The 115,343-nt window shown below is 53.8% G+C and carries 100 protein-coding genes and 1 riboswitch (2 of these 101 only partly in view); of the genes, 55 read left to right on the forward strand and 45 right to left on the reverse strand.

All coding sequences use genetic code 11. The annotated features are described in order from the left end of the window. The 16 genes from ACW9KT_RS04120 to ACW9KT_RS04195 all read left to right on the forward strand — a co-directional run. A protein-coding gene (locus ACW9KT_RS04120) for an SDR family oxidoreductase (RefSeq protein ID WP_457078098.1) crosses the window boundary here: on the forward strand, positions 1–272 show its 3' portion. Its footprint begins 661 nt before the window's first position; 272 of the gene's 933 nt are visible here — the last part of the coding sequence; its start codon lies off the left edge, out of view; it ends in the stop codon at positions 270–272. A gap of 226 nt (positions 273–498) precedes the next feature. After that, positions 499–3,912, forward strand: a complete 3,414-nt coding sequence (gene secA / locus ACW9KT_RS04125) for a preprotein translocase subunit SecA (protein ID WP_457078099.1) — start codon at positions 499–501, stop codon at positions 3,910–3,912. 162 nt (positions 3,913–4,074) lie between these two features. Continuing rightward, positions 4,075–4,752, forward strand: coding sequence for a deoxyribose-phosphate aldolase (gene deoC / locus ACW9KT_RS04130; RefSeq protein WP_457078100.1), 678 nt, complete (start codon positions 4,075–4,077; stop codon positions 4,750–4,752). Beyond that, positions 4,733–5,272: a sporulation protein gene (locus ACW9KT_RS04135; protein ID WP_457078101.1), complete on the forward strand. Its 540-nt coding sequence runs from the start codon at positions 4,733–4,735 to the stop codon at positions 5,270–5,272. Before deoC ends, ACW9KT_RS04135 begins: the two co-directional genes overlap by 20 nt. A gap of 38 nt (positions 5,273–5,310) precedes the next feature. Next, the gene (locus tag ACW9KT_RS04140) at positions 5,311–6,546 is read left to right on the forward strand and encodes a M20 metallopeptidase family protein (RefSeq protein WP_457078102.1); all 1,236 of its coding nucleotides are present in this window, start codon (positions 5,311–5,313) and stop codon (positions 6,544–6,546) included. Continuing rightward, positions 6,539–7,381, forward strand: coding sequence for a hypothetical protein (locus ACW9KT_RS04145; protein WP_457078103.1), 843 nt, complete (start codon positions 6,539–6,541; stop codon positions 7,379–7,381). The genes ACW9KT_RS04140 and ACW9KT_RS04145 overlap by 8 nt, the downstream gene beginning before the upstream one ends. Positions 7,382–7,715: 334 nt before the next feature. After that, the gene (locus tag ACW9KT_RS04150; protein ID WP_457078104.1) at positions 7,716–8,183 is read left to right on the forward strand and encodes an Hsp20/alpha crystallin family protein; all 468 of its coding nucleotides are present in this window, start codon (positions 7,716–7,718) and stop codon (positions 8,181–8,183) included. A 179-nt stretch (positions 8,184–8,362) separates the two neighbouring features. Next, on the forward strand, positions 8,363–9,877 hold the full coding sequence (locus ACW9KT_RS04155) for a Do family serine endopeptidase (protein WP_457078105.1): 1,515 nt from the start codon (positions 8,363–8,365) through the stop codon (positions 9,875–9,877). A gap of 122 nt (positions 9,878–9,999) precedes the next feature. Then, positions 10,000–11,598 carry an L-piperidine-6-carboxylate dehydrogenase gene (gene amaB / locus ACW9KT_RS04160; protein ID WP_457078106.1) on the forward strand — a complete coding sequence of 533 codons (1,599 nt, stop codon included), beginning with the start codon at positions 10,000–10,002 and terminating at the stop codon, positions 11,596–11,598. A gap of 213 nt (positions 11,599–11,811) precedes the next feature. Further along, on the forward strand, positions 11,812–12,372 hold the full coding sequence (locus ACW9KT_RS04165; protein WP_457078107.1) for an RNA polymerase sigma factor: 561 nt from the start codon (positions 11,812–11,814) through the stop codon (positions 12,370–12,372). A gap of 100 nt (positions 12,373–12,472) precedes the next feature. Next, positions 12,473–13,222 (forward strand): hypothetical protein, encoded by a 750-nt coding sequence (locus ACW9KT_RS04170; RefSeq protein WP_457078108.1) that lies wholly within the window; start codon positions 12,473–12,475, stop codon positions 13,220–13,222. Further along, complete coding sequence (locus tag ACW9KT_RS04175; protein ID WP_457078109.1) at positions 13,219–14,457, forward strand: hypothetical protein; 1,239 nt, start codon at positions 13,219–13,221, stop codon at positions 14,455–14,457. The genes ACW9KT_RS04170 and ACW9KT_RS04175 overlap by 4 nt, the downstream gene beginning before the upstream one ends. Before the next feature lie 183 nt (positions 14,458–14,640). Next, positions 14,641–15,195: a PPC domain-containing DNA-binding protein gene (locus ACW9KT_RS04180; RefSeq protein WP_457078110.1), complete on the forward strand. Its 555-nt coding sequence runs from the start codon at positions 14,641–14,643 to the stop codon at positions 15,193–15,195. A 46-nt stretch (positions 15,196–15,241) separates the two neighbouring features. Continuing rightward, positions 15,242–15,766 carry a PaaI family thioesterase gene (locus ACW9KT_RS04185; RefSeq protein ID WP_457078111.1) on the forward strand — a complete coding sequence of 175 codons (525 nt, stop codon included), beginning with the start codon at positions 15,242–15,244 and terminating at the stop codon, positions 15,764–15,766. Positions 15,767–16,002: 236 nt separating this feature from the next. Next, positions 16,003–16,455, forward strand: coding sequence for a BLUF domain-containing protein (locus ACW9KT_RS04190; protein WP_457078112.1), 453 nt, complete (start codon positions 16,003–16,005; stop codon positions 16,453–16,455). A gap of 138 nt (positions 16,456–16,593) precedes the next feature. Then, the gene (locus tag ACW9KT_RS04195; protein WP_457078113.1) at positions 16,594–18,456 is read left to right on the forward strand and encodes a PAS domain-containing protein; all 1,863 of its coding nucleotides are present in this window, start codon (positions 16,594–16,596) and stop codon (positions 18,454–18,456) included. A gap of 55 nt (positions 18,457–18,511) precedes the next feature. Here ACW9KT_RS04195 and ACW9KT_RS04200 read toward each other — a convergent pair whose 3' ends face one another. Both ACW9KT_RS04200 and ACW9KT_RS04205 read right to left on the reverse strand, forming a co-directional pair. Next, positions 18,512–20,095: a diadenylate cyclase gene (locus ACW9KT_RS04200; RefSeq protein ID WP_457078114.1), complete on the reverse strand. Its 1,584-nt coding sequence runs from the start codon at positions 20,093–20,095 to the stop codon at positions 18,512–18,514. A gap of 93 nt (positions 20,096–20,188) precedes the next feature. Beyond that, complete coding sequence (locus ACW9KT_RS04205; RefSeq protein ID WP_457078115.1) at positions 20,189–20,992, reverse strand: energy transducer TonB; 804 nt, start codon at positions 20,990–20,992, stop codon at positions 20,189–20,191. A 217-nt stretch (positions 20,993–21,209) separates the two neighbouring features. On the opposite strand from ACW9KT_RS04205, the gene ACW9KT_RS04210 reads away from it, so the two are divergent. The 5 genes from ACW9KT_RS04210 to ACW9KT_RS04230 all read left to right on the forward strand — a co-directional run bounded on the left by ACW9KT_RS04210 (position 21,210) and on the right by ACW9KT_RS04230 (position 26,729). Next, positions 21,210–21,569: a hypothetical protein gene (locus ACW9KT_RS04210; RefSeq protein ID WP_457078116.1), complete on the forward strand. Its 360-nt coding sequence runs from the start codon at positions 21,210–21,212 to the stop codon at positions 21,567–21,569. Positions 21,570–21,645: 76 nt separating this feature from the next. Further along, positions 21,646–23,487, forward strand: a complete 1,842-nt coding sequence (locus tag ACW9KT_RS04215; RefSeq protein WP_457078117.1) for a MutS-related protein — start codon at positions 21,646–21,648, stop codon at positions 23,485–23,487. A 178-nt stretch (positions 23,488–23,665) separates the two neighbouring features. After that, positions 23,666–24,580 carry a bestrophin family protein gene (locus tag ACW9KT_RS04220; protein WP_457078118.1) on the forward strand — a complete coding sequence of 305 codons (915 nt, stop codon included), beginning with the start codon at positions 23,666–23,668 and terminating at the stop codon, positions 24,578–24,580. Between the two features lie 128 nt (positions 24,581–24,708). Next, positions 24,709–25,620: a LysR substrate-binding domain-containing protein gene (locus ACW9KT_RS04225; protein ID WP_457078119.1), complete on the forward strand. Its 912-nt coding sequence runs from the start codon at positions 24,709–24,711 to the stop codon at positions 25,618–25,620. Between the two features lie 80 nt (positions 25,621–25,700). Continuing rightward, positions 25,701–26,729: a YeiH family protein gene (locus ACW9KT_RS04230; RefSeq protein ID WP_457078120.1), complete on the forward strand. Its 1,029-nt coding sequence runs from the start codon at positions 25,701–25,703 to the stop codon at positions 26,727–26,729. Between the two features lie 66 nt (positions 26,730–26,795). On the opposite strand, the gene ACW9KT_RS04235 is transcribed toward ACW9KT_RS04230, so the two are convergent. Beyond that, the gene (locus tag ACW9KT_RS04235; RefSeq protein WP_457078121.1) at positions 26,796–26,987 is read right to left on the reverse strand and encodes a hypothetical protein; all 192 of its coding nucleotides are present in this window, start codon (positions 26,985–26,987) and stop codon (positions 26,796–26,798) included. Between the two features lie 140 nt (positions 26,988–27,127). Here ACW9KT_RS04235 and ACW9KT_RS04240 point away from each other — a divergent pair, with 140 nt between their 5' ends. The 4 genes from ACW9KT_RS04240 to ACW9KT_RS04255 all read left to right on the forward strand — a co-directional run bounded on the left by ACW9KT_RS04240 (position 27,128) and on the right by ACW9KT_RS04255 (position 30,760). Then, the gene (locus tag ACW9KT_RS04240; protein ID WP_457078122.1) at positions 27,128–27,376 is read left to right on the forward strand and encodes a hypothetical protein; all 249 of its coding nucleotides are present in this window, start codon (positions 27,128–27,130) and stop codon (positions 27,374–27,376) included. Between the two features lie 11 nt (positions 27,377–27,387). Then, positions 27,388–28,116 (forward strand): hypothetical protein, encoded by a 729-nt coding sequence (locus ACW9KT_RS04245; protein ID WP_457078123.1) that lies wholly within the window; start codon positions 27,388–27,390, stop codon positions 28,114–28,116. A gap of 56 nt (positions 28,117–28,172) precedes the next feature. Further along, entirely contained in the window at positions 28,173–29,630 is a 1,458-nt protein-coding gene (locus ACW9KT_RS04250) for a hypothetical protein (RefSeq protein WP_457078124.1), read from the forward strand. 68 nt (positions 29,631–29,698) lie between these two features. Further along, positions 29,699–30,760, forward strand: coding sequence for a DUF3089 domain-containing protein (locus ACW9KT_RS04255; protein ID WP_457078125.1), 1,062 nt, complete (start codon positions 29,699–29,701; stop codon positions 30,758–30,760). 122 nt (positions 30,761–30,882) lie between these two features. On the opposite strand, the gene tsf is transcribed toward ACW9KT_RS04255, so the two are convergent. The 9 genes from tsf to recA form a co-directional block, all read right to left on the reverse strand. Then, positions 30,883–31,719 (reverse strand): translation elongation factor Ts, encoded by an 837-nt coding sequence (gene tsf, locus ACW9KT_RS04260; protein WP_457078126.1) that lies wholly within the window; start codon positions 31,717–31,719, stop codon positions 30,883–30,885. A gap of 165 nt (positions 31,720–31,884) precedes the next feature. Then, positions 31,885–32,652 (reverse strand): 30S ribosomal protein S2, encoded by a 768-nt coding sequence (rpsB, locus tag ACW9KT_RS04265; protein WP_457078127.1) that lies wholly within the window; start codon positions 32,650–32,652, stop codon positions 31,885–31,887. Between the two features lie 18 nt (positions 32,653–32,670). Continuing rightward, entirely contained in the window at positions 32,671–33,057 is a 387-nt protein-coding gene (gene rpsI, locus ACW9KT_RS04270) for a 30S ribosomal protein S9 (RefSeq protein WP_084446168.1), read from the reverse strand. 39 nt (positions 33,058–33,096) lie between these two features. Next, positions 33,097–33,549 carry a 50S ribosomal protein L13 gene (gene rplM / locus ACW9KT_RS04275; protein WP_166073253.1) on the reverse strand — a complete coding sequence of 151 codons (453 nt, stop codon included), beginning with the start codon at positions 33,547–33,549 and terminating at the stop codon, positions 33,097–33,099. Positions 33,550–33,805: 256 nt separating this feature from the next. Next, positions 33,806–34,519 (reverse strand): RluA family pseudouridine synthase, encoded by a 714-nt coding sequence (locus tag ACW9KT_RS04280; protein WP_457078128.1) that lies wholly within the window; start codon positions 34,517–34,519, stop codon positions 33,806–33,808. A 65-nt stretch (positions 34,520–34,584) separates the two neighbouring features. Beyond that, positions 34,585–35,658 (reverse strand): sensor histidine kinase, encoded by a 1,074-nt coding sequence (locus ACW9KT_RS04285; RefSeq protein ID WP_457078129.1) that lies wholly within the window; start codon positions 35,656–35,658, stop codon positions 34,585–34,587. A gap of 118 nt (positions 35,659–35,776) precedes the next feature. Beyond that, a complete protein-coding gene (locus ACW9KT_RS04290; RefSeq protein ID WP_457078130.1) occupies positions 35,777–36,478 on the reverse strand; it encodes a response regulator in 702 nt (233 codons plus the stop codon). Between the two features lie 102 nt (positions 36,479–36,580). Next, positions 36,581–37,417 carry a DUF3108 domain-containing protein gene (locus tag ACW9KT_RS04295; RefSeq protein WP_457078131.1) on the reverse strand — a complete coding sequence of 279 codons (837 nt, stop codon included), beginning with the start codon at positions 37,415–37,417 and terminating at the stop codon, positions 36,581–36,583. Positions 37,418–37,657: 240 nt separating this feature from the next. After that, a complete protein-coding gene (recA, locus tag ACW9KT_RS04300; RefSeq protein WP_457078132.1) occupies positions 37,658–38,737 on the reverse strand; it encodes a recombinase RecA in 1,080 nt (359 codons plus the stop codon). 189 nt (positions 38,738–38,926) lie between these two features. On the opposite strand from recA, the gene ACW9KT_RS04305 reads away from it, so the two are divergent. Beyond that, complete coding sequence (locus ACW9KT_RS04305) at positions 38,927–40,117, forward strand: hypothetical protein (protein ID WP_457078133.1); 1,191 nt, start codon at positions 38,927–38,929, stop codon at positions 40,115–40,117. Here the strand turns inward: ACW9KT_RS04305 and ACW9KT_RS04310 are convergent. Then, complete coding sequence (locus ACW9KT_RS04310) at positions 40,114–40,692, reverse strand: GNAT family N-acetyltransferase (protein WP_457078134.1); 579 nt, start codon at positions 40,690–40,692, stop codon at positions 40,114–40,116. The two genes, ACW9KT_RS04305 and ACW9KT_RS04310, sit on opposite strands and share 4 nt — an antisense overlap. A 181-nt stretch (positions 40,693–40,873) precedes the next feature. On the opposite strand from ACW9KT_RS04310, the gene ACW9KT_RS04315 reads away from it, so the two are divergent. Further along, complete coding sequence (locus tag ACW9KT_RS04315) at positions 40,874–41,758, forward strand: SDR family NAD(P)-dependent oxidoreductase (protein ID WP_457078135.1); 885 nt, start codon at positions 40,874–40,876, stop codon at positions 41,756–41,758. Positions 41,759–41,844: 86 nt separating this feature from the next. On the opposite strand, the gene ACW9KT_RS04320 is transcribed toward ACW9KT_RS04315, so the two are convergent. The 10 genes from ACW9KT_RS04320 to ACW9KT_RS04365 all read right to left on the reverse strand — a co-directional run bounded on the left by ACW9KT_RS04320 (position 41,845) and on the right by ACW9KT_RS04365 (position 55,512). Further along, positions 41,845–42,261 (reverse strand): hypothetical protein, encoded by a 417-nt coding sequence (locus tag ACW9KT_RS04320; protein WP_457078136.1) that lies wholly within the window; start codon positions 42,259–42,261, stop codon positions 41,845–41,847. A 73-nt stretch (positions 42,262–42,334) separates the two neighbouring features. Next, the gene (locus tag ACW9KT_RS04325) at positions 42,335–43,303 is read right to left on the reverse strand and encodes an AAA family ATPase (RefSeq protein ID WP_457078137.1); all 969 of its coding nucleotides are present in this window, start codon (positions 43,301–43,303) and stop codon (positions 42,335–42,337) included. 104 nt (positions 43,304–43,407) lie between these two features. Continuing rightward, positions 43,408–44,796, reverse strand: a complete 1,389-nt coding sequence (locus ACW9KT_RS04330; protein WP_457078138.1) for a peptidylprolyl isomerase — start codon at positions 44,794–44,796, stop codon at positions 43,408–43,410. A gap of 315 nt (positions 44,797–45,111) precedes the next feature. After that, complete coding sequence (locus tag ACW9KT_RS04335; protein ID WP_457078139.1) at positions 45,112–47,427, reverse strand: peptidylprolyl isomerase; 2,316 nt, start codon at positions 47,425–47,427, stop codon at positions 45,112–45,114. Between the two features lie 172 nt (positions 47,428–47,599). Then, positions 47,600–48,013, reverse strand: a complete 414-nt coding sequence (locus ACW9KT_RS04340) for an ATP-binding protein (protein WP_457078140.1) — start codon at positions 48,011–48,013, stop codon at positions 47,600–47,602. 21 nt (positions 48,014–48,034) lie between these two features. Next, positions 48,035–48,364: an STAS domain-containing protein gene (locus tag ACW9KT_RS04345; protein ID WP_457078141.1), complete on the reverse strand. Its 330-nt coding sequence runs from the start codon at positions 48,362–48,364 to the stop codon at positions 48,035–48,037. 14 nt (positions 48,365–48,378) lie between these two features. After that, a complete protein-coding gene (locus ACW9KT_RS04350) occupies positions 48,379–50,475 on the reverse strand; it encodes a PP2C family protein-serine/threonine phosphatase (RefSeq protein WP_457078142.1) in 2,097 nt (698 codons plus the stop codon). Between the two features lie 367 nt (positions 50,476–50,842). Then, positions 50,843–52,315, reverse strand: coding sequence for an IMP dehydrogenase (guaB, locus tag ACW9KT_RS04355; protein WP_457078143.1), 1,473 nt, complete (start codon positions 52,313–52,315; stop codon positions 50,843–50,845). Positions 52,316–52,503: 188 nt separating this feature from the next. Next, entirely contained in the window at positions 52,504–55,044 is a 2,541-nt protein-coding gene (gene hrpB / locus ACW9KT_RS04360; RefSeq protein ID WP_457078144.1) for an ATP-dependent helicase HrpB, read from the reverse strand. 144 nt (positions 55,045–55,188) lie between these two features. Continuing rightward, entirely contained in the window at positions 55,189–55,512 is a 324-nt protein-coding gene (locus ACW9KT_RS04365; RefSeq protein WP_457078145.1) for a rhodanese-like domain-containing protein, read from the reverse strand. A 107-nt stretch (positions 55,513–55,619) separates the two neighbouring features. On the opposite strand from ACW9KT_RS04365, the gene pnuC reads away from it, so the two are divergent. The 3 genes from pnuC to ACW9KT_RS04380 are packed head-to-tail and all read left to right on the forward strand — an operon-like array spanning position 55,620 to position 57,648. Beyond that, on the forward strand, positions 55,620–56,234 hold the full coding sequence (gene pnuC, locus ACW9KT_RS04370) for a nicotinamide riboside transporter PnuC (protein WP_457078146.1): 615 nt from the start codon (positions 55,620–55,622) through the stop codon (positions 56,232–56,234). 1 nt (position 56,235) lies between these two features. Further along, on the forward strand, positions 56,236–56,760 hold the full coding sequence (locus ACW9KT_RS04375) for an AAA family ATPase (RefSeq protein ID WP_457078147.1): 525 nt from the start codon (positions 56,236–56,238) through the stop codon (positions 56,758–56,760). Between the two features lie 9 nt (positions 56,761–56,769). After that, positions 56,770–57,648, forward strand: a complete 879-nt coding sequence (locus ACW9KT_RS04380) for an aldose 1-epimerase family protein (RefSeq protein ID WP_457078148.1) — start codon at positions 56,770–56,772, stop codon at positions 57,646–57,648. A gap of 117 nt (positions 57,649–57,765) precedes the next feature. Here ACW9KT_RS04380 and ACW9KT_RS04385 read toward each other — a convergent pair whose 3' ends face one another. Further along, positions 57,766–58,011, reverse strand: coding sequence for a hypothetical protein (locus tag ACW9KT_RS04385; RefSeq protein WP_457078149.1), 246 nt, complete (start codon positions 58,009–58,011; stop codon positions 57,766–57,768). 210 nt (positions 58,012–58,221) lie between these two features. Next, positions 58,222–58,343: riboswitch (TPP riboswitch) on the forward strand. Positions 58,344–58,401: 58 nt separating this feature from the next. Between ACW9KT_RS04385 and ACW9KT_RS04390 the strand changes: the two genes are divergently transcribed. Next, the gene (locus tag ACW9KT_RS04390) at positions 58,402–60,900 is read left to right on the forward strand and encodes a TonB-dependent receptor (protein ID WP_457078150.1); all 2,499 of its coding nucleotides are present in this window, start codon (positions 58,402–58,404) and stop codon (positions 60,898–60,900) included. A gap of 150 nt (positions 60,901–61,050) precedes the next feature. On the opposite strand, the gene ACW9KT_RS04395 is transcribed toward ACW9KT_RS04390, so the two are convergent. From ACW9KT_RS04395 to ACW9KT_RS04405, 3 genes are all read right to left on the reverse strand, one after another. Next, the gene (locus tag ACW9KT_RS04395; RefSeq protein ID WP_457078151.1) at positions 61,051–62,790 is read right to left on the reverse strand and encodes an APC family permease; all 1,740 of its coding nucleotides are present in this window, start codon (positions 62,788–62,790) and stop codon (positions 61,051–61,053) included. Between the two features lie 130 nt (positions 62,791–62,920). Then, on the reverse strand, positions 62,921–63,601 hold the full coding sequence (locus ACW9KT_RS04400) for a potassium channel family protein (RefSeq protein ID WP_457078152.1): 681 nt from the start codon (positions 63,599–63,601) through the stop codon (positions 62,921–62,923). Positions 63,602–63,622: 21 nt separating this feature from the next. Beyond that, entirely contained in the window at positions 63,623–65,443 is a 1,821-nt protein-coding gene (locus ACW9KT_RS04405; RefSeq protein WP_457078153.1) for a TrkH family potassium uptake protein, read from the reverse strand. Between the two features lie 259 nt (positions 65,444–65,702). On the opposite strand from ACW9KT_RS04405, the gene ACW9KT_RS04410 reads away from it, so the two are divergent. The 3 genes from ACW9KT_RS04410 to ACW9KT_RS04420 all read left to right on the forward strand — a co-directional run bounded on the left by ACW9KT_RS04410 (position 65,703) and on the right by ACW9KT_RS04420 (position 68,022). Continuing rightward, complete coding sequence (locus ACW9KT_RS04410; RefSeq protein WP_457078154.1) at positions 65,703–66,938, forward strand: acyl-CoA dehydrogenase family protein; 1,236 nt, start codon at positions 65,703–65,705, stop codon at positions 66,936–66,938. Positions 66,939–67,090: 152 nt separating this feature from the next. Further along, a complete protein-coding gene (locus ACW9KT_RS04415) occupies positions 67,091–67,426 on the forward strand; it encodes an HIRAN domain-containing protein (RefSeq protein ID WP_457078155.1) in 336 nt (111 codons plus the stop codon). A gap of 158 nt (positions 67,427–67,584) precedes the next feature. Continuing rightward, positions 67,585–68,022, forward strand: coding sequence for a hypothetical protein (locus tag ACW9KT_RS04420; protein ID WP_457078156.1), 438 nt, complete (start codon positions 67,585–67,587; stop codon positions 68,020–68,022). An 84-nt stretch (positions 68,023–68,106) separates the two neighbouring features. Here ACW9KT_RS04420 and ACW9KT_RS04425 read toward each other — a convergent pair whose 3' ends face one another. Then, positions 68,107–68,568, reverse strand: coding sequence for a DUF4268 domain-containing protein (locus tag ACW9KT_RS04425; RefSeq protein ID WP_457078157.1), 462 nt, complete (start codon positions 68,566–68,568; stop codon positions 68,107–68,109). Between the two features lie 242 nt (positions 68,569–68,810). Here ACW9KT_RS04425 and ACW9KT_RS04430 point away from each other — a divergent pair, with 242 nt between their 5' ends. From ACW9KT_RS04430 to queG, 3 genes are all read left to right on the forward strand, one after another. Next, positions 68,811–70,802 (forward strand): cation:proton antiporter domain-containing protein, encoded by a 1,992-nt coding sequence (locus ACW9KT_RS04430; protein ID WP_457078158.1) that lies wholly within the window; start codon positions 68,811–68,813, stop codon positions 70,800–70,802. Positions 70,803–71,129: 327 nt separating this feature from the next. After that, positions 71,130–72,185, forward strand: a complete 1,056-nt coding sequence (ruvB, locus tag ACW9KT_RS04435; protein WP_457078159.1) for a Holliday junction branch migration DNA helicase RuvB — start codon at positions 71,130–71,132, stop codon at positions 72,183–72,185. A gap of 97 nt (positions 72,186–72,282) precedes the next feature. Next, complete coding sequence (gene queG / locus ACW9KT_RS04440; RefSeq protein WP_457078160.1) at positions 72,283–73,272, forward strand: tRNA epoxyqueuosine(34) reductase QueG; 990 nt, start codon at positions 72,283–72,285, stop codon at positions 73,270–73,272. Between the two features lie 45 nt (positions 73,273–73,317). Here queG and ACW9KT_RS04445 read toward each other — a convergent pair whose 3' ends face one another. The 5 genes from ACW9KT_RS04445 to ACW9KT_RS04465 all read right to left on the reverse strand — a co-directional run bounded on the left by ACW9KT_RS04445 (position 73,318) and on the right by ACW9KT_RS04465 (position 77,415). Continuing rightward, positions 73,318–73,506 carry a hypothetical protein gene (locus ACW9KT_RS04445; RefSeq protein ID WP_187309951.1) on the reverse strand — a complete coding sequence of 63 codons (189 nt, stop codon included), beginning with the start codon at positions 73,504–73,506 and terminating at the stop codon, positions 73,318–73,320. A 262-nt stretch (positions 73,507–73,768) separates the two neighbouring features. Continuing rightward, positions 73,769–74,650, reverse strand: a complete 882-nt coding sequence (locus ACW9KT_RS04450) for a ferritin-like domain-containing protein (protein WP_457078161.1) — start codon at positions 74,648–74,650, stop codon at positions 73,769–73,771. A 23-nt stretch (positions 74,651–74,673) separates the two neighbouring features. Then, a complete protein-coding gene (locus tag ACW9KT_RS04455; RefSeq protein WP_457078162.1) occupies positions 74,674–75,381 on the reverse strand; it encodes a ferritin-like domain-containing protein in 708 nt (235 codons plus the stop codon). A 201-nt stretch (positions 75,382–75,582) separates the two neighbouring features. Further along, positions 75,583–76,584, reverse strand: coding sequence for a ferritin-like domain-containing protein (locus ACW9KT_RS04460; RefSeq protein ID WP_457078163.1), 1,002 nt, complete (start codon positions 76,582–76,584; stop codon positions 75,583–75,585). A gap of 48 nt (positions 76,585–76,632) precedes the next feature. Then, the gene (locus ACW9KT_RS04465) at positions 76,633–77,415 is read right to left on the reverse strand and encodes a ferritin-like domain-containing protein (RefSeq protein WP_457078164.1); all 783 of its coding nucleotides are present in this window, start codon (positions 77,413–77,415) and stop codon (positions 76,633–76,635) included. Positions 77,416–77,735: 320 nt separating this feature from the next. On the opposite strand from ACW9KT_RS04465, the gene ACW9KT_RS04470 reads away from it, so the two are divergent. The 7 genes from ACW9KT_RS04470 to ACW9KT_RS04500 all read left to right on the forward strand — a co-directional run bounded on the left by ACW9KT_RS04470 (position 77,736) and on the right by ACW9KT_RS04500 (position 86,050). Beyond that, on the forward strand, positions 77,736–79,196 hold the full coding sequence (locus tag ACW9KT_RS04470; protein WP_457078165.1) for a BatD family protein: 1,461 nt from the start codon (positions 77,736–77,738) through the stop codon (positions 79,194–79,196). 138 nt (positions 79,197–79,334) lie between these two features. Further along, positions 79,335–80,414, forward strand: a complete 1,080-nt coding sequence (gene aroC, locus ACW9KT_RS04475; protein WP_457078166.1) for a chorismate synthase — start codon at positions 79,335–79,337, stop codon at positions 80,412–80,414. Positions 80,415–80,585: 171 nt separating this feature from the next. Next, positions 80,586–81,209 (forward strand): NifU family protein, encoded by a 624-nt coding sequence (locus ACW9KT_RS04480; protein ID WP_457078167.1) that lies wholly within the window; start codon positions 80,586–80,588, stop codon positions 81,207–81,209. 383 nt (positions 81,210–81,592) lie between these two features. Next, positions 81,593–82,888 carry a hypothetical protein gene (locus ACW9KT_RS04485; protein WP_457078168.1) on the forward strand — a complete coding sequence of 432 codons (1,296 nt, stop codon included), beginning with the start codon at positions 81,593–81,595 and terminating at the stop codon, positions 82,886–82,888. A 195-nt stretch (positions 82,889–83,083) separates the two neighbouring features. Further along, complete coding sequence (locus ACW9KT_RS04490) at positions 83,084–83,683, forward strand: RNA polymerase sigma factor (RefSeq protein WP_457078169.1); 600 nt, start codon at positions 83,084–83,086, stop codon at positions 83,681–83,683. Further along, on the forward strand, positions 83,658–85,016 hold the full coding sequence (locus ACW9KT_RS04495; RefSeq protein WP_457078170.1) for a hypothetical protein: 1,359 nt from the start codon (positions 83,658–83,660) through the stop codon (positions 85,014–85,016). Before ACW9KT_RS04490 ends, ACW9KT_RS04495 begins: the two co-directional genes overlap by 26 nt. A gap of 167 nt (positions 85,017–85,183) precedes the next feature. Next, positions 85,184–86,050, forward strand: coding sequence for a COG4315 family predicted lipoprotein (locus ACW9KT_RS04500; RefSeq protein WP_457078171.1), 867 nt, complete (start codon positions 85,184–85,186; stop codon positions 86,048–86,050). Positions 86,051–86,134: 84 nt separating this feature from the next. On the opposite strand, the gene secDF is transcribed toward ACW9KT_RS04500, so the two are convergent. From secDF to ACW9KT_RS04520, 4 genes are all read right to left on the reverse strand, one after another. Then, positions 86,135–89,107 (reverse strand): protein translocase subunit SecDF, encoded by a 2,973-nt coding sequence (gene secDF / locus ACW9KT_RS04505; protein ID WP_457078172.1) that lies wholly within the window; start codon positions 89,105–89,107, stop codon positions 86,135–86,137. Positions 89,108–89,254: 147 nt separating this feature from the next. Beyond that, entirely contained in the window at positions 89,255–89,620 is a 366-nt protein-coding gene (locus ACW9KT_RS04510) for a hypothetical protein (protein ID WP_457078173.1), read from the reverse strand. Positions 89,621–89,831: 211 nt separating this feature from the next. Beyond that, the gene (locus tag ACW9KT_RS04515) at positions 89,832–90,464 is read right to left on the reverse strand and encodes a uridine kinase family protein (protein ID WP_457078174.1); all 633 of its coding nucleotides are present in this window, start codon (positions 90,462–90,464) and stop codon (positions 89,832–89,834) included. A 203-nt stretch (positions 90,465–90,667) separates the two neighbouring features. After that, complete coding sequence (locus ACW9KT_RS04520; protein WP_457078175.1) at positions 90,668–91,252, reverse strand: non-canonical purine NTP diphosphatase; 585 nt, start codon at positions 91,250–91,252, stop codon at positions 90,668–90,670. Positions 91,253–91,898: 646 nt separating this feature from the next. Between ACW9KT_RS04520 and ACW9KT_RS04525 the strand changes: the two genes are divergently transcribed. The 6 genes from ACW9KT_RS04525 (at position 91,899) to ACW9KT_RS04550 (ending at position 97,623) form a co-directional block, all read left to right on the forward strand. Then, entirely contained in the window at positions 91,899–92,144 is a 246-nt protein-coding gene (locus ACW9KT_RS04525) for a type B 50S ribosomal protein L31 (RefSeq protein ID WP_187731042.1), read from the forward strand. Positions 92,145–92,318: 174 nt separating this feature from the next. Continuing rightward, positions 92,319–93,524, forward strand: coding sequence for a GlmU family protein (locus ACW9KT_RS04530; protein WP_457078176.1), 1,206 nt, complete (start codon positions 92,319–92,321; stop codon positions 93,522–93,524). Positions 93,525–93,564: 40 nt separating this feature from the next. Further along, positions 93,565–94,698: a DNA polymerase III subunit gene (locus tag ACW9KT_RS04535; RefSeq protein ID WP_457078177.1), complete on the forward strand. Its 1,134-nt coding sequence runs from the start codon at positions 93,565–93,567 to the stop codon at positions 94,696–94,698. Between the two features lie 236 nt (positions 94,699–94,934). Next, a complete protein-coding gene (gene hemC / locus ACW9KT_RS04540; protein WP_457078178.1) occupies positions 94,935–95,903 on the forward strand; it encodes a hydroxymethylbilane synthase in 969 nt (322 codons plus the stop codon). A gap of 85 nt (positions 95,904–95,988) precedes the next feature. Further along, positions 95,989–96,630, forward strand: coding sequence for a peptidylprolyl isomerase (locus tag ACW9KT_RS04545; protein WP_457078179.1), 642 nt, complete (start codon positions 95,989–95,991; stop codon positions 96,628–96,630). Positions 96,631–96,717: 87 nt separating this feature from the next. Continuing rightward, positions 96,718–97,623 (forward strand): SDR family oxidoreductase, encoded by a 906-nt coding sequence (locus ACW9KT_RS04550; RefSeq protein WP_457078180.1) that lies wholly within the window; start codon positions 96,718–96,720, stop codon positions 97,621–97,623. Between the two features lie 665 nt (positions 97,624–98,288). Here the strand turns inward: ACW9KT_RS04550 and ACW9KT_RS04555 are convergent. From ACW9KT_RS04555 to ACW9KT_RS04570, 4 genes are all read right to left on the reverse strand, one after another. Next, positions 98,289–99,134 carry an ABC transporter permease gene (locus tag ACW9KT_RS04555; RefSeq protein WP_457078181.1) on the reverse strand — a complete coding sequence of 282 codons (846 nt, stop codon included), beginning with the start codon at positions 99,132–99,134 and terminating at the stop codon, positions 98,289–98,291. A 146-nt stretch (positions 99,135–99,280) separates the two neighbouring features. Further along, positions 99,281–100,339: an ABC transporter permease gene (locus ACW9KT_RS04560; protein WP_457078182.1), complete on the reverse strand. Its 1,059-nt coding sequence runs from the start codon at positions 100,337–100,339 to the stop codon at positions 99,281–99,283. 8 nt (positions 100,340–100,347) lie between these two features. Then, positions 100,348–102,084 carry an ABC transporter substrate-binding protein gene (locus ACW9KT_RS04565; RefSeq protein WP_457078183.1) on the reverse strand — a complete coding sequence of 579 codons (1,737 nt, stop codon included), beginning with the start codon at positions 102,082–102,084 and terminating at the stop codon, positions 100,348–100,350. Between the two features lie 109 nt (positions 102,085–102,193). Continuing rightward, positions 102,194–102,403, reverse strand: coding sequence for a hypothetical protein (locus tag ACW9KT_RS04570; RefSeq protein WP_457078184.1), 210 nt, complete (start codon positions 102,401–102,403; stop codon positions 102,194–102,196). 363 nt (positions 102,404–102,766) lie between these two features. Here ACW9KT_RS04570 and ACW9KT_RS04575 point away from each other — a divergent pair, with 363 nt between their 5' ends. Continuing rightward, entirely contained in the window at positions 102,767–104,302 is a 1,536-nt protein-coding gene (locus tag ACW9KT_RS04575; protein WP_457078185.1) for a hypothetical protein, read from the forward strand. Positions 104,303–104,359: 57 nt separating this feature from the next. Here the strand turns inward: ACW9KT_RS04575 and ACW9KT_RS04580 are convergent, their stop codons facing one another. Together ACW9KT_RS04580 and ACW9KT_RS04585 are read right to left on the reverse strand one after the other, a co-directional pair. Then, positions 104,360–106,396, reverse strand: coding sequence for an OmpA family protein (locus ACW9KT_RS04580; RefSeq protein ID WP_457078186.1), 2,037 nt, complete (start codon positions 106,394–106,396; stop codon positions 104,360–104,362). A gap of 75 nt (positions 106,397–106,471) precedes the next feature. Continuing rightward, positions 106,472–107,533 (reverse strand): tetratricopeptide repeat protein, encoded by a 1,062-nt coding sequence (locus tag ACW9KT_RS04585; RefSeq protein ID WP_457078187.1) that lies wholly within the window; start codon positions 107,531–107,533, stop codon positions 106,472–106,474. A gap of 299 nt (positions 107,534–107,832) precedes the next feature. Here ACW9KT_RS04585 and ACW9KT_RS04590 point away from each other — a divergent pair, with 299 nt between their 5' ends. Beyond that, entirely contained in the window at positions 107,833–108,255 is a 423-nt protein-coding gene (locus tag ACW9KT_RS04590) for a BrxA/BrxB family bacilliredoxin (protein WP_457078188.1), read from the forward strand. A 134-nt stretch (positions 108,256–108,389) separates the two neighbouring features. Here the strand turns inward: ACW9KT_RS04590 and recQ are convergent, their stop codons facing one another. Continuing rightward, positions 108,390–110,588: a DNA helicase RecQ gene (gene recQ, locus ACW9KT_RS04595; protein ID WP_457078189.1), complete on the reverse strand. Its 2,199-nt coding sequence runs from the start codon at positions 110,586–110,588 to the stop codon at positions 108,390–108,392. Between the two features lie 257 nt (positions 110,589–110,845). Between recQ and ACW9KT_RS04600 the strand changes: the two genes are divergently transcribed. Both ACW9KT_RS04600 and ACW9KT_RS04605 read left to right on the forward strand, forming a co-directional pair. Next, positions 110,846–111,823 (forward strand): KpsF/GutQ family sugar-phosphate isomerase, encoded by a 978-nt coding sequence (locus ACW9KT_RS04600; RefSeq protein WP_457078190.1) that lies wholly within the window; start codon positions 110,846–110,848, stop codon positions 111,821–111,823. Positions 111,824–111,995: 172 nt separating this feature from the next. Beyond that, positions 111,996–113,084, forward strand: a complete 1,089-nt coding sequence (locus ACW9KT_RS04605; RefSeq protein ID WP_457078191.1) for a mannose-1-phosphate guanylyltransferase — start codon at positions 111,996–111,998, stop codon at positions 113,082–113,084. A gap of 99 nt (positions 113,085–113,183) precedes the next feature. On the opposite strand, the gene ACW9KT_RS04610 is transcribed toward ACW9KT_RS04605, so the two are convergent. Continuing rightward, on the reverse strand, positions 113,184–114,092 hold the full coding sequence (locus ACW9KT_RS04610; RefSeq protein ID WP_457078192.1) for a LysR substrate-binding domain-containing protein: 909 nt from the start codon (positions 114,090–114,092) through the stop codon (positions 113,184–113,186). 301 nt (positions 114,093–114,393) lie between these two features. Here ACW9KT_RS04610 and ACW9KT_RS04615 point away from each other — a divergent pair, with 301 nt between their 5' ends. Further along, positions 114,394–115,343, forward strand: the 5' portion of a protein-coding gene (locus tag ACW9KT_RS04615; RefSeq protein WP_457078193.1) for a TonB-dependent receptor domain-containing protein. 1,522 nt of this gene lie beyond the right edge of the window; 950 of the gene's 2,472 nt are visible here — the first part of the coding sequence; the start codon lies at positions 114,394–114,396; its stop codon lies beyond the right edge, outside the window.

Genomic DNA, 115,343 nt, shown 5'->3' on the forward strand with positions numbered 1-115,343 from the left:
GGGGGGTGTGGCACTTGGCAAATAAAGGCTCGTACACTTGGGCAGACCTGGCGCGCTTAGCCGCCGATATGGCTAGCCTAGACACTTCTTTCGTTGTTCCCCGCGCTATGCAGGCCTTTGGCTTGGCTGCTGCGCGACCTTCCTATAGCGTACTTGGCAGCAAGCAGGGCGATATGCTGCCTTCGGTTGAAGACCGGTTGGAGCGGTGCGTAGCCGAAGTGATGAACAATATGAGAAACGCACCCGAGGAGGCTATTGCGGTTGCCTCGTAGTGTATAGAGCAGTTGGGGACAACTTCCTTGTGCCCTCACTTCTGTTATGATTGGTCAAAATTGCCCCCCAGAACCTGACAACTTTTCTATCCCGGAAACCCCGCACACTCTTTGAGGTGACGGGGTTTCGTCGTTTTAGAAGCTGGGGGGCATTTTGGCCGGTACTTTCCCAAAAACGCCGTAAATTTGGAGTGCGCCCCGGCGTTTTAAGCTAAATACTATCAGCATGTTTGATTTCCTAGGGAAAACCGTCGCCAAGATTTTCGGCTCCAAATCGGAGCGGGACTTGAAGGAGATTATCCCATACGTGGCGCTCATCAACGCCGAATATGCCAAACTGGCATCGCTCTCCGACGACCAACTGCGCGAGCAGACCAAGGAAGTCCGCGCCCGTATTGATGCTCACCTCAAGGCCACCGACGACCAGATTGCCAGTCTGCACCAGCGTATCTCCGACGAGCCCAACTTGGATATTACGCAGAAAGAGCAGCTCTTCGACCAGGTCGATGCGCTCGAAAAGCAGCGTAATAAGGAGCTGGAAGTGGTCCTGTTGCAGGTGCTGCCCGCGTCTTTTGCCATTGTGAAAGAAACGGCGCGCCGCTATAAAGAAAACGGCCAGCTCACCGTTACGGCCACCGACTACGACCGCGAATACGCTTCCCGCAAAGGCAACGTCACCATTCAGGGTGACCAGGCCGTGTGGGCTAACAAGTGGATTGCCGGCGGTGCCGAAATCACCTGGGACATGGTTCACTACGACGTGCAGCTGATTGGCGGCGTGGTGCTTCACCAGGGTAAGATTGCCGAAATGGCCACGGGTGAAGGTAAAACGCTGGTTTCGACTTTGCCGGCCTTCCTTAATGCCTTGGCCCGCCGCGGTGTACACTTGGTAACGGTAAACGACTACCTGGCCAAGCGTGACTCGGAGTGGAATGCGCCGCTGTTCGAGTTTCACGGTATCACCGTAGACTGCATCGACAAGCATCAGCCGAACACGGATGCTCGCCGCCGCGCCTACGCCGCCGACATTACCTACGGTACCAACAACGAATTCGGCTTTGACTATCTGCGCGACAACATGGCGCGGGAAACCGAGGAGCTGGTGCAGCGCAAGCACCATTTCGCCATGGTCGACGAAGTGGACTCCGTACTGATTGACGACGCCCGGACGCCGCTGATTATTTCCGGTCCAGTACCTCGCGGCGATGTGCACGAGTTCTATCAGCTGAAGCCTCGCATTCAGATGCTGGTGGATGCCCAGAAAAAGATTGTGCAAGACTACTTGGTGCAGGCTCGTAAGCTCATTAAGGAAGGCAAAGACGGCGCTGAAGCCGATGGTAAGGATGGCGAAGGCGGCCTGATGCTGTTCCGCGCTTATCGTGGCCTACCTAAGAGCAAGCCGCTTATCAAGTTCTTGTCGGAGACGGGCATGCGCGCCATTCTGCAGAAGACCGAGAACTTCTATCTGCAAGACAACTCGCGGCAGATGCCTAAGGCCGATGAGCCGCTGTACTTCACCATCGACGAGAAAAACAACCAGATCGAGCTGACCGAAAAGGGCATTGACCTGATTACGGCTCAAGGCGAAGATCCGCAGCTATTCATCATGCCCGATATCGGTATGGAGATAGCCAAAATTGAGAACAGCAAAATCATCGGTGATGAGGATAAGCTGCATCAGAAAGAAAAGCTGATGCAGGATTATCAGGAGAAGTCGGAGCGGGTACACACCGTAAACCAGCTGCTGAAGGCTTACACGCTGTTTGAGCGCGACGACCAGTACATCCTGACCGATGATGGCAAGGTGAAAATTGTGGATGAACAGACCGGCCGCGTGATGGAAGGTCGCCGCTATTCTGACGGCTTGCACCAGGCCATTGAAGCCAAGGAAAACGTGCGCGTAGAAGACGCCACCCAGACCTACGCCACGGTTACACTTCAGAACTACTTCCGTATGTACCATAAGCTGGCCGGCATGACCGGTACGGCCGAAACGGAAGCAGGCGAATTCTGGCAGATCTACAAGCTCGACGTAGTAGTGATTCCGACGAACCGTCAGATTTCGCGCAAAGACGAGCACGACAAGGTTTACAAGACCGTACGTGAGAAGTATAACGCCGTAGCTGAAGAAATTCAGACTTTGGTACAAGCTGGCCGCCCGGTGCTGGTAGGTACTACTTCGGTGGAAATTTCGGAGCTGGTAAGCCGTATGCTGAAACTGCGCGGTATTCAGCACCAGGTGTTGAACGCTAAGCAAAACCAGCGTGAAGCCGAGATTGTAGCGGGTGCTGGCTTCCCCGGCACCGTAACCATTGCTACCAACATGGCTGGTCGTGGTACCGACATTAAGCTAAAAGAAACTTCGCGCGAGTCGGGTGGTCTGGCCATTATTGGTACGGAGCGCCACGAAAGCCGCCGCGTCGACCGGCAGCTGCGCGGTCGTGCTGGTCGTCAGGGTGATCCGGGTTCGTCGCAGTTCTTCGTGTCATTGGAAGATAACTTGATGCGCTTGTTCGGCTCGGACCGCATTGCCAAGCTCATGGACCGTATGGGTCTAGAAGAAGGCGAAGTAATTCAGCACTCCATGATTACGAGCAGCATTGAGCGCGCTCAGAAGAAGGTAGAGGAGAATAACTTCGGTACGCGGAAGCGCCTGCTGGAGTACGACGACGTGATGAACGCTCAGCGCGAAGTGGTGTACAAGCGTCGCCGCAACGCCCTGTTTGGCGAGCGTCTTGAGCTGGACATCTGGAACATGATTTACGACGTCTGCGACGACATTGTGAACAGCCACAAAATCAGCAACGACTTTGAAGACTTCAAGCTGGCCGTTATACGGGTGTTTGGCTACGATACTCACCTCACGGCTCAGGACCTGACCAGCTTGCAGGCGCCTGCCTTGGCTCAGAAGCTATATGATGAAGCCCTCGGCTACTATCAGAGCAAGAACGACCACATCGCGGCCAATACCTTGCCGCTGGTCAATGATCTAATCAACCAGAACGCACCTTTCGAGAACATCGCGATTCCCTTCACTGATGGCCGCAAGCAGATTACGGTAGTTACCAACCTGCGTCGCAACCAAGCCACCGGAGGCCACGAAACCATTCGGGGCATGGAGAAAATCGTGGTGCTTTCCACCATCGACACGGCCTGGACTCAGCACCTGCGTCAGATGGACGACTTGAAGCAAGTGGTGCAGAACGCGGTGTACGAGCAGAAAGACCCGCTGTTGGTTTACAAGTTTGAGTCGTTTGAACTGTTTAAGCAGATGATTGGCAAGGTGAACGAGGAAACGGTTTCCTTCCTCTTCCGCGCCGACATTCCGATGCAGCAGGAAAGCGGCCACACCCAGGAGCCCGAGTTCTTTGTAGAGGCAGATTTGCCCCCCGCACCGAAAGCTCCCAAGCTGAAGGCGCAGAAGGAAGTCTCTTCTATCTCGCTCGGCGCTGGACCTGAGGATATGGGCCCTGAGCCAGCTCCGGTACTAGAAAAACAGCAGCCTGTGCGCGCTCAAAAAATTGCGAACCGCAACGAAAAAGTAAGCGTGCAGTATATGGACGGCCGCATCGTGCGCGATGTGAAGTACAAGACCGTAGAGGACGATGTGCTTCATAACCGCTGCGTATTGGTGGACTAAAAAGCCCTCCAGAACGAAGTAGACATACGTGGCAGGCGGCTTTTGATGAAAGCTGCCTGCCACGTGTCTTTTGGCAATGTTTCTGCGAAGGAGTGCCGCGGTTTGGGTGGAAGCCTAGGCCGTGTTTGCTACCTTACCTTTGATACTTTGTTGTTCTAGTTTATGAGTGTTTCCTCCGCCCAGCTTGCTGCCGCTATCGATCATACACTACTGCGCCCAGATGCTACTCCTGAAGAAATAGCCAAGCTATGCGCCGAGGCTGCGCAAGCCAAGTTCGCCACCGTGTGCGTGCCGCCTTGCTACGTGCGCTACGCTGTAGAACAGCTACAGGGGGCAATTCCGGTGTGTACGGTAGTAGGCTTTCCGCTGGGCTATCAAATCACGAAAGTCAAGTTTTTCGAAGCTCATCAAGCCCTCAATGACGGAGCTACCGAGATTGATATGGTTATCAATATTGGCGCGTTCAAGTCAGGCAGGGTAGAGGAAGTAGAGGAAGAGATTGGCCAACTAGCTGAACTTTGCCACTTTAAAAACGCTATTCTAAAAGTGATTATCGAAACGGCTCTGCTCACGGATGAGGAGATTATAACTGCTTGCCGCATCTGTGCGGCCGTAGGAGCCGATTTTGTGAAGACCTCAACCGGCTTTGCCGCTCGTGGCGCTTCCGTTGCTGATATCACCCTAATGCGCGACCATTTGCCCCCCAGAGTGCGCATAAAGGCGGCGGGGGGCATTCGTACCCGCGTGGCGGCGCTGGCCTTGCTTGCTGCCGGCGCTCACCGCTTAGGTTCCTCCAATAGCCTGGCTTTACTTAAAGAAGATGAAATACCTGCTGCGTAACGTGTTCCTGTTCTCTGCCATGCTTACACTGGCGTCTTGCGCGGCCTCCGGGCCGGTAGGCTCCGCCAGCACGCCCGACAGCACACGTCGGCGCGATGCTAGTTTGCCGGCCGAGGACTTGAGTCGTTACCGGCCTGTTTTTACGCCAACCGCTACGGCCACGCAGCCCGTGAGCCCAAAGCCCACCGTAGCGCCCACCAACCACGTCAACAACCAAATTGATCAGCGCCTGCGCGACCAAGCCGTTACCAACCAGAACGTGAAGTATGCCCAAGGCTATCGGATTTTGGCTTACGTAGGCATGGAGCGCGACCAAGTAATGGCCATTCGGCGAGCCGTTATTAGCCGCTATCCGGACGAAACGGACTATATTAGCTTCAAGCAGCCTACCTATCGCCTGCTTATTGGCGATTATCTCACCCGTTTGGAAGCTGAGCAAGCCATGCTGCGCATCAAGCCCTTGGCGCCTAAAGCGCAACTAGAGCCAGCCCAAGTGGTGCTGAACAAAACGCGTTTTTAGGCCACGGCTATCGTTTTCTTACCCAAGAAATTACTTAAGTGGTTCAGACTTTACTTTCCCGCATTCAGCAGATAGCTGCCGAGGCCGCTGCCGAAACAGTGGCCTTACGCGAGCATCTGCATGCGCACCCAGAGCTATCTTTTGAGGAAATCAACACCCAGGCTTTTGTCACAGCTGAGCTAAGAAAGTTGGGCTTGAATCCACAGTCAATGGCAAATACCGGTGTGGTAGCGTTGGTTGAAGGACAAAATCCTGGCAGTCGTACCGTGGCGCTCCGGGCTGATATGGACGCTTTGCCCATTGAGGAAGCGAATGATGTACCCTACCGCTCCATGAACCCTGGCGTAATGCACGCCTGCGGACACGATGTGCATACTTCCTCCTTGCTCGGCACCGCCCGCATCCTGACCCAGCTGCGTAGCGAGTTTGAAGGTACCGTGAAGTTAATTTTCCAGCCCGGTGAGGAAAAACTGCCCGGTGGCGCATCCTTGATGATCAAAGAAGGAGTACTGCAAAACCCTGCGCCGGCAAGTGTATTAGGCCAGCACGTATTTCCGCGGCTACCAGCGGGTAAGATTGGCTTACGGCCCGGCCGCTACATGGCCAGCACCGACGAGTTGTACATGACCGTACGCGGCAAAGGTGGCCACGGCGCCATGCCCGAGCAAAACATTGATCCGGTGCTGGTAACGGCCCATATCATCGTCGCGGCCCAGCAGATTGTGAGCCGGCGAGCTAATCCTAAGCTGCCTTCGGTGCTTTCGTTTGGGAAGGTTATTGCCAATGGCGCTACCAACGTCATTCCGAATGAAGTGTATGTGGAAGGCACCTTTCGCACCCTCAATGAGGAGTGGCGCGATGAAGCCCACGTGCATCTGCGTAAGCTGGCAGAGGGACTGGCTGAATCAATGGGCGCTACCTGTGAGCTGGAAATACGCCGGGGCTATCCTTACCTTGAAAACGAGCCCGAACTGACCGCCCGTACCCGCGCAGCTGCCGAAGAATATCTGGGCGCGGAAAATGTGGTGGAGCTGGACCAGTGGATGGCTGCTGAGGATTTCGCTTACTTCTCGCAAGTGGCGGATGCCTGTTTCTACCGCCTGGGTACCAGCACCCCAGACGGCCGTCATACATCTTCCGTGCACACGCCCACTTTCGACATCGACCCGAAAGCGCTTGAAACCGGGCCCGGTCTTATGGCTTGGCTTACGCTGCGCGAGCTAGCTGCTACGGTTGCTGCAACTGCCACCGACTCAACGGCCAAGAATGCATAATTCTTTAACGCCCAAAATGCCCCCCAGCCGCTTTCTGGCCTGTGCAGTACTACTGTTAGGGCTGCTAGCGGGATCCACGGCGCATAGCCAAAGCATAAGCCAGAGTCGCCGCGTGGTAAACTTCTGGGAAGTGGGTGGGGAAGTGCAAGGCGAATATGCTTTACAGAATGGCAACTACGGCTTTCTCAGCGTGCGGCACCGTCGTACTAATATTCTTAACTACAATCAGGCGAAGGCAGGGTACGAGCACTTTTGGAATGACCGCTGGAGTATCGGCGGCACGGCTCGCTACGACTACTATAGAGTTAGAGAATATCCTTCAGGCGAGCGGGCTATGGAGGGAGAGTTTGTTCCCGAGGTTTTTCTGCGGCATTCCGGCAAGGTTGGTTCTTTCAATCTGCGGCAGCGCTTGGGCGTTGAGTACAACTTCCCAGAAACGCCTAATGAAGGCCGCGCCCTAGGGCGTCTGCGCTTAGACGTTGACCGCCTGGTGCCAATTGGACGGGTGGTGCTACGTCCGCGTCTAGCGTATGAGGGCTTTGCTTATTTGCGCCTCCAGCGTGACGAGAATGAGCCTAAAGAACGCGTTATCGACTTTACGGCCCTGCGTGCTGAGATTGGGTGCCGCGTATCCGATCATTTCGACTTCACGCCTTGGTTGGCCTACCAGACGGCCTATACCAATGTGCTCCAGCAAACCGATGCAAGTGGCAACGTGGTAATCCGCGGTGGCCGCCGCAATTTCGTGACTCCTGTGTTGGGGCTGGATTTGCGCTATACTATCTTCCAAGGCAAGCAAGTATTTGAGCGCCGCCAGCTTCCCACGCAGCATTAATGGCTAGGTAAGCAGTAGCCCAAAGACACAAGCAAAGCTAGGGGGCATTTTAACGGCTACCTAAGTACTTAGCTTTAAAATAACGGGAGAAGATAGATAATCGAGCTATACTTTCGTGACATTAAGTCATGTGGAACAAAAGTTAATAATCTGCCTTTGGATTGCCTGATGTCATAATATTGAAGTGCTGTTGGTATATTCTGACCGATAGATATTACATAAGTGCGACTTTTTGTCGCTAATTATTTAAACTAATCGATTGGTACAGATTTTATTGAATAAGGGTGTCACCAGCTCGGCGACATTCCCTTAGACTCTAAAAACTTCTGTTACCATGGCTACTATTCTGTATAACAACCGTCCTGCTACTCGTCCAACCCGTGCGTTCAACTCTGTATTAAATGAGTTGCTGCGCGATACACTGCCCGTCACTAAGGAGCCTGCAAAATCATTCATTCCCCAGGCTGATATCCTCGAATCGGAGGCTGGTTTCGAGTTACATCTGGCATTACCAGGCGTAAGCAAGGAAGCTGTTAAGATTGATTTTCAGGAAGGCAAACTTATAATTAGTGGGGAGCGCCAAGTTCCTACAACTGCACCAGAAGCGGAGGAAGGCGAAGGTAAAAAAGCCCCCCAGTTCCGTCGGGTAGAAACCAACTACGGCACTTTCGCCCGTACTTTCCGTCTGCCAGACACCGTTGATGTGACGGCAATTGAAGCAGAAATGACTGATGGCATTCTCCGTGTCCGACTGCCCTTCGACGTTAAAAAAGTGACTAAGCACCAAATTGAGGTGCGCTAAACACTGAATCTAGTAAAAAAAGGCTCCACCACGGAGCCTTTTTTGAAGCCCTTTGTTGTAGAATAAAGCAACCCATATCAGTTGGGCTGCATCTTTCGTTATAAGTGAGAAGTCATTTGAAACTCACTTTTTTTGCCTTAAATTCAAATCTCTTCTCCTATCCAATCCTCGTTTTACCCATGCAAGCAAAACAAATGATGCTCGGCCTGCTCGGTTCTGCCATTCTGGGCGGGGGCGTGGCCGTGGGCGGGTATAAGTTATTAGAGCCTACAAACTCTAACTCGCCTCAGGTAGTAGCCGCCGATCCTAATGTGCGCTACGCTAGTGAGCTACGCAATTCTGACTATGTAGTACCAGAAGGCCTCAACTTTGTGGCGGCTGCCTCGTCAGTTACGCCAGCCGTAGTGCACGTAATGACGGAGTACGCGCCCAAAATGCGTAGTAGCGCCGGTTCGCAGCGCATGGATCCGCTGTTGCGACAGTTCTTCGGTGAAGAGTTTGAGCAGTTCCACGGCGGTGCCGGGCGTGGGCAAGGGCCACAAGTTGGGTCGGGCTCAGGCGTTATTATTGCCGCTAATGGCTACATCGTCACCAATAACCACGTGATTGATAAAGCCGATAAGATTGAAGTAGTATTAGATGATAAGCGCAAGTATAAGGCGGAGCTAGTAGGTACCGACCCCACTACCGACCTAGCGCTATTGAAGGTGCAAGCCGACAATTTGCCGTTCGTACGCTACGGCAACTCCGATAATGTGAAGGTAGGGGAGTGGGTACTGGCTGTAGGCAACCCATTTAACCTGAATTCAACTGTAACCGCCGGTATTATTTCTGCTAAAGGCCGCAACATCGGCATCTTGCAGCGCGAAGACCGCATGGGTCTTGAGTCGTTCTTGCAAACCGATGCCGTTGTAAACCCTGGAAACTCGGGTGGCGCACTAGTGAATTTAAACGGTGATTTAGTAGGTATTAACTCGGCTATTGCTTCACGCTCTGGTTCGTTTGAAGGCTATTCCTTCGCCGTGCCTAGCAGCATTGTAAGCAAAGTAGTAGATGACTTGCTGAAGTATAAAGTAGTACAGCGGGCACTGCTTGGTGTTAGCATTCAGGAAGTAGATTCCAAGCTAGCCTCTGAGAAGAAGTTGAAATCGTTGAATGGTGTATACGTGCAGTCGTTGAGCGAAAATAGCGCCGCCGCTGCCGCCGGCTTGAAAGAAGGCGACGTGATTACTGAGATCAACGGCGCGAAAGTAAATACCTCCTCGCAGCTGCAGGAGCAGGTAGCTCGCTACCGCCCCGGCGACAAGATCAAAGTAGCTTACTTACGCGATGGTGAAGAGCGTACCACTTCCGCCACCCTGCGCAATGCTACCGGTACCACTGACGTGGTACGGGCTGAAGTTGCCAAAGCAGTGAAATATGAAGGTGCCACACTCACGCCAGTAACGCAGCAAGAAATGAGCAAGCTGGGCATTGAGGGTGGAGCCAAAATCTCGGGTATCCGCGACAGCAACTTCCGCCAGACAGGTATTGCCGACGGCTTCATTATCACCCGCATCGACAAGAATAAGGTAACAAAGCCGCAAGACGTGCAGCGCTTCCTTGAAATTGCCAAGAACAACGATGGCGCTTTGGTTGAAGGTATTTATCCTGATGGCCGCAAAGCTTATTACCCCATCGGTCAGGCCGAGTAAGTAGCTGCTTTATAAGCGTGCATGGTTTCTCAAAAGCCCCTGCCCCCGTGGCGGGGGCTTTTTTGTTAGTTTTGCTTTAAGCTATTACCAACTCTCGCTTAGCGACTATCCCACCTCATCTTATGAAACAAGCTCTCGAAGAAGCCACTGCTACGGGTACCGACGTACAGGAGCACGATTTGCACGGCATACAGGCCGTTTTGCGCGAACTGGGCGTGGAAGCCCGCAATCCGGCCTTCAGTACTGGCCTAGTGTGGGGCGGCGCTGAGAATACCAAGACCCGCGCCATTCACTCGCCCGCTGATGGACAGCTCATCGGGGAAGTGAGCTTCGCTACTGCCGCCGATTATGAGCAGGTAGTGCAAGCCGCGCAGGAGGCCTTTCAGACATGGCGCTTAGTGCCCGCACCCAAGCGGGGCGAGATAGTGCGTCAGATTGGCAATAAGCTGCGCGAGTACAAAGAGCCGCTGGGTAAGCTGGTGAGCTACGAGATGGGCAAAATCCTACAGGAGGGCCTGGGTGAAGTGCAGGAGATGATTGACATCTGCGACTTTGCGGTAGGCCTTTCGCGCCAGCTGCACGGCTTTACCATGCACTCTGAGCGGCCCGCCCACCGCATGTATGATCAGTATCACCCACTCGGCGTAGTCGGTATTATCTCAGCTTTCAACTTTCCGGTGGCCGTTTGGAGCTGGAACGCTATGCTGGCTGCCGTCTGCGGTGATGTGTGCATCTGGAAGCCTTCCGAAAAAACGCCACTTACGGCCGTAGCCGTGCAGCATATTCTGCGCGAGGTGCTTACTGAAAACGAGTTGCCTGAAGGTATTTTCAACCTCATTATTGGCGACGCCGAAATTGGTCAGTTGATGGCTGCTGATGGGCGGGTGCCGTTGGTGTCAGCTACCGGCTCCACGCGCATGGGCAAAAAAGTAGGCGAAGTAGTAGGTGCCCGCTTGGGCCGGGCGCTACTAGAGCTGGGGGGCAATAATGCCATTATCCTCACCGAGCACGCCGACCTGGATATTGCCATGCGAGCCGTAGTGTTTGGCGCAGTTGGTACTGCCGGTCAGCGCTGCACTACCACGCGCCGCCTGATCATCCACGATTCGATTTTTGAAGAAGTAAAGCAGCGCCTACTAGCTATCTACCCCAAGTTGCCCATCGGCAATCCATTAACCGAAGGTACACTGGTAGGCCCACTGATTGACGACGCGGCTGTACGTGGCTTTAGCGAGGCACTGAGCGCTGTGCAGCGGGAGGGTGGCAAACTGCTCATTGGAGGGCAAATTCTGACCGGCGACCAATATCCGGGGGGCAATTATGTGCAGCCTGCTTTGGTAGAAGCCGAAAACCATTACCACACGGTACAGGAAGAAACCTTCGCACCTATCCTCTATCTGATCAAATACAGCGGTGATGTAGACGCGGCTATTGCTCTGCAAAATGGTGTACGACAGGGTCTGTCTTCCTCCATCTTCACTTTGAACATGCGCGAAGCCGAAGCATTCCTGTCACAGGCAGGCTCCGACTGCGGTATTGCCAACGTGAACATTGGCACCTCGGGCGCTGAAATTGGTGGTGCCTTTGGAGGCGAAAAAGAAACGGGTGGTGGCCGCGAGTCTGGCTCCGATGCCTGGAAAATCTATATGCGCCGCCAAACCAATACCATTAATTATTCGCGGGAGCTGCCACTGGCTCAAGGAATCAAATTTGATATCTAGACGAAGTTTTTGGAGCAAGCACAAAAGACCCGCCTGTCCGTCAGGCGGGTCTTTTGTGCTTTCGGCTCTCAGAAATTACTCTGCAACCACGTGCAACCCCAGCATATAGCCGCTTGTCTTTCTCACGCTTACTCATCAGAGCTAGTAGCTTAGCGAAGAAATTCGGATATTCACGGGCCACTATTTTCTGACCTCGCAACCCAAAGATCGCACATGGAGGCTTTTGCGTATACTGATATCAACGCCCCACTGGTGGAGCGCTGTCGCCTGGGTGACCGCCGTGCCCAAGCCGAGATCTATAAGCGCTATGCGAAGGCAATGTTCAATGCCTCCCTGCGCATCACTGGCGACTATGCCGAGGCCGAAGACGTGTTGCAGGAGTCGTTCCTGAGCGCTTTTCGGGAGCTGCACAGCTACAAGGGCGACTCATCGTTCGGTAGTTGGCTGAAGCGCATCGTCATTAATAAAAGTATCAACTGCCTGCGCAATCGGCGCTTGCAGCTGGTATCGCTGGCTGATCAGCACGATTCGGTGGGCTCCGATCAGGACGACGATACCGACTTTGCGGAAGTGAGTTGGCGGGCCGATCGGCTCCGGCGCTGCATCCAAGAACTCCCGGATGGCTATCGCGTAGTATTATCCTTGTATCTGTTGGAGGGCTACGACCACGCCGAAATAGCAAGCATCTTAAATATCACTGAATCAACCTCAAAATCACAGTATAGTAGAGCCCGAAAAAAATTGCTGGAACTAGGGCGCCAGTACGGATTGTAAAGCACTCATTAATTGTTGGGTAAACCGACCAGGCCTAAGGATCCACCCACCTGCTGAAGGGCTTTGGTCGATGGGGAGAACTGTGCGAATAACCACCTGTATGAACGAGAATAAAACCAAACTTGAAGCTTTCGTAGAGCAGCACCGCGCCGACTTCGACGCGTTCGAGCCGCGCCCCGATCTGTGGGACAGCATCGAAGAGGAGCTGACGGCGGCGCCTGCCACGCCCGACGAAACGGAAGCGCCCCTGCGCATAATAAAGCTGGCGCCTGAGCCAACAGCACCAGCCAAACGCGCACCTTGGGGCGGACGCTATGGTATTGCCGCTGCCATCGCCATCACGATTTTGGCTGCTGGGGGGCATTTTTGGAAAACTTCCATTACTCCCGATTCCAGCGGTGCCTGGACGCGGACCAGCATAGCGCCTTACATCAACGCCATTCCTACTGAGCAGGAAACCAACGAATCCTTCTACTTTGGCCCCAACCCCGTAGCTACCGCCGCTGCTAACGCGCCCGTTCAGCGCCTCAACACGGCCGTGCAGCAAATGGAAGACTATTTTGCTGCCCAGATTCAGGAGCGGGCGGGCGAGTTGCGGCAGATGGAAGAGGAAACCTCAAACGCTCCTGCCGCTGACTGGCGGCGCGAGTTGGCTGCTCTCGATTCAACCTACGCTCAGCTCAAAACCGAACTATACCGCAACCCTGAGCCCGACTTGGTACTGGATGCCATGAATCGGAACTTGCAAATCAGGGTTGATATCTTAAACCAGCAGCTGCGTACCCGTGAGCGGATTCGTGAGTACCACGCGCAGGAGCCCGTAGTGGCCGAAACCAATCGTAAGCGATGAAAACGGTCGTCAACAACTTAAAAAACAGCTTTTTGTCCTTGGTAGCGTGTTTGCTGCTAGCCCAACCTAGCCGTGCAGACCAGGTTCAGCCGCTGGAGCCAGTGCTCACAATAGCTGAGTTCTATCACAATGCAGCGGCTCCTGACCAGCCCTTACTAAATGGGGCAGCCGAGGGCCCCGATCAACAGGGCAGCCAGGGTCCGCAGGAAACGGGTGCGGCAGCCCCAGCGGTGGAAAAAAGCCGTAAGATGAGCCGCACCTTCCCTGCTCGCGCTGATCGGCCCTACACGTTGCAGACCCGTTACGGTCGGGTTCAGATCAATACCTGGAACCGCGCCGAAATCCGTACCGACGTAGATATCATCACCCGCTCCGACTCAAACGAGAAAGCGCAGGAATTGCAGAACATGATTCAGGTGCAGATGCTGGAAAATGATCCGGCTACGGGTGGTGTATCAGTTAACTCCAAGTTTGGCGCCATGCCACGGGGCTGCTCTAGCCGGCAGCGTCTCTACGAAGTGAACTATACCGTTTGGCTGCCTAAGAACACCAACCTGACCGTATACAATACTTTCGGCGACGTCAGCATTAACAATGATCTAACGGGTTCTACTGAGCTAGCCGTAGAATACGGCGCCTTGCGCACCGGGCGGCTAGATGGTCCGCAGAACCTACTGCGCATCGGCAACGGGCAGAGCGCTATTGCTTTTGCCGGCAAAGCCAGCATCGATGCTTCCTACTCCAAGCTGCGTCTGGATGCAGGTACCACCGTCGATCTACGCAACAACTACTCCGATATCGACATTGGTACGGTGCAGGACCTAACGGTGCACAGCAAATACGGCGACGTAGCTCTAGGCACGGTGCGCAACCTGCGCGGCTCATCTGGCTTCTCCAAGTTCAGCATCGATCAGCTAAACGATCAGCTGGATATGAAGGTGCAGTACTGCCCAGTTTTTGAGGTGCGTAACACTGGTAAAAATTTTCGCCAAATCAATTTAGATGGAGGCTATAGCACCTTCTTACTGAATTTCGCGGAAGGCGCCGGCTTCAATTTCGATGTCAATACTCAACATGGTAAGCTGCTAGTTGATAAAGAATTGGTGCGCGTTCAATCCGAAGAAAGCAGCTCGTCATCTAGTGATACGCAAGGAAAGTTTGGTGGCGCCAGCGCTAAGAATTCGGGTAACGTTAACATCAAAGTGCGCTACGGCAACGTGAGCTTCAATAAGTAAGATGTCACCTATCTGCCTAGCACTATCGTTCTGATCGTGAGGGCAGAAATGAGTGAGAAAGGGAGGAAAATCAGCATTAGCTGGCTTTCCTCCCTTTTGTTTTGTCAGTCCTCAAGCCCTGGGGGGCAAAATAGAACTGCCGTTGAGTAGATAGTACCTTTGGCTTGTTCCTTACCTACTGTTATGCGTCTTACCCTCGTTTTGTGGCTGCTAATTTTAAGCGCTCCAGCAGCCAACGCCCAGACCAAACCGCACATGTCTCAGCCCACATCTATTACTGCTGTTCCTTCGTCGGTGATGCGAACATATGCGCTTCGGCTAGCGCCCGGCCAAGATCTACGCCAGCAATTGCAGGCCTTTGTACAAGCTAATCAGCTAAAAGCCGCTACCATCGTGACAGGCGTGGGCAGCCTAACTACGGTGCGGCTGCGCTTGGCCAACCAGGAAGGCCCGACGGAGTACAGGGGGCATTTTGAGGTGGTGTCCTTGGTCGGGACATTATCCGTGAATGGTAGCCACCTGCACCTAGCCGTGTCCGATTCGACGGGGCGTACTATTGGGGGGCATTTAGTCGATGGCAACTTGGTGTATACCACCATGGAAATAGTAATCGGGGTGCTCGAGGATCTGGAGTTTCGGCGCGAAACAGACCCCGTTTCTACGTACCAGGAGCTCGTAGTTTATCCGGCTAAGCGCCAAACCAAGAGGAGGCAGCTACCTAAGTCACAAAAGCCGTAAATTGGAATACCACGTTTGGCATTCCGATTCCCTGTTCTTCTATACTATGACGACGACGCCTTCATCAACCGTTGCTTCCGCCGATACGCCTCAAGCCGTTGCTTTTCGGCGTACCATCCAGAATCCGTTGAAGTTGCGGCTGTTTATGCTGCGTAGTCTGCCCATGGCATATCTGGCGGGGCTGCGCGTGCGCGACATAACGCCAGCGCAGGCCACCGTGACCGTGCCCTTTAAGTATTTAACCAAAAACCCTTTCCGCAGTATTTACTTTGCTTGTCTGAGTATGGCCGCCGAAATGGCTAGTGGCGTGCTTTCCCTTATGTATATCAGCAGTGGCCCGCCAGTGTCAATGCTCGTTACGGGAATGGAAGCGGAGTTCACTAAAAAAGCGGTGGGCCTTATCAGCTTCACCACCACTGACGGGGCCCAAATTGGGCAGGCAATTGCTGAGAGTCGGGCGACCGGGGAAGGGCGCACGGTGGTGTGCACCAGCACCGGCACCGATCAGGCTGGCGACGTGGTAGCCATCTTCCGCATCACCTGGTCCTATCGGGCCAAAAAGCAGGCCTGATACTTTTAAGCCAAGCTTTTAGTGCATGGCAAATAAATTGATTTGGTCAAAAACTGCTGAGAAAAATAACCTTGGAGCGATCGATGGGTTTTTGTTGCGTCTTGGCATGAGCTTGTTTACGGTCAGGGCATAGTTGCCTTTTCGTATATTGCAAGCTCATCTTTACTGTTGCTCGCTATTGCGCTGGGACCGGACCGTCGACGAATGGGCTGCGAGCATATCACGCTTTTCTTGGCATGAATCACATTGTTTATATGAGCCGGGCCGTTCGCCCTTTGTCTGATCAGGATTTGCAGGAGCTACTGGTACAATGCCGCCGCGATAATGCAAGCCATAATGTGACGGGGGTGTTGTTCTATAGCCATGGCAATATTGCCCAGCTTATTGAAGGTGACCCCGAAATTACGCGGCCACTTTTCGAGAAAATATCCCGCGACGGCCGTCACTCCAATGTCGTGAAGCTGACCGACAAGCCGATTACGGAGCGTAGCTTTTCCGATTGGTCGATGGCCTTTCACCCGCTCGAAGCAGACGCCTTCGGCACGCTTACAGGTTTCTTTCTGCCTCACCAAGTCCCCGCTACTCCGGAGTCTCTTAGTATTGCCGATGCCTTGCTGGTAGATCTGGTACGCCAAGCTGTGTTTGGTGCCAACACGACGCAGGCCGAGACTGCTACGGCCAATATATAGCGGCTTGCTGCAAGTTGCTAGCAGATCGGCCGGCTTTGTTGGTGGATGGCAAAATCACTTTTTGCCCGTCACTACTCATTCATGTATAGAGCTGCATTTTTGTGACTCTAACACTCTTTCTTCATTCAATAGAGCTACATGCGCGATCAGCAACTGCAGCGTATTCTCCGGCACATGCCAGCCGGTATAGCCACCCTTCTGGGGCCTGAGTTGCGCTACGGCTTTGTGAATGAGGCGATGCAAGCCTTGTTGGGCGGCAATACCGCCGAAGGCGAGCCGTTGGTTAATCACCTGGGAGCAGTGCCGGCTGATTTGAGCGAGGTGATGCAGAAAGTGTACGACTCTGGTGATCCGTTTGTGGCAAAAGCCTACCGCCTACCCCAGCCGGGAGCCGAGGGAGAACCGCCTACGATGCGTTACTTCGACATAGCCCTGGAGCCGCTACAGGATGACGAGGATCAAGTACAAGGCCTGCTGCTATTCGCCGTAGACGTAACAGGACAAGAGGAAGCCCGTCAACGTGCTCATGAGCTAGCACTCGAAACGCGCCGCCTAGATGCCCGCTTGCGAGTACTCACCGAAACTGCCCCCCAGATTACCTTTACCGTCGACGCGGCTGGCAATTACCAATATGTAAGTCCGCAGTGGTACTACTTCACGGGGCAGCCTCCTACGGCAGATTTGGATGCAATGTGGCCCTTGCTGGTGCACCCCGAGGATAGGCTGCGCGTGTTATATCAGTCGGAAGCAGCGCGCAAAGCGGGTATCGGTTGGAGCTACGAGTATCGTCTGCGGCGGCACGATGGGCAATACCGCTGGATGCTCAGCCGGGCCGTACCTGAGTTGCATGCCCCCGACCAAGCGGCGTATTGGCACGGAGCAGTTACCGAAGTGCACGACCAGCGCGAACTGGCTGATGCCCTTCGCCGGGGTGAGGCCGAGCTACGCTTCTTGGCCGACAGTATTCCGCAACTCATCTGGACGGCTTCGGCCGAAGGATTTATTGATTACTATAACCAGCATACGGCTGAATATACCGGCTTAGCGGCCGATGAGCTGGGCCCAACGGGTTGGGTAACCCTAATTCACCCAGCCGAGCAGGCCAATGCGGCTCGTCGTTGGGTGCAGTGCGTGGCCACGGGCGAAAGCTACGACGGCCTTTTTCAGATGCGGCGCCACGATGGCCAGTACCGCTGGCATATTATCCGGGCCCGGCAGCTGACCGACAGCCGGGGCCCGCGCTGGTTTGGCGCCTGCACTGATGTGGATGATCAGCACCGGCTGCGCGAAGTGCTGCAAAACCAATACGACGAGCTAGCCCGCACCAACCGCGACCTCGACACCTTCGTTTATACTGCCTCCCACGACCTGAAACAGCCTTTGTACAACTTGCGAGGGCTATTCGATGAACTGCGTCGCACTGCTACTTTCGACGATGATGAGCATGAAGTGCTGTTGCGCATGGTAGATGGAGCCTTGCATCAACTCGACACGACCTTGCAAGATTTGGCCGCCACTGTGCAGCAGCAGCGCCAATTAACGGCCCCCACCGAAGCTATCGACTTGCGTAGTGTGGCCGAAGAAGTGTTATTAGGCTTACGGGCACTTGTACAGGACTCTGGCGCTGGGGTCAGTCTGGCTTTTGAGGCGGCACCTACGCTCGTGTACGGGCGAGCAAACCTGCGCAGTGTATTGCACAATCTACTCAGCAATGCCCTCAAATACCGTCACCCTGACCGTGAGCCTCAGATTGCGGTGACTAGCGGTATGTCAGACACAAAGCAGCCTTGGCTACGCGTACAAGATAATGGCCTGGGCATGAAGACAAATGAAGATACCGACCTGGAGTTTCATCTTTTCGACCGGCAGCACTCCCATATCAGCGGCACGGGCGTAGGGCTATATCTGGTGCAGCGCATCGTCAATAGCCGTGGGGGGCATTTAGAGGTGAGCAGCGAGGTAGGAGAGGGGACAACCTTCTCCGTGCATTGGTTTGAATAAGCAATCCTCACCCACTATCGGTGCGGGCGACGAAGGCATAGATTTGCCTCCCAGCTTACTCTTCCTCCGCCAAGCTCTCCTTTGTAATCACATCTACCATTCCATCCTCGCTCACCACGATGGCCATGCAAGGATAGGGGCTGCTTTGCACGTAGCGAATAGCTGAATTGTAGCGGGCTCCGCGAGTATTGGTGCCCCGCCCTGTAGCCTTGCCATCAAGAATAACGCCGATGGAATAGCAATAGGAATCGGGGTCGACAAGGACGGCCCCATCAATGGACGTAACCAAGCGCGTAATAAGGGGCGTGAGCGGCACGGGCTCAATGAGGGTACATTGCAATTTAAGGCGGTCAGCTTCGGCCAGGGCCTCAGTCGTTACGACTACCAGCGTGCCGTGCTTCTGCCGGCTAGCTTCCAGCACCACATCCCAGAGCCGCTCCACCTTAATCGGGTCGATAAGCTCGAAAGTGCGGCGCAGATCTTTGCGAAACTGGCTACGGTTGAGGCGAGCCCTAGGCAAAGTAGGATTGCCGTACGTGGTGCGCATCAGCACCTTGCCATCGTGCTGAAACTCCCAAGCGTAGTGCGTCACGAAGTTGATGATAAACAAATCTTCGCGGCTGGGGTCATAGTGGCCGATGGGGCGACCTAGGGCGTACACATTTTCGCCGTCGGCGAGCAGGCTCACATCAGCGGTAGTCATTTCCAGCAGCTTACGCACGGCCCGGTAGTCGGTGAGAGGAGTGGGGCAAGTGAGGGCAAAAACCTCCTCCATATTAGGGTGGTGACGCTTAGCCAAGTACATCTTGCCTACGCCCTCGGCCCCTTCGTAGCGCAGCGAGGAAATAGTGTTGTAAGTGGCAAACAGCTTAGCCGTCGAAGGACTAATGCCTAAAGCCTGGGCCGGCGTGTCCATGAGGAGCTTGCCGGCGGCGCGAAGCAGTTCGTCGGTTTCGCGGTGGCGCAGCAGCATTCCCGAGCCGGGCTCCGGTTCCGTCAGCGACTTCACGCACTCCTCATGGAAGCGCTGCACCGCCGCCAAGCCCAGCGACGAAGCCAGTGGGCGGCCATCGGTGTAGTAGCGGTTGGGCATGAGGGCCGGGTGAGCGCGCAGTGCTTTACGATTAAGGCGCAGTACCGTCAGCACGTAAAAGTTGCCAATCTGGATGGGCCAGCCTGCAAATGATTGTTGTTTGCTACCGGCCGTGTCTATCATATCCAACACTTCCTGCACGGCCAGGCGCAAGCCAATACCATGCTGCTTGCGTTGCAGCATTTCCTCGCTCATCACTTGCTCGCGGTCCAAATATGCCCCCCAAGGCTCCCGGCGCTGAAACTCTTGGCCTCGCACCAGCACCTCGCTAAACCGCGCAAAATCGAGGCCGCAGTCGGCTGGCTCCAGGCATACCGCTGATGTGAAGTCTTCTTGCTGCTGATCGGCCTCCGCGACGGGAATACCGATCAGCAGCACATTGGGCGCCAAGTCATCATCCAGTGCATCAAATATGCCGTTGGCAATAACCTGGGCCGCTTGCTGAAAACGTGTTTGATAGGTCCAGATAGCTTGCGAGCCCGGCACCGGCAGGGCCATCATCGGCGCAACAGGCGGAGCTGAAAGAACAGGAAGCGGGGAAAGCATAGGATGAAAGGTGAGGTAGGTGGGGCAGGATAACGAAAGATAAGCTACTAATTCATAAAGTGCTGTAAGCTAAGTTGTAACGTAGCTAAATAACTACAGTTGGAACACAACCGGCAGTACCATCTTTTGCTTCATGGTTTGACCTTGGTAGCGTGCGGGCGTCCACTTGGGGGCCATTTTAATGAGGCGCAAGGCTTCTTCATCCAGGCCCGAACCGAGGCGCTTGATAACTTTTGGCTCGATGAGGGAGCCGTCTTTCTCAACAATAAACTCCACCATTACCCGACCTTCCACTTTGCGCTGGCGGGCTAGGGTTGGGTACTTCTGGTTTTCCTGGATCCAGGCAAAAAAGGCCTCGGTACCTCCCACGGGCCGAGCAGGTTCGTCGGGCTTTACCATGGTGGCACCCGAGGAATTAGTTGGGCCGACCGGTTTGCTCGCCGTAGCAGAGCTGACCGACTCATCGGCTGGAATGGCAAACGACACCGGCACTGTGATCCGCTGCCGCACTTTTGCCCCCCGGTGCTGGGCTGGCGTCCATTTCGGTCCGCTTTTAATCAGTCGAATAGCTTCTTGATCTAATTCTGGGTCAAGCGGCGTTGCTACGGCTACATTGGAAATAACCCCAGACTTTTCCACCACAAACGTAACTGGCGCCGTGCCCTGAGCGCCGCGCTGCAGCGCGGCCGTAGGGTAGCGCTGATTATCGGCTAAGTACTGTGCATAGGCCTCTACGCCACCAACCGGCACGGCGGGTTGTCCTACCTCATCATATATTTCATCAGGATCCGGCTTCGGCGCTTTCAGCTTTTGCTGGGCGTAAGTGGCGGTAGAAAAACCGGCAGTACTGAGGAGCAGTAACAAGCCCAGACGACGAATAGAAGGCAATAACGGCATAACGGCAGGAGGCGAGATTGAACGGAATAATTGCGTCAACAACCGCACCAGCGGGTCTGCTGGTTCAGTAGGCGGCCTTAACCGCCATTTTGGCTAGTGCGGGAGGCGGTAAAACTGGCAGCCGACCATAGAGACAAGGAGCAATGTTTTGTTAGCGGAGTTGCAACTTTTAAAGCAAGATGCGGCTCCTCCAATTGAAAAGTAAACTAGCCTTGTTATGTTGCTACGACTGAAAACCGCCTTACTAGGTGCACTGCTAATAGCCTCAATTGCAGGCTGTGAAGACGACACTTCGTCAGAAGACTTGATTACTGTTCGCTATAAACAAACCTACTGCGCTGACCCTTGGAGTGCGTCGACCAGCATCCAAAACCCAGCAGCATTTGCCGACGCGGCGGCGGGCTATGTGCTTAGTACCTACAAAATTACCTTGCGCAACGTTAGAACTGAGGACCGACGCGCTACCGAGGCAGCAGTTTGTAATGCTTGTATTTGCACCAGTGGCCTAAACCTGTATGCGCAGGTAACGCCTTTGCAAGCTGGAGTGCTTAGTGAAATCGGGTTCCAACAGCTCTAACTCCGGGTCAATACTGGTCTGATGACTCCCCTGCGAGCAGAGCGTTACCTTTGAGCTTCTGCTTAGCTCCTGACCTGTGCCCGATTCTGCTGCCTTTCGCCCGCTTTCCGTCGCCCCCGCCGACATATTTACCGATAACCTAGCTGCTCATGCTACCCAAGAGCAATACTACGGCCGCCGACACCAGGCAGTAGCTTGGGTGCGGGTGCTGGTATTCGTGCTGGGAGCCCTGGGGGGCTATTATTTCTTTAGTAACGGCCGTAATCTGGAAGGGCTGGGTTACGTGGTGGCCCTGTACATCGTATTTATGCTGGTGATGCGCTGGCATAGCCGCTTAGGCTATAAGTATCACCATTACCGTTTGCTTGGAGCTGTTAATCAAGAGGAGCTGGCGCGGCTGGGGGGCAAATTGACCCAGTTTGAGGCCGGCGCGCGCTACCTCGAAAGCAGCCACGCCTACGCCGCCGACCTCGACGTGTTCGGTCCGCACTCCCTGTTTCAATTGTTGAGTCGGGCTACCTCTCGCCTGGGCCAAGACCGCCTGGCCGAGTGGTTACTGCAAGCCGCTACACCAGCGGATGTGCTGGCCCGACAGGCCGCCGTGGCTGAGCTAACGCCCGATGCAGCCTGGCAGCAGGAATGGCAGGCCCGCGCCCGCCACTTTCCGCGCCAAACCGACGACCCCCGCCGCTTCGCCACCTGGCTCCAGCAGCCCGATTTTTTTGCCGATAAAGCATGGCTCAAAATTGCCATGGTCGTGCTGCCGCCTCTGGCCCTTACTAGTGCTGGGCTATGGCTGGCAGGCTACTCAGCTGGGATGTTTGTAGCTTTTTTGGCTTTGCTGGGAGGCATTAATCACTACTACCGTGCTGCCCGTGACGACTACTTCGAGCACAGCGATAGTATGTACGATGTGCTACGCGCCTACCGCGACCAATTAGTACTGCTGGAAAGCCGGGAATTTGCGGCGCCTCGCCTCGTGGCGCTGCAGCAAGTAGTGGCCGCACCCGGCACCGTGCCGGCCTCGGGTCTCATTGGTCAGTTAGCCAGCATTGTCGAGTATTTCTCTATGCGCCAGAGCACGCTGGCCGCTTTTTTTGCCAATAATCTGCTGTTCTGGGATTTCTTCTGGATGTGGCGCCTCGAAAGCTGGAAGCGTCGGCTGGGGGGCAAATTGGCGCCCATGCTCGACGTGGTAGCCGAGCTGGAAGCCTTAATAAGCTTAGCCGCCTATCAGTTTGCTAACCCCACCTACACCGTGCCCGAGCTAAGCACCGAAGCATTGGAGTTTACGGCCGAAGAGCTAGGTCACCCGCTTATCTTCTCCACGAAGCGCATCACCAACGATTTCAGCACGGTAGGGGCGGGGTGCACGGGCGTGGTTACGGGCTCCAACATGTCGGGCAAAACCACGTTTCTGCGCACCGTAGGTCTGAATATGGTGCTGGCCTTGGCGGGCGGGGCAGTTTGCGCCCGACGGGTGCGCCTGAGCCCGGCCCAGGTGTACACGGCCATGCGCACCCAGGATAATCTGGCCGAAAGTACCTCGTCGTTCTACGCCGAACTCAAACGCCTGCGCCTCCTGTTGGAGCTGACGGCAGCCGGTACGCCCGTGTTCTACCTGCTCGATGAAATTCTGAAAGGCACCAACTCCCGCGATCGGCACCGCGGCGCCCGCGCCCTCATCCACCAGCTGCACCAGCGCCCCGCCAGTGGCCTCATCAGCACCCACGATCTGGAACTGGGTGCGCTGGCTCAAGAGTTGCCCGGTGCCGTGACCAACTACAGCTTCAACAGCACCATCGAAGGCGACGAAATCCTGTTCGACTATCACCTGACGCCTGGTCTGTGCCGAAGCTTCAATGCCAGCAAGCTCATGCAGCTGATGGGCATCGCCATCGACGAGGTTGTTGAGTAGCAGACAAAAGCCAAATGGGTTTGTTAGAGGGCTAAACTGTCGGGCTTTACGTATGCAGAGGTAGCTAAGCTTTTGTGTCTTCTTTAGCCTTCCCTATCACCTTTTTACAAGTAACGAAAGAGTGTACGTTCGTAATAATATTCGCTGGCGCGTTGTCTGGAAGTTTTCTTGGCGGAGCGTGTCAATATTCACGCTGTATGCTATTCTGGTTTGCGCCATATATGGCCCGCTAAATATCAAAGCAGTTTCGATTCCCTGGCAGCCGGTGGCTACGCTGGGTATTGCCGTGTCGTTTTATATCGGCTTCAAAAATAACGGCTCATACGACCGTTTCTGGGAAGGTCGCCAGCTCTGGGGCGGCATTGTAAATTACAGTCGCTTATGGGCTGTGCAGGCCTTGGAGTTCGTTACGTCCCGTGTAGATGCGCCCGATGTAGAGGCGCCCTCCGCTTCGGCTGGAGAGCTTACAGAGCGCCATCGGCACCTAGTGCACCGGCAAATAGCTTGGTGCAACGCGGTGCGCCTGCAACTGCGCCGGCAGCTTGCCGATTACTGGGATACCGACGTAGCGCAATTTCTGAGCGCGGAGGAAAGCGAAAATCTGCGCCACTTGCAGAATCCAGCAGCGCATATCATTCGCTTGCAGGCCGCTGAACTGCGGGTGCTGCGTGAAGATCGGGGGCTGCTCAATGACTTCCAGCACATGCGCCTTGTTCAGACCTTGGAAGAGCTTTATAACTTGCAGGGTGGCTGTGAACGTATCAAAAACACGCCTTTTCCGCGCCAATACGCGTACTACAGCTACGTGTTTGTGTGGCTTTTCTCGCTGCTGCTGCCACTGGGCTTGGTCAGTGAATTCGACAAAATCGGCCCCAACCATGTGTGGCTGATGGTGCCTTTTTCGGTGCTGGTATCTTGGGTGTTCAATACCATCGAGGAGGTAGGTCATACCAGTGAGAACCCCTTCGAGAACCAAATGAACGACGTGCCTATGACCAGCATCTGCCGCACCATTGAAATCGATTTGCGCGAAATGCTTGGTGAAGACAATATCCCCAAGAAGCTGGAACCCGTTGACGACATTCTGTATTAACCGCCACCTAAAAGTCTTTACCGCACCTTTTTATAAAATGAAAAAGCCCCCCAGAAGTGTTTTGGGGGGCTTTTTCATGACCTCACTGGCAATTCACTAAGTTCAGTTGCTAATTGTAGCTTGCAGCCATGCCCGATTTCCGTCTGCGCGTCTTTCAAGCCGTGGCGCGCCACCTGAGCTTCACCAAAGCTGCCCAAGAGCTTTTTATCAGCCAACCAGCCGTTACCAAGCATATTCACGAGCTTGAGACGAGCTACAGCCAGCGGCTATTCGAGCGACGCGGTAACCGAGTAGGCCTCACGACGGCGGGCCAACTGTTGCTCGCGCATGCCAATACAGTCGAAGATCTGCATGAGCAGCTGCAAAACCAGCTGCACGCCTTACACGATGAAGCTGCTGGCCGTCTTCGCCTAGGCGCCAGCACCACCATAGCGCAGTACGTACTGCCACCCATCTTGCCCGGCTTTCAGGCTCAATATCCTCGCGTTGAGCTAACGCTGCTCAACGGCAACTCAGAGCACATTGCCGACGCGCTGCTCAGGGGGCAAATCGATCTGGGTTTCGTGGAAGGCCAGGTTAAAAACCGTGACCTGCACTACGAATTGCTGCTCGACGATGAGCTAGTCGCCGTGCGTCGGGCGCGGCCCAGCAACCAGCCCCCCGAGTCGTTGGCGCTGGCGGCCGCCCTCCAGTATCCGTTGGTATTACGCGAGCGTGGCTCGGGTACGCTGGAGGTGCTGGAGTACGCTCTGCGTGCCCACCGCATCAAGTTTTCTGACCTCAGAGTGATGTTTTACCTAGATAATACCGAAGGCATAAAGTCGTACTTGGAAGCGGCACCCGATTGCTTGGGGTTTGTATCGCGGCGGGCTCTAACGAAAGAACTAGCCGCTGGCCGCCTGGAAATTGTGCCTGTACTGGACTTGCACCTACGACGGCGCTTTGAGGTGGTGTGGGTGCAGGGCCAGCCTTTATCTGCACAGGCCCAACGATTCTTAACTTACACCCATCGGCACATTAGCGCTGCTCATAACTTTTAGTTATTACAGATAAGCATTTTTGATTATGGAATAGGTCGATAAAGCGTTGTTATGGAACAGTGCTTGTAACGACGTATTGCATGAAAGCCACCCGCTCTATAGTTCCGCCACCCACCCGCACCGAAGTTGCCCAACAAACCTTAACTGCCTTTTTAACTCGCCCGTATGCTGTATTTGGCTACGAGTTCACGCCCCGGATCGTCCTTTTTAGCCTCGCACTACTGGCTTGCCTGACGCCCTGGGTAGCGCCACCCTTGGCCCTGGCGCTCGGCCTGCTGATAGCAATGGTGGTTGGCAATCCCTTTGCGAGCTTCACCCAGACATACACGAGTAAGCTATTGCAGTACTCCGTTGTGGGGCTCGGGTTTGGCATGAATGCCCATGCTGCAGCCCAGGCGGGGCGCGAAGGATTATTATTTACGGTGGCGTCCATAGCGGGTACGCTAGCGCTGGGCTTCGGCATGGGACGCTGGCTTGGTATTGAGCGCAAAACGGCTCATCTAATTTCTTGCGGCACTGCTATCTGCGGCGGTAGCGCTATTGCGGCGGTAGGGCCGGTGCTGCGGGCCGAGAAGTCTCAGTTCTCGGTGGCGCTGGGCACCATTTTCGTGCTCAACTCAGTGGCTTTATTGCTGTTTCCGGCGCTGGGAAATGCTTTGCAAATGACCCAAAATCAGTTCGGGCTGTGGTGCGCCATCGCCATCCACGATACCAGCTCAGTAGTGGGCGCTGCCAGCCACTACGGCGACCAAGCGTTGCAAGTCGCCACCACCGTTAAGCTGGCTCGCGCCTTATGGATAGTGCCCGTAGCGCTTGGTACGGCCTTCTTTTTTAAAACACCCGGCGCCAAGGTCAAACTGCCTTACTTCATTCTGGGCTTCATCGGGGCCATGCTGCTCATTACGTATGTGCCAGCTCTAAAGGGTGCCGGAGCTATAGCTGCTCAGGTGGCCAAAGTAGGCCTCACGCTCACCCTATTCCTGATCGGGGCGGGCCTCTCGCTGGAGGTAGTGCGCAAGGTGGGCATTCGGCCTTTCGGGTTGGGCGTGCTGCTCTGGGTCGTTATTTCCGTTACTTCACTCTGGGTTATTCTGCACACAGTAGCCTAGCTCTTAGCAATTGATAACAACAAAAAGCCCCCCAGAGCTGCTCTGGGGGGCTTTTTGTTTAGTTACTTATTCTTTGCTTGATGGCTTCTTACGGCCCGAGCCGCTTTTCTTGCCGCCACCATCCTGCTTATTGACGGTGGCCCAAGCCCGACGCTCAGCCTCGTCTTCCGACAGGCCTTGCTTCTCGTAGCTTTCTTCAATGTGCTCGGCCTTACGCTTCTGCTTGTCGGTGTAAGCCGATTTATCTCCCTGTGGCATGATAAAATGAAATTAAAGGGGCTAAGTGGGGGCGGTAGGGCTGTGTACGCTACCCGGAGCGGGTGGTTTCGCGGGTGCTGAGTCGTTATTGGGCGAGCGCTGCCTATCTTCGTTGCTTCTTCAAAAAATGCCCCGCCGCCATGCGACACGTAGCCGATATTCCGCACCCAGAAGCCAAAATCACGCTTTTTTCCTGGAATGGAAAATACTTGATCAAGCTAGAAAAAGGCCCCCTAGAACAAACATATAAGGTGAGCGAGATGGACCTAACCGGCGGCGACGCCGAAGTGCGCACCCTGCTTGATGAGGAATTTCTGCAAGCCGCCGTTCAGCGCTTCGAGCACATGTACAAAGACCTGCAGGCCACCTTTATCCGCCACGATATTTAAATCTGCATCCCATGAAAAGAGTAAGTCTTTTGCTGCTTCTGGGGGGCTTTTTGGGGTTAATAACCCAGCCCGCTATTGCCCAGCTCTACGACGTGCGCACCGGCAGTGTCAGCTTCGAGCGCAAGGAGCGGGAGGCACTGAAAGTGCAGGTAGATGGCACCGCCCAGTGGACCCGCGACTATTGGCAAGCCTGGCTTAAAGACAGCTACAACATCCGCTTGAAGGGTGACGGCACCTTTGGCGTGGGCAAAAAAGAATTGCTCGTGGCTAAGCAGGCGCCCGTATCCAGCGTATCGGGCAAACTGCTCGACCTGTACTCCAGCGTAATATCCCCGGCCGACACCGTATCAGAGTTAGCCGTGTGGGCCACGCTGGGGGGCAATTCTTTCCTGACTGCCGACCAAACGCCGTCGGAATTTGCGGCCTTGCGTGCCATGCTGCAAAGCTTTGCCGCCGCTGCCCGCATAAAGGCTTATAAGGACCAGTTGACTGAGGCCGAAAAGCAAGTGAAGGAGGTAGAAAAGGAGCGGGAGAAGCTGGAAAAAAACATTTTGAGCTTACAGGCAAATACGACCAGCAACCTCGCTCGAATCGAAGCTCTACAAAAACAAAACGCAGAAAATACCCTGAAAGCCCGCCAAGACTCCGTGAAACTGGTAGCGAATGCGCAGCAGTTGGAGCTGCGTAAACTCCGGTTGGCCCAACGACGTGACCGTGTTTCCACACTTGAACGTAAATAGCTAGCAAATGCGTTTTGCCGTTGCTTTTGCCGCGGTCTACTTGCCGCTTTTGCCCTATGGAAAACGAGCCTTCACCCCTTGCTACGCTACGCCAACTAAAAGAGTGGCTGGACGCAGGTGCCATCACGCCCACCGAGTTTGAGGTGTTGAAGCGTAAGCTACTCTTCAGCGATGTAAGCGAGACGTCCCCGCCGCCTGCACCGGCACCGCCGGTAGCGCCGCCGTCTGCCGTTACACCGCCGCCCCCGCCAGCGGCACCTCCGTCGGTACCTCCGGTAGCAGCCGTTCCCGCGCCACCTACTGTTGTTCCCCCGTCCACACCACTGCCTCCCCCGCCGCCTTCTTGGGATTTCAAGCATGATCCTACGGTTACGGTAAAACCTGTTGAAGAGCCAGCGACACCACCTAAAGCGCCGCCAGTAGAGCCGGTGACACCGGTGACGCCTGCAGCCGCGTTTCCCCCGGTGCCGCCCGTAGTGCCGCCTCGTCCTTCCGTGGTGCCCCCGCGTGAACAAACCCCGCCGCCACCCAAAAAGCCAGCTCCGCCCATTGACACGTTCACTCAGCCTGTGGAGATGGTAAAAGTAGGTAGCTCATCGTACCGCGATGCCGATTCGCTCACGCCTCCACCTGTAGAGCCTCGTATAGCCGAGAGCAGCCGTCCGCGGCCCGCCGCTCCGCAGCCGCCTACTTCCTCGCGTAGCCCCCTAACCACTGCACTTATTATAGGGGGCATTTTGGCGTTGCTTGCACTGATTGCTTATCTCGTATTCGATGATCGGGAATCGGAGCGCCTCACCAGCTTGTCGCGGGTAGGAGCCGATACCACCGCCGTGGCACCCGAAGTTGGCCCTCAGGCCGAGCGGCTCGACCTGCCGCCCGTAACCGACACCGATACAGCCCGCGTAACGCCGGCGCTACCATCCACGCCGCCGGCCGTGGTAACCGATTCTGTGCGCCGTACGCCGGCACCAGTCGTCGCGACGCCTAGTCCTGCTACACCAATTACACAGGCGGAGACGCCAGCTTCGGCACCAGCCGAGGCAGATAGTCAGCCTTCGGAGGCGCCAGCAGCTCAAACGCCTCCCGCTACGCCCGCCCCCAGTGGGCCAGTCAGCGACGTAGAAGCGCGTGTTCGTAGTGCTCTGAGTTCATATTATGAGGATTTAAAAGCCCCGCCATTTAATGCCGCTCAACATTTTGCTCCCACCGTTGAGCGGTTTTATACCCTGCAAAACACTAGTCCTGACGCTATCAACGCGGAACTAGAACGTTCACACTTTCCCGAGTTTTTGGAAGGCGAAACTCAAGGCGTACCGGGTAGCTTGAACATTAGTGAGCCAGTCCGGGATGGCTCGCGGGTGGTCACGTTTCTGGAAAAAAGCCGGGCTTTTCGCAAGTCGCGTCAGCAATACCAGAACACCACTGCGCAAGTGCGCATCCGCTTCGACCGCAATTTCAAAATTGTCTATTTGCGGCAGGAGCGACTGCTGGAAAATACGTTTTCAGAGTAAATTTGTGCGTGTTAACTAAGCACTTGCGGCCTGCACCCTTGTGCAGGTCTTTTTTTGCTATACGAGTAATGTTGCTTCCTTCTTTATTACGCCACTTTCACCGGCTGGGCTGGCTGTTGCTGCTGGCCGTACTTTCGTCCTGCCTGGGTGTTATCAAACCTATCCGAAGCTTCTCGGCCTATGAGCCCGCCGCCGTTCCCGATTACACTCAGGAGTCAAGCTGGGCTGCCTTACCTACCCGCCGCGATTCAGCCGATGCAGTACCCAAAAACTCCGGCTTGCGCGACCAGCAAGCCACGGCGTCCGCCGATGTGTTTTTTATTCACCTAACGACTCTCATTCGGCCCCACGGCTGGAATGGCTCCATCACGGATGCTGCTTTGAACACTTTCACTGATCAGTTTAGCATTCGTCGTCAGGCTTCGGTTTTCAACGCGGCAGGTCGAATATATGCCCCCCGCTACCGCCAGGCCGCTCTGTATAGCTTCTTCGACGGCGACAGTAGCGCAAATGCTCGCCCTGCCCTGGATCTGGCTTATCAAGATGTAAAAGCGGCCTTCCAGTATTACCTGGATCACTACAACCAGGGCCGCCCCATTATCCTGGCAGGTCATAGCCAGGGGGCATTTCACGCCCAGCACCTCCTCCACGATTTCTTCGATAACGACCCTAAACTGCGCCGTCAGTTGGTGGCAGCTTATTTAGTAGGCTTTAAAGTAACTACGAACGCTTATCAAACCATCCGCCCCTGCGAAGATGCCACCCAAACGGGCTGCTACATAAGCTGGAACACCGCCGAGTGGGGCTACAGCTACGAGCCCTACCGCGATGCCCTAGCCATCAATCCTCTCACCTGGACCCGCGACACCACCGCCGCACCCGCTATGCTAAACCGGGGTAGTGTTCCCCAATCATTCAACCGCATCGATAGAGCCGTAGCCGACGCCAAAGTGCACGCTGGCGTACTCTGGGTACACCCGCCCACTATTTCCGGATATCTCCGCTTCCTGCTTCCCGGCCGGCCCGAACTGCGCCATTCCTTTCACGTTGCCGACTACGGGCTTTACTATATGAATGTGCGCGAGAATGCAGTAGCGCGGGTTCAAGCATGGCAGCAAGTCAATCAGTAACAGAGTAAACTTAGGTCGCTTTGGCTTTAGAAGGCATTTGTGAATCAATATAACTTATGGAGAAAACAAAAAAGCCCCCCAGCAATCTGCTGGGGGGCTTTTTTCAAAACTAAAGGGGGCAATTAGCCACCAATAACTACGCGCTTAAAATCAGTAACCGTCATGCCTTTCTGCTTCTTGTCGAGCAGCTGGGCGATAGTCATAGAGTTGTCTTTTACGAATTCCTGGTTCAGCAAGGTGTTGTCCTTGTAGAACTTGTTCAGCTTGCCTTGGGCGATCTTCTCCAGCATAGCCTCGGGCTTGCCTTCAGCACGCGCCTGCTCTTTGCCAATCTCGATTTCGCGCTCCACGGTAGCAGAGTCAACGCCTTCTTTGTCCACGGCTACAGGCTTCATCGCTACGATTTGCATCGCAACGTCGCGGCCTACCTCGGTTACGTCGGCGCCGGCTACATTCTTCAGGCCTACGAGTACACCTTTCTTGTTGTCGGAGTGGATGTACGAAGCTACTTTCTCAGCAGTCAGCGTGGCGTAGGTTACGTCCAGCTTCTCGCCGATTTTGCCCATCAGGTCCGTGATGTGGTCTTGCAGGGTTAGGCCGTCAGCTTCTTTGGTAGCCAGCAGGTCTTCTTTCGTGCCAGCGTTGGTACGCACAGCCGCGTCTAGAATCTGCTGCGTCAACTCGCGGAAGTTAGCCACTTTAGCTACCGATTCCGTTTCGCAAGCCAAAGCAACCAGCTTACCAGCGGTGCCATCTTCGCTTACCTGTACCAATACTAGGCCTTCGGAGGTAGCGTTATCGGCACGCTTGTCAGCGATTTTCTGGCCCTGCTTGCGCAGAATGTCACGAGCGGCTTCGAAATCGCCATTAGCCTCGGTCAAAGCCTTCTTACAATCCATCATGCCCGCGCCAGTCATAGCGCGCAGCTTGTTCACGTCTTGGGCGGTAATTGCTGCCATTTCTTAAAAAAAGTTAGTAGCTAGCTAAAAGCTAGAAATTAGAATGTTATGTAGAAGTGTTCATACAAGAAGCTAGGAGTTAAGAGGAAGAAACAGAATCCGAAAGCTGGTTCAACCCACCGGATTCTATCTTCTATCTCCTAACTCCTAGCTTCTTCTAAACGCTTATTCGTCGGCGGCTTGCTTTTCCTTGATGCCTTCCTCTTCGGACTGCTTCTTGTCAGCTTCTTCCTTGTCAACCTTGCGCTCCGACAAACCTTCTTCTATAGCCTTGCTCATTGCACCTACGATGAGGGCGATGGACTTTGAAGCGTCGTCGTTAGCAGGAATTGGGAAGTCAACAAGCTCAGGGTTAGAGTTGGTATCGCACATAGCAAATACCGGAATGCCTAGCTTTTGAGCCTCTTTTACAGCAATGTGCTCACGCTTCACGTCGATGATGAACAGAGCAGCGGGCAGACGGCTTAGGTCGGCTACGCCACCTAGTACGCGCTCCAGCTTCTCCCGCTCACGCGACATCATTAGGCGCTCGCGCTTTGCCATAGCGGCATAAGCGGTGTTCTCTTTTACCATCTTGTCGATGGTGCTCATCTTCTTCAGCGACTTACGAACCGTAGCGAAGTTGGTGAGCATACCACCCAACCACCGGTCGGTTACGAAAGGCATTTTGAGGCGCTTAGCCTCTTCAGTTACAATCTCCTGAGCCTGCTTCTTAGTAGCAACGAACATAATCTTCCGACCGCTTTTAGCGATGTTACGGATAGCGTTAGTAGCCTGATCTAGCGAAGCAAGAGTTTTGTTCAGGTCAATGATATGGATACCGTTCTTCTCCATGAAGATGTACGGCGCCATTTTGGGATCCCACTTGCGCGTAAGGTGACCAAAGTGGGCACCCGCGTCGAGCAGGTCTTTATAGCTAGTGGACTGAGCCATGATAAATTTCCTCTGGTTTTAGCGTTTTGAGAACTGGAACGAACGACGAGCTTTGCGCTTACCGAACTTCTTGCGCTCCACCATGCGGGGGTCGCGCGTCATGAAGCCTTCTTTCTTCAAAGCCGGCCGTGATTCGGCGTCCTCGCCTACCAGCGCTTTTGAGATGGCCAAGCGAATGGCTTCGGCTTGGGCCGAGATGCCGCCACCGCGCACATTTACTTTTACGTCGTACTGCCCGAGTTTCTCGAGCGTAGCGAAGGGCTGGTTCACGATGTTTTCCAGGAGTTCGTTGCCAAAGTAGGCCTTCATTTCCCGGTCATTGATAGTGATATTCCCTTGCCCGGCCTGCATGTATATGCGGGCCACCGAGGTTTTTCTTCTACCAGAGGTGTTGGAGATTTCCATTAAAGAAAAGTTAGAAAAAAATACGTAAGCCGTCGTGGCTTACAGTTTGTTCAAAGTAGCCTCCACAGGCTGCTGAGCAGCGTGGGGGTGTTCCGCACCCTCGTATACGAATAGGCTGCGGAACTGCTCGCGGCCTAGGCGGTTATGAGGCAACATGCCGCGTACAGCGTGCTCAATCACACGAGTCGATGACTTTTCCATCACCTCACGCATGGTTTTGCGCTTTTGGCCACCGGGATAGCCCGAGTGCGAGATGTAGAGTTTCTCAGTCATTTTCTTGCCCGTCACGCGCAACTTGTCGGCGTTGATGACGATAACTGAGTCGCCGCAATCAGAGTTGGGCGTGAACGAGGGCTTGTGCTTGCCGCGCAGGATGTTGGCAATCTGGCTGGCCACGCGACCCAGCGGGGCCACGCTGGCGTCAACGACAACCCAGCCCTTGTTGGCGTTGGCTTTGTTGACGGATTGCGTCTTGAAGCTCAGATGATCCATTGGGAAGAAGGTAAGCGGTTGAAAATGAGAATAGAACGGACCAGGGTCCGGGAAAAACGGACACAAAGTTACCGCCTTTCGACTGATATGCAAGGGGTGAGGTTGATATTTGTGCCTGAGTAGCACGCGCTTTCAGCTGATCGAGCAGGTTATGTACCGGGCTTCGAGCAGTATTAGCTCGGCCCAAAGCTCCCAAATAGCCAATAGGACTTATTTGTCCTCAATATTGATGTAGAATGCTAAAGCTCCAGTTGTGTTACTGATGTTGGCGCATATTCTCCACTAGTACCCGAAAATCCTTGGGATAGGGAGCTTCCACCGTCACTTGCTCACCATTTAAGCGAGCAAAGGTGAGTTGGGCTGCGTGTAGCGCAAAACGCTTGATAAAAGGCTGCTCTTCCTCCCCAGCCTTCATGTTGAACTTCTTCTTCAGCGTCGATAAGAAGAACTCTTCGCCTCCGTACAAAGTGTCGTTCACGATAGGCGCCTGCAGGTACATCAGGTGTAAACGAATCTGGTGCATCCGACCCGTGATAGGCACGCATTGCACCAGTGTATGCTTGGCGAAAGTTTCAAGGGTAGTGAAGTAGGTTTCGGCCGCTTTGCCTTTGTAAGCCAGCCTAGCCTTCCCTTTAGTTGTTGTCTCAATGCTACGGTCTACCAGCTTGTTATCGAAGTGATGAACGCCCCAGGCCACGGCATGGTAATTCTTTTTCACCTCCCGGTTCTCAAACTGCATAGCGAGGTGGCGGTAGGCCTCGGGGTTCTTAGCCAGAGCCAACGCGCCCGACGTCTCTTTATCCAAGCGGTGACAGGCTTGCATGTCGGAGTGGTGTTGCCGGGCCATGCGCAGAATATTGGGGGCGCCACCTACGCGCTCATCGAGCGTAGCCAGGAAGGGAGGCTTGTTGATGACGACGTAGTCTTCGTCTTCGAACAGGATAAGGTCTTGAAAATCGGGCTGCTTCATAACGGGCCGCAAAGGTACGAAGCAATACACGCTTTACAGCGCACGCAACACATGGCACGCGTATTCTACGCCTGAGCATCTGCTGGAACCGTTCCCTGCTTGCGAGGTTTAGCGAGCTTAAACTCCAATGAAGTGCCTTGCCCTACCTCGCTTCGTACCCGAATAGATGATTTGTGGGCTTCTACTATGTGTTTGCTGATGGCCAAACCCAAGCCAGAGCCACCAGAGTCGCGGGAGCGGCTTTTATCGATGCGGTAAAAACGCTCGAAAATGCGATTCTGGTGCTGTTTAGGAATGCCTTCCCCATCGTCGCGGACAGACACGCGAATGGTTTTGCCTGCATCGGCCAGCGTAACGGTCACGTGGCCAGCCTCACGACCATACTTCACGGCATTATCAATCAGATTGACTAATACCTGGCGGATGCGGTTGCGGTCGGCAAGCACCGAAATGCCCCCCACGGCGCCTACTGGCTTCACTAGTTCCAAAGTCACCTGGCGCTGGGCGGCCTTTAACTCCAATTGTTCAAATATCTCCTGTACGAGCTCAGCCAGATCAAACGCTTGCTTACGCATCCTAACCACGCCTTTCTCAAGCTGGGCGATAGTCACCAGGTCTTGTACTAAAGCATCAAGTGTATCGAGGCTGGTAGCGGCTTTTTTTAGGAATTTTTGACGTAAGAAATCATCATCCATATCACCGTCTAACACGGTATGCAAAAAGCCCTGCGCGGCAAAAATGGGCGTTTTCAACTCGTGTGATACGTCGGCCAGAAACTCGCGCCGCAGGGTTTGCAGGCGCTTTAGCTCATCAATTTCGCGCTGCTTACGCTCAGCCATCTGCAGAATCTCGTCGCGCATGCGCTTTAAGGGCTCGGGCCGAAACAAGAACTTGTTTGACAGCTTGCGAAACTCTTTGCGCTTCACGTTTTCCAGACCAGCGTATATGTTGTTGATTTCGCGGAAAATCAATGCTTCGAATGACAAATAAATCAAGAGAAAGCAGGCCGCTACCGTAATACCCGCCGCCAGAAAAGCTTGCTGAAACGGCAGCGTTGGCACGGTCCAGGCGAAAGTGACGAGCACACCCGCTACGAGGAAGGCAATCACAATCGCAACCGAGCGGGAAGAAAAGTCCATTTGTTAAGATACTGAGTTTTAAGGTGTGGTTGAAGGCGATGAGCCCAAAGATAAAGCCGACCCTGTAGCAGAATCGGCTTTTTATCAATGGATACTACCTACGTATTGTCTGGGCTCATCATTCATCAATATTAAACTTATAGCCCACTCCCTTAATGGTTTGAATGTGGTGGTCGCCTACCTTCTCACGCACTTTGCGCACGTGCACGTCCACGGTTCGAGCCAGCACAAACACATCGTTGCCCCAGATATTTTGCAGCAGTTCTTCACGGCCAAATACTTTATGAGGTGAAGCCGCTAGGAAGGCCAGCAGTTCAAACTCCTTCTTTGGAAGCGAGATTTTACGGCCTTCCTGATACACGGCAAATCCCGTACGGTCGATGCGCAGACCATTTATTTCGATAGTGTCGAGTACAACCTGCGGGTCTTTGTCGCGGCGGACGAAGGCGGCCAGTCGGCCCATGAGGGCGCGCGGCTTAATGGGCTTGGCAATAAAGTCATCGGCGCCAGCCTCGAAGGCGGCTACTTCCGAAAACTCCTCAGCCCGTGCCGTCAAGAAGATAATGTAGGTGTCCTTGAACTTAGGCAGCGTCCGCAGCTGCCGACACGTATCGATGCCATCCAAGTGGGGCATCATCACATCCAGCAGTACAATGTCAGGGCCGAACTGGGGGGCAATTTCTAGGGCTTTACGGCCGTCCGGGGCTGTAGCCACGTCGTAGCCTTCCTTGCGCAGGTTGTATTCCAGCAGTTCCACGATGTCTGGATCATCGTCGACTACCAGAATCTTGTAGGCATTGGGGGGAGCAGTTGGTTGCACAGAACGGGGCTTTAGTCAGAAATAAGGGCGCCTGCAAAATTACCTTTTGTGGAGGGTAACCTGTGTTACCTTTTTGTGAACCCGCCGCGGCGCGTCGTCAATTTACTGATTGGCGCCGGCTCGCGCTACCACGTTCAAACGGTGCTTTAGCCCCTGATATTTGTACATATCAACTTTCACAGAGCCTACAAACATCTCGGCCTGAATAAGTACCGGTATTTTGTTGCGGTCGTCGGAGAGATAAACAGACACGGCATTCTCGCCACTGAAAAGCTTGTTGGGGGGCATTTTAGGAACCAACCGAATGGCGCGAATAAAGCCAGCCTTGGTTTCTACGGTTTCCCGGCCTTTGTACACCACGTCCATGTTGTACACGTCATTGCTGAAAAAGCCTTGTACCCGAATTACCTCGCCGACCCGCCGCTGGTCATAATTGAGGGTGCGCAAAAAGTAGAAACCACTTACCAGATCCTGCACATTCTCAGGCACTTTATACGTGCCTCGCTTCACAGGATCCTTTTCTTTCTTGCGCGACTCTACACTAGCGGTGTTCTGAAAATGATCAAAATCAATTGTCTCGCGCTTACGATAGGTATTCTCCTCAATGTTGCGGTAAAAGCGCTGGGGCAGGATACTGGTCGTGTCGATAAAAGTGCGCCACGTGTCACGGACGCGCAGAAAGAAATCGAAAGAGCCGAGTGTGCGGCCCGTAACAGTAGCCTGGTAGCACGGCCGGTCATTGATACGCTGTAGAGAGCTAGATACCTCAATAGTGGCTTCAGCAGCGTTTATGAGGCCATAGTGCACTTTGTAATGCATCTTTTCGCCCCGCGCAAAGCTCGTGTTGGGAACAGAGCGCGACCCATCGGCTGGCTGCCAAGCCAGCAGTGCCAGCACGGGCAGAAGGAACGAGAGAAAGAAAAGCCAGCGGCGAGTCATGAAGAGCAAACCAAAAGGTGATTCAGCTGACACTTAGTCAAATGAGATGCCAGCAAATATACCCCGAAGCCCACAATCAGGCGGGAGATACGGCGAATGTTATTGTAGGAAAGAAACGACTTATTTCGCCATTTAGATTACTGCACCTGATCAACGGAACAGCAACATAGCTTATTGCCAAACAAAAAATGCCCCCCAGATGAATCCTGGGGGGCATTTTATTTTCTGTCAAGCTGAAGCTTAGTCGTCGTCTTCGTCGGTCGACTCGTCAGTGGGGATGGCGGCCAGCGCAGCGGCAGGCTCACCTTTCACCATTGCCCGGATCTTAGCTTCGATTTCGTCGGCTAGCTCAGGGTTGTCATGCAGAATCTGCTTCACGCCCTCACGGCCCTGACCGAGACGGTCGCCGTTGTAGCTAAACCACGAGCCCGACTTGGCAATGATGTTCATGTCAACACCGAGGTCGAGAATCTCGCCTACTTTCGAAATGCCTTCACCATAAATGATGTCGAACTCAATAACCTTGAAGGGTGGAGCTACTTTGTTCTTCACCACTTTCACCTTCGTGCGGTTACCCGTCACGTTGTCCTTGTCTTCCTTGATCTGGCCAATACGACGGATGTCGAGGCGCACAGAGGCGTAGAACTTGAGGGCATTACCACCAGTCGTGGTTTCGGGCGAACCGAACATAACGCCGATTTTCTCGCGAAGCTGGTTGATAAAGATGCAGCAGCAGCCAGTCTTGTTGATCGTACCGGTAAGCTTACGTAGGGCCTGGCTCATCAAGCGGGCGTGCAAGCCTACTTTCGAGTCACCCATGTCGCCTTCCAGTTCGCCTTTAGGAACCAGCGCGGCTACGGAGTCAATAACGATGATATCGATGGCACCGCTGGAAATCAGCTGGTCAGCAATTTCGAGGGCTTGCTCACCGTTGTCGGGCTGAGCAATAAGCAGGTTTTCAGTATCAATGCCCAGCTTCTCAGCATAGGAACGGTCGAAAGCGTGCTCGGCATCGATGAAAGCGGCCATGCCACCTTTCTTCTGAGCTTCTGCAATGCAGTGCAACGTAAGTGTGGTTTTACCGCTCGACTCAGGACCGTAGATCTCTACGACCCGGCCACGGGGCAAGCCACCAATGCCCAAGGCAATGTCCAGCCCGAGCGAGCCGGTGCTGATAGCAGGAATATCAACGACTTTGTTGTCGCTCAACTTCATGACGGTGCCTTTGCCGTAGTTCTTGTCCAGCTTGTCCAGCGTAAGCTGAAGAGCTTTCATTTTTTCGGCGTTGGCGTTGACAACTTTGTCAGTGGATGCAGCCATTAGAATGGGGTTGGGGTATAAATGCTTAGGTTTGGTGAAATTAGGCTTTTTAGGCCGTTTTTACAACTGTAAACGCCGCTTTATGCTGAGCACTAACGGCTACTTTGGGTCGGCTGTGGGTAACATGAGCAAGCTATATTTTGTGCCCGCAATGCTAAAAATATTTGCTGATTTTGGGAAAAATAAATAATGCTAAAATTTTTGTCAAAGGTAGTCGCTGATACCCAGATCAAACCAAATTTTTGGCCATTTGCTGCTCTGTTTTTTGGCTTGCTTCTAAGCAGCAAGCCAGCCTTAGCTCAGCTCGATAACCACGCCTTTTTGTATTCATTACCCGTGGAGCCAGAGTACGAAGGACAACTCCGAGTGGCCGTGCAGGCGTTCCTGTTTTCCAAGGATAACGAGTATTTCAATAAAATAGATGAGGGCCGAACCTACTACGGCACGCAGCTAGCGCCGCGCTTGGTGTACTTTGCCAACGCCAACCTGCGGCTGGAAGCGGGCATCTTTCTGTACAAAGATTATGGCACAACGCGGCTGCGGCAGGTGCGGCCCATGTTTACGGCCAAGTACCAAAATGGCCCCCACAGCCTGTTGTTTGGCAATACTGAAGGCCAGCTGCACCACGGCTACATCGAGCCGCTGTTCGATTTTGAGCGGGTAATGACGAATCATCTGGAGGAAGGCATGCAGTACAAGCTCCAATCCAGACGTGTGCGGCTCGATGCTTGGGTTGATTGGCAGCGCCAACAGTATCGGTTTAGCAATTTCCAGGAAGAGGTTGCCGGCGGACTCACTTCCGAAGTCACGGCTTACCAAGACTCGTCGGGGTGGCGCGTGGGCGTAGTCCCAATGCAGTTTTTGGGTACGCACCGTGGGGGGCAAATTGATACCATTGGTACGCCTCTGCAAACGCTGTTCAACTTTGCGGCCGGCCTGCGCGTGCGGCGCAAGTTCTATAACAGCTTCGTGCGCGCGGTGAACGCCGATGGCTACGTTACGCGCTTCACCGATTATTCCTTCACTGAAGTGCTAGCCTATGGCAAAGGCAACGGGCTGTATCTGAACGCCGGCGTGAACACGCGCCTCTCCAATATTATGGTTAGCTATTGGTTAGGTGACGGCTTTGTTGCCCCTCAGGGAGGCCGGTTATATCAATCCATTTCCAGCACCGTCAACAACGCCAACTTCACCCAGCGCCGCCGCGAGTTGCTTATTCTGCGCATGTTCAGCGACTTTCATCTACCCGGCAACGTGCTCCTGACCACGCGTTTCGAGCCATTCTATGACTTCAGACGCCGGCAGATTGAGTTCTCGTTTGGAGCCTATCTGAACTTCAACCAAGAGTTTATCATCACGACACTACGGCGCGCCAACTAAGGCCGATCGAGCGCGAAGTACAAGATTTCGGACTTGCTTTCCGTGTCCCGCACCGGCCACAGGCGGGGCCGTGGCGGCAACTGCCGGAAGCCGCCCGCTATGGCTACCGCACAACTGCGCGGGTTATCAGCTCGGCAGCGAATAAGAAGCCGATCTGCATTGATAATGCTGCTAAAGCCAAGCTGCACGGAGGCCTCTAGTGCCTCGCGGGCGTAGCCGTTTCCTTCAGCTTCCAGAGCGAGGTAATAGCCTATTTCGGCCGTGATAGTTTTGGCCCAGGTTGGCTTCAGGCTGATATCACCCAAATAATGCCCTCCAGCGGTGTGCCAGATGCCCAGCACAAACATGCGCTTGGTATGCCAGTCTTGGGCAAATGAGTCGAGGATGCGGCCAGCGTCGGCGAGGGTTTGCACGGCGCCCAGGCGAGCCGGGAATGCAGGCTGCAGACGGGCACGATTATCTTGCAGGAGCGTAAAAAATGCTTCCTCATCGGCAGGTACATAAGGCCGCAGGGTAAGGCGGGCAGTGAATAGGGGCAAGCTGGCCGGGGAGGAACGTAAGTCGGCGGCGTACATAATTTGGAAGCAGGACTAGCCTAGGTACGCGCAAACCAAGAGGCGGGATAATAGAATGCGCAGCTAAGTAACTCTGGGGGGCAAATACCGTTTGCTTTGAACTACCAATGAGGCCGTCTGCTCGGTCGAAAAACGATTTGCTACGCTTATTGGCTTATACCTCATTCCTACCCTACATGCTATGAAAAGAAGATTGGAAGGCAAAGTTGCCCTTGTAACCGGTGGCGGCACCGGCATCGGAGAAGCTATCTGTAAGCGCTTTGCGCAGGAGGGCGCGGCCGTCGTGGTCGTGGGCCTCGACACGGACCCCGTACGCGAAGTAGTAGATGAGATTCAAGCTAGCGGCGGCCGCGCTATTGGCTTTCTGGGCGATATTTCCTCGCAGGAAGCAGCCGAAGAATGCGTGAAGCTGGCCATCAGCGACTTCGGCAAGCTAGATATCCTGATTAATAACGCCGGCGTATTTCCCGCTACCTCTACCATCGATAAATATCCTGTAGAGGCGTTTGAGTACATGATAAAGCACAACGTGTACTCTAATTTCATGATGACACGGGCGGCCATTCCGCACCTACAGAAAACGCAAGGCAACATTGTGTCGGCCGGTTCGGAAGCTGGGCACATGGGCATTGCGCAGAATTCACCCTACGGTGGCACCAAAGGTTTTGTGCATGCTTTCCAGCGCGGAGTAGCCGTGGAACAGGCAAAGTTTGGCGTACGCTCCAACATCGTCGGTCCTGGCCCCATTGATACAGCCTGGACCCACAAAGAAAGCGGCCCCATGGATGCCAAAATGGAAAAGCAGACCGTGCAAGGTGTGCCAATGGGCCGCCGCGGTACCACTGAGGAAGTAGCCAACGTGTACCTGTTCCTCGCCTCAGATGAAGCCAGCTACGTGACCGGCGCTACGTATTTCGTGGATGGCGGGGTAACGTTATCCAAGGGTGCGCACGGCGACGAGGTACCCAACAAGTTAAAGAAGGAGCCTGCTGATGACCTCAACCTGCAACACGAACGGGACGGTCACACGAAAATCAAGTCTGAGTATAAGGCGAAGATGCAGTAGGTCAACTGACGCGAATGCCACAAAGCCAAAAAAGCCCCCCAGAACTATTATGGGGGGCTTTTTTACGAGAATGAATAAGCCAAAACTTACGCGTGCTTGTATTGCAATGGACTGCCTAATGCCTGCTGAATGCGCATTACGTTCACTTGACGTGCAGCTTCATTGAAATACTCCAGACGGCGAATCAGCATTTCCTTTACCAGCATACGGCCTTCCGGCGTGCGCATGACGGCTTTTTTGTCTTCCAAAATACGCTGCATAATCGCCTCCGTTTCGGACTCATGCTGCAAATATTGGTCACGGAATTCAGCTAACCGAGCTAGGCCCTCGGTCGTTAAGCGGTAAGTGGCGCCACCTTGGTTGAGCACTTCGCAAAGCACATACACTTCCAGGGGCAGGGAAGTGGCGAGAGTTGTGGTGCGCAAATCAAGACCCGCCTGCAAGGCATCCAGAATGATAGCAATGTTGCGTTCAAATTGCTGATAATAACCGGAAGCTTCCATATGATACTAGTGTTGAGAAGTGAGAACTAGGTGAATAAGGAGTAAGCGCAAAAGTATGCCTCACTTCTTCCTTCTATAAAATTTCTTTTACGATCTGCTCTACCGAAATTCCTTCGGCTTCCGCTTTGAAGTTGCGCACCAGGCGGTGGCGCAGAATCGGGAGCGCCACGGCTCGTACATCCTCAATGTCGGGCGAATACTTACCGTTGAGCAAAGCATTGCATTTCGCCCCCACAATCAGGTGTTGAGAAGCCCGCGGACCAGCACCCCATTCCAGTAGTTGGGTAGCGCGAGCCGCACCGCGGTCGGTATTCGGTCGGGTTTTGTGCACCAAGTTTACTGCGTACTCCACTACATTGTCGGCCACAGGCACGCGGCGTACCAAGTGTTGAAACGCTTGAATTTCGTTGGCGTGTAGCACTTTGCTCACCACTGGGCGGTGGTCCGAAGTTGTGTTTTTTACAATCTGCAGCTCGGCCTCATAGCTAGGATAGCCCAACTGAATATTGAACATAAAGCGGTCGAGCTGGGCTTCGGGTAGGGGATAGGTGCCTTCCTGCTCAATTGGATTTTGTGTGGCGAGCACGAAAAAAGGTCGCTCCAGCGGGTAGCGCTGTCCGGCTACCGTTACCGAATACTCCTGCATACTTTCTAGCAGCGCCGCCTGCGTTTTGGGGGGCGTCCGGTTGATTTCGTCGGCCAGCACAATGTTAGCAAACACAGGTCCTTTCACAAAGTGAAAATCTCGCTGCTGGTTCATCGTTTCCGAGCCTACGATGTCGGATGGCATGAGGTCGGGCGTGAACTGAATTCGGTTGAAAGACAAGTCCAGCGAGTCGGCAATGGTTTGGATAAGCAGCGTTTTGGCTAGGCCCGGCACGCCTACCAACAGGCAGTGGCCTTGTGAGAACACCGCCGTGAGCACCAAGCGTACTACCTCGTCCTGGCCAATAATGATTTTACCGATTTCGCGCCGTAGCGTTTGGTAGGATTGGGCCAACGCATCGGCAGCTTCTTTATCGGAAGAGAATTTTACAGACATGTGAATGGTAACATGAGTACAGCGAAGTGAGCGGCGAGACTTTGTTTTGGCATAACACGTCAGAACAAAGCCTCGCCGCTCACTTCGCTGTACTCGCTTCTATCCTAATTTACTGAGTCGAGCAGTTTGCAACCGGCGTACTGAGGGTCTATCTCCAAATACACATCCCCTCGGTTTTTCTTAAACCACTCATCCAAGGCCTTGTTTTTCTTCTCGTTTAGGGCCGCTGCCGCAATCTTCTGGTAGTCGTCCTCCAGGTTAGCTTGGTGGGGCGGGTTATTCGATTTCAGCCACAGAATACGCATGGCATCCTTGCCGTCGTCGGTGCGGTAGGGCATGGGCGGCGTGATACTGCCCACCTTCATGGTATCGATGGTAAAAAAGATAGCCGGATCAATTTTGTCGAGCGGCAGGTAGTTGCTGCGGTCCTGCGGGTTCTGAATCAGGCCGCCATTGCCACTCGTATTCTTATCGTCGGAAAAGTCTTTAGCCGCTTTGGCAAAAGTGATGCTGTCAGCCAGAACGCGCTTGCGTATTTTCTCGAGCTGAACGGCTGCCTCGCTTACATCGGCCGAACCGGTGTTGGGCTTCAGTAGAATGTGACGGGTGCTGAAACTATCGCCTTTGCGCTCAATGAGCTGAATTAGGTGAAAGCCAAACTGCGACTCCACAATAGGCGACAATTGGCCTGGCTCCAGGCGCAGGGCTGCCGCCTCGTACTCGGGCACTAGCTCACGGCGCTTGAAAAAGCCTAGGTAGCCACCTTGAGCGGCCGAGCCGGGGTCTTGAGAAAATTCCTTGGCCAGCTTCTCAAAGTCGGCACCGGCCTGAATTTGCGCCCGAATGTCGTTGAGCTTGGCCTGGGTCTCTTGCTTAGCTTTTTGATTTACCTGCGCCAGCTTCACGATCTGGCCTACTTCTACCTCCGTAGAATAGTAAGGCAAGCTGTCTTTGGGAATGCGATTAAAGAACTGCCGCACCTCACGGGGCGTCACAGTTACTTTACCCGAAATCTCTTCCTGCATCTTCTGCTGAATGAGCTGCTCCTTTACTTGGGGCCGCAGGTCGTCCTTGAGCTGCCTGATGGGCTTTTTGTAGTATTCCTCCAGCTTCTGTTCCGAGCCAATCTGCTGCACGAAGTACGCCATCCGCCGGTCGAGCTCTCCTCTTACCTGGTCGTCGCTTACTACCACAGAGTCAACTTCGGCGCGGGCAACCATGAGCTTATTAAGCACAATGCTCTCCAGAATCTGACACTTAATGTCGGGCGCCAAGGGCTTGCCTTCCGCCCTCGCCAGCTCCTGCTGATAAATACTCTCCAGATCGGAACGTAGGACAATCTGGTTGTCCACCTTCACAATGATGGCGTCCACAGTTTGACGGCCAACGGGCCGAGCTACGCCCAACTGAGCAAAGCTTACGCTTACCGCGCTCAGTAGCAACCCGCCGCTCAACAGGGCTGCACGAGCCGCCGTACGAAATAAATGAGTCATGTAATTCAGAAAATAAAAGGCGAGGCAAAAGCACTATCCCAAGCCCAACGGCTATCAAAACGCGAAAAGCCGCCCGTAAATTTCAACATAAATCCCTTCTCCAACAAAAACCTGGTTTTGAAGCCGAAAAAAGCGGTTTCCAGGTAAAGAGGCGTTGTATTCCATTAGAGTTGCGTGCCCTGTGAATTTTTAGTGCTGCAGGTCGCACTAATGAAAAATCTCAAGTCAGTCAGGGGACGAGTATTGAAAAAGCCCCCCAGAAAAGGCCAGCCTGTGCCGGGCGCTCTGGGGGGCTTTTTAGCTGCTCTGCTGAGCCTATTTAGTTACCAATTTGTCTACTTCCGCTTGGTTGACTTTCACCGGATACTGGGTGCGCAACTGATTCAGCCACTCTTTTTCCAGGTAGCTCTGGTAGTCGGAGGTAGCTTGGCCACGTGTTTCGGATAAGGCTTTCGGTCCGGCGGGCAGAGCTTTCTCGACAGTAACTGAGTAAAAGCGTCCGTCTTTCTGCACCGAGTAAGTGCCTGGGCCGCGGTCCATCACTTCATCTACCACTTTATTATCGCCCTTCTGGAAGCTGTTTTGCACAATCTGCACAGCCAGAGGATTTGTTTGATTCAGCGTTTCTTCCAGGGCCGCAACACTGGTGGTTGTCAGCGAAAGCAGGGTCGTCGCCTCGGTAGCGGGCGTGGTGGTCGTCTTAGTGCTGATCTGGGTGCTCGCTACACCCTTGCCGGTAAGGTAAGTGACAACCGCCGCCGCCCGCCGTTGAGCCAGCGCTGCTGCTTCACCGCGCTTTACACGACCGGTCACGGCTAATGTTAGGGTAGGGTCTTGAGCTAGGCGCGCCGCTAGCTGGTCCAGCGCCGATTGGCTAGGGGGCAAAATAGTTGCTTGGCCAGCGCGAAACGCCACTGGCGCTGGTGCGTTGCGCGTCACGGCGTAGCGGCCGGTAGCCATTTGCTTCTGCGCCTGGGTCAGCAATGCTGGCGAGGCGGCGCTAATCACAGTGGCTTGCACGCGCGGGCCCCACTGATAATTGGCTTGGTTAGCCGTAAAGAACTGTTGCAAACCAACCGTATCCGTCAGCGCCTTCGACCATACTTTCTCATCCATGAGCTGGAAAAGCAGAATACCGTCGCGGTACTCTTTCACGAGCATGCGGTAGTCTTCATACTTCGTGTCGAGGTTGGTTCTTTCGAACTCAGTCAGGCTCTGATCAACATACTGGTTGTATAGCTGCTGCATCACAAAGCGCGGCTCAGCACCTGCGCGAGGGCGTTGGCTCTGCTGCACATAAGCTAGGAAATCCTTCGTGGGATATGCTTTGCCCTTAATCGTAAATAGGGGCGCATCGCCGCTGACGGTTGTTTCGCCTTTCTTACGCTTGCTGCCCGCGAACTTGCTTAAAAAGGCATCCGATTTAAAGTGGCCATTTACCAAGGCAGTATCAGCTTGGGCCAACAGCGCATCGCGCACGGCGGGCATCTCTACAAACTGGTTTTCCTGCCGAATACGCTTAAGAAAAGCGGCCCGGTTCAGCTCCGAGCGCGAGTCTTTGGCTACTTTGCTTTTGAGCGTGGGCGCCATAGCCTCAAACGAGGGCACGGGCTGCTTCTCGATCAGCTTAATAATATGCCAGCCGTACGGCGTCTGCACCGGGCCAGCAATATCGCCGGGCTTTTGCATCTTGAAGGCTACTTCCTCGAAGCTCGGAATCATGCGGCCCGTACCGAAAGCGGGTAGTTCGCCACCGTTGGCTGCCGAACCCGCGTCCTCCGAGAATTGCGCTACAAGCTTGTTCCAGTCTTCGCGACGGCGTAGGCGAGCGTACAGCTCGTCTACCTTTTTCTTGGCTGTTACTGAATCGGCCTTGGGCATACCCGGCGTAGCCCGGATCATGAGGTGAGCTACTTTGATCTCGCCCTGAGCCGGCCGCACGTCATTCACCTTAATAACGTGGTAGCCAAAGCGCGTCCGGACTGGTGCCGATACTTCACCAACTTTGGTTTTGTAAGCAACCGTCTCGAACGGATACACCATCTGCATCGACGTGAAGTAGCCTAGCCGGCCTCCATTGTCTCGAGCCGAAGGGTCTTCGGAAGCTTGGCGGGCCACTTGATTGAAGTCTTCACCCCCCACAACCCGTTCACGGAGCGCCACTGCCTTTTGGTAGGCTACGAGTGTATCCTTGGGGTCCGCATCGGGAGCCACACGCACCAAAATGTGGGATGCACTGATTTCTTGGCTCAACCGATCATACGCTTCCCGCACCAACTGATCGGTTACGCTTTTCTCGGTGAGGTAGGGCTGGGCGAGCTGTTGCTTGTAGCCATCTAGCTCACGGGCAAAAGCCTGGGTGGTATCGAGGCCACGCTTCTCGGCTTCTAGTACCTTTAACTTGAAGTTGGTATACAGGTCGAGGTACTCTGTCACGCTGGCACGAGTACCGAATTCTGGGGCCGTGGCGTTGTTTTTCCGATATACGTAGGCAAATTCCGAGGCGGGTACTATCTGACTACCCAGCGTGACAACCGCGGGTTGCTTGGCGGCGGTAGTTGATTTGGTAGACTGGCATCCGGCCAGTAGCGCGCCGGCTGCGAGGCCAGCGTACAGAATGCGGTTGAGCATAGAAAAAGGAAGAAACGACATGATCAATAACTCCACGCGTGATAAAGCAGAGTTGTTGTCAGACGCAATTTTACGGATTTTTTCTGGCCTTGCCCACTGAGCCTGTTCAGCATAGGGACCAAAAAAAGCCCCTCAGTACTGGGGGGCTTTTTTTAAGCAGCGGCTAATGCGTCTAAGGCACCTTTTTATACAGCCGACAAATATTGTGGGTTCCTGAGGAAGAGAATTCTACCCGATCCATAATGCGGTTGACCAGTGCCATACCTACGCCACCCTTTTTGCCTGTACGGATATGCTCCTGCAAGTCGGGTTCCCGGAAGCTGGCCGGCTTGTACGATTCTTTGCTGTCGTCCTCAATTTCGACGCCGAACATATGGTCTTCCATGGCCAGCTTAAGCTGCAGAAACTGGGTTTCGTTCTCGGCATTGGCATGGATAATCAGGTTGGCTACCACTTCATCAACGGCCAGCACAATCTGATTGATATGCAACTCAGATAGGTGGTAAACAGCCAGATAGGAGCTCACAAAGTCGCGCACTATCTTCAGATTGGCTCGGTTACAACTTATACGAATTGCGTTCTTCATCCCCTCGTCAGGCTATTAAGCTTAGATAGCAGTGGCTTCCGATTCGGAAGGCACAATAGTCATGAGCGTATCCAAGCCCAAGATTTCGAATACGTTATGCACTTTCTCCTGCATGTTGAAGAATACTAGCTTAACGCCGGCATCCTGAAAACGCTGTAGGTGAGAAATAAATACACCCAGACCCGCTGAAGAAATGTAATTGAGCTTCTGACAGTCAATCAGCACCTTCTGGTAGTTCAGGACTTCGGGCTTGGTCAGTTCTGTATCAAGAAGCACAGAGGAGCTAGCATCCAACTCGCCATCGAGGCTGAGCGTGAGCGTGTGCGCGGTGGTTTGTTGCGTGATTTTCATAGCACCCATCTACGTCAGAGAACTGTTTCTTGTTGGGAAGCTTTAAACTTGATAACTAGTAACGTCTGATCGTCATGAATAGGTTGTCCGCGGCTAAATTCAGCTACGTCCTCTAAAATCATGTTTTTGATCTCGTCTGCTTCCAAGTAATACGTGCGCTCCAGCATCTGAAGCAAGCGTTCCTCCCCGTATTCTTCTTGATCTGACGACCTCGCCTCCACAATGCCATCCGTGTAGATTACCATTACGTCGCCGGGGTTATAATCGTAGAATTGGTTTTTAATATGCTTTTCGTACGAGTCTTGACGAATGATGCCCAGACCTAACCCAGTCGTACGGAAGTAGGAAACTTCTTCCTTGATGGAATGATAATACAACGTGTGGCAGTGCCCGGCGCGTGCAAAAACGAAGCCACGGTTCTCATAATCTATTATATATAGCGCTGCTGTAATAAATGAGGACTTTTCGAGACAATGCACCAGCGCTTTATTGGCCATTGCCATGAACTTGCTGGGTACCGGAAACTTCTCCCGCTCATTCTTAGCCAATGGATTTTCCTGCATCAACGCATGAAAAATGCCTTTCATCTGCGCCATGTGAAAGGCCGCCGTAATACCCTTACCCGATACATCACCAATCAGAATAGCGAGGCGCTGACCCGGCAGATGCAGAAAGTCGTAGAAATCGCCCCCCACCTCCTTGGCAGCCAACGCGTGAGAGCTGATTTCAAACCAGTTGTCGATAGGCAGATCCTTCGGAATAAGGCTTTCCTGTACGGTAGAGGCAATTTTAAGCTCTTCCTGCACACGCTCATTTTGAATAGAGGCAGCCACCAATTGTAGATTCTCGATGCTAAGAATTGTTTGGCTGGTGAAGGTTTGCAGGATGCCCAGGTTTTCCCTATCAAAGCCCTGAGACTGCTTCTTGAGCATATACAAAGCGCCATATTGCCGCTTCGTAGAGCGCAGAGGCATCACGATAAGCGAGCCGAAGGGCAATCCTATAGTTCTAAAACCGCTGCTGTTAGGTAAGTCATTATTGAGGTATTCAATATGACCTAGATTGTAATCGGTCAGCAAACCGCGGATAGCTGTGCACTGCTCCTCCGTGATGTTGTAACGCTGGCCCTGGTAAGCTTGGTCGCTTACCTCAACATCAAGCCAAGCCGCATCGGCTTCCACTGTTTGTACAGTAGCGTCAAAGAGCATACTGTACACATCCTCCTCCGTCTGACCGCGCTGAATAAGCTGAGTTAAGCGCTGTAGGCTTAGAATTTCTTCCCGCTTCTGCTCAAACACCCCCGCCGTAGGCAAATTGAAGAAGGTGACAAACAAGCCCATGACGGCGTAAAATGCCGCGAAGAAAACGGTCAGCAACAAAAAAGCATGCTGGGGCTCGGGGGCTACCAGCTTCGGGTCGTACTGAATACGCACGAAGTAAGCCACGAAAATGGTCATGCATAGTAGCACCGCCAATTGCATGAAGACAACTTCCCACTTCTGCCGCCGATTCAGATAAGCCACCCATTTCTGGTTGCCGCTCAGGTACACCCCGAAAATAGCCAACCCGCCAATAATGAGCAGGGCTACGGGGGTAGGCGGCGTCCAGCCCAGCAAGCGAAACAGCAATGTGCTGCCCAGCAGAATCTCGAATATTTCCCACTCGCGCCGTAACTGAGCCGACGATCGAAATAGGACCAATGACCGCCACGTGTACGTGGTACTGGCCAAAAATAGAATAAATAGCCCTAGGTTGACGGTATAAACAACTGCAAAAAAGCTGCGGTCACGACTTGGTAGCTCATATTGTACCAAGCGCTCCAGCAGATGCAGGCCTACGCAAATGCTGGCCAGCAACCCCGGCCCAAGTACCAAGCGGCGAAATAAGCCCACGAAGTCGGTGCCACGAAGCGGGTCGGGCTGCAAGCGGTAATACACAAACACGCCGGCGGCAAAAGCTGCCTGCGCCACTAGGGTCACCCATTCGGGTAGAGGCCCAGGGGAAGCTGCAGCTTGCGGGCTGGCACGTACAAGTGTACTAACCAGCAGCACAACCCAGCTTAGCAGTGTAAGGGGTAATAATGTGGCTGTCAGCCTCTGACTAGAGGGCATAGAAAAAGATTAAATACAACTTTCGCACACTGAGAGCAAATAGTGCCGCCGGAAAGATTTGGCAAGATAAAGCCTAATAATTAAAATACAGTTACGCATATTTTATCACCTCCTAAAGAGAGGATAGTAAAACAAGTGGCTTAACTAAAGTAGGTCAATGGCATTTGTTTGAGTTGACTTCGTCAGGTTTACAGTCAATTTGTAAGGACAGATACGTGTTTGTCGCTTTATTTTGAGTACAAATACAGGGTTAGAATGCTATCAAAATCAGACCTTAGAATAAATGACCTGCATATAGATGAAAATAGAAAGCGCTGCCCAGCCAAAGCCGAACAGCGCATTAAAATCCAATTAGAGGTGCGGAATTCTAGCGGCTGCTATAGTTAGGCGATTCGCTAGTGATCTGTACATCGTGGGGGTGACTCTCGCGCAAACCTGCGCCGGTGATACGCACCATCCGGGCTTCTTGCAGCACGGCAATGGTAGGTGCTCCACAGTAGCCCATACCGGCCCGTAAGCCGCCAGCAAGTTGATAAAGTACTTCGCTCACACCGCCTTTAAAAGGCACCCGGCCCACAATACCTTCAGGAACCAGCTTCTTGACATCATCCTCCGAAGACTGGAAGTAGCGGTCTTTGGAGCCATCTTCCATTGCTTCTACCGAGCCCATGCCACGGTAAGTCTTGAACTTACGGCCTTCGTAAATGGTGACCTCGCCAGGAGCTTCCTCAGTGCCGGCTAGCATAGAGCCAATCATAACGGAAGATGCGCCTCCGGCCAGTGCCTTGACGGCATCACCCGAGAATTTCACGCCTCCATCAGCAATCAGTGGTACGCCGGTGCCTTCCAAACCGCGAGCAGCCTCTATTACAGCTGTAAGCTGCGGCACTCCGATACCGGCAATAATGCGGGTAGTGCAAATAGAGCCGGGGCCAACGCCAACCTTTACCGCGTCGGCGCCAGCGTCGGCGAGGGCGCGAGCACCTTCGGCGGTAGCCACGTTGCCAGCAATTACTTCTAGGTCGGGGTATTGCTGTTTGATGCTACGAACAGCATCAAGTACGCCTTTAGAGTGGCCGTGGGCGGTATCAACACTTACTACATCGACGCCGGCTTGTACTAAGGCGGCTACGCGCTCAAGCAAGTCGGGCGTTACGCCCACGGCGGCACCTACGCGCAGACGGCCGAATTCGTCCTTACAGGCGCGAGGCGTACGGCGGCGCTTGCGGATGTCTTTGTAAGTAATCAAGCCCGTAAGGCGGCCCTGTTCATCGATGACGGGCAGCTTTTCAACCTTAAATTCCTGCAACAAATCCTCGGCCTGCACCATGTCGGTGCCAGTAGCGGCAGTGATTAAGTTGTCGCGGGTCATGACTTCGGCTACGGAGCGCTCCATATCCTTTTCGAAGCGCAAATCGCGATTGGTCAGAATGCCTTTGAGACGACGCTGCTCATCCACAATCGGAATACCACCGATTTTGTGCTGACGCATGAGGTGCTTAGCGTCGGCCAGTGTAGCAGTTTCGGTTAGGGTAAAGGGGTCCAGAATCATTCCACTCTCTGAACGCTTCACCCGGCGCACCTGCTCGGCCTGAGCCTTGATGCTCATATTCTTGTGAATGATGCCGATACCGCCCTCCTGAGCCATTGTAATAGCCAACTCATACTCGGTAACGGTATCCATGGCTGCCGACACGAAGGGCAGATTCAAGCGGATATTTCGGGTGAGTTGGGAACTGGTGTCGGCGTCGCGGGGCAATACCTCCGAATAGGCAGGCAGCAGCAGAACGTCGTCGTAGGTAAGTGCCTCGAAGGCAATTTTGGCAGATTGGTCAGCCATGGCAACAAGAAGATTAGGTGACTCTTATTGCCGGGTAAAGCTACGACGAAAAGTTGGGTTGCAGGGTTGAGAGGTGGAATCTTCTGATTAATAAATAGTAAAGAAGCGAGTTAGAGCGGTCAGGTAAGCCCACGTCGCTGAAATTTGCCCCCCAGACTATCGGACCCTGGCTCTGTAAATATACGTGCCTACTTTAGGCCATTTTGCCGACGGGTGCCGCGCATTGGTTCTGCCTCGAGCGGGTTGTCGGGCCAATAGTGCTTGGGGTAGCGCCCGCGCATATCCTTGCGCACCTCGAAGTAGCCCGCGGCCCAGAAGCTGCGCAGGTCGCGTGTAACCTGGACGGGGCGGAAGCCGGGCGAGAGCAGATGCATGGTAAGTGGAATTTGCCCCCCAGCCACCCGCGGGGTGTCCAGCAGCCCGAATACTTCCTGCAAACGCACCGCCAGTACCGGCGTATCAGGGTTGCCATAATCAACGCGGATACGGGAGCCGGTAGGTACTTCCAAATGAGCTGGTGCTAAACGGTCCATTTCTTGGCGTTGAGACCAGCCACCGGGAAGCCAGCTGAGCAGGGCTTCGCTCAAGTCGAGACGGTTTACTTCGACCAAGGAGCGTAGACCGGTGAGAAAAGGTCCCAGCCACTCAGCTAGGTGCTCCGCTAGCGCCGCATCCGATACATCAGGCCACTGAGTGGAATCTAGTTGATAAAGAAAAGCCAATCGTTCGCGCAGCTGCTGGGCCGATTCATTCCAGGGCAGGCGGCTAATCCCTTGTGCGCGCAACCCATCCAAAAGGGCAGCTTCTATGGCTGCTGGGTCGGGCTGAGGCAGAGGCTGGTCAGCGAGAGTAAGAGCCCCGAGGCGGCGGAGGCGGCGAGCTACTACGCGCCCCGCGCTTTCGTCCCAGCGCACTTCGTCAGCCGTGGTAATAAGGTCAGCGAAATGCTGCTCCAACTCAGCTCTTTCCAGAGGCGCGGCTAGTACAGCCCGAGGTGCAGTGGCATTGCCATCTAAGTGGGCTACGGCAAAAAACACGGCGTCTTGCCCAAAATGCTCGGCGGGTAATAAGGCGCGCTGGCCCGTAACAAGGCGCACTCTTTCGGGCGTTTCGCGCTGAGCGAGGCGGTCGGGATAAGCCAGCGCGGCGAGTAAGCCAGCGGCATCGGGCTCTAAGGGAGAATTAGGCACGCCCGCACGGTTGCGGAGCGCGGTGGCCGCTTCGCGCACGCGGTACAAAGCGCCGCTATCAGGCATCAGGCCGGGTAAGGGAGCACGGCCCGACATCAGGGCTTCGAGGCGGAGGCGCAAATCGGGTGGGGCGGGTGTGCTGTCAGTTGGACGCAACAGGTCGCGCTCCGTGAGCAAGGCCGCCAGCGCACAGGCCGTGGGTCCATGACCGGCTTCTTTACCCCGCACTACCAAATGGCCTAAGCGCGGCACTAAGCCTAAGCCAGCCAGCGCCCGTCCGTGCGGTGTAGGTGCCCCGGAAGGTAAAATGGCTCCCAGCCGCACCAGCAGGTCGCGAGCCTGAGCCAAGGCGGCGGCCGGAGGAGCATCAAGCCAGCGCAAGGCGGCCGGATCGTAGGTGCCCCAGAGTGCTAGCTCCAGGGCCAAGCTGCTCAGGTCGGCGGTAAGGATTTCGGGGGGCAAATGTGCGGGGCGGTCGGCTTGCTCGGCTTCGGTCCAAAGCCTGACGCAGGTACCCGGCCCCAGGCGCCCGGCGCGGCCCCGGCGCTGGTCGGCGGCTGCCTGACTGACGGGCACGGTTTGCAGGGTGCTTAGGCCGGTGCGGGGCTCGAAGTGGGGCACCCGAGCATAGCCACCATCTATTACCACTCGCACGCCTTCAATGGTTAAGCTGGTTTCGGCAATGCTGGTGGCCAGCACAATCTTGCGCCGCCCGGATGGCGCCGGACGTAGCGCCGCATCCTGCTGCTCGGCTGGCAGCTCACCATGTAGCACGTGCACATCAACAGTGGAAGCCAAGGTGCCGGTGAGCCGCTCGGCCACGCGGCGCTGGTCGGCCAGGCCTGGCAGAAACACCAGCACGTCGCCAGCTACATGTTGAGCCAAAGCCTCTCGAATGACAGTTGGTACTAGCGCGACTAGTCGCTCCGTGGGGCGGTTTCCTGCCGCCGCAACTCGGCTGGGGGGCAAATATTGGGTAATAACGGGGTGTTGCAGGCCCGCGCTGCGAACTACCGGTGCGCCGAGCCAAGCGCCTAACCGCTCGGCTTCCAGCGTGGCACTCATAATCAGCAGCCGCAAATCGGGCCGCAGTACGGCTTGGGCGTCTAGCGCTAAGGCCAGGCCCAAATCAGCTTGCACGCTGCGTTCGTGAAACTCATCAAACAGCACCACCGCCACGCCTTCCAGGGCCGGATCGTCCTGCAACATACGCGTCAGAATAACCTCGGTGGCTACTTCAATTCGGGTTTTAGCTGAAATTCTGCTTTCCAGCCGCACCCGGTACCCGACGGTTTGACCAACAGGCTCGCCCAACAGTTGCGCCATACGGGCCGCGGCGGCGCGCGCCGCCAGCCGCCGCGGTTCCAACACGATGATGCGGCCGGTAGGCGGCATCCAGGGGGCATTTAGCAAAGCTAGGGGCACCAGCGTCGTCTTGCCCGCACCGGGAGGAGCCTGTAGCACAGCGCAATTAGTGGCGCCGAGCGTAGCCAGCAGTTCCGGCAGCGCCGCTCGAATAGGCAAATCAGGCAGTTGCAAGGTGGTATTTACTTAAAATCTTGTCTGAACGTCATGCAGAGCGGGAGCGAAGCATCTCGCTCGCTTCGTTGGATTAGCGCTGCAACGACTGCACGCGAGATGCTTCGCTGTGCTCTGCATGACCGCCTTTCTAGTGTATTCTTATCAATAGATAGCCACCGAAGGATCAACTTGTACGCTCCAGGCGTGGATGCCGCCGCGTAGGTTCAATAAGTTCGTTAGGCCGTGGCGGTGCTGTAGGTAGCCGAGCGCTTGGGCCGAGCGGACGCCGTGGTGGCAGATGAGCACCACGGGCCGGTCGGTAGCTAGCTCTTCTACGTGCTGGGGTACATCGCCCAGGGGGATGAGCTGGCTGCCTTCGATGCGGCAGTACTCGTACTCTTCGGGCTCGCGCACGTCCACGAGTTTCAGGGGCTCGCCGCGCTGGAGGCGGGCGTGCAGGTCTTGGGGCGTGAGGTCGGGGAGCATAGGCGGCGCGGACTGGGGGCAAAAATGTGGTTTGGTGGCAAAAATAAGGGAAGCCTTGCTACCTTCGGCCGCCTCGGCATCTTTACCTAGTGCTTAACTAACAACGCGTGGCCTTATCTGATTTGTGGTCCGGCTTGCTGGCCAGCAGCCCCGTGGAGTTTGCAGGCGTAATAACCGGCATTGCCTGCGTGTGGCTGGCGGCTCGCAATTCTATTTGGAATTTCCCGACGGCGCTGGTGAGTTGCGGCCTCTACGTTATTGTGTTTTGGAAGGCGCGCCTGTACTCCGACATGGCCTTGCAGGGCGTATTTATTGCTCTGGCTTTTTATGGCTGGTACCAATGGCTGTACGGCGGTCCGCAGGCCCAGGAGCTGCCCGTTACGCGGGCCACGGCCCGGCAGTGGGTTTGGCTGAGCGCCGTGGGACTGGCTTACGCGGTAGGTGTTGGCTACGCCCTGACCCATTATACCGATGCCGCCATTCCGTACTGGGACAGTTCCACTACGGCCGTTAGTCTGGTGGCGCAAGTGCTGCTTACGCGCAAAAAAATTGAGAATTGGATACTCTGGCTAGTGGTCGATGTGGCTTACGTGGGGCTGTACTGGCACCGGGAGCTCTATCTCACGGCGGGGCTCTACGCGGTGTACCTGGTGCTAGCAGCCTACGGTTATCTAGAGTGGCGTCGGCTGCTGCGGGCCACGCTTCAGCCCCAAGCCGCTTAGCATGATACGCGTTGCTATCACCGGCCCCGAGTCGACGGGCAAGTCTACGCTGAGTCACCTGTTGGCGGAGCATTACCGCACCACCTGGGCCCCGGAGTATGCCCGGCAATATTTGGAAGAGCACGGCCCCAACTACACGTTGCCTGATCTGGAAGCAATAGCCCGCGGCCAGCTCGCGGCCGAAGCAGAGGCCGAAGCTGCAGCCCGTCACGTGGTATTCTTCGATACCGATTTATTGGTGATAAAAATATGGGCCGAAGATGCCTTTGGGCAGTGCCCCGCCTGGATTTTGCGCCACCTAGAAGAGCAGCGCTACGACCTAGTATTGCTGCCCGGTATCGACTTGCCCTGGGAGTACGATCCGCTCCGCGAACATCCGCATCGGCGCCAGTATTTTTATGAGTTATATCGCAATGAATTGCGGAAAATGGGCGCTGCCTACGTCGAAATCAGTGGCTCATCTGCCCAACGGTTTGAGCAGGCACGTAAGGCAGTAGATTCTTTATCACGCCAAACATCTAGTTAGATTTAACCTATGACCTATATCCTCGAAAACGACCAGTGTCGCGTAGCCGTGAACGCCCACGGCGCCGAGCTAAGCAGCTTTGTTCGCAAAGACCTCGACAACCTGGAATATATCTGGCAAGCCGAGCCGGCGGTGTGGGCGCGCCACGCGCCGGTGCTGTTTCCTATTGTCGGACGCTTGCCGCAGGATACCTATTTGCTCGAAGGAGAGGAGTACAGCTTGCCTCAGCACGGCTTTGCCCGCGACCAGGAGTTTACGTTGGCTAGCCAAACCGATGAGGAGCTGAAGTTCATGCTAAGCGCCAACGAAGCCACGCGCGCTAAATATCCGTTTGATTTCCAGCTTACGATCAGCTACCGTCTGCGCGGCATTACCCTTATGGTAGGCTGGCAGGTACACAACTCAGCCACTGATCGGGAGTTGCTGTTCGGCATCGGGGCGCATCCGGCGTTTCGGTGTCCGTTGCTGCCCGATGAGCAGTTCGAGGATTATTATTTCCACTTCGATCATCCCGTCACCTTCGAGCGCCATTTGCTGAGCGGGGGCTTACTCACTGGCCAAACGGAGCCGGTGCTGGACAACCAAACCGAGCTGCCACTCACCTACGAGCTATTCGCGGATGATGCGCTAGTGCTCAAGAAGTTCGACTTCACCCACATCACCGTGCGAAGCCGTCGCTCGGAGCGCGCCGTGCGTCTGCGCTTCGACGGATTTCCTTATTTAGGTCTTTGGACCAAAGGCCCCGGCGCACCCTTTGTCTGTGTCGAGCCCTGGCAAGGCATTGCCAGTTCCGTAGGCGAGCCACAGGAGCTAGCCGACAAAGAAGGCATGCTGAATTTGCCCCCCGGCCAAACATTTGCAACTACCTACAGCATCAGCGTAGAGTAAGCAAATAGCATTTACACCAAAAAAGGCCCCCACGGCCTGCTCCAATATGCTGCGTCAGCCACGATGACAGCACAGAGAAGCAGGCCGTGGGAGCCTTTTCTCATTTATAAAACTACGCTATGACAAAAGCGGCGCCGTAGGGCGCGTTGGGGAAGTGGGCCGACGGTTGTAGTCGGGCTCCCAGTCGTTGATAGGGCGCGTGATGCCGGGGGGCAAATCCAGATCTGGTAAACCATCGTCGAGGGGCTCGCCGCCCTCGTCGTCGTTGTCGGTAGAAGGAGGACGCTGGTAACGACGCCGCGGCACGACCATAAAATAGGCGAGTATGGCAAGAACCACGAGCGTGTAAACAAGGCTGATCATGGCGGGTAAAGACTGGGGTTCAACGCGGTAAGATAACCGTAAGGCTCCGAAAATAACTAACGGGGCTGGGGGTAGTGTTGTTTTCGGGCAACGTAATTTTTTCTGGCTTGAAAGGACCTTCCCTAAGTTACATAGATTTCAATTGAAAGTAAAAAGTAAAATGTGCTGCCTTAACAAATAGGAAGTACACCAGGCTGATAGTAGTTTTGCGATGAAGTTTAGGGGTGCCCCACCAACTCAACCGGTCATTTTGCCGGCAGCGGGGCTGAGATCATACCCATTGAACCTGATCCGGGTAATGCCGGCGAAGGGAACAAACGGTCCGCGAACACAAAACCGTCCTTCCGACCCCTGGAAGGCGGTTCGTTCCACTTTTCCATTTTTTCATTCTTGAAAAAGTACGTATTGACCGGCGCGGCGCTTCTGGCGCTAACCGGCGCGGCATGGGCACAAGGCCCCGTGTCCGGAACTCTGCTGGCGGCCGATGAGGCCACCGGCAACCAGCCTGTATCGGGCGCCACCATCTACCTCGATGACCAGGCCGTGGGTGCCACCGCCGCTGATGGCTCCTTTCAGCTGCCAGCCGTGCCGACCGGCTCCCACACCCTGCGATTCACGGCCATTGGCTTCAATCCGGCTACTGTACGAGTTGTGGGCCAGCCGGAGCCCCAGCAGGTGCCATCCGTAAGCTTGCAAACGGCATCAGTCGTGACCGGCGAAGCGCTGGTAACGGCTTCCCGCGCCAACGACCGCACAGCCACGGCTTACTCCAACCTCAGCCGCGAAGACCTGGATAAGCGCAACTTCGCCCAGGATCTGCCTTACCTGCTCGATCAAACGCCGTCCGTTGTCGTGACCTCCGACGCTGGCACGGGCGTGGGGTATACCGACATTCGTATTCGGGGCACGAGCAACACGGGCATCAATATGACCATCAACGGCGTTCCGCTGAACGATCCGGAGTCGCGGGGGGCATTTTTGGTGAACTTGCCTGATCTGGCTTCATCGGTGAGCAGCTTGCAAGTGCAGCGCGGCGTGGGCACCAGTCAGAACGGCGGCGCGGCCTTTGGGGCCAGCATCAACATTTCTACCCTCGACTCGCGCCGCGAAGCCTACGCCGAAACTCAGAACACCTACGGCTCCTTCAACACCTGGAAAAACAATGTGCAGTTCGGTACCGGACTGCTTGGGGGGCACTTTACCATTGATGGCCGCCTCTCTCGCATCGCTACCGATGGCTACATGAACCGGGCGGAGTCGGATCTGAAATCGTATTACTTAGCGGCGGGCTACCAGGCCAAGAATACGCTGGTGAAGTTCATCACCTTTTCGGGCCGCGAGAAAACCTACCAAGCCTGGAACGGCGTGCCCGAGCCGGCTATCACCGGCAACCGCGACTTGCTGCAAACCTACGTTGACAACGGCGAGCTTTCCACCGCCGATGCCGAGCGCGTGCTTCAGGAAGGCCGCCGCTACAGCTACTACACCTACGACAACCAAACCGACAATTACCAGCAAAACCACTACCAGCTCCACCTTTCCCAAGGCTTGGGCGAGGACTGGAACATTGGGGCGGCTCTGCACCTCACACGCGGCTTTGGCTACTACGAAAGCTTCCGCGCCAACCGTCGGCTCTCGGCCTATGGCCTGCCCAACGTGGTGCTGGGCAACCAAACCATTTCCCGCACCGACCTCGTGGACCAGAAGTGGCTGGATAACTACTTCTACGGCGGCACCTTCGCCTTGAATTATCAGCCTAAGAATAACGATAAGTTTGAGGCAACGCTCGGCGGAGCCGTCAACCGCTTCGACAACGACCACTACGGTGAAATCATCTGGGCCCGGTACGCCTCCACCAGCAACATTCGAGACCGTTATTACGCCAACGAGGCTACCAAGTCGGACTATAACACTTACGCCCGTGCCACCTGGCAAGTGCTGCCCCGGCTGGGCGTGTACGGAGACTTACAGCTGCGCCACATCAAGTACAGCATCGATGGGGTGGAGGATGACCAGAACGACGTGACGACCCGCGCCGACTACACGTTCTTCAATCCCAAAGCTGGCGCCACATTCTCCCTGGCCGAAGGTCAGCAGCTCTACGCCAGCTTCGCCGTGGGCCAACGCGAGCCTGTGCGCGCCGACTTCACCGATCGTCCCGCCGGCGACCAAAGCGCTAAAGCCGAGCGCCTCGAAGACTTCGAAGCCGGCTACCGTCTGAACCTGTCGGACCTCAATCTGTTGACACCGCGCACGGCTCTGCGCTTCGAGGCCAACTACTTTTATATGAACTACCGCAACCAGCTCGTCGCTACCGGCCAGCTGAATGACGTGGGCACCGCGCTGCGCACCAACGTAGCCCGCAGCTACCGCACCGGCATCGAACTGACCGGCTTCGTGTCGGCCGACGATAAAATCAGCCTAAGCAGTACGCTCACGCTCAGCCGCAACCGAATTCTGGACTACCGCGACGTTTCTTACGATGAAGACTTTAACCTAGTAGTAGCTTCCGAGGGCCGTACGACCACGATTTCCTACTCGCCAGCAGTCGTGTCGGCACACACGCTGGAAGGGCAGCCGCTAAAAGGCCTGCGCCTGGCGTTGCTTTACAAAACCGTGAGCCGTCAATACCTCGACAACTCCGCCAACGAAGCCCGCAGCATCCAGCCCTACCAAGTACTCGACTTTCGGGTTCGCTACGCGATTCGACCCACGTTTATGAAGGAAATAGAGCTGGCTCTGCTGGTAAACAACGTGCTCAACCGCGAGTACGTGGCCAACGGCTACACCTACGGCTACATCGGCGCCAGCGGGCAGCGGGAAACTTTTAACTGGTATTTTCCTCAGGCCACCCGCAATTTTCTACTATCTGTAGGGCTAAAGATTTAATCGAAAGTTCTGCTGATTGCTCGGATTTGGTGACGATGAATTTCCACTAAGTACGTGACAATTATCTGACGCAAAAAAGCCCCCCAGAACTACACAATACAGTTCTGGGGGGCTTTTTTGCGTCAGATAATTGTCACTAGAATCCGCGACTTAAATAATAAGCCGCACGCCGCCCAGCTCGGAAATGTGATAGGGAAACTGGTCACCGGGCGAGCCGATGAACATGAAGTTTTTGGGGATCTGCCACTCCTCCGAAAGCTTATCAATTAGCTCAGGGCCAAATTTACCCTCCAGGGTTACAAAATCTACTTCAATCTGCTCGTAGGCCCGATCCAGCACTCGAATATCGGTGAGCAAGTCCTGCGAATACGTTTCGCCGGGCCTTAGCAGGGTCACGATTTTTAGCTTGGTGGTAAACTCATTTTCTACCACGTAAGCCATTACCTTATTGAGGTTGGATACATTGTCGCCCTTGGTGAAAAACACGAACTCCTGTTGGTGCAACTCCCGCAGCAACTGCCGCAGCTTAAGACGGGCCAGCCGCGAAAAGCGGGGCGACTGCTCAGCAAAGGAATTAGCCGCAGCCAAAATCAGATTCAGGATGCCAATGCGGTTCAGCATCACGTAAATCAGGACCATAGCCGGCAGGAAGTACTGCAGGAATACGATCAGGTAGTCGGGGTGAATTTTGATGTTGCCATACAAGGCCACCAAAATGCTGATGAGGGCCAGCGTTACGGTAAGAATACCCGCGTACACGGGCCGTGGTAGTTTGGGCCGCTTGCGCTTGAGCAGAAAGTTGCCCAGCGCAAAAAACGCCATTACCGACAAAAACGAAATGGTATACACCCCCGACAGCGGCCCCAACTGCCCGTTGGTGATCAGCAGCACCGATACGCACAGTAGAAAGAAGGTGATGAGGATGATATAATTGCTCTTGCTTTTATTCTCTCTTAGGAAGAATTGGGGCAGAATACGATCTAAAGTCATGCGCTTCATCAGGCCACTTACCCCCACAAAAGATGTGAGCACGGCTCCGCTGAGTACGGCCACCGCATCCACTGAAATGAGCGTGCCTAGCCACGCGCCACCGGTCGTGTTGCCCAAATGTGATAACAGCGTCTCGGTATGCTCGCCAACCTCGCCCATCGGCAGAGCCGCTACAGCCAAAAAGGCAATAGCTGGATTAAAAAAGCTCACCACTATCCACATATTGCGCAGAGTCTTGCCGAATACGCCTCGGGCTTGTTCTTCCACAAAGTTGGCCGAGCTCTCGAAGCCCGAAATACCCAGCATAGCCGCGCTAAAGCCAAAAAACAGCGCCGTCACGACGCTGCCGCCTTTCAGTGGCAAGCTGAAATTAGCAGTAAGCGTGTCTATTCCGTTGGTGGCGGTGTACCAAATAGCACTACCGACCAGCAGCGTGAGCGAGATGAGATGCACCAAAAAAATGGCCACCGCCACCTTCGCCGACTCGGAGATGCCCAGAATAGTAAGCACCAAAAACAGCCCCAGCAGCCCCAGCGTAGCCCAGATAATAGGCAGGCCGTGCCACAGGGTGTGCAGGTAGTGCATAGCTTCGCTGGCCGAAATAACCGCCGTAGCCATGTATGATAAGATGGTGAGGCAGGCCGCCAAAGCCGCGTTGCGCTTACTGGTCGTATTGAGCAGCACGTTATAAGCACCGCCATTCAGCGGGAGCGCGCCCACTACCTCGCCGTATATTTTCCGGAACAAGAACAGCACAGCGCCCACCATAAGTAGCGCAACCCAGGCGTACTGGCCAGCATAGCCGATAGCTAAAGCTGACACATACAGGCAGGAAGAGGAAATGTCGTTGCCGCAAATGGCCGTGGCTTCCAGCTCGTTGAGTTTCTTCTCGTGGCTCATAAAAGAAAATCAAAGTAAGCTTGGAGAGCGGCAAACTGCTTTTGGCTAAGTAAAAGAAGTATCATATTGTTGCTGGGGGGCTTTTTTATTCATCAGTGGCCTACTGCTTGGCTCGCTACACAGCGTAGGCTTACTGCAACACTTTCTTGATGTCGTCCATCTTGCCGAAGAGCACCATAATATCATCGGCCTTAAATACCGTGTCGGCGGCTACTACGCCAATGGCGGCTGGCTTGTTTTGCGAACGGCCAAACAAGTTGGTGGCTTCCTTCTGCCGGATGATTGTGAGGACGTTGATATTATACTTCTGCCGAAAATTGGCTTCCTGAATAGTTTTGCCCACGTAGCGAGCCGGTACCGTAGCCTGAATGATATTGTAGTCTTCGGTCAGATCCAGGGAGTCGAGAATGCCTTTCATATCAAGGCTTTTGGCTAGGCGCTCGGCAAACTCCATCTCGGGTCGAATGATTTTTTCTACGCCAATGGCCTCGAGAACTGTCTGGTGCAGGGGTGAAATGGCGCGCCCGATAATGCGCTTCACGCCCAGTTGCTTGAAGTTAGCCACGGCCATTACCGAAGCCCCAAAATCTTCTCCAATGCCCACCAGCACAACGTCGGTGTCTTTAATCGGTAGCGTGGATAAGGACTGTTGGTCTTTGGCGTCGAGGCACACGGTGTGCGTAATGCGGTCTTTGAATTGGGTAACCTTGGCAATGTCATTATCCACGGAAATGACCTCGTGGCCCATTGCCGTAAGCTGCATCGATAGGGAGGAGCCAAAGTTGCCTAATCCAACGATTATATATTTCATGCGCGTTTGCTCAGCAAAAGATTAGGTGATAATAATATTCTCGGAAGGGAAGCGGTAGTTCAAGTCGTTCACCTTGGTTACCACGCCCGCAATCAGCGTAAACGTGCCAACGCGCCCCAAAAACATCGTGACAATAACTACCAGCTTGCTGCCCGTAGTCAGCTCGCTCGTCACGTTTAGGCTTAGGCCCACGGTGCTGTAGGCCGAGAAGGCTTCAAACGCTACTTTTACTATCGGGATGCCCGGATTGAAGTAGGCAATGAGTAGCGTCGCCATCCCGATGACCAAAAAGGAGAGCATCATCACGGCAAAAGCCTGCTGTACCGACTTGCTGGGCACGTGCCGCCCAAAAAGATCCAGCCGTTCCTTGCCGCGGGCAATGCTGGCGATATTCAGGAAAGCCAAGGCAAAGGTGGTCGTCTTGATGCCACCACCCGTAGAGCCTGGCGACGCCCCAACCCACATGAGCAGCAGATAAATTAGAATCAGCGGCGTCGTGAGCTGCGTCATATCAACGGTGTTGAAGCCGGCCGTGCGCGGCGTTACGCCACCGAATAGCGCCGTCACGAATTTGCCAAACCCCGAGTGCTCCCGCATGGTGTTGTCATATTCCAGGAGGGCATACAGCAAAGTGCCCCCCACGAGCAAAATAGCCGTAGTGAGGAGTACAAGCTTGGTATTCACGTTGATAATGCGCGGCACATACACGTACCGCTCCCGGCGAACCAGCTGCCGCCAGCGGCTACCGACTCTCTCGCGGAGGTAGCGATACAGATTAAAAATGATGGGAAAGCCAATACCCCCAATGATAATCAGGGCGATAATGACGAGCTGAAAGGCGTAGTTGAAGCGGAAGTTGGTATCGTATAAGCCCGCCGATAAAGTGGAGAAGCCCGCGTTGCAGAAGGCCGAAATCGAGTGGAAAATGGCAAAGCCAAGCCGGTCGTGCATATGCGGCATTTCGGCCGGGCCAATGGAAGCGTAGAGCAGACAAGCCCCCAGAAATTCCACCAGAAAAGTAATCCAAACAATATTGCCGATGGTGCGCATGGTGTTGCCAATGCTTTCCTCATTGATAAGGCCTTGCATAAACAACTGATTTTGAAACGACGAGGAGCGCTGAAAAAACAGTGTTAGAAAGCTCGTGAACGTCATGATGCCCAATCCACCCAGTTGAATAAGTATTAGAATAACGGCCTTGCCGAAGGTGGTGAAGTACGTGGCTGTATCCACGGTGATAAGGCCGGTAACGCAGACTGCGCTGGCCGAAGTGAAAAGAGCATCCAGGGGGCTAATTCCTTGCACCGTAGCTCGGGGCAGCATCAGCAGCCCCGTACCCAGCAGAATGAGGAGCACAAAGCTGCCCATAAACAGCAGGGCCGGATTGTAGCGGAGGCGGTAAAACGTGAGGGAGCGGCGGGAAAGCTCAATCAGGAATACGTACAGCAGCACGATCAGAATGAGCAAATCCTGCTCGACGTAGCGGCCCAGCAGCGTGCCATAGAACACGAACTCTTCCGGGAAAAAGCTCAGGTAGGCACTGTAGGCCGCAAACAGAATAAGCACGCATTCTAACACTACCCATACTTTGGGCACGCCCGCTCTATTAAGCAGAAACAGCCTCAGAATGAGAATCAGAATAAGGACCAGTGTACATACGCCGTAGAAGATGGAGAGCGAATGCTCGGCGGCCACGGAGTGCGCAAAGCCCAAGTCATATAGAAAGACGAGCAAGCCGGCCAGCGTCAGGTAAAACAGCGTCGCGTCGGCTCGGCTAAGCAGCCGGGGGCGGTGCTCCTGCAAACGGTCCTGAAGGTGGCTGCTTAGTTTAGGACGGTGCATTTGGCAAGTAAAAACAAGGGCATTGGGGTAAGCTTACGGGCGGTGGCAAGTCAGCGTAGTCGTTGCCGCTGTGGGCAGATGATGGGGAGAGGATATGCGCTACGCAGATTGGCGGTGGAAAGATGAGGAATGAATTTGGCATGCGCCGGAACCCGCTTGGCGGTGGGCTGTTCTGCTAGTGTGCCTTGTCGGGCGTGCACATAGGCGGCCAGTCCGAAATTTTTATCTTTGAGCTTCCCACCCCAACTATTCATTAGCTATGTCATCCCAAGCCGACGTTCTCTCGCCCCAAGCTAAAGCGCATACCGCCCAGAAAGGTAGCACCAACGCCGCCGGCTTCACCGATTATTTCGACCTCGACGGTCTGCTCACCGAGGAGCACAAGCTTATCCGCCAGAGCATCCGCGACTTTGTGAAGCGCGAGATTTCGCCCAGCATCGAGAAGTGGGCCCAGCAAGCGCATTTCCCGTCCGAAATTGTGCGCAAGTTTGGCGAGGTAGGTGCTTTCGGCCCCACCATCCCCGTGGAGTACGGCGGCGGCGGCCTCGACTACATCAGCTACGGCCTGATTATGCAGGAAATTGAGCGCGGCGACTCCGGCATGCGCTCCACGGCCTCGGTGCAGGGCTCCCTGGTTATGTTCCCGATTTACGCTTATGGCTCGGAGGAGCAGCGCCAGAAGTTTCTGCCCAAGCTGGCCTCGGGTGAGTGGCTGGGCTGCTTCGGCCTCACCGAACCCGACCACGGCTCCAACCCCGGCGGCATGGTTACGAAGCTGGAAGATAAAGGCGACTACTACATTCTGAACGGCGCCAAGCTCTGGATTTCCAACTCTCCTGAGTGCCAGGTAGCCGTAGTGTGGGCCAAAAACGAAGAAGGCCGCATCAAAGGCGTCATCGTGGAGCGCGGCATGGAAGGCTTCACCACCCCCGAAATTCATAACAAATGGAGCCTCCGCGCCAGCACCACCGGCGAGCTGGTCTTCGACAACGTTCGCATCCCCAAGGAAAATATTCTCCCCAACGTGGAAGGCCTAAAAGGCCCCCTAAGCTGCCTCGACTCGGCCCGCTTCGGTATTGCCTGGGGGGCAATTGGCGCCGCCATCGACTGCTACGAATCAGCTCTGAAATACTCGCTGGAGCGCGAGCAGTTCGGTAAGCCGATTGCTGCTTTCCAGTTGCAGCAGCGCAAGCTCGCCGAAATGATTACCGAAATCACCAAGGCCCAGCTCATGGCCTGGCGCTTAGGCGTTTTGAAAAATGAAGGCAAAGCCACCAGCGCCCAAATCAGCATGGCCAAGCGCAACTCCGTGGATATGGCTCTGCACATTGCCCGCGAAGCCCGCCAAATTCATGGCGGCATGGGCATTACCGGCGAGTACCCCATCATGCGCCACATGATGAACCTGGAATCGGTGATTACTTACGAAGGTACGCATGATATTCACCTGCTTATTACGGGCGCGGATATCACGGGTATTCAGGCGTTTAAGTAATATTCTATATAGTTTAAGAAAGGGCCGGCTTACGCGAAGAAGCCGGCCCTTGTTGTTTAGATAGCTTTGTCACTAGAGGCTAGGATTATCTAAGCCTCTCTTAGTACCCTATATTAGCTCATCTTTTACAAGTATCCCCTTCGCTTGCTGCTATGGCTGCTGACTCTGCTTTGCCTTTAGTGTTACTTGAATGCCTTATTGCGGGCACCTCCCACCGGGAGGGATTGAAGGCTTACGAGCCGAACCTACAGCCCGGACAAGACTTAACCGTAGCGCGAGAAGCCGATAGCGCCTACGATGATTGGGCCGTGCGCGTGTACACCGCCGGCTCTGAGCCGATGTGGCTGGGCTACTTGCCGGAAGGCCGTAACGAAACCGTGGCACGGCTGCTCGACGCTGGCTTTGAGCTAGCTGGTCGGCTGACTCATAAATCTTGGGAGGATGACTGGCTATACTTGGAAATGGAAGTGCTTCTTTTGAGAAAGTAGGGTGAAATAGATTGCTGTTTCAGAGTAATTAAGAAGGTTATTGGCTATTGTAATATGTTTACTGCTCAGCTACATACAATCAAAAACCAAACTTTATAGATCAGCCTTTTCTACTAGGTTTGCCGTATACTTTAGCTTTAACAATAACCCTATAAGCTATGGCAACTAACGAGCAGCAACCCGAACACGAAAACGCGGAGTCGCGTAGGCAGGAGCGCCGCGAGCATGATAAGGAGCAGTACCGCAAGGAAGGCGACGAAATGCGCCAAGGCGGCCCCGACCCGAATCTGAAGCACCACGACCGCACCCGCTCCGGCGACGGCAATTTCACCCCCGATAGCGAATCCGAAACTGGTTCTTCCGATGGCATCGCCAAAACCATAACGGGCAGTGGCGGCAACACCGGCGGCCGCGAGCGTAGCTTAGACGACGTGACGCCTACCGACGGTGACCAAGGCGGTACCACAGGTGCGGGCCAAAGCCGCGAACCGCAGCTACGCACTCCTAGCGCCCAAACCTCGCACACCAGCAAAGGCCCCGGCGGCGACCACGGCCAAGGTGGCAGCCAAGGCAGCAAGAGTGGTAATCAAACCTAGCAGTTAAGTAGAAATAAAAATAGTATTCGTAAAAAAGCCCCCCAGATGCTGATCTGGGGGGCTTTTTTGTGCTTTGCTGTTAGATTACCGCAATTCTTCAAACGCATACTGCGCGTTGCTCCAAAACTCGTCCAGTGCTATAAGGCGCGGCTTAAAAAACGAAATCAATTGGGGCCAGTCGTCGCGGTTGAACAGGTTGACGGGCTGTAGCTCCTGGTAGATGCGGCTTATGGACTGACCGTTGACATCTTGCGCTTCCAGCTCCCAGCGCCAAGGTTCGCCTAGCGTTTCCTCTAGCATAGTTTTCAGCTGCTCAAACTGCTCGAAAAACAGCTGACGGATTTCCGCGTCGGAGTGCGTTAGTTCAATGCCAATGGTGGCGCGACGGTTGTCGGCATGCAGGCGGAAATACAGGTTTTTGTAGCCGGTTTTATAATTTATCCAGTTGGTAGGCATGCCTTCCGCCGAGGGTACAGGGGCCATATATTGGCCAAACGTGGTCCAGAAGGCTTGGCGCAGTTGGGCTACTTCCGCTTTACTATACATTCGTTGCTTCTTCCTTTTGCGTTTTTGTCAGCACTTGGTACGCAAAAGTAGCGTCAGTGGCTTGGTAGACGGTAATGACTTCTTCTACGAGGTCAATAGGCACCTTTGCTACAGCGTTGGCTTTGTGCCCTCCTCAAAGCGGAACTTAGCGGTCTTTTGCTGCTATTTAAGGTATTAGGTCAAATTTCACGGACCTTTGCGGTAAAATTGCCCCCCAGAGGGTCCATTTTACTTTCAAGCCTATGCACGTTCCTATATTTTCCGATGTCATTATTATCCTGCTACTCTCGGTAGGAGTAATTCTGTTAGTTAATAGGCTACGTCTGCCATCCATCATTGGGTTTCTGCTCACGGGCATTGTAGCGGGTCCGTCGGCACTGCGGCTTATTAAAGCCCAAGACGACGTAGACATGCTGGCCGAGCTAGGCGTGATTCTGCTCATGTTTACCATTGGCTTGGAGTTTTCTCTCTCCAGCCTCTCGCGCCTGAAGCGGGCCGTGTTTCTGGGGGGCAGTTTGCAGGTCGGCTTGACTATTGGGGTAACTTATTTGCTCGCCATCAGCTTCGATTTCTCTACTCCGGAAGCTATTTTTCTGGGCTTTCTACTCTCTTTAAGTAGCACGGCCATCGTGCTTAAGCTACTGCAAGACCGCCTCGAAATGGAGTCCCCGCACGGGCAGGTGACGCTGGCCATTCTCATTTTCCAGGACTTGATTGTAGTACCCATGATGCTGCTCACACCCATGCTAGCCGGCAAGGGTGCCGGCAATCCGTGGGCTGATTTAGGTATTCTGGCATTTAAAATTGCGGGGGTACTGGCCCTTGTATGGTTTGGGGCTCGCTATGTAATGCCTCGTCTGCTGTTCTTGGTGGCCCAAACGCGCAGCCGCGAGCTGTTTCTGCTCACCGTAATTGGTACCTGCTTGGGCGTTGCCTGGCTGACTTCTACCGTAGGGCTTTCTCTGGCGCTGGGGGCCTTTTTGGCGGGCCTTATCATCTCAGAATCGGAGTACAGTTACGAGGCTGTAAGCAATATTCTGCCCTTCCGCGAAATATTCGCCAGCTTCTTTTTCGTGTCTATTGGCATGCTGCTCGATGTCCAGTTTTTCCTGGATAATCCGCTCACCATCGTGCTCATTACCCTGGGCGTGATGGTCATTAAGCTACTCCTGACCGTGGGGGCAGCCTTGGCGCTGCGCCTGCCTATGCGCTCGGTGCTACTGATTGGTTTGGCTTTGTGCCAAGTGGGTGAGTTTGCATTTATTCTCTCCAAAGCCGGCCTCGACGCTGGCCTCATGCAGCAGCGCGAGTACCAGTATTTCCTGGCCGTTTCTATTTTGTCGATGAGCCTGACGCCGGTAGTTATGCTGGGGGCTGAGCCGTTTACAACTTTTCTTTTACGCTTGTCCATCTTCAAATCCTTGGATCAGGGTTTGCGCCTGAAAACGGATCAACTGCCCGCCGAACAGGAGAAAGCCCTGAACGACCATCTGGTGGTAATGGGGTACGGTTTCAACGGCCGCAACTTGGTGAAAGCCGCCAAGTACGCCGACGTGCCTTATGTTATCATCGAAACCAACCCCATCACAGTGCGGCAGGAGCGGGAGCGGGGCGAGCCGATTCTGTATGGTGATGCCTCCCAAGAGCATGTGCTCGAAATGGCCCGCGTAGAGCATGCTCGCGTAATGGTGGTGGCTATTTCCGACCCAGCCAGTAGCCGTCGTATCGTGGTGGCCCTACGCAAGCTCAATCCTAACTCCTGCATTTTTGTGCGCACCCGCTACATCCACGAGATGGAGGAGCTTTACCGCCTCGGCGCCACCGAAGTTATCCCCGAAGAACTGGAAGCGTCCATCGAAATATTCTCGCGGGTGCTGGCTAAGTACCTAGTGCCCATTCCCGAAATTGACAAGCTCATCGGCGAGCTGCGTGCCGGACGCTACGAGATGCTCCGCCGCCGTTCGCTGACCGAAGGCGAGTGGTCATCCATGCACGTGTCCCTAGCCGACGCCGAAATGTCAACTTTTCAGGTGTCGCCCGAGGGCGAGCTGGTGGGCAAATCCTTGTCGGAGACAGAAGTGCGGCAGCGATTTGGCATCAGCCTACTGGCTATTCGTCGTGAGGGAAAGATGCTGTACGAAATGACCGGCGACACAGTCATCCAACCCAACGATACACTCTATATCTTCGGTCAACCCGAGCGCGTGCAAGAATTCGCCCGCAGCGCGGATTAGATAGAAACCAGAGTATCATCCTTGCTAAGAATTATATACGGTGCATCAAGTTAGGGATGAACTTGTATGCTGCTATCACCACAATGACCTCCTTAAATAGAACGTCATGCAGAGCAGAGCGAAGCATCTCGCGTGCTGACTCTGGATTACTACTCTTACTAAACACGCGAGATGCTTCGCTCTGCTCTGCATGACCACCTTTTATAGAGCGTATATTGCTAATATGATTAGTTATAATAGACTATACTAAATATTTTTACTAAAACGGGAAGCATTTTGCCCCCTAAAGCGTTATCTTCACACAACGCCAAACCTAGTATTTACGCTATGCGCGAAGCATTTCTCACCGGTGGCAACGACCACATGGACCCTTCCGAAAAGGAGATTGACAAGGCGCTACGCCCGCTCAGTTTCTCCGATTTTACGGGTCAGGATAAGATTGTCGAGAACCTGAAGATATTCGTGGCAGCGGCGCGTCGGCGCGGCGAGGCACTCGACCACGTATTGCTGCACGGACCTCCCGGCCTGGGCAAAACCACCCTATCGCACATTATCGCGGCCGAATTGGAAGCCGGCATCAAGATGACCAGCGGCCCGGTGCTCGACAAGCCTTCAGACCTAGCTGGCCTGCTGACCAACTTGGAGCCGAACGACGTGCTCTTTATCGACGAGATACACCGCCTCAACCCCGTGGTAGAGGAATATCTGTACTCGGCCATGGAGGATTACCGTATCGACATCATGCTCGATTCGGGCCCGAATGCGCGCTCCGTACAGATTTCTCTGTCGCCTTTTACGCTGATCGGCGCTACCACGCGCTCCGGCTTGCTTACTTCGCCGTTGCGGGCCCGCTTTGGTATCAATGCTCGCCTGGAGTACTACGATTCGGCCTTGCTGACCAGCATCGTGAAGCGCTCGGCCGAGATTTTGCAAACGCCGATTCACGATGATGCGGCTTTCGAAATTGCCCGCCGTTCACGCGGTACGCCGCGTATTGCTAACAACTTGCTGCGCCGCACCCGCGATTTCGCTCAGATAAAAGGCACCGGCACCATCAACGTCGACATCGCTCAATTTGCCTTGAACGCCCTCGACGTTGACCAAAACGGCCTTGACGAAATGGACGTACGCATTCTGACCACCATCATCGACAAGTTCAAAGGTGGCCCGGTTGGCCTAAGCACCATTGCTACGGCTTGCTCCGAGGAGTCGGAAACGATTGAAGAAGTGTACGAGCCCTTCCTGATTCAGGAAGGCTACATCAAGCGCACTTCTCGGGGTCGCGAAGCTACAGAAGCCGCATACCGTCACTTGGGTAAGCTCATGCCGCAGCATCTGCGCGGCAACTCGCCCGGCGACTTATTTGGCGAGCAGCCTGCTTAGAGAGTGCTCGAATTGAATTCAACTGTGGAACGCACTGCCCTTGGCGGTGCGTTTCTTTTTCACCCGTACTTTACTTGCCCATTCTTTTGCCTCCACTGTGACCGTCAACGAAACCATTCAAAGTCGAAATGCCGCCTTTATCAAGCGCCGGGCGGCGGAGCTAGGCTTTATGTATTGCGGCATCTCGAAGGCAGAGTTCTTAGAGGAAGAAGCTCCACGCCTTGAAAACTGGCTCAACCGTCAGATGCACGGCCAGATGGGTTATATGGCTAACCACTTCGATAAGCGTCTCGACCCGCGCCTGCTGGTAGCCGGCGCCAAGTCGGTCATTTCGCTACTCCTTAATTATTACCCCGCCGAGGAAGACCAATTGCCCCCCGACACTTTACAAATCAGCAAGTACGCTTACGGCCGCGATTATCACTTCGTCATCAAAGACAAGCTTAAAACACTGCTGGCCGATATACAGCAGGAAATTGGTGAGGTAGGAGGCCGCGTGTTCGTGGACTCGGCACCGGTGATGGATAAGGTATGGGCCAAGAAAAGTGGTTTGGGCTGGGTAGGCAAAAACTCCAACCTAATTACGCCTGGCGTAGGCAGCTTCTACTTCATCGCCGAGCTGATCGTGGACCTAGAATTGGCCCCCGATGGTCCTATCAAAGACTACTGCGGTACCTGCCGCAAGTGCATGGATGCCTGCCCCACTGATGCCATTTCCGACCCGTACGTGGTGGACGGCAGCAAGTGCATCAGCTACTTTACTATCGAGTTGAAAGACCAGATTCCGAGCGAAGTGGGGGGCAAATTGGGTAACTGGGTTTTCGGCTGCGACATCTGTCAGGACGTGTGCCCTTGGAACCGCTTTGCTAAGCCTCATCAGGAGCCGCAGTTTCGGGCGCACCCGCAGCTCAAGGAAATGAGCACCACTGATTGGCAAGAAATCACACATGAGTTGTTCACAGAGCTATTTCGGCAATCGGCAGTGAAGCGTACGGGGTACGCTGGGCTCACGCGCACTATTCAGTTCGTAACAGAGCCGCCGACAGATTCCATTTACAAGGAAAAAGCCACTAGCGAGGAGGCCTGAATGGCGGCTCGCTAGTGGCTTTTTCTTGGTACTGCTTACTGTACTCTAAGCGGCTTGGGCAAAAACGCGATTGAGAATGCGTTGGTAAATGCTTGCGAACTGCTCGTAGCACCAGGTTTTTAGCTGGGTTAGCTCTTCTGGTACGAGCATGCGTAGGGCTTTCCGTAGCTCCTTCTCAAATAGGATTTTGTCAAAGCTCACCTTGAGCAGAATGGTTTTTGCATATTCCAACATTGTAATGAATAGTAAGTAAGGTGGGTGGTAAAGGGTGGTGTATGAACGGGATAATTGTATACGAAAGCCCACATAAAAAGGCTTCCTCCAAGGAGCAAAGCGGCACCTTTTTTCGGAAAGTGTGCAACGCCATAAAAGGATAATCCCAAAGGTAGCTGCCGCTCTCCCTGGGACGCAAGCTCATGAATAAAAAAAGAACGACCTAAGTCGTTCTCTTGTTGCTTTTTACGTATTAAATCTGCGTTAATAAGTACATATATATTTAATACGTAAAAAGACTGACCAGTGCGGTAGCTGTAGTCGCAGATAGCGGCTCATCGAATGCTTCGGCCACTTTCGCCACAACTACCGTCGTGCTCAGCGGCTCCTGATTGAAAGGCACGGTACGAAGGCCAGGTAGCACTTGATTAACTAGATCTTCGCCCGCGTATACGGCGTCCGTTTTGCCGGCTACCGTAATGTTGGTGTCGCTGGCGCTAACCCAGTTCTTCACGTTGGCACCCCGCGCCCGGCGCATGCTTCGGATGTGGGAAGCATGGCGAGCTTCCACGGAGTGAATACGTAAGGCTGCTTCCAGTAGTTGGTTATCGGCTTGCAAGAAACCAGCCTGGCCTTTATAGGCCCGAACGCCCGCATCTTCCAGGGTTTGAGCTACTTGCAAAAACGTATCAAAGTTGGTGAACACGGTCGGGAATACGGCTGCTTGGGCGCCGTTCTTGCTGCCCGTAAAGTCGAAACGGGGTTTGGGGGGCAATTCTCCGCCGGAAGCCACAATCACGCGCTCCAGAAACCGTACGTGCTGCTGCTCGTGCCGATAAATCGTCTCGATGGCTGGACGGGTGTCGGCTGGGAAGAAGCCCGCAGGCACGCTAGGAGCACCGGCTACCTGACCTAAAGCGCGGGCATAAAACTCGTTTTCCAGGTATTCGAGGGTCAGCGCTAGGTTGAGCGAATCGAGGGTGGTGCGGATATCGCGGGCTTGCGCAGGCGTGATGGCAGTGCCTAAGGCTAGCGGCACGGCAGACAGCGCCGCCTTGCGACCAATTTGGCCAAGAGAGGCAAATGCGGCGCGGCGCGAACCAACTTGGTCGTACAGCGTGGGATCTGCTTTGGCCAGATCGGCGAGGAGTTTAAGAATATTCATGGCGAAGGAAAAACCAAAGAAGCTTAGCTAGGCAGGCTAGCTGCCGAAATAGTAACGTTAAGGAAGGTATTCACCACGGCTAGCACCTGGGCGGGCGTTTTGGCCGCATCCAGGCCGTCGAACTCACCGCCGGTATTGGCTACCACATCGGCGGCAGCAAATGAGTTGGGTAGGAGCAAATCCCGAATCAGGGCCGCGTGGCGAGCTTCTACCGACACTATTTTGCCCAGCAGCCCTAAATAGACAACGTCTGTGAGGAGCTTGCCCGCACCGTTGTAGGCGGCTACGCCTAGGTCTTCTAGTGTTTGGGCCGCTGTCAGTACGCCGGCTCGCGTAGTAAGTGTGAAGGATGAGAAATTGAAGGTGGCCGAGCCAATGGCACTGGAGCCGAGAACGTACTTCAAAAATTCGCGGTGAATGACTTCATGGTCACGCAGATCGGTGAAATAACCGAGTTCAGCGGCTGATAAATCGGTGGGGGGAGCAGCTACTACTTTCTCGTAAAATGCGGCTTCCAGTTGCTCCAGCAGATAGGCATAGTTCAGTAGCCCAATATCACCAGTGCCTAAAGTGAAGCTTTGCTCAACGGGAGTTTCAGGCGTGTTGTCGTCATCGGCGCAGCCTGCCAGTACCAGCGCCGACGAGGCAGCAGTAGCGCCAGCTACTCTAAAAAATGTGCGCCGTCGTACGGGCCGCGCCGAAAACAGGCGGGAAAAAGAAGTAAAACTCATGGTCATGAATGCGAGAGAATCAACCTGAAAATGCTCCCCAGCTACGGAAGCAGGGCAACGGAAGCAAAGATAGCCCCAGAAGCTAACTCCACTAAGGGCTAAGAGGCCGCTGGGGGGCAAAGTGTTGCATGGCGCAGATGAAATAAACAAAAAAGGACGGCCCAGGGGCCGTCCTTTTCAGGGATAATAGAATAGCGGCGACTAGATAAACGTGCTGCCAGTAACCACAAACGTGCGTGCGATGTCTGATACTACCGGTACAGGCAGTGCCTCATCGAAGGCTTCCGAGAAAGCCGCGGCTGGGAAGTTCAAAGAAGCTAGGGCTGTCTGCAAGTTCACGCCACCCTGGGTCACGTTTTCTTCACCAGGGAAAGTGATAACTGCGGGCGTATAAGCAGGCGCAGCGCCCATGCCATATACACCAGCTGTTTGCATTGGCGCTGGTCCGCCACCATCGTTGCCCGATACCCAGCTCTTGGGCGAGGCGCTCCGGTCGGCGAAATTAGTACCAGCAGCAGCAGTTTGCGAAGCCGCGTTATTCATAGCACCAGCCCGACGCATCGTGCGGATACGGGAAGCGTGACGGGCCTCTACGGAGTGAATGTTGAGAGCCGCAGTCAGCACATCTTTGTTGCTGGCCAAATACGGGGCACCGCCTTTGTAGGCACGTACGCCAGTATCTTCCAATGCTTGAGCTACTGCCAGGAACACCGCAGGCGCCGTGAATACGGTCGCAAATGGACCGCCAGCACTGCCTTTGCCACCTGTGAAGTCGAAGGTATTGGCAGGAGGAGCAGCAATAGCGTTAGTGGTCAGGGCCGTCCGCAGGAAAGCGACGTGAGCCGTCTCGTCATTCCGAATTTTGTCCAGAGCCGCGAGGTTGGTAGCACTAAAGCCAGCACGCAATGCCGTTTGGGCAGCCGTAGCGGTAGCACCCATTGCGCCTAAGCCTTGATTGTAAAATTCAGCCTCTAAGTATTCCAAGCGCAGGGCGAAGTTGAGAACATCGTTTACGCTGGGAGCCATACTGGTCTGCGCATAGGCTTTGTTCAGAACGGCACCGAAAGCCATAGGAACGGCTGCTGCGGCCAACGTTTTGCCCATGCCGCTCATGTGCTTGAAAATGCTGCGTCGGGAGTCGAGACGATCGTATACCTCAGGGTCTACTTTCTCGATTTCAGAGATTATTTGGAAGATATTCATGATTATAAGTCGAAGATTGAGTGAGGGTAAGGACTACAAGCGCCTCCGTTAGACAAGACCAGAAACATTCAGCTTTGAGCCTTCAGCCAAGAAGGTGTTAGCCGCTGCTACAACCTCCGTTGGGGTTTTGGATATTTCCAAACCACTGGAGTTAATCACGTCAGTTCCTACGAAGTTGCCTTCCATCAGCAAGTCGCGAATGATAGCGGCGTGACGAGCCTCAACCGAAACAATTTTGCCGGCGAGCAGCAAGTATAGTGGGCCGTTGCCGGTAGTAGAAATAAATCGTCCAGCACCGTTGTAAGCCGATACGCCTAAGTCTTCGAATGCCTTAGCAGCACCCAGTACGCTTGCGCGGCTACTGAAATCGATGGCGGTGAAGTTGGGCGTGAGGTCCTTGATAATAGCCGTAGGGGCTGCGCTGGTGATAGCGGCCTTAAAGAACTCACGGTGAATTACTTCGTGATAATACAGGTCGTCCAGAATCTGACGCTCAGCGCTATTAGCTGCTAAGCCTGTGTAATAGGTACCCGTGCGGAGCTGCGTGTAGAACGCGGCCTCTAATTGCTCAAGAGCAAAAGCGTAGTTCAACACCCCAACATCACCAGAGCCAACATTAACCAAGGTGGCGCCGGGCGTGGTAGGCGGCGTTGGTGGGGTGGGCGGGGCTGGGTCAGCAATTACTTCATCATCATCGCAGCCCGAGAGAAGTAAGGCTGTGGCACCGGCCGTAGCGCCAGCATACATAAAGAACGAACGGCGCTTTATAGGCACGTATAGCGGCTTGTCGAAGCCAGTGTCGTCTCCGCCTGGTTTGGTGATCTTGGACATGTTGGAAAAATTAAAGTGGGTAGAGAAGAAAAGTAAAGGCAATAGCTCTCCAGCGCCCCTTTTGCAGAGGCTTTTTTTGTAATAATTTTAGAAGAAGAGATTATTTGAACCCACTTACGGCTCAGATTGAAAAGCGGATTGACTTTCGTAATTTTTATTTGTTGAAGATTTCCGCCTGATGCTTAAACAAGAACTTTGAGCACTCATATAAAGAGGGCTTAAAAGCATGAAAGGCACTTTCTGCGTAGCTTTGATGAGTAAGGTCGTTTCGCCAAATTATGTTGAGTCGTTGGCTAGTCTTCTGGGGGGTATTTTTCTTCTTGCTGTTTGCTAGACCCGTTGCGTGGGCCCAAAGCGTTGCTCCGCAAGCCCGCATCACCCTGGGCAAATCGGAGTTTCCCATTAACGAATACTACACCATCAGCTTTACCCTGACGGGTGCGCCCCTGGAGCGCTACTCCGCTTTCCCCGACTTGGAAGGATTTAAAAGGAGCGGCAAATCCAGCACCACCACCACCCGCATCGTGAATGGCCAGAGTTCCTCGGAGCAGACCATCACCCAGCGCTACGCCGCCTACGATGAGGGCGAATTTGAGGTGCGTCCCTTCACCATGACTATCAATGGAATCACGGTTCGGTCGGGGGGAGTTACGCTCACAGTGGGCCCTCAGCAAGCTGCGGCCACGGCGCCCGCTACTCCAGCTCCGGGCGCGGCACAGGGGCCACCAGGGATCGGGCTACTAGATCAGCTGTTTGGCAAGCCCAAGCCTCAAGAATTCGTCGAGCCTCAAGACAACGCCTTTTTGGCTTTGGTACCAGACAAAACCACCGTTTTCGCCGGCGAAGGCGTACACATTGGCTTATACTTTTATCTGACCCCTGCCGACCAAGGCTTATTGGCTTTCCACAACTTTGGGGGGCAATTACCGGGTATTCTGCGCCAATTGCGCCAGCCCACAGCCTGGGAAGAGCCCTTCGACGAGCAGGAAATCTACCCCGAAACGGTGGTAGCCGGCGGCAAAACCTACCTGCGCTACCGCCTTTATGAGGCCGAGTTTTATCCGCTTAATGCTCAGCCCTTGGTGTTTCCGGAGGTGTCTTTGCAGATGATAAAGTATCGCATAGCCAAGAAGCCCGAGGCCGGGCTCGACAACCGCATGGCGGGCTACAAGACCTATCGCACCGCGGCTCGCACCATTCCTGTTCGCCCGTTGCCAGCGCATCCTCTCCGCGACCAGGTGCCTGTTGGCGCCTACCAGCTGCGCGAGGCTATTGACCGGACCAGCTTCCGCACAGGACAAGCGTTTACCTACACGTTTGTAGTAGAGGGCGAGGGCAACTTAGCTACCCTAAGTGCCCCCCAGCCACTGCCACGACCCGGCTTAGAGATTTACGGACCCGATGTGCAGCAGGAGCAAACCCGCCAGGGCGGACGCGTGGGCGGCCGCAAGCGGTTTCGCTACCGCCTCGTGCCTACCAAGCCCGGCACCCTGCCGCTCGATAGTCTGTTTTCGCTGGTCATATTCAATCCGAATACGGCCCGCTACGATACATTGCGGGCCGGAATTGCCCCCCAGGTGAGCGGCGCCGTTAAAACCAGCACCGCCTTTCATGCCCGGCTCGACGATCCGTTTTATGAAAACGTGCTTTCCTCCGCCGATAATACGCTACAGCCCGTGGATGCGTATGCTGCCGTGCGTCGCTACGCCAACCTCATTCTAGGTGCCCTACTCATATTGGCTGGCATCGGGTGGTGGCGAGGCAAAAAGAAGCGGAAGTAGGCTGTAATGCCGGCGTGGGCCAAGCAGTAAGGGCACCAGCGCGGTTATTAATCGAAATGAGGCGGTGCTTAGTAGCTTTGCTACCTCAACGCTACCCGCCTTCTGGCTTTCGGTGCCTCACTTCTAGCTCCTCCGCTCATGAGTAATTCTTTTGGTAAGCTGTTTCGCATCACCACCTTTGGCGAGTCGCACGGAGTAGGTATAGGAGTAATTATCGATGGCTGCCCAGCAGGCTTGGAAGTGTCGGCTGCTACCATCCAGACCGCTTTGGACCGGCGTCGGCCCGGCCAATCGGACTTGACTACGCCCCGCAGCGAGGCAGATAAAGTGGAGATTTTGTCTGGGATATTTGAAGGTAAAACGACCGGTACACCTATCAGCTTGCTCATCCGCAACCAGGATCAGGCCAGCCACGATTACTCGCACGTGGAGCATGCCTACCGCCCTTCGCACGCCGACTATACTTATGATATGAAGTACGGCCGCCGCGACCATCGGGGCGGCGGGCGCAGCTCGGCCCGTGAAACGGCAGCCCGCGTGGCGGCCGGTGCCGTAGCGGCTCAACTTTTAACTCACTACGGCATCACTGCCCAGAGCTATGTTTCGCAGGTAGGCGCGGTGGCCGTGCCGGTGGGGTATGAGCAGCTCGACTTAAGCTTGATTGACACGAACGCCGTGCGCTGCCCCGACCCGGAGACAGCCGAACGTATGGCTGCCCTCATTCGCCAAACCCGCGACCGCCAAGACACCGTGGGTGGCCTAGTGACGGGCGTGGTGCGCGGCGTACCTGCCGGCTTGGGAGAGCCAGTATTTGACAAGCTCCACGCCGAGCTGGGTAAAGCAATGTTGAGCATTAATGCCGTAAAAGGCTTTGAGTACGGTTCCGGGTTTGCGGGAACACTGCTATTCGGCTCCGAGCACAACGACACCTTTTATACCGATGAAGCGGGCGCTGTGCGCACCCGTACCAACCACTCAGGGGGCATTCAGGGGGGCATTTCCAACGGGCAGGATATTTACTTCAGGGTAGCGTTCAAGCCCGTAGCTACCATTTTGCAGCCTCAAACGACCATCAACGACCAGGGTGAGGTGATAACGCTGGCCGGTAAAGGTCGCCACGATCCGTGCGTGTTGCCCCGCGCCGTGCCCATCGTGGATGCCATGACCAACCTGGTACTGGCGGATATGTTGTTGCGTAGCCGAGCCAATAAGGTATAAAACACTCACAGAGATACCATAGTAAATGCCAGTGACCTCACCATTCACTGTGGTTTTGGTATCTTTGCAACATCGGCGGGCGTAAGTGGTTGTAGCTCCGACGAGCTAGCCAGTTGCATATCAACCCGCTGTTTTTGTCTTCGTATTCTCGCTTTTAAGCCCTTTACTCTTATGGCTGATCTAACTGCCCCGGCCGCTCCGGTTTCTATATACGCCGAAGCTAGCCCCAATCCCGAATCCATGAAATTCGTGCTCAATACCCAGTTCCTCAGCGAAGGGGTGAGCGTGGATTATCCCAACCTGGAGGCTGCGACCAACTCGCCCCTGGCCCAGGAACTATTCAATTTTGACTACGTGGGTCGTGTGTTTATCGCGGCTAATTTCGTTACTATCACCAAAACCACTGAGCATCAGTGGGCTCACCTTATCCCCGAGCTGCGTAGCTTCCTAAAGTCGTACGTAGAGTCGGGCGGGCCTATTTTCCTCGTCGATCCGGCTGCTGAGCAGAAGGCCGCCCAGGAAGTAGCCGCCAACGGCAGCCACTCGGAGGAGGACCAGCAGACGAGCCAGAAAATCATTGATCTGCTCGATAACTACGTGCGTCCCGCCGTGGAGCAAGATGGTGGCAACATCACCTTCAAAAGCTACCAGGACGGCATCGTGACGGTGAACTTGCAGGGCTCGTGCTCTGGCTGCCCTTCGGCCACGGTTACGCTCAAGTCGGGTATCGAAAACCTGCTCAAGCGCATGGTTCCTGAGGTGAAAGAAGTAGTAGCTGAAGGCATCACGATCTAAGGTCATCGTAGAATTACTAGCATAAAAGAGCCCCCCAGATATTTTTTCTGGGGGGCTTTTTTGTGTCTTGATAGTAAAGTGGAGGTACCAAAAGCCAACTGGCATGAGCTGATTTGCTCAACCAAGCATGATAACTACTCATCCTTTCTTGCTTAGACAACAGTTCAGCTGTGTTAGTCGAAAATAGTAACTGCCACTTCAATGAAAAACTACGTTTATAGCACTTAAAAGCGGTTTTCAGAGCAGAGTTAGGCTAAATATTAGAAATGTGTTTTGGACCCAATCGCATACTTAATTAAAATATTATTAAAAATATTCTATTTGATTTAGAACTATTTCAGCCTCTTAGGACCTAACCGTAGAGTACACTAAAACCACTTTTAATGAAGTTAAAATCATTTACACTTGCACTGCTCTGCAGTGGTCTGGGCTTCGCTACCGTATCCTGCGAAAAAGAAGAAACCGCTGTGGCGGTCAATCCACAAGCCAATCTCAAATCTGCTTCAGCCGGTAATCTAGCCGAGGAAGATGCTACCCTAAGTTTAGGTGCATCATCTGATGTTGACTTCGATTGTTCTTACGAGGCATTCAGCCAAGCGCTGGTTGCTAGCATCAGTGCCGATGCCGTGTTGCCTACTCCCTGTGTGCGCACGCCGTTTGATGCTGCCATAGCTCCTTATTCCAAGGAGTTGAGCTTGGCGCCAGATAAGGCAAATTACAACCTATTGGCGCAGATTAATCGGCTGTACACTTACGTTGACCCAAATGTTCAGTATTTCGGCGTTGACGGTCATCTGACTGATTTTGCGGCCAAGCATAAGCGCACCTTAGAGTCCTTCTTCAACATGCCCAACGAGGTGGCCCTACATGGTCAGCACGTGAGCACGCTCCAAGACAGAGAAGCTGTAGCAGCAGTTTATATCAACTTCTCAGCCCTAAAAGGCGAGGCAGCTTATCGGCAAGCGGATAACGTTATCAGACTTGCCGTTACGCCAAGCACGATTTTCAAGACAACTCCGCTGTTGGCATTCGACGGATTTGCTACCACTGGTACCGTTACCCAAACCAAAGCTGTCATCGGCAACCTGATCGTAATCGGCGATGGTATTGTGAGTGTAATGGCAGAAGCCGGAGTTGACGAAAAGGTAACATTCGCCGGTATCCTAGCGCACGAGTGGGCTCATCAAGTACAGTTCAATAACTATTCTGTATGGTACAAAGTGGCAGAACCATCTGCTGCTGCGCAAACTCGCAAGACGGAGCTAGAGGCTGACTTCATGGCTAGCTACTATTTGACTCATAAGCGTGGCGCAACCTACAACTGGAAAAGCGTAGCCGAATTTTTCGACTTGTTCTTCAACATCGGTGATTGCGGCTTCACTTCTGCTGGCCACCACGGTACGCCATACCAGCGTCTTGCTGCTTCCCGCCTCGGTTGGATTATCGCTCAAGAGACCATGCCAATGGGCCATATCTTAACGGCTGAAGAACTGCACACCCTGTTTACTGCCTCACTACAAACGGTTCTTGATAATAAAGTTGACAGCTCGGAGGCTTTCGCAAGCTTGAAAAGCTCACAGCTGAAGGCCGTTTATGGTAATGTTCTAAAGCGTGAGAACGAGCTGAAAAGCATCATGAATGGTAGCTTGGACAAAGCCGCAATCAAAAACCTGAAGTAATCAACTTCCCATAGTTAGTATCGTTATCAAAACGACTCGCCCCAGGTGAGTCGTTTTGTTTATCATCTAAAAAAGCCCCCCAGAAGCAGTTCTGGGGGGCTTTTTTATTTATAAAGGTAATTAGCGCTATTTTTTATTTCTCGAAGGCAACCCTTTCCGAAGTTTAGCCGAGTTGGTGAATAAATCCCTGCTGCCGTGTCTCAACCCGACCACGATTCTGCGCTGCTTACGGCCTTGCTGGCTGGCTGTCGGCGTGCAGATCGGGAAAGTCAGCGGCAATTGTATGGACAGTATTACAGCTTGGCGATGAGTATTTGCCTGCGCTACCTGCGCAACCGGGAGCAGGCGATGGAGGCAGTAAATGATGGATTCTTGAAGGTGTTTCGGGATGCAGGCCGCTTCGATATCCGCCTGCACCTCGATATCGTGGGCTCTTTCCGGGCTTGGCTGCGCAAAATCATGGTGCACACGGCTATTGACCACTTTAGGGTAGCGGAAAAACACGCTTTTCAGCAGACCCTCGACGAAGTGGCCGCTCTACATCCCGACCCTGGCACTTCCGCCCTTGATAGCCTGGCGTTTGATGAGTTGCTGGAGCTAGTATACCAGTTGCCAGCTGCCTATCGGGCTGTGTTCAACCTTTATGCTATCGATGGATTCACGCACGAAGAAATAGCGGAGCAGCTGGGAATTTCGGCGGGTACGTCGAAGTCTAACTTGTTCAAAGCGCGGACTCACTTAAGGCAATTGTTAAAAAAAATTAAACACCATGCCTACGCCAGACATGTCGGATGACGAGCTAGACGCGCTGTTTCGGCGTGGGGCGGAGGCTTACCCCGACGAGCCGCCACCCCTGGGAGCCTGGGCGCGCATGGACGATAAACTGCGCACCGCCACAGTTGATACTTTGGTGCGCCGCAAGCTGATGCGCCTGGTTAGCACAGGAGTAGTCATTCTGCTGCTCACGTTGCTGGCATGGCAAGGCTATCGTGAATTTGCCCCCCGGTCTGGGCGTACTTCTGAAAAGTCGGCTTCCTCGGTCGCGAATGATAGACACTATAGCTCTAATTCTTCCGCTGTAATCAGCACACAGCCTACTCCAGATGCAGCGGGTGCCGAAGCAGCATCAGGTTCATTGGTTAACAAGTCGACAAGGACTAAGGCTACAAGAACTGAGACCAGTGAAAGAAACGCGAATTCATTGGGTACGGCAACACTCGGGACGAGGAGCGGCTCGCAGCCTGTTGCAGCACGGCTGCTGCCCACGCCTAGTCGTCCACAAAATGTCTCCCAGCGAGAGTTGGGTGCAGCCGGGTTGACTGGGGGGCATTTTGCTGGTGTTGCCAATTTTATATCATCAGAAACGCCCCCGCCGCCAGCACCAAACTCAGAACAACAGTCGGGCAGTTCAGTAGCAAGTGACTCTGCTACTAGCCAGCTCATTGTAGCAGCTACCGACACCATTCAGTCTGCTCCGGCTGATTCGGCAGCGAAGTCAGCGCCAGAATCTGCGCTACCCTTATACCGCTGGAACTTGGGGCTAGTAGGTGGGCCCTCGGCCAGTGGAGTGCGGCCCCTCGAAGGTTCTCGCTTGGGCGGCGACGTAGGAATGAATGTGGAATACCGTTTCACGCCTCGCCTGCGCGCTCGTACTGGCCTGATTCGGAGTGTGAAACGCTACGCCGCCCGCGGCAGCGACTATGCTCCACCAGATGGTTACTGGCGGGCCGGCAGCCCTATCCTAGCCCTAGATGCAAACTGCCGCATCACAGAAATACCACTCGATTTGCGCTATGAACTCGTCGTGCGCCCCACGTATTCGCTTTTTCTGAGTACTGGCCTCACCTCGCTGCTCATGCGCAACGAACGCTACACTTACCAGTACGAACGAAACGGCACGCTAACCACCGCTACCTGGTCGCTGGCACGCGGTTCCAATCATGTATTGAGCGTGCTCAACCTATCGGGCGGCGTGGAGCGGGCAGTAGGTGGGCGTTGGTCGGTGCAGGCCGAGCCTTTTGTAAGGCTGCCACTAGGTGGTGGTGTAGGGTTTGGTCAAATCAAGCTGCGAAGTGCGGGCGTGGCCTTTTCGGTTAAATACGGACTGTTCGGGTGGGTTTCGCCCTGATTTTTTACCCTTTCCTTCTGTGCGCATACCGGCCCCGTTCGTGACGGGGCCACTTGCGGCAGCCTTTATCCGCGGCGCAGTGTGCAGGGCCCGGCGCACGTTGCCTTAGGTAAGAGCTGCTGCTGTTTTACTTACTCTCAGTCAACCTTTTACTTCCAGACACCGCTATGCTTACACTTTTCATGAATGCGCTGCGCCAGCGTTTGCTGGCTGGCTGCACGGCCTTGCTATTACTTAGTATGTCGCTCTTTGTCAGTAGCTGCGACGACTTGGACGGCGTGATCCCCTTCGGCCCCAAACCTTCCGTTCGCATCAGCAACAGCCCCACGCTCGGGCCCTACTTGGTAGATAAAGATGGAAATACCTTGTACTACTTTGCTTTTGATGTAACCGGTACACCCAACTGCACAGGAGCCTGTGCGGCCCGATGGCCCGCATTTTATGATCCCAACTTGGTAGTAGGCAAAGGTCTCGATCCCAATGATTTCGCGACTATCACTGGCACCGATGGCCGGCTCCACACTACCTACCAAGGCTGGCCGCTCTACTATTTTGCCCCCCAGGCCACCCCAGAAAGCCCGAATGTGCGGGAAGCGCCCGGTATTATTGGCGGCGACAACTTCGGCAGCGTCTGGTTTGTAACCAAGCCGAATTATGCCTTGCGCATAGCGCGCGCAACCGTAACGAACAAAACCACGAACCAGAGCGCCGCCAAGAGTTTCCTGGTAGATAATAAGGCCCGGACGCTCTATGTATTTGCCCCCGACCGTACCAGTCCAGCCACCCAGCCTAACTGCATTGGTCCATGTGCAAACGTGTGGCCGCCTTTCTTTGAATCTGGTCGAGTGTTGCCCACGGCGTTAAGTATCAACGACTTTGGCGTAATAACAAGACCCGATGGTCCCAACGGGACTACCCGCCAGCAAACCACGTACAAAGGAGTGCCTCTGTATTACTTCGTGAACGATAATGCCACCCGCGGCAAAACCGAGGGCGAAGGAATTGGCAACGTATGGTCAGTAGCTACTCCGTAAATTTTGCCCTTGGCCCAGCGATTAGGTATAAGTAAAAAAGCCCCCAGAGATGTTCTGGGGGCTTTTTATTGGTGCTAGCAAGTACTAACGCACGGCCGTCGAAATGCGGGGAGCTTCCGTATCGGGCGTTTCCGTGGCTACGGTACCCTGACGGATTTCCTTGTCGCCGTACGTGTCCAAAATGATTGGTGTGGCAATAAACAGCGACGAATACGTGCCGAAAATTACCCCAATAATCATCGCGAACGAGAACGAGCGAAGTGTTTCGCCACCGAAGATGTACAGTACTACAACCACCAATAATACTGTGGTAGCAGTGATGATGGTCCGCGAGAAAGTGCTGTTCAGAGCCGGATTGGCCACTTGCCTAAAGGTCAAATTGGGGTTCTCTACCAGATATTCCCGGATTCGGTCGTAGATAACTACCGTGTCGTTGATGGAGAAACCAAGAATGGTAAGGATAGCGGCCACAAATACCTGATCCATCTCAAACGTAACTCCGAACAAGCGAGCAATCGGGAAAGCGGCGATTACGATTAGCACATCGTGGAGTAGGGCGATAACGGCGGCCAGCGAGAACTGCCACTTTTCGAAGCGGAACAGCACATACACAAAGATGCCCAGGATAGAAAGCAGCAGACTCACGGCGGAGGCTTGCTTAATATCGTCGGCAATGGTAGCACCAACTTTCGATGTGCTTACAATCGTTGGGTTGCTAGCCGAATACTGCTGCAGACCTGTTTTTACCGCTTGCTCTACTTTCTGATCCGCTTCAGTGCTTTCGTCGTTGGCGAGGTAGCTGGTTGTGATGCGCAGACGGTTAGAAGCACCAAAGGTTTTTACCTCAATGCCCGCGTTCTGCAAATCATCGGTCAGCGCGGCGCGCACATCTGAAGCCACCATGTCCTTGTTGAAATCGACAGTGTAGCTGCGACCACCCCGGAAGTCAACTCCTAGGTTTGGCCCGCCTTGCACAGCCATCAGCACGAAACCTAATACAATGATGCTCGTCGAGAAGATGTAAGCCAGTTTGCGCTTGCCCACGATGTCATAATTGACATTCTTGAACAGATTGAGCGAAAGAGGCGTGGTGAACGTCATGTTCGACTTGTCTTTCGTGATCCACTCGATGATCAAGTGCGACAAGTATACCGCCGTCAGGAAGGAGGTGAGTACGCCGATGCCGAGCGTGATGGCAAAGCTTTGTACCGGACCCGTACCGAAGAAGCCTAGAATAACGGCGATAAGCAGGGTCGTGATGTTGGAGTCAAAGATAGCCGAGAAAGCGCGGCTGTAGCCTTTATTGATAGCGTCCTTGAGGGTGAGCCCTTGCGCTAATTCCTCCCGAACCCGTTCAAAAATCAGTACGTTGGCATCAACCGCCATACCGAAAGTAAGCACCAGACCAGCAATACCGGGCAGTGTAAGAGCCGTGCCGAACTGAGCCAACACGCCTAATACCAAGAAGATGTTGAAAACCAGCGCTAAGTCGGCTACTAAACCAGCTTTGCCGTAGTAAATCGCCATGAAAATCATGATGATAACCAAGCCTGCCAGCGAAGAATATAAGCCTTGATTAATGGCTTCCTGACCCAATGATGGACCAACAACAGCCTCTTCCACAATGCGAGTAGGAGCGGGCAGCTTACCGGCCTTCAGTACATTGGCTAAATCTTGCGCTTCTTCAATAGAGAAATTGCCAGAGATGCTAGAATTGCCCCCCGAAATCTCAGCCTGCACAACTGGAGCTGAGTACACATTGTCGTCAAGCACGATAGCTACCTGACGACCTACGTTAGCGGCAGTTAGCTTTTCCCACTTGCGAGCGCCGGTGGGGTTCATCTGCATCGATACTTCAGCCCGACCGCCTTGGTCATAGTCTTGGCGGGCATCGCTTACTACTTCACCACCTAAGGGGGCTACTGCGTCACGCGTCTTGCGGATGGCGTAAAGCTGCAGATATTCCTGCTTGTCAACTACCGTAGGCTTCACATCCCACAGGAAAGTCAGGTTGGGGGGCAAAACTGACTTAGCTTCTGCGCTGGCCAATAGATCATTCACGCGGGCTGTGTCGCGCACATTGGAGCCTAATGCACCCGGCATGGTGAACAAACGAGCGAGCAAGCTGCTCTGCTGCAGATTGGCCGAATCGGTGGTGGCAGCCGCTTTTTTCTTAGCAAGCTGGCTGGCCAAAGAGGTAGAGTCGCCGGCAGCAGCGGGAGTTGTGGAGGTAGCGGCGGCAGTTGCAGCGGGCTTAGCAGCTGCTTCTTTGGCTACTAATACTTCGTTGAGCTGATTGAGATAGGGGGCAAATTCATCATTGCGCCACACTTCCCAGAACTCCAACTTGGCTTGGCCCTGCAACAGCTTACGCACACGCTCAGGGTTGTCTACACCGGGCAGTTCAATCTGAATGCGGCCTGTGCCTTTCACCCGCTGAATGTTGGGCTGGTTTACACCGAACTTATCCACGCGGGTACGCAGAATGTTGAAAGAGCGGTCGATTGCTTCTTCTACTTCCTTATCAATAGCACCGATGATCTGCTCGTTCGAGGAGTTGATATCAATGCCGCGGCCCTTGTTGGTCGTATTAGCGAAGATGCGAGCCAAGCGGCCCTCGGGCGCTGCCGAGCGGTAAGCTTGGGCAAACAACGAGGTGAAGGGAGTGCCGGAATTTGTTTTTTGCAGCTCCTGCGCGTTAGCTAATGCTTTCGTGAAGGCTGGATCTTTGGAGTTGCCCGACATTGCGCGCACGATTTCCACTGGCGATACTTCCAGCGTGACGTGCATGCCGCCTTTCAAGTCGAGGCCGAGGCCCAGCTCGCTTTGGCGTACATCTTTATAAGTGTAGTCTACACCAAGTACGTTTACCACTGGGGCGCGCCATACTGAGTCAAGGTAGCGCTGACGCTTGAGTTGGTTTACTTGTCCATTGCGAGTGGCATAGGCCTCAGCCTGCTGCTGCACCCGGCGCGACACCATGGTAAACGACAAAAAGTAAATGCACAACACCGATACAATAGCGGTGAGGGCGATAATAAGTCCTTTATTACGCATGCTAATAAGTTGATTTGTTATTATGCTTTGATGCTGATGGTCTCATAAGCTGATCTCGTTCAAGGGGGCTAAACTAGCGTGAGTAGCACTTGCTCGCTTAAAGCGGCGTAGCGGCCTCATAGCCCACAAAGAAGATCAGCGCACCAGCTAGGGCGCCTGGGGCGACAGCGCAGCCAGTAGCAGGCGAGCGCGGAAATAATCCGGCAAGGCGCCGGGCTGGGGGGCAAATTTTAAGGTCTTGGCTAGCAAGCGAGGCCACGTCAGCGGTACTGAAGCTGGAAACCAAGCATGAGCCGCCGGCGCCAGCCAGAAGGCAAGCGTGGTGGTACCTTCCAAAGTCACTTTTTGCTTTACTACAGCTGCCTTTGGGGCGGCGCCAATACGCGTCATTTGCCCCCCAGGTACTTGCAGCGTAGCCACCGCCCGATGATTCAGACCCAGCACAAAGAGCACCGTAGCCGCGAGCAGCACAAAACGCAAGTGAGCTAAAAAACTGAAGCGAGTAGATAACATGAGCAAGGTAAACGCTACAAATATAGCCATTTGAGCTCCGGGAGCCAAAACAACCCATTATACCAGGGTATTTTAACCAGTAAGTCCAACTACCACGTATGGCAAATAATTCGGTGCGGACTGCTGCAAATAGGGCTTATACTACCCATGTGCAAACAACGAGCGCAGTCCATGGGCCGCGCTCGTTCAAATACAGTTCCTAAGAAAAAGACTACTCTTGGCGAGCTAAAGCGACTTTAGTGCGCAGAAAAGATACCAGTACTTCTAGGCCTTTGTCGAAGTGACGATTATTAGGAATGACGATGTCGGCGTCCTGCTTGAAGGGCTTGATGTACTTCTCGTAGGTTGGCGCCACATGGTTGGTGTAGCGGTAAAGCACATCTTCCAAGTCATAGCCGCGCTCATCCCGGTCGCGTACGATGCGGCGCTGCAGCTTCACATGCTCGCGAGCATCGATGTACACCTTTAAGTCCAACAGTCGGGCTACCTCCTCGAAGTAGAAAACAAAAATCCCCTCTACCACCACAATGGGCGCAGGGCGAAACACCAGTTCTTTCGGCTGAACGTTAGGGTTATTGAAGGTGTACTCGGGCCGACGAACTTCCAGTCCTTGGCTGATGCGCAGCACATCGGCCGCGTAGGCTGCCGAGTCGATGGATGAGGGCAAGTCGAAGTTGGTGACGCCATTGGGATCTATCAACTGACTTTCGCGCGGGTGGTAATAGTTGTCCTGGGAGATCAGACAGATGTCTTCCTCAGGAAAAGAGGCGAGCAAACGGCGCAAAAACGTGGTTTTGCCCGAGGCGCTACCACCCGTAATACCGACGATGAAAGGATGTTGCATGGGGTGGGAAAGCGGCCCGTACCAGCAGGGCCAACCGTGCAAAATTAATCAAAATGAGGCCAGCGCCGCGTATTTTTCGAAAAACGTGGTTGAGTTAGCTTGCCAATTCCTTTTCGTTAAGCCCAAAAGACTGAACCCATCATGCACCGGTTTTAGCCTTCATATTGATACTGGGGGCATTTCAGAAGAGTAAAAAGAAAATTTCAGCTCGTTCGCGTTTCCAGAAACTTGATAAGCTGAGCTACTGCCCGGCCCCGGTGGCTTAAGCTATTTTTTTGCTCTTGCGTCATCTCAGCGAAAGTGGTAGTATGTCCCGTGGGCTGAAATATTGGATCGTAGCCGAACCCAGCCTGCCCGCGCATCTGCTCGATAATGCGGCCATCAACCACACCATGAAACTCCTGCCATTGGCCATCGGGCAGCACCAGGGCTATCACGGTGCGAAACTGAGCGCTGCGATCGGCGTTGAGGGACAATTCTTGCAGCAACTTGGCCATATTGTCGGCGGCGCTACGCTGCGGGCCCGCGTAACGAGCCGAGTACACGCCAGGTGCGCCGTCCAAAGCATTTACTTCCAACCCTGTGTCGTCGGCGAAGCAGGCCGTTCGATAGTGCTCCCACACGTACGCGGCCTTCTGCTGGGCATTACCTGATAGGGTGTCTTGGGTCTCGGGGAGTTCCTCATGGCAGCCAATATCCTGTAAGCTCACAAGTTCAATAGAAGCAGGCAGTAGGGCCCGAACTTCAGTGAGCTTATGTTCATTGTTGGTAGCAAAACAAAGACGCATGGGCTTAAAAACGTAAGATTGGGTGTAAAAAAACCGACCGAAGTCGGCAGTAGCGGTGCTAAGGCAGTTACGTTATCTGCTATTTACACACTTGCTACACAAGTAATGCCCTGATACTAAGCCAAGCTTGCGTTAGCTCAGTAGAAACCTGTTGGAGAAAATAAGAAAACCCAGCCTTTTCATTCTGGGGGGCTTCGTGTACTGCCGATAGCATCGCCTCAGCCCTATATGCACTTGTGTCCGCCAGCATGCCCGCTGAATTTGGTGGCAACGAAGACACTAATGGAAGTTGAGCAGGGGTAGCGTACTGATATGCAGTTGCGGCCGAAGCTATCGGCAAATGCTGCATAGAATAAGCGGAATGCAGTAGGGAAAATGAGCCGGGAGGGGTTGTCGCTGATGGCGAAAGCGGAAGCTGTAGCGCAAGCAGTAACCAGGAAAAACTTAAGAAATACTGCATAAGTAGATTGGGTTACCACTATAAGGACAGGACCCAAAACTAAACAAAAACCCTTAGCAGCGGCTCTAGCGGGAATGATAAGTAGTAAAAGGCTCCGTAAATTTTTAATTTCAAACGTAACGCGTACTTTTGCAGTCCCTTCCGCAAAATCGGCAGGCTTAGAAGGCTTTAACGGTATTACCGACCATGAAAAAAGACATCCATCCCGAGTATCGCGAAGTCGTGTTTCAGGACACCTCCAGCGACTTCAAATTTATCACTCGCTCCACGATGAACTCTACCGAGACCATCACGATGGAGGACGGCAAAACCTATCCAGTAGTGAAAGTGGAAGTTAGCAGCGCTTCGCACCCTTTCTACACTGGCAAAAACGTATTCATTGACACGGCTGGCCGCGTGGAGAAATTCCGCACTCGCTACCAGAAGAAATAGTCATTCTGTTATCAGTTCTACATTGTCAGTGGTCAAGGCCTTTGGCAACGTAGCAGTAAAACTCCCGCTGGCAAGTCTGGCGGGAGTTTTTTTGTGCCAACTTGCCGATTCATAAAAGCGCAAAATTGTCCCCCGCGCTGCCAATCGTCCAGTGACACCTGCCACTTACCAACTATGCACGTCCTGCTCTTCGACGACCCCGCCATTCGGGCGCGTCTGCTGCCTTTTACCTTCACCCGCCCCGTGGCCGCGCTGCGCTGCGGTATTCTCACGGTGGCCGAAAAATGGCAGCACCGCTTAGGCCAAGAGGTTTTTTATTTGACCGAAGCGTATCTGCAAGCCAAGTTTCCGGCCGGCGCAGTGAGTGGCCCAGCCCTGGTGATTAACGGCGCCGTGCTGCCCGACGATCTGTTGGCCCAGCAAGTACAAAATTTGCCCCCCGGCCAAGCACTCGTTGATGGCGAACTGCTCGTGGCGGCTCACCTGCCCGATGCCAGCAAGGTGGCCGAACTGATTCAGGACGGCATGGCCAGTACCACGGAAGTGGCTGAGCCTGTAACCTTGATCAGTGAATTGTGGCACATGTTTCTGCGTAATGGGGCCGAAATTCGCCAGGATTTTGACCTGCTCACGCGCGGCCGGCAGTCAGCGCCCATCGGCGACCCGCACACCATTGTCTACGGTGCGGAAAATATTTTCATTGAGTCCGGCGTGAAGATTCGCGCTGCTATTCTTAACGCCGAGGATGGCCCTATATATCTTGGCAAAAACTCCCAGGTTCACGAAGGCGCCATCATAAAAGGCCCCTTGGCCCTATGTGAAGGCTCTCATATCAACGCGGGCGCTAAAATGCGCGGCGACAATACAGTAGGCCCATACTGCAAAGTGGGTGGTGAAGTAGGCAACTCCATCTTTTTCGGCTACGCCAACAAAGGTCACGACGGCTACCTAGGCAACTCCGTGATAGGGGAGTGGTGCAACCTGGGAGCTGACACCAACACGTCGAACCTGAAAAACAACTACGCCCCAGTCAAAATTTGGAGCCACGCGGCGGGGCGCTTCGTGAATACGGGGCAGCAGTTCTGCGGCTTAATGATGGGCGACCACAGCAAATGCGGTATCAACACTATGTTTAACACCGGTACGGTGGTAGGCGTGGGGGCCAATATTTTTGGGGCTGGCTTTCCGCGCACATTCATTCCCAGCTTTAGTTGGGGCGGTTCAGCCGGGTTTGAAACCTTCAAGCTGCCGAAAGTAGCCGAAGTAGCTGAGCGCGTTATGGCCCGGCGTCAGCTAGCCTACGATGCCACTGAGCAGATAATTATGCAGCACGTGTTCGAGGCTACGACCAAGGATAGGGTGTGGGAACGAGCTCATTAACGGGCTCATCTGCCTATTTCCACACTAAGCGATTACATCTATGCGCTTCGCTGAAATTCCGGATCAAACCAAAGTCAAGCAGGTGTTAGTACAGTCAGTGCAGCGCCAGCACGTAGCCCACGCCCAGCTTTTTCGGGGAGCTGAGGGCTCGGCGGCGTTGGCCCTGGCGCTGGCTTATGCCACCTTTTTGAATTGTGAAGGCCGCGCCGATGCTGATGAAGACTCGTGCGGACGTTGCCCAGCCTGTCAGAAGCTGGATAAGCTAGTGCACCCCGACTTGAATTTCATCGTGCCCGTCACTAGCACCAAGCAGGTGCCGAAGGATGCGGTGAGTAGCAAGTTTGCCGCCGACTGGCGTGCCTTCGTGCTCGATAATCCTTATCAGGGCCTCAATGATTGGATGCAGCACATCGGCGCTGAAAACAAGCAGGGCAGTATTTCAAAGGAAGAAAGTCTGCAACTGCTAAAACTGGTGTCGCTGAAAGCCTTCGAAGGACGCTTTAAAATCGTGATTATCTGGTTGCCGGAGCTTATGCACCCCGCCGCTGCCAACGCCGTGCTGAAGCTGCTAGAAGAGCCCCCCGCAGCTACCATTTTTCTGCTGGTGAGCCACGCGCCTGAGCAGCTATTGCCTACCATCGTTAGCCGGGTGCAGCCCGTGGTGGTACGGCCCTTCACGGAAGATGAGCTAACTGCTTTTCTGCGCGACGAGCAGCAAATTCCGGAAGTAAAAGCCCGTCAAATGGCCCAGATAGCCGACGGTAACCTCGGCGCCGCGCTGGCCAGCCGCACCGCCCCCGACAACGACTACTTCGGTTTTTTCACCGATTGGATGCGTCTGTGCTTTCAGGACAACTTTGCCAAGGTGTTGGAAAAAAGCGATGAGTTCCAAAAAATGGGTCGCGAAAACCAAAAGGAGTTTCTACATTACGCCCTCGGTTTATTGCGCAAAGTGCTGCTTTACGGCTTAGATGCTCAGCTAATTCCGCACTTGCCCGCCGCCGAGCAGCAGTTTGTGAGCCGCTTTAGTCGCTTCGTGCACCCCGGCAACGCCGACTCAATCACACGTGAGCTGAACGAGGCTCACTACCACGTAGAGCGCAATGCCAACCCGCGCATGGTCTTCGTGGATACCTCGCTTCGCTTGGCCGAGTTCCTAAAAATGCCCGTTTAGAGGCTCTAAAGCACGAAAATACAGTTTGCTAAATAGCTATAGTAGCTGCTAAACGAGCTATAGTTAGGGTGTTGAATGAGGTGGTAGTAACTTTGTGAGCGGGGAACATAAAACGTATATATAGTTTGCCTCTTACCCCTCTCAGTAAGCAGATACTCTTAGTGGTCTGCGCTTCACGGCTACCGGAAAAATGCCCCCTAGCGGTCATGGCTCTCGACCTTAACTACTATTCATAATTGAAAACCACGCTCTTCGATCGCCCCATCCGCATAGGTACCCGTGGTAGCCGTTTGGCGCTGTGGCAAGCCAACCATGTGGCCTCCTGCCTGGAGCGGGAGTTATTTCAGACTGAAATCGTAATTATCACGACTAAAGGTGATTTGGTGCTCGACCGCTCTCTGGATAAGATTGGAGCCAAGGGCGTCTTTACCGAAGAGTTAGAAGAAAGCCTGCGCAATGGCACCATCGACATTGCGGTGCACAGTGCAAAGGATGTGCAGAGCAGCATCCCGGACGACCTGGAACTGCTAGCCTTCATGGAGCGCGAGAAAGTGAACGATGTAATCGTCAGCTTTGACCCTAGCTTCTCTTTGCAGCAGCCAAACATAGTGCTGGGCACGAGCAGCACACGTCGTCGCTCCATGCTCAAGCGCTATTATCCCGATGCCATCACGGCGGAAGCGCGCGGCAACCTACAGACGCGCCTCCGCAAGCTGGAAGAGGGCCAATACGATGCACTGCTGTTGGCTTATGCCGGTGTACACCGTATGGAGTACGACAACTTGATTACTCACGTGCTGCCCGAAACCCAATTTGTGCCGGCCGCTGGTCAGGGGAGCGTAGCCATCGAGTGCGCCAAAAACCTGGACCTAGGCCGCAAGATCGCCCTCCAGGGTATTCTAGATCATCCGGACACGCACGCGTGCCTGCGCGCCGAACGGGCTTTTCTACGTACCATGGAGGGCGGCTGTAGCATTCCATCCTTCGCCCTCGCTACTTACACCGACGAAGGTATGCTACAGTTGCATGGCGGCCTTATCAGCCTCGATGGGCAGCAATACGTGGAAGAGATTCACGCCATTACGGATGTAGACCAGGCGGAAGCAATGGGTGTCAGCTTGGCTGAAACAGTGCTGAGCCGTGGTGGTAAGCAAATATTGGCTGAAATTCGCAGTCACCGCGAATCCGAGTCGAGCACGTTTTAGGCTTCTTTGCTTTTAGGCTACATATTTCGGTGTGCTCAGTGTACTTATTTTTTAATTGAAAACCGCTTCTTTCTAGCTCCTACTTATGAATTTTGGCTTCCGGGCTTCCGCTCTTTTCTTCGTCTTTTTACTGCTTGTCACTCCAGCTTTGCAAGCCGCTAAAGCTCCTCGTAAGAGTAAGAAAGATGAGGTAGTCACCATCAGTACAAGCTTAGGAGATATCAAGCTGATACTGTTTGATCAAACCCCTCAGCATAAGGCTAACTTCTTGAGGCTAGCGCAAAGTGGTTTCTACAACGGCACTACCTTTCACCGGGTCATTCAAAACTTTATGATTCAGGGTGGTGACCCTAATACGAAGGATGCTGACCCAAATAATGATGGTGCGGGCCAGCCAGATGTAGCCACCATTCCAGCAGAGATTCGTCCGGAGTTTCAGCACAAGTTTGGCGCCGTAGCTGCCGCACGCCAGGGAGACTATGTTAACCCAACTCGCGCTAGCAGCGCCTCACAGTTTTATATCGTACAGAATCATCAGGGAACTAAGCATTTGGATGGAGCTTACACTGTATTCGGGCAAGTAATCAGCGGGCTCGATATAGTCGATAAGATTGCCGCGCAGCCCACCGACCCCCGCGACCGTCCGACAACAGAAGTGAAGATGACAGTGAAAGTAGATAAGTTGAAAAAGAAGAAAATAACCGAGCTGTACGGATATCAATATTAGTGTGCTTAACACAGTTTGAGCGCTAGTTTTAGCTAGTTCACACCACTGTGAGCCATTCAGTCTATAGGTCTTTTAGCCGTTAAGCGTATGCGAATTTTACTCACTGGGTCCAATGGATTGTTGGGCCAGAAGTTGGTTGAGCTGCTCCGTCAGCAGGCAGGTGTGGAAGTCATTGCCACGTCGCGGGGCGCCAACAAACTCGCCGACCTCTATCCTGACCTGCACTTTGTGCCTCTCGACGTGACCGACCGGGCTCAAGTGCAGCAGGTAATAGCCGCTGAAAAACCTACTCACCTTATCCACACGGCCGCTATGACTAATGTAGATGAGTGTGAGCTAAACCGTGAGCCTTGCTGGCTCCAAAACGTAACGGCCGTAGAGCATCTGGTGGAGGCTTGTGCTCAGCACCAAGTGCATCTCACACATGTGAGTACCGACTTTATTTTCAGCGGCGAAAAAGGCCCCCTGACGGAGGAAGAAGTGCCTGCTCCTATCAACTTTTACGGCGAGAGTAAGCTGGCCGCAGAGCACGCCGTACAGGCTAGCTCCGAAAAGTGGGCTATTGTACGTACAGTGCTCGTGTACGGCATTGTGCAGGACTATGGCCGCACTAATATTGTGCTTTGGGTACGCGACTCGCTACGGGCCGGCAAAGAGATTAAAGTAGTAGACGATCAGTTTCGCACGCCAACCTTGGCCGAAGATCTCGCGCAAGGCTGCTGGCTTGTGGCGCAGCACAATGCCGAGGGTATTTACAACATTAGTAGCAGCGAACTGCTGACGCCTTATCAGATGGCCTTGCAAGTGGCAGATTACTTTCAGCTCGATAAGGCGCTGATTGTAAAAGCTGATGGAAGCACTTTCTCGCAGCCCGCAAAACGCCCCCCACGCACTGGTTTTATTATTACCAAAGCGCAGCGCGATTTAGGCTACATGCCCCACACGTTTCAGGAGGGCATAGCTATATTGGCTAGCCAAACGGAAACAGTGTAAACGCAAAAAACCCGCGGGCAGAACCTGCGGGTTTTTTAACACACCTATTGCAACAACCTTTATAGTTCAGACTGCGCCGCGAGCAAAAGCTGCGCGTCAGAACTTTTTATTTTATTTTTACCAAGTACCGTCGGTTGCCGACGCAACCATACCGACCAACAAATTTCCTACTAGTACCGCCCGGCCACTCCGGAGAGCAGCTTGAGCCACCGCATGGGGAACTAGGTCTCCATCAATGGTTTCAACATCAGACATCCGGTGAGCGGATTGCCGAGCCATTTCAATCAACAAGTATCGCAAAGCGTACCCCTGACGACGTTTAAAAAGTAAGGAAGGCATATGAGCTAGATCAGGCAAACGGAGCGAAGACCGTTAGTGCTATCAGGCTCCCGCCGATCTTCGTTACAATAGTACAGCCTCAAGGTGCCGTTTTGAAAGGAAGATAAACCTGCTTTTGTGACTTGAATTATTTGTATATTTTTTAATTATTCTCCCGTAACTCAACTGTGGAAATTGCTAGATAAACTGCGTAAATGTGGTTTAAGAGGCATTAGGAGAATTTTACGCTCAGTAAATAAATTAAAAGGTAATTAAACTATCAATTCAGACTATCTGCTTTAAAAGGAACAAATAAGGCTACTTTGTGACATAGAGGAAACTGTATATTAAAAAGTTATTTCCCGTTTTGCGAGCTGGCGAAGGGCTAAAGTGGTGCTTGCCAGGGCTACAGCCGGAAAAACAATCAGCCACCAAGCCGTAGGATCGAGGCGAGCGGTGGCCAATGTGCGGCCCCAGCTGGGCATTTCGGCTGGTAGTCCGACACCGATAAAGGAGAGGGTAGTTTCTAACGCGATAAGCGCACTCAGGCTAAGCGGAAAAGCTGTGCGCACAGTTCGCCACGCGTTAGGCAACGCATGACGCCACAAAATTTGCCCCCCAGAAAGCCCCAAAGCTTTTGCGGCTTCTATATAAGGAAGGGCCCGCACCCGGAGCAGCTCTGCCCTAATGAGCTGCGCGGACTCAGGCCAATAAGTAAGAGTTAAGAGCACAAATAATCCTAGCAGAGACGCATCTTGCACGGCAGCCAAAGCCAGCACCAAAACCAAGCGGGGAACGGCGGCCAGCAGCGCAACTGCTCCCAGCACCAGTCGGTCTGTGGGAAAAGTCCATGATAGCTGAAGCACAGAGTATCGGGCGAATACTGCCCCAATGCCAAACATGACGACCATGCTTAGCCCTAGGGCGGCCCACCAAGTGGAGCCGCTTAGGAATACACTCGCTATTGCTATGGCAGCTAGTAGCCAGTAGATCACTGGTATACGCAAACCCTTGTTGCCCCAGAAGCCTGCTATGCTACCTAGAAAGACCCCTAGCAAAGTAGCCAGCACAGCAACGGGCAAACTAACAAATACCGCTGTGCGCGCTCCATATACTAGCGCGGTTAATACATCTCGGCCCAAGCTATCAGTACCCAGCCAGTGGCGGTGGGCGTCGGGAGTGCTGGGGGGCAAAAAGGGAGGAATTCCTGTCTGAGTAAGATCGATTGAATCTGGGGAGAAGGGTAGGGGTAACCAAGGCGCCACTACAGCTGCCCCCACTATCAGGCTAAGCCACCCAATAGCTAGTACCCGCCAAATACTTCTCTTAGAATGCCTACTCATGCCTGCAACCGAATACGGGGATCGGCTAAGAAGTATAGCGCATCAGCCACGACAAGGCCTATTAGTCGAGTAAGGGCGATAAGCAACACTCCGCCTACTAACACCGGAAAATCGTGGCTAGCCGCTGATTCAGCCAATAAACGACCCATACCAGGCAGCGCGAAAATGACCTCAACCACCACCGCACCTGCGACTAACGCCGGCAACAAGTCGGTAAGGAGGGTAATAACTGGCAACAGCGCGTTGCGTAAAGCATGGCGGGTTGTAACCTGCAAAGCCGACAACCCTTTGGCGCGAGCCGTTGTCGCATAGTTCGCCCCTAACTCATGGCGAAGAGCATCATGCAGTTGAACAACCAATGAGGGCAACTTTACTAATACCAAGCTAGCTAAAGGCAGGGTGCTGTAGTAGAGATAAGTACTCAGCTGAGTTATCCAAGGGACATTTTCCTGGCTTAGCTGCCCCAGACCATAAGCTGGAAACAGCGGCAGTAAATCGGGATTGGCAAACAGCAGCAAAAGCCCTAGGGCTACCACAAAGAGAGGTAAAGCATCCAATCCATACAGGACATTAAGCAGAAAGGCTGGTCCGCCTCGCACTAGCCACAAGGCCATAGCAACAGCTAAGCCAGCGGCAAGTAAAGCCGCAGTCGCAGTAAGGGGCAAAGTAAAGCGGAGCGCCTCGCCCAGCACCGTCGTGACAGCCTGACCATTGCGGTAGGAGGTGCCTAGGTCACCCCTTAAGGCCTTCTGAAGCCATTGATGATACTGATTACCGCTGCCGTGCCACTTCCAGCTAGAAATCCCACTCGTAGGTGAATGAGTTAGCGAGAAATAAAACAGAGGGCCTACTAAGCCTAAGCGCTCCCTGACTTGCTGAACAGCTGCCTCGCGCTCGGCTGGGCTGAGAGCTCGGCTACTTAAGTTGCCTTCGCTTATCGACTGGCCCAGAATTTCATCGGTGGGCAGGGCGCGGCTCAGCAGGAAGACCAGCGACACAATTGCCCATGTGGCCGGAATAGTGCGTAGTAGCCGATACAACAAAAAGCGCCCCATGCTTTACATTAACTCTCCGGCTGGGGCTCAATCGTCATGACTTCATAACCGGGCTTAAGCCCGGATACACGCAGGTTGGTGAGGCGCTTGTCGGCGGCCAGGCGGTAGCGATAGAAAAACAAAACCACCATGGGACACTCTTGGCGTATTATCACCTGAAACCGTCGCAGCAGCTTCGCTTTTCGGTCCAGGTTTTCTTCGAGTACGATGTCCTTAATCAGCTTGTCGCTAGTGGGGGAGCCAAACCCGGTGTAGTTGCTTACTCCAATGCTTCTCGAGTGCAGCAACGGACTAAAATCGTAGGCAAAGGGACTGCCTGAAAGGCTACGTATATAAATGTCAAAATTGCCCCCGCGCAACTTGCTTAGCAGCAATGTAGATTCCGTGGGTCGCAGCTGAATAGGGATGCCCAGCGCAGCCGCCGCGCTTCGTAATTGGAGGGCAATCCCTTCAAAAGCTGGTTCGCCGGCCCGGTAGGCAATGCTTAACTCTAAGGCTTCAGGCTTGCCCGACGTGCTCGATCGACTCCAGCCTCCAGTCGCCTGCCGAACCCACCCAGCCTGACGCAGGAGTGCCTCAGCTCGCTTCGTGTCGTACTTCAGCAAAGGCAGACTATCGTTGTAAATCGCTTTCTCTTGAGGATTGACAAGGCCAACACTAGGATACGCCATGCCGCTCTGCGTAGCTTGAATAAGTGTTGGAATATCAAATAGATAGCTTAAAGCCTGCCGGGTCAGCTGATTTGTGAGTAGCCCTCGGCGCATATTAAAGCCGGCAATGACCATCTCGTAAGAGTCGGCGGTGTAAAAGCGAAGGTCTTTTTGTCCTGCTTCCGACTTCCGAAGCCGATCAAACTCGGTTGCCGTCACCATTGGATAAACATCGATATCACCGCGTCGGAGGGCTAATAAAGCCGTAGTGTTGTCGGGGATTATCTGAAAGTAAATGGTAGACGGCTTGGCTATTAGCTGTGGTGGCCGTGTTGGAAGTTGATCGGCCCACCATTTTGCTTTCCGCCGAAACGACAGCACTTGGCTATTTCGCCAAGCGGTGAGTTCATACGGGCCTGAGCCAGGCAGTCGCGAAGGGTTCTTGTCTAGATCGGCTGCATTATAGCGTTGGGCAAAAGCCGCTAGCTCGGGATACTGAGTAAGTGAGACGGGAGCAGGTCCTGTTAAAGCAGACACGGAAATACTTCGCAGCTGCTGCTGAGGGTCTAGCGCATATTCGGGCAAGATGGGATATTCGCCCGATACGTGGGCAAACTCGGGGGCTCGACCTTTGCACACCAATGTGAAACGCCGCGTATCGGTAGAGTCCAGACGCACATCCCGGATAAAGCTAAATTGTGCCCTTACCCCTTCATTAGGCAAGCCAGGGCAGTTCATCACCTTTAGCGTAAAAGCTACATCCTGCGCTAGAATTGGTTGCCCATTATCCCAAGCGGCAATAGACCTCAGCCGGTATGTAAGGAGAGTTAGCGAGTCCTGCCGTTGTACAGTAGGCAATTCTTCCGCTAACCATGGCACAAATACTCGCCCTTGGTTATCAACCTTTAGCAGGCTTTGGTACAACAAGCCAATGGCTTGGTTTGCGTAATCATTGGGGTTAAATAATGGATTCAGAGACTCCGGATCGCGCACCCACCTTACCCGAATTGCATCGGGCGATGAAGCCTGCGGAGAGCAAGCAGATAGAAGCGCAAGTAGAAGATAGAGCCCCAGCCCCCGGAAAAGTCGCTGCATAAGCTAACAGCCGCATAGAAACGGCGCCGGGCAAGTTAGGCAAGATTCCCCTAACTGTGCGAGGGATGAATCTTGCCTAACTTGCCCGGGCGTAGCTCCAAATGGAGTTTTACAAGTTGCCGTCGCCCCAACCGCTGCTACCGCCAGCACTTTGGGTGGTCACATTACCATCGCCCCAACCGCTGCTACCACCGGCTTTCTGCGTGGTTACGTTACCATCGCCCCAACCGCTGCTACCGCCAGCGTTTTGAGTTGACTGGGAAGGAGATGAGAATATAGTAGAGAACTGAAGCAGAGCGAGAGCGAGGAGTTCGAGCATGACGTGGGGTTGATTGCTATATGTAGTGTTTTAGAATACACAAATGTGCTACACTCGTATAGCGCATAAAAGGAAGATTAAGCCATAAATATGACTAGAACATTCCTAATATTAATTTGTGCAATGGATATCCAATGTTAAATTATCAATATTGTTAATATAAATAAATTATTATATTATTATATTTAATGGTATTAAGTTAATAAAAATAAATGATAATCCAGTGAGTTTATGACTTTGCAAAGTTTGAACTAAACTTATATAAGAAACTGGTTTTGCTTATAAAGAGCCGCTGGTAAATTCAGGATATTTACCCTACTTAATACTAATTAGCCGTAGCTCATCAAGTACCTTCTTTTGCTTATGGAAGACCTTAGTAATCTAGCCAAAATAGTGACCGATCGGCGGGTGGGCGTGCCGCCTTTGATTGATTTCACTGCTAAGGCAGCTACCAATAAAGAAATAGAATTAATACAAGCATTAAATAATGACCAATACAGCTCTCAGCTTCAGATAACGAAGGCTTTATATGGCAAGGTAAATCCAATGAATCAAGCGGCTTTTCGCAAGCTCAAGTCTAGAGTACAGAAAAAGCTGCTGAATCATTTATATTTTCTGGACTACACAGATCCACGCCAATTCATTGCCAAACGCTATGAATTGCAGTGCTTGGAGTTATTTCATCAGGCAAGCATTTTATTTAGGGAAAGCGAGTATGAGCTAGCTGAGAAGCTTTCTCGCAAGTGTTTACGACTGGCTTTAGACGGCGAGTTCACCCAATATGCAGTTATGAGCCTGGGTTTTCTCCGGGACTTATATGCTCAACTGCGAAAGCCAACACTCTATCGCTCCGTATCAAAGCAATTTAAGCAGTACCAGGAGATAGCGACGGCCGAGGAGGAAGCGCGACAGCTATACCTCGACGTGCGGATGGAGCAAACCCAAACTGTCCGGTCGCGGCGCTTTTTGCTGAATGAGCTGTCCACCTACATTACCAAAATGGAAGGCTTGCATAAAAAGGCTAACACCTACAGCACCTTCGAATACTTGTATCGGTTGCGCTTAATGCGGGAAGAGTTGCTGGGTAATTTTGATGAAATCATCAAAATTACAGCTACCACCTCCGCGCTATTTGAGAAAGACAAAATCAATAAAAAGCGCTTCGACACCCGATTCAATAAGTTTATGAGCGTTTGGGCCCACTTACGGGGGCGCCAAGTAACTCAAGGCTTGAAGCTGGCTGAAGAATACATCAAAGACTTTCATCCTTCGTCGGGCAACTGGTTTTACTTTCTGGAGCACTATATGCTGCTGGCTCTACACGCCAAAGAGTATATTAAAGCCTATGAGATTCTGCGTTTAGCCCGCAAAAACCCATATTACAGCAAGCAGCGTGCGGCGGCTTTGCAGCGCTGGGACCTCTTCGAAGTTTATCTGCACTTCATTCAGCCTGAGGGCTCGTCGCTACGGCTGCAATTCAGTCAGTTTATCCAGACCGTACCCGATTATAGCCGCGATAAGCAGGGTTATAACGTGGCCATCTTGGTGCTGCAATTCTTGTATTATCTACGCCAGCGCAACTTAGATGCCTTACTTACGCGCTTAGAAGGGTTGCGCAAATATGAGCAAAATCACTTGCGCGACCCCGCAACGCTGCGCAGTCAGTTATTCTTTCGCTTACTGCTGCTTATGGTGCGGGAAGATTTTGCCCCTCAGGCATGTGAGCGAAAAGGTCAGAGCCTGCTCAATCGGCTACGAGAAGCTCCTCAGCCGGGCGATGCGTACGCCGAAAGCGAGATTATTCCTTATGAAGACCTATGGGAGTTGACGCTAAATATTCTGCGAGTAAACGCCGAGGCAGAAGCAGCTGAGCAAGCCGCCCACGAACGAATTGCATAAGCACAAAAAAGCCCCCAGACGTTTTCTGGGGGGCTTTTTTGTGCGTGTTTTAATCAGCTATTTGCCCGTCACTTTAAACTCAGTGCGCCGGTTGAGCTGACGGCCGGCCTTGGTAGTGTTAGGAGCCACAGGCTGGTTGTCGCCATAACCCGCGAAGGTGAGGCGGCTCTTGTCTATTCCTTTGCTAACTAAATAATCAACTACAGCTTTGGCCCGGCGTTGCGATAGGTCCTTGTTGTAAGCATCTTGGCCAACATTGTCGGTGTGGCCGCTGATTTCCAGGCGTAGTGCTGGGGTTTCGGTCAGCAGCTTTTGCAAGCGCTCTAGCTCGCCGGTGCTTTCGCGCCGCAGAGTGGCTTTGTCGAAGTCGAAGAAGATATTGTTGAGCACGACTTTTACGCCGACATCCAGCTTCTTCAGTCCAATATCTTTCACTACTTCGGCATAAGCTGCCCCAGCTGGTAGGTCAAAGTTTTCGGAGTGGAACAAGTAGCCTTCTTGGCGCACTACAATGCCATAGTTCACGCCCGAAGGCAGCGACACCAAGTATCGCCCCGACTGTGCATTGGACAGGAAGGAAGCAATAACCTCGTTGCGCTGGTTGTCAATTACCTCAATGGTAGCTTCTAAGGGTTGCTTGTTAGCCTCATCTGTTATTATCCCTTTCAATATTGTTACTTGCGCCGTGGCAATCGGGACGGGCGGCGCGAGGAGCGCTTCTTTCACTGGCTGAGCCCGGCTGGCTAGTAGCTGATCTTCCTGCGAAAGCATGGGGGGCTTTTCTGGCCCGAGAAACGTGATTTGATAAATGTCTTTGCCCCCCAGACCTTCCTCCCGGAAGCTGGAGTAGTAACCGTGGCGCCCCGAGGCGGAAATCACAAAGAACACATCGTCGTCAGGCGTGTTGATGGGCCAGCCTAGGTTTTCAGGGGTGCTCCATTTGCCGTTTTCGAATACCGATTTGAAGATGTCGTAGCCACCCATGGAGTTGTGGCCCTCCGAGCTGAAATACATCGTTTTGCCATCGGGATGCAGAAATACGCCCTCTTCGCCGTACGGTGTATTAATGGTCGGCCCCAAGTTTAGGGCCGGACCACGGCCCTCAATCTCCACCTTATAAATGTCGCGGCTACCGAGGCCACCTTCTTTGTCGCTCACGAAGTACAGACTGCGGCCATCGGGCGTATACGCCGCTGACGACTCGTGGCCTTTGCTGTTAATGCGCGAGCCTAGACGTTGGGGCTTGCGCCATTCGGCGCCGCGCAAGCTGGCCTCGTGCAGGTCGCCGCCGTTGTCTTCCACGTACACCAACATGCGCTGTCCGTCGGGGGAGAGGCCCACCGTAGCGTCGTGACCGTCGGTGTTTACCGGGGCGTTCAAATTGCGGGCCGCACTCCATTCTTGGCCAGTGCGGGTGCTTTGGTAAATATCTTCGAAAAAGCCGCCAGTTTCCGGATCAGTTTGCCCCCCAGTGGAGTTTTCGCGGCGCGAAGTAAACATTAGCACCGATTCATCGGCGGAAATAACAGGGCTATAGTCAGCATAGGGCGAGTTAACGCTCGCGCCAGCGTTGTCAATAAAAGCACGCACGGGCTTCTGCGACATCTTCTGTCCGTTTTCGCATTCCGTTATTTTCTTGCGGATATCAGCTAATAGCGGCGCCGAATTTTTTCCCCCCGTGGCCGGTTGAGCTGCTTTGTACTCCGCAATAGCTTCCTGCCACTTGCCATTCAAGTGTAGTCCGCGCCCCAGCAGGTAGTGAATTCGAGGGTCCGCATCGGGGCTTAGTTTGTACGACTTCTGTAAGTAGCTAAGCGCACGCGGCTTGAAGCCCGAGTGCAGGTAACAGTCACCGATCTTTAGGTTAAGTTCAGCGTTATCAGGGTTGAATTTTTGAGCGGCCAAGTAGTGTGGCAAGGCCTGCTCATAGCGCGGCGGATCCATGCCATAGCTGCCGTCGCCCTCCTTTATTTCGCGCAGTGCAGCCTTTAAACCCTCTTTATCATTACCAAAACGGTCCTTGCTGAATTCTACGCTCTGTGCATATGCGGCTTGAGCGAAAAGCAAGACAGCTAATAAAAGTAACTTATACATAGTCCTATGAGAATGAATCTTGACTCTGCCGATGGCAGTGCTTCGCTAACCAAGCCGCTGCGGGCAGGCCTATCGTTATTCGCCTTCGCAGCCGGAGTTAGCGGCATAACTGCTGCCAGCCTCTAAGCCCAGTTCAGCGGCTTTGCGCCAGTCTTGGCAGGCACCAGACGCGTCGCGGAGCATTTCGCGCGCGTGACCGCGGTTCAGATAAGCTTCGGCGTACTGGGTGTTAAGACTAATGGCCTTTCCAGCATCAGCAGCGGCTTTTTTATAGTCCTCTAGCTTGAGGTAGGCCGCCGCCCGATTGTTCCAGGCAAAGGCGTAGCTCGCATTGAGGCTGATAGCTTTGCTGAAATCTTCGGCCGCCCCCCGATAATCAGCTGCCTCGTAGCGAGCACTACCCCGGTTGGTGTAAGCGGTTGCGTTGTCGGTTTTCTTCGTCAAATACTCGTTGTAATCAGCCAGCGCGCCTTTTACATCACCAGCTCGGCGGCGAGTAGCGGCCCGATTAAGTAGCGCCGGCAGCAAGTCAGGCTGCAACGCTAGCGCTTTTGTGTAGTCCTGAATAGCCGCCGCAAAGTTGCCAAGCTGCCGTTGGGCGCTGGCCCGGTCGTGGTAGGCGTAAGCGTAGTTGGGGTCAGCTTTCAGCGACTGATCAAAGTCGGCTTTGGCAGCTTGGTGCTCTCCTTTTTCAAAGCGTAGCGCGCCGCGGTAGTACCAAGCGGGGGCATAATCCGGCTTGGTTTCGGTGGCTTTAGAGTAATCCTGCTCGGCCTCGGTGCGTTTGCCCAGGGCTTCGTTAGCCTGGCCTCTTCCAAAATAAGACGTGTAACCCGTGGATTCTAAGCGAATAGCCGCATCATAATCCTGCACGGCCTGCGGATAGTCTTTCAGCTCGTAGCGTGTGGCGGCGCGGTTGTAATAAGCTTTAGCAAAATCGGGCCGAGCGGCTAAGGCTTTGTCGAAATCCTGAATGGCTGCCTGGTAACTTTTGCTGTTGTATTTGGCTACTCCGCTGTTGTAGAGCTTCTCCGCCAATTGAGCCGGTGGGAGTGTGCTGGCCCGGACGGTGTCAACCTGAGCGGTGGCAGTAGCCGCGGAGCCCAAGGCAATAGAAAGGATAAGGATTGCCCGCATAATATTCTATAGAGTCGTTTTTCAAACGATAAATATAAATTTAATTGTCGAATGCGGGCTTGATTGGGTTTAAATGTTCAAATAATTGTGTTTAATTAATATTAATTAGGCTAAAAATCTAACCTTGAAGCATAGCATTTTGGCCCATAGATAGGTGAGGCATCAGCAGAAGCGATTAAAACACTAGTGGGCGCAACCAGGGCTCCTAAATATTGGTTGTGCAGGCAGCCCCAAAGTTTGCGTATTTTTGCAGTGCCTGCGGGCCCATCATTTGTTTTTCCATTTCAGCCTATATTCTTATGGCCACCTATCCTGAATACATGGTAGCTCCCATTCGGCAAGACCTCACGTCGGCCGGCTTCGAGCAACTCATGACCCCCGAAGAAGTTGATTCTGTGCTGAATGAGCAAAGCGGAACCGTACTGGTAGCCGTAAACTCCGTGTGCGGCTGCGCAGCTGCCAAAGCCCGTCCGGCTCTGAAAATGGCCCTAGCTAGCGCCGATAAAAAGCCAGCCAAGCTCGTAACCGTGTTTGCTGGCATGGAAACGGAAGCCGTTGATAAGGCTCGTCAGCATATGTTGCCTTATCCACCTTCTTCTCCTTGTATTGCGCTATTCAAAGATGGCGAGCTAGTGCATATGATTGAGCGCTACCACATTGAGGGCAGCGACACGATGCGCATCGTGAACAACCTGCAAGGCGCGTTCGAAGAGTATTGCTGAGTCAGCACTTCGCGCTTTCCTGATAAGCTTCAAAGACTAAGCAGACATAAAAAAGCCCCCCAGAACATTTCTGGGGGGCTTTTTTATGTCTGCTTAGTCTTTATGAGCCTAACTATTGGCTAAGTGGGTTATTCTTAGTTAGCATACTCGCTCAAAAACTTGATGCGCATGAGGCGAATGTCTTCCTCCGTGTATTCATCAGGGCCGAGTTCCTTGAGTGCCACGGCGATATTGTCGGTGTTAGACTGCAGGAAGTAATCCGTGATTTCCTCTTGACGGTCATGATCCAAAATGCCGTCGATGTAATAATTGAGGTTGAGCTTGGTGCCAGAGTAACAAATGTGCTCAATCTCCTCCATCAATTCGCGCATGTCAATGCCCTTGGACGAAGCAATTTCTTCCAAATCCATCTTCTTGTCGATCTGCTGAATGATGTAAATCTTGATTTTGGACTTGTTGACCGCCGACTTGACGACGACATCAGCTGCTGTCATGATGTCGTTGTCCTCCACGTATTTCTTGATTAGCTGCAGGAAAGGCGCCCCAAACTTTACCGCCTTGCCCTGACCAACGCCACCTACGTAAGCCAAGTCGTCCATTTTCACTGGGAAAGTGGTCGCCATTTCCTTGAGCGAGGGATCCTGAAATAGGACGTAGGGAGGGAGATTTTTATCCTTCGCAATTTTCTTGCGCAAGGCCTTCAGCATTTCAAACAGCGTTTCGTCGTGGCCAGCGGCTTGCTGTACTTCTTCCTGCTGCTGCTCCTGCTGAATGTCCTCGTCGTAGTTATGGTCCTTAGTGAGTTTAACCGAATGGGGATTCTCAATGAAGTCCCGGCCTTTATCGCTGATTTTCACGACGCCAAAATTTTCAATGTCTTTCTCCAAAAAGCCGTTGAGTAATACCTGCCGCAGCACTGAGTGCCAAAAGGCCGCATCATGGTCTTTGCCTTGCCCGTATACCGGCAGCTTGTTGTGGCCGTAGCTTTCTACGTGGGCGTTGTTCATGCCCATAAGCACAGTACCGATGTGCTCAAGGCCGAAGCGCTCTTCGGTCAGCACTACAGCTTTAAGAGCCATTAGTACTTCCTCTTTGCCCTCAAAGCGCTCCTTGGGGTGCTTGCAGTTGTCGCAGAAGCCGCAATCCTTCTCGAATGTCTCGCCAAAATAGTGCAGCAGCTGCTTGCGCCGACACACGGCCGAATCGGCGTAGTTGGCCATTTCCTGCAATAGCAGCTTGGAGTTGTCGCGCTCCGTAACGGGCTTGTCCTTGTTGAATTTCTCCAGCTTCACGATATCGTCGTAGCTGTAGAACATCAGGCAATTGCCCTCCAGACCGTCGCGGCCGCCGCGGCCGGTTTCCTGGTAGTAGCCTTCAATGCTCTTGGGCGTATCGTAGTGGATGACGAAGCGCACATCGGGCTTATCGATGCCCATACCAAAGGCGATAGTGGCCACTATTACATCAGCTTCTTCGTTTAGAAATGCGTCCTGGTTGGCCATGCGTACTTGCGGATCTAGGCCAGCATGGTAGGGTAGGGCGCGCACGTCATTCACGCGTAGCAGCTCCGCAATTTCCTCTACTTTCTTGCGCGACAGGCAGTACACGATGCCGGCTTTGCCCTTGTGCTGCTTTACGTATTGAATCAGCTGCTTTTTGGTGTTGTGCTTAGGCCGAACTTCGTAGTAAAGATTGGTGCGGTTGAACGAGGTTTTAAACACCGACGCATCGTCCATTTGCAGGTTTTTCTGGATATCCAGCTGGACCTTAGGTGTGGCTGTGGCCGTGAGGGCAATGATGGGCACATTGGCCCCCAGGTTGTCGATGATGCCCCGAATCTTGCGGTATTCGGGTCGGAAGTCGTGGCCCCACTCGGAGATGCAGTGGGCTTCGTCGATGGCCACAAACGAGATGGTGGCCTTTTGGAGAAAATCAATGGTTTCGTCTTTAGTAAGCGACTCGGGTGCAACATACAGCAGGCGCACAGCACCGCTGATGACATCCTTTTTAACCCGATTTATCTCCGATTTTGATAAGGTTGAATTCAGAAACTGAGCATTCACACCAAACGCATTCAGCTGATCTACCTGATTTTTCATCAGCGCAATCAGCGGAGAAATTACGATGGCCGTGCCAGGCAGCACCAGAGCCGGTAGCTGGTAACACAGCGACTTGCCTGCTCCCGTAGGCATGATTACGAAGGTGTTATGTCCGTTAATCACATTTTGAATGACGGCTTCTTGGGTGCCTCGGAACTGGCCGTACCCAAAAACTTCCTTTAACTTGCCTTTCAGATCAGCCGCGGGCGCTGTCACTTGTTTTAGGGCTGGCATGGTCTCTCTCACTTACTCGGTTAAGGATTGCGGATAGGGAGCACAAACACAGGGTGTTGAACTCTCAATCTAATAGTTTTTGATGTTTAGTGCGTAGTCGGCGGCTGTTAGTATTTAAATATAGCTCTGAATCATCACTTCATTCTGACAAAAAGCAACACAACCAACAGCCACCGGCCCACGGCTCGAAACCAATTGACGGGATGAATAACCAACTACTCAGTACTGACGACTCAATACCCACTATCAAATTTAGATTGAAACCGCAGAACGAACTCAACCTGATAGCAAAAAAAGTGTTGCACGAGGAGGCCGCTGCCATCCAGGGGGTAGCCGAGGCGCTGGACAAATCACCAGATTTTGCACAATGCATTGAAGCAATTCTCTCTTTGCGGGGTAGAGTAGTAGTGACGGGTATTGGCAAAAGTGCCCACATTGCGGCCAAAATAGTGGCCACACTTAACTCTACTGGCACTCCAGCCTTGTTTATGCACGCCGCCGACGCTATTCACGGCGACCTGGGCATGATACAACCAGAAGATTTTGTCATTGCTATCAGTAAAAGCGGCGACACCCCCGAAATAAAAGTGTTAGTGCCCCTTCTCAAGCGCAAAGGAGTATCCTTAGCCGCGCTGGTCGCCAATGCTGACTCTTACTTAGCGGTGCAGGCCAACTTTGTGTTGCATGCTCCCATCACGCGGGAGGCCTGCCCGCACAATTTGGCCCCCACCACCAGCACTACCGCCGCCTTGGCCCTAGGCGATGCCCTAGCCGTCTGCTTGTTGGAGTCTCGGGAGTTCACAACCGCAGATTTTGCTCGTTTGCATCCCGGTGGTACGCTGGGCAAAAAGCTGTACTTAAAAGTAGGTGACCTGAGTAGGCAGAACCAGGTGCCACAAGTCCGGGAAAATGCCCCCCTGCGCGAGATAATTCTTGAAATATCGGGGAAGCGCCTGGGGGCCACGGCCGTGCTAAGCGATGCTACGGGAAGCCTGTTAGGCATCATCACTGATGGTGACCTGCGCCGCATGCTTACTAATTTTACTCGCCTAGAGGACGTGCGGGCTCGTGACATTCTCACGCCTTCGCCTATTACGATTGATGTCGATGACTTCGCGGCCGAAGCGCTGGCTCGTATGCAGGAGCGCAACATTACCCAACTAATCGTGACGGAAGCCGGGCAGTTCAGCGGCTTTATTCATCTGCATGACTTGCTACGCGAAGGTCTGGTATAACTCAACTGTTTACTTCTAATTATGGAGTACTCGCTTTTTGCTAAGGTGTTTGTACGTCTACTCAGGGTAGCTGTACTTTTGGCCGGATTCCTGTATGAAACGACGCCAAACTGAATATTTCGGATCTTTGCTCATCACTTCACTTTAACCTGGCAACTTTCAGGTCTGCTTTATGACTCAAAACACGTATCTCGTCGTGATGGCGGGCGGCATTGGAAGCCGCTTCTGGCCCTTTAGCCGCACCAATCATCCCAAACAGTTTCACGACGTAATGGGCGTGGGCCGCTCCATGTTGCAGCTCACCGTAGACCGCTTTGCCGGCATTTGCCCCCCAGAGAATGTGTTTGTCGTAACCAACCGCGACTACAGCGAGCTAGTACAACAACACCTGCCCGATTTGCCGGCAGATCAGATTTTAGGTGAGCCCATTGGCCGCAATACCGCGCCGTGCATTGCCTACGCTAGCTACCGCATCGCGCAGCGCGACCCCAAGGCCGTTATTATCGTGACGCCCGCCGACCACGCTGTACTGCGCGAAGATGAGTTTCGAGGGATTATCAGTCAGGCCGTCGAGCGCGCCCGTACCCAGGATATTCTGATTACACTTGGTATTCAGCCCTCCCGCCCCGATACCGGCTACGGTTATATTCAGTTTATTGATGGCGACCATACCGAACTGTTTGGCAGCTTGCGGAAGGTAAAGACCTTCACCGAGAAGCCTAATCTTGAGCTAGCCAAAATGTTTGTGGACAGTGGTGACTTCCTCTGGAATTCGGGCCTGTTCATCTGGCGGGCTGAAGTGATTGTGGAAGCCTTCCACCACTACTTGGGCGACATTGCGGAAGTCTTCGACGAAGGAGCCGACCAACTGGGAACTGCTCAGGAAGACAACTTTATCACGGGTGCTTACTCGCGTTGCCGCAATATCAGCATCGACTACGGTATCATGGAGAAGGCCGACAACGTGTATGTACTGCCCGCTGATTTTGGTTGGAGCGACCTAGGTACTTGGGATTCCCTGCACCGCATCGGACGCGGCGACGAAAACGGCAACGTAGTAGACGGCGACGCTATTCTCTACGACACTCGGGAGTGCGTCATCAAAACTCCATCCGAGCGCCTCGTAGTAGTGCAAGGGCTAGAAAATTACATCGTGGCAGAGTACGACAACGTGTTGTTGATCTGCAAGCGCTCGGAAGAGCAGCGCGTGAAAGAATTTGTGGCCGATGTACGCGCTAAGAAAGGCAATGGCTACAACTAGCCTGCTTTAGACTATCTAGCTTAAATAAAAAATCAGCGCCCGGTTCGTGCCTGCTCCCAAATGAGCAGCGCGGGCCGGGCGCTGTGGCGTGGGGGCAAATTAGCCTTGCTGAGCTACTTCTCGCACCACGTTTAAAAAACCTTGCGTCAGGGCCGGGATGGGACTAGTCGGGTAGCAAGCCGCAATGCGTGTGTAGGATACCGGAAAAGAAAGCGGTACATATACCACGTGCCCCAAACGAAGATTTTGGAAGGAAGCTGGCACAACCGAAACGCCCATACCAGCCTCCACCAGTGCCACAATCGTAGTCCACTCCAGCGCTTCCTGTACAACCCGCGGATAAAAGCCAGCCGTAACAAATAGATTCTGCACTAAGCCAAACAGCGCGGGCGCCACGCGCTGCGGAAAGAGCACAAAAGCTTCACTCATCATCTCGTTCAGGGCCAAAGCAGCCCGGGCGGCCAGCGGATGGCTGCCCGGCAGCACGGCCACAAATGCTTCGCGAGCCACTTCCTCCACCGCCAGCCACGGCAACGGCAGCGGCTCGCGCAGGAAGCCGATGCTAATAGCCCCCGTGCGTAATTCCTCGACCTGCGCCGCCGTGGATAACTCGCGTAGGCGTAGCTCCACGCCCGGATAACGGGTACGGTAAGCCTGAATAATAGGCGGTACGGCCGAGAGCAGGGTGGAAGCTGCAAACCCAACGGTCAGTAGCCCCGTTCGACCTTGCCCCACGGTGCGCACGATTTCTGAGGCCGCCCGACCGTGGGCCAAAAGTCGCTGCGCTTCGGGTAGCAACGCTTCACCAGCGGCAGTCAGCTGCACTTTGCGGCTGGTGCGCTCAAAAAGCCTGCATTCCAGCATTTCCTCCAGGCGTCGAATCTGCTGACTGAGTGGCGGTTGCTCGATTCCAATGTATTCGGCAGCGCGTCCGAAATGCAGGTACTCGGCTACTGTAACAAAGTACCAAAGCAGGCGCAACTCAAGGTCTGGCTTAAGATTATTCATATCCAAAATATATTAATAGAGTCGCAAAATACGCTTGATGAATCAATTTCAGCCACTTACTATTGCATTGTTGGAGTGGCCTGACCTGACCGCCATGTAGCTGATGGCGCTGTTAGAAGCGCCACACTAGCATTTTACTACCTCATCTTCTCCTTAATTCTTACCTCCCGCAATCAATATGAAGGGATATAGAGGGATGCTCAAAATAAATACGAAATATTTCGTATTTCTAAGCAACTACTTACTAGTACTCCTAGTCCCTTTGCGCACCTCTACTTCTGCAACACGAATTCTCTCGCATATGAAGCGTACTCTACTGTTTGTTTTTTTTCTACTCGGTTTGGCTCAAGCACCACTTTTAGCCCAAGTTCCGATCGGTGCTAGCATGGGTAGTAGCCGCTTATCGGGAAATGTAATTCACGCAACCACAAAGCAGCCCGTTGAATTCGCCAACGTAGCCTTACTAGAGGCCGCTTCGAGCAAGCTCATCAGTGCCGGCGCGTGCGATGATAAAGGGCAGTTTATGCTCGGCAACATTGGCCCGGGCACCTACAAGCTAAGCGTGAGTTTTGTAGGTTTTCAAACCAAGGTAGTAGAGAACGTAACCGTGCCGGCTGGAGGCGGAGTGGTGAGTCTGGGGGGCATTTTTCTGAGTCCTACCACACAGCAGCTTAGCGAAGTGAAGGTTACCGGTGAGAGGGAGTTGGTCGAAAACAAAGTAGATCGGCTGGTCTACAACGCCGATAAGGATATCAGCAACGCTGGTGGTACTGCCACCGATGTTTTGCAAAAAGTCCCCATGCTTAGTGTAGATTTTAACGGCAACGTGCAGCTGCGCGGCTCGTCCAGCATTCGGGTGTTAGTAAACGGTAAACCTTCAACCTTGCTGGCCACTAACCTGGCGGAAGCGCTACGACAAATTCCAGCTGACCAGATCAAGTCGGTAGAAGTGATAACCTCGCCATCAGCCAGATATGATGCGGAAGGCTCGGCAGGAGTTATCAATATCATTTTAAAAAAGAACAACCTGGAAGGTCTGAACGGCTCTGTAAATGGCTCGGCCAGCACGCGGGGTGGGGGCCTGAACAGTACCGTGAATAGTCGGCGGGGCAGCGTTGGGCTGAGCGTGAGCGCTGGCACGAACTGGTTTTACAACGTAGCCCGTAGCGACACCCGCCGCACCGATTTTCTGGCTGACGATGCCCAGGGCCTGCTGCGGCAGCAAGGCGATTTTACAAACCTGGGCGGCGG

The sequence above is a fragment of the Hymenobacter sp. HD11105 genome (assembly GCF_054051685.1).

What these genes read in the sequence shown, in the direction of transcription:
- secA (WP_457078099.1), top strand. Translation starts at nt 499, where the DNA reads ATGTTTGATTTCCTAGGGAAAACCGTCGCCAAGATTTTCGGCTCCAAA.
- deoC (WP_457078100.1), top strand. Translation starts at nt 4,075, where the DNA reads ATGAGTGTTTCCTCCGCCCAGCTTGCTGCCGCTATCGATCATACACTA.
- ACW9KT_RS04135 (WP_457078101.1), top strand. Translation starts at nt 4,733, where the DNA reads ATGAAATACCTGCTGCGTAACGTGTTCCTGTTCTCTGCCATGCTTACA.
- ACW9KT_RS04145 (WP_457078103.1), top strand. Translation starts at nt 6,539, where the DNA reads ATGCATAATTCTTTAACGCCCAAAATGCCCCCCAGCCGCTTTCTGGCC.
- ACW9KT_RS04150 (WP_457078104.1), top strand. Translation starts at nt 7,716, where the DNA reads ATGGCTACTATTCTGTATAACAACCGTCCTGCTACTCGTCCAACCCGT.
- ACW9KT_RS04155 (WP_457078105.1), top strand. Translation starts at nt 8,363, where the DNA reads ATGCAAGCAAAACAAATGATGCTCGGCCTGCTCGGTTCTGCCATTCTG.
- amaB (WP_457078106.1), top strand. Translation starts at nt 10,000, where the DNA reads ATGAAACAAGCTCTCGAAGAAGCCACTGCTACGGGTACCGACGTACAG.
- ACW9KT_RS04165 (WP_457078107.1), top strand. Translation starts at nt 11,812, where the DNA reads ATGGAGGCTTTTGCGTATACTGATATCAACGCCCCACTGGTGGAGCGC.
- ACW9KT_RS04170 (WP_457078108.1), top strand. Translation starts at nt 12,473, where the DNA reads ATGAACGAGAATAAAACCAAACTTGAAGCTTTCGTAGAGCAGCACCGC.
- ACW9KT_RS04175 (WP_457078109.1), top strand. Translation starts at nt 13,219, where the DNA reads ATGAAAACGGTCGTCAACAACTTAAAAAACAGCTTTTTGTCCTTGGTA.
- ACW9KT_RS04180 (WP_457078110.1), top strand. Translation starts at nt 14,641, where the DNA reads ATGCGTCTTACCCTCGTTTTGTGGCTGCTAATTTTAAGCGCTCCAGCA.
- ACW9KT_RS04185 (WP_457078111.1), top strand. Translation starts at nt 15,242, where the DNA reads ATGACGACGACGCCTTCATCAACCGTTGCTTCCGCCGATACGCCTCAA.
- ACW9KT_RS04190 (WP_457078112.1), top strand. Translation starts at nt 16,003, where the DNA reads ATGAATCACATTGTTTATATGAGCCGGGCCGTTCGCCCTTTGTCTGAT.
- ACW9KT_RS04195 (WP_457078113.1), top strand. Translation starts at nt 16,594, where the DNA reads ATGCGCGATCAGCAACTGCAGCGTATTCTCCGGCACATGCCAGCCGGT.
- ACW9KT_RS04200 (WP_457078114.1), bottom strand. Translation starts at nt 20,095, where the DNA reads ATGCTTTCCCCGCTTCCTGTTCTTTCAGCTCCGCCTGTTGCGCCGATG.
- ACW9KT_RS04205 (WP_457078115.1), bottom strand. Translation starts at nt 20,992, where the DNA reads ATGCCGTTATTGCCTTCTATTCGTCGTCTGGGCTTGTTACTGCTCCTC.
- ACW9KT_RS04210 (WP_457078116.1), top strand. Translation starts at nt 21,210, where the DNA reads ATGTTGCTACGACTGAAAACCGCCTTACTAGGTGCACTGCTAATAGCC.
- ACW9KT_RS04225 (WP_457078119.1), top strand. Translation starts at nt 24,709, where the DNA reads ATGCCCGATTTCCGTCTGCGCGTCTTTCAAGCCGTGGCGCGCCACCTG.
- ACW9KT_RS04230 (WP_457078120.1), top strand. Translation starts at nt 25,701, where the DNA reads ATGAAAGCCACCCGCTCTATAGTTCCGCCACCCACCCGCACCGAAGTT.
- ACW9KT_RS04235 (WP_457078121.1), bottom strand. Translation starts at nt 26,987, where the DNA reads ATGCCACAGGGAGATAAATCGGCTTACACCGACAAGCAGAAGCGTAAG.
- ACW9KT_RS04240 (WP_457078122.1), top strand. Translation starts at nt 27,128, where the DNA reads ATGCGACACGTAGCCGATATTCCGCACCCAGAAGCCAAAATCACGCTT.
- ACW9KT_RS04245 (WP_457078123.1), top strand. Translation starts at nt 27,388, where the DNA reads ATGAAAAGAGTAAGTCTTTTGCTGCTTCTGGGGGGCTTTTTGGGGTTA.
- ACW9KT_RS04250 (WP_457078124.1), top strand. Translation starts at nt 28,173, where the DNA reads ATGGAAAACGAGCCTTCACCCCTTGCTACGCTACGCCAACTAAAAGAG.
- ACW9KT_RS04255 (WP_457078125.1), top strand. Translation starts at nt 29,699, where the DNA reads ATGTTGCTTCCTTCTTTATTACGCCACTTTCACCGGCTGGGCTGGCTG.
- tsf (WP_457078126.1), bottom strand. Translation starts at nt 31,719, where the DNA reads ATGGCAGCAATTACCGCCCAAGACGTGAACAAGCTGCGCGCTATGACT.
- rpsB (WP_457078127.1), bottom strand. Translation starts at nt 32,652, where the DNA reads ATGGCTCAGTCCACTAGCTATAAAGACCTGCTCGACGCGGGTGCCCAC.
- rpsI (WP_084446168.1), bottom strand. Translation starts at nt 33,057, where the DNA reads ATGGAAATCTCCAACACCTCTGGTAGAAGAAAAACCTCGGTGGCCCGC.
- rplM (WP_166073253.1), bottom strand. Translation starts at nt 33,549, where the DNA reads ATGGATCATCTGAGCTTCAAGACGCAATCCGTCAACAAAGCCAACGCC.
- ACW9KT_RS04280 (WP_457078128.1), bottom strand. Translation starts at nt 34,519, where the DNA reads ATGAAGCAGCCCGATTTTCAAGACCTTATCCTGTTCGAAGACGAAGAC.
- ACW9KT_RS04285 (WP_457078129.1), bottom strand. Translation starts at nt 35,658, where the DNA reads ATGGACTTTTCTTCCCGCTCGGTTGCGATTGTGATTGCCTTCCTCGTA.
- ACW9KT_RS04295 (WP_457078131.1), bottom strand. Translation starts at nt 37,417, where the DNA reads ATGACTCGCCGCTGGCTTTTCTTTCTCTCGTTCCTTCTGCCCGTGCTG.
- recA (WP_457078132.1), bottom strand. Translation starts at nt 38,737, where the DNA reads ATGGCTGCATCCACTGACAAAGTTGTCAACGCCAACGCCGAAAAAATG.
- ACW9KT_RS04305 (WP_457078133.1), top strand. Translation starts at nt 38,927, where the DNA reads ATGCTAAAATTTTTGTCAAAGGTAGTCGCTGATACCCAGATCAAACCA.
- ACW9KT_RS04310 (WP_457078134.1), bottom strand. Translation starts at nt 40,692, where the DNA reads ATGTACGCCGCCGACTTACGTTCCTCCCCGGCCAGCTTGCCCCTATTC.
- ACW9KT_RS04315 (WP_457078135.1), top strand. Translation starts at nt 40,874, where the DNA reads ATGAAAAGAAGATTGGAAGGCAAAGTTGCCCTTGTAACCGGTGGCGGC.
- ACW9KT_RS04320 (WP_457078136.1), bottom strand. Translation starts at nt 42,261, where the DNA reads ATGGAAGCTTCCGGTTATTATCAGCAATTTGAACGCAACATTGCTATC.
- ACW9KT_RS04325 (WP_457078137.1), bottom strand. Translation starts at nt 43,303, where the DNA reads ATGTCTGTAAAATTCTCTTCCGATAAAGAAGCTGCCGATGCGTTGGCC.
- ACW9KT_RS04330 (WP_457078138.1), bottom strand. Translation starts at nt 44,796, where the DNA reads ATGACTCATTTATTTCGTACGGCGGCTCGTGCAGCCCTGTTGAGCGGC.
- ACW9KT_RS04335 (WP_457078139.1), bottom strand. Translation starts at nt 47,427, where the DNA reads ATGCTCAACCGCATTCTGTACGCTGGCCTCGCAGCCGGCGCGCTACTG.
- ACW9KT_RS04340 (WP_457078140.1), bottom strand. Translation starts at nt 48,013, where the DNA reads ATGAAGAACGCAATTCGTATAAGTTGTAACCGAGCCAATCTGAAGATA.
- ACW9KT_RS04345 (WP_457078141.1), bottom strand. Translation starts at nt 48,364, where the DNA reads ATGAAAATCACGCAACAAACCACCGCGCACACGCTCACGCTCAGCCTC.
- ACW9KT_RS04350 (WP_457078142.1), bottom strand. Translation starts at nt 50,475, where the DNA reads ATGCCCTCTAGTCAGAGGCTGACAGCCACATTATTACCCCTTACACTG.
- guaB (WP_457078143.1), bottom strand. Translation starts at nt 52,315, where the DNA reads ATGGCTGACCAATCTGCCAAAATTGCCTTCGAGGCACTTACCTACGAC.
- ACW9KT_RS04365 (WP_457078145.1), bottom strand. Translation starts at nt 55,512, where the DNA reads ATGCTCCCCGACCTCACGCCCCAAGACCTGCACGCCCGCCTCCAGCGC.
- ACW9KT_RS04375 (WP_457078147.1), top strand. Translation starts at nt 56,236, where the DNA reads ATGATACGCGTTGCTATCACCGGCCCCGAGTCGACGGGCAAGTCTACG.
- ACW9KT_RS04380 (WP_457078148.1), top strand. Translation starts at nt 56,770, where the DNA reads ATGACCTATATCCTCGAAAACGACCAGTGTCGCGTAGCCGTGAACGCC.
- ACW9KT_RS04385 (WP_457078149.1), bottom strand. Translation starts at nt 58,011, where the DNA reads ATGATCAGCCTTGTTTACACGCTCGTGGTTCTTGCCATACTCGCCTAT.
- ACW9KT_RS04395 (WP_457078151.1), bottom strand. Translation starts at nt 62,790, where the DNA reads ATGAGCCACGAGAAGAAACTCAACGAGCTGGAAGCCACGGCCATTTGC.
- ACW9KT_RS04400 (WP_457078152.1), bottom strand. Translation starts at nt 63,601, where the DNA reads ATGAAATATATAATCGTTGGATTAGGCAACTTTGGCTCCTCCCTATCG.
- ACW9KT_RS04405 (WP_457078153.1), bottom strand. Translation starts at nt 65,443, where the DNA reads ATGCACCGTCCTAAACTAAGCAGCCACCTTCAGGACCGTTTGCAGGAG.
- ACW9KT_RS04410 (WP_457078154.1), top strand. Translation starts at nt 65,703, where the DNA reads ATGTCATCCCAAGCCGACGTTCTCTCGCCCCAAGCTAAAGCGCATACC.
- ACW9KT_RS04415 (WP_457078155.1), top strand. Translation starts at nt 67,091, where the DNA reads ATGGCTGCTGACTCTGCTTTGCCTTTAGTGTTACTTGAATGCCTTATT.
- ACW9KT_RS04420 (WP_457078156.1), top strand. Translation starts at nt 67,585, where the DNA reads ATGGCAACTAACGAGCAGCAACCCGAACACGAAAACGCGGAGTCGCGT.
- ACW9KT_RS04425 (WP_457078157.1), bottom strand. Translation starts at nt 68,568, where the DNA reads ATGTATAGTAAAGCGGAAGTAGCCCAACTGCGCCAAGCCTTCTGGACC.
- ACW9KT_RS04430 (WP_457078158.1), top strand. Translation starts at nt 68,811, where the DNA reads ATGCACGTTCCTATATTTTCCGATGTCATTATTATCCTGCTACTCTCG.
- ruvB (WP_457078159.1), top strand. Translation starts at nt 71,130, where the DNA reads ATGCGCGAAGCATTTCTCACCGGTGGCAACGACCACATGGACCCTTCC.
- ACW9KT_RS04445 (WP_187309951.1), bottom strand. Translation starts at nt 73,506, where the DNA reads ATGTTGGAATATGCAAAAACCATTCTGCTCAAGGTGAGCTTTGACAAA.
- ACW9KT_RS04450 (WP_457078161.1), bottom strand. Translation starts at nt 74,650, where the DNA reads ATGAATATTCTTAAACTCCTCGCCGATCTGGCCAAAGCAGATCCCACG.
- ACW9KT_RS04455 (WP_457078162.1), bottom strand. Translation starts at nt 75,381, where the DNA reads ATGAGTTTTACTTCTTTTTCCCGCCTGTTTTCGGCGCGGCCCGTACGA.
- ACW9KT_RS04460 (WP_457078163.1), bottom strand. Translation starts at nt 76,584, where the DNA reads ATGAATATCTTCCAAATAATCTCTGAAATCGAGAAAGTAGACCCTGAG.
- ACW9KT_RS04465 (WP_457078164.1), bottom strand. Translation starts at nt 77,415, where the DNA reads ATGTCCAAGATCACCAAACCAGGCGGAGACGACACTGGCTTCGACAAG.
- aroC (WP_457078166.1), top strand. Translation starts at nt 79,335, where the DNA reads ATGAGTAATTCTTTTGGTAAGCTGTTTCGCATCACCACCTTTGGCGAG.
- ACW9KT_RS04480 (WP_457078167.1), top strand. Translation starts at nt 80,586, where the DNA reads ATGGCTGATCTAACTGCCCCGGCCGCTCCGGTTTCTATATACGCCGAA.
- ACW9KT_RS04485 (WP_457078168.1), top strand. Translation starts at nt 81,593, where the DNA reads ATGAAGTTAAAATCATTTACACTTGCACTGCTCTGCAGTGGTCTGGGC.
- ACW9KT_RS04495 (WP_457078170.1), top strand. Translation starts at nt 83,658, where the DNA reads ATGCCTACGCCAGACATGTCGGATGACGAGCTAGACGCGCTGTTTCGG.
- ACW9KT_RS04500 (WP_457078171.1), top strand. Translation starts at nt 85,184, where the DNA reads ATGCTTACACTTTTCATGAATGCGCTGCGCCAGCGTTTGCTGGCTGGC.
- secDF (WP_457078172.1), bottom strand. Translation starts at nt 89,107, where the DNA reads ATGCGTAATAAAGGACTTATTATCGCCCTCACCGCTATTGTATCGGTG.
- ACW9KT_RS04510 (WP_457078173.1), bottom strand. Translation starts at nt 89,620, where the DNA reads ATGTTATCTACTCGCTTCAGTTTTTTAGCTCACTTGCGTTTTGTGCTG.
- ACW9KT_RS04515 (WP_457078174.1), bottom strand. Translation starts at nt 90,464, where the DNA reads ATGCAACATCCTTTCATCGTCGGTATTACGGGTGGTAGCGCCTCGGGC.
- ACW9KT_RS04520 (WP_457078175.1), bottom strand. Translation starts at nt 91,252, where the DNA reads ATGCGTCTTTGTTTTGCTACCAACAATGAACATAAGCTCACTGAAGTT.
- ACW9KT_RS04525 (WP_187731042.1), top strand. Translation starts at nt 91,899, where the DNA reads ATGAAAAAAGACATCCATCCCGAGTATCGCGAAGTCGTGTTTCAGGAC.
- ACW9KT_RS04530 (WP_457078176.1), top strand. Translation starts at nt 92,319, where the DNA reads ATGCACGTCCTGCTCTTCGACGACCCCGCCATTCGGGCGCGTCTGCTG.
- ACW9KT_RS04535 (WP_457078177.1), top strand. Translation starts at nt 93,565, where the DNA reads ATGCGCTTCGCTGAAATTCCGGATCAAACCAAAGTCAAGCAGGTGTTA.
- ACW9KT_RS04545 (WP_457078179.1), top strand. Translation starts at nt 95,989, where the DNA reads ATGAATTTTGGCTTCCGGGCTTCCGCTCTTTTCTTCGTCTTTTTACTG.
- ACW9KT_RS04550 (WP_457078180.1), top strand. Translation starts at nt 96,718, where the DNA reads ATGCGAATTTTACTCACTGGGTCCAATGGATTGTTGGGCCAGAAGTTG.
- ACW9KT_RS04560 (WP_457078182.1), bottom strand. Translation starts at nt 100,339, where the DNA reads ATGGGGCGCTTTTTGTTGTATCGGCTACTACGCACTATTCCGGCCACA.
- ACW9KT_RS04565 (WP_457078183.1), bottom strand. Translation starts at nt 102,084, where the DNA reads ATGCAGCGACTTTTCCGGGGGCTGGGGCTCTATCTTCTACTTGCGCTT.
- ACW9KT_RS04570 (WP_457078184.1), bottom strand. Translation starts at nt 102,403, where the DNA reads ATGCTCGAACTCCTCGCTCTCGCTCTGCTTCAGTTCTCTACTATATTC.
- ACW9KT_RS04575 (WP_457078185.1), top strand. Translation starts at nt 102,767, where the DNA reads ATGGAAGACCTTAGTAATCTAGCCAAAATAGTGACCGATCGGCGGGTG.
- ACW9KT_RS04580 (WP_457078186.1), bottom strand. Translation starts at nt 106,396, where the DNA reads ATGTATAAGTTACTTTTATTAGCTGTCTTGCTTTTCGCTCAAGCCGCA.
- ACW9KT_RS04585 (WP_457078187.1), bottom strand. Translation starts at nt 107,533, where the DNA reads ATGCGGGCAATCCTTATCCTTTCTATTGCCTTGGGCTCCGCGGCTACT.
- ACW9KT_RS04590 (WP_457078188.1), top strand. Translation starts at nt 107,833, where the DNA reads ATGGCCACCTATCCTGAATACATGGTAGCTCCCATTCGGCAAGACCTC.
- recQ (WP_457078189.1), bottom strand. Translation starts at nt 110,588, where the DNA reads ATGCCAGCCCTAAAACAAGTGACAGCGCCCGCGGCTGATCTGAAAGGC.
- ACW9KT_RS04605 (WP_457078191.1), top strand. Translation starts at nt 111,996, where the DNA reads ATGACTCAAAACACGTATCTCGTCGTGATGGCGGGCGGCATTGGAAGC.
- ACW9KT_RS04610 (WP_457078192.1), bottom strand. Translation starts at nt 114,092, where the DNA reads ATGAATAATCTTAAGCCAGACCTTGAGTTGCGCCTGCTTTGGTACTTT.